We start from the raw sequence: 91,347 nt of genomic DNA, 5'->3' as shown, positions 1-91,347 counted from the left end.
CTCCCACGGGCTTGGTGTCCCAAAGGTGCTGCGGTCTCTCATCCGCCACCGCAATCGGCAATACAGCGCCAATCCCGGGCAAAGGGAAGTTACAAAGGTGGCGGCAGCCGGATGAGGGGTAGCGCGCAGTTGCACCATCACCGCCGGCATGCGAGGCTCGCACCGTTGCTGGCGGAGGGGCGGTCATCGTGCGGGAATGGTTCTGGCGTCTGCTCGTCTCCTTTTCCGCGACGGGCCTCGTGCTCGGCACGCTGTTCTTCGCTGCTTCCCTCACCCCCAGCCTCCTGCCGCGAACCTATGTCACGCAAGGCCTCTTGTCGGGCGTCGCCATGGCCTGCGGCTACGGGCTCGGCGTGCTTGTCGGCCTGCTCTGGCTGTGGCTGGAACTGCCGGAGGCCGAGGGGCGCGTGCGGCTTTGGCTGAAGGCGGCGGCAGGTGGGGTCTGCGCCGTCGTGGTGCTCGTCTTCCTCTGGCGCACGGCCGAATGGCAGAACTCCATCCGCACGCTGATGCACCTGCCGCCCATCGAGACGGCGCATCCCCTCTATGTCGGGCTGATCGCGCTTGCCGTCTTCCTTGTCCTGCTGGGGCTCGGGCGGCTCTTCGCGCTCGCCGTCCGGCTCTTCGCCCGCACCTCGCGCCGGGCGGCGCCGCGCCGGCTTTCCTATGTCATCGGCACCGTGCTGGCCGCGACGCTCTTCTGGACGCTCGCCGACGGGATTCTGGTGCGCTTCGTGCTGCATGCGGCCGATTCCTCCTTCCGCCGGCTCGACGAGCTGATCGAGCCCGACACGGCCGCGCCGGCCGATCCGTTGAAATCGGGTAGCGCCGCCTCGCTGGTCCACTGGGACGAGCTCGGCCGCATGGGACGCTCCTTCGTTGCGAGCGGGCCGACGGCGGCGGAGATCTCCGCCTTCACCGGCAAGCCGGCGCTGGAGCCGCTGCGCGTCTATGCCGGCCTCAACGCCGCCGGGACGGCGGAGGCGCGGGCGAAGATCGCGCTCGACGAATTGATCCGTGTCGGCGGCTTCGAGCGCTCGACGCTGATCGTCGTCATGCCGACCGGCACGGGCTGGGTCGATCCGGAGGGCATCGACACGGTCGAGTACCTGCACCACGGCGACATCGCGAGCGTCGCCATCCAGTATTCGTATCTCGCAAGCTGGCTGTCGCTGCTGGCCGAGCCCGACTACGGCGCAGAGGCGGCGCGCGCGCTCTTCCGTGCGGTCTACGGTCACTGGACGGGCCTGCCGAAGGACCGTCGCCCGAAGCTCTATCTCTACGGCCTCAGCCTCGGCGCGCTTTCCTCCGAACAGTCGGCGGAACTCTTCGAGGTGATCGGCGATCCCTATCAGGGGGCGCTCTGGGCGGGCCCGCCGTTCCCGAGCCGCATCTGGCGCAAGCTGACGGCCGAGCGCAATGCCGGCACGCCCGCCTGGTTGCCGCGCTTCCGCGACGGCTCCTACGTGCGCTTCACCAGCCAGCGCAACGTACTGCCGGAGGCGGGCGACCATTGGGGGCCGATGCGCATCGTCTACCTGCAATATGCGAGCGACCCAATCGTCTTCTACGACCCCTATTCCGTCTACCGCCAGCCGGACTGGATGGCCTCGCCGCGCGGGCCGGACGTCTCGCCGGACCTTGCCTGGTATCCCGTCGTCACCTTCCTGCAACTGACGCTCGACATGGCCATGGCGACGACGACGCCGATGGGGCTGGGGCACGTCTATGCCGGCGAGCACTACATCGACCCGTGGATCGCGGTGACGGGGGTGACGGACTGGAGCGATGCGGATGTGGCGCGGCTGAAGGAGAAGTTCCGGGTGGGGCGGTGAGGTGCGGTCGGCCCTTGTGTGTGAGGCGTGGATCCTCGGGTCAAGCCCGAGGATGACGGAGAGGGGGAGAGGCTGCCCGCCTATTGAAGGGTGCGGCACGCGGTACGACTGCTTTTGTCACCGTCCTTCTCTTCTTTCGTCATCCTCGGGCTTGACCCGAGGATCCACGGCCCCGGCCACAGCGCCTACAAACAAAAACGCCGGGGCTTCCACCCCGGCGTTTCGCATTCCAGTCGCCAGAACCTTATTCGGCGGCGACGATCTTGCCGTCTTCCCATTTGAAGAGCGAGAAGCTCTGCGAGGTGAGGTCGCCCGTCTCGCCGTAGGTGAGCTTGCCGATGGCGGTCGGGATGGCTTCGCCGGACTTGAGTGCGGTCGCGACGGCGGCGGCGTCTTCGGCCGAGCCGGCCTTCTCGATGCCGGCCTTCAGCACCTCCACGGCGGCATAGGCGTTGAGCGTGAAGGCTTCCGGCGGGATGCCCTTTTCCTTCAGCACGGCGACGGCGGCCTGCGAATCGGGGCTCTTCAGCGCGTCGGACGCGTTGGTGAAGAGCGTGCCGGCCGCAGCGTCGTTGCCGATTGCCCAGTATTCGCTGTTCGACAGGCCTTCGCCGCCGATGATCGTGGCGTCGACCGAAAGGTCCTTCAGCTGGCGGGCCAGCAGGCCGCCTTCCGGATGGTAGCCGCCGAAGTAGATGACCTCGACGCCTTCCGACTTCAGGCGGGTGACGAGCGCGCTGAAGTCCTTTTCGCCGGGGGTGACGGAATCGTAGAGCACTTCGTTGACGCCGCCCTTGTTGAGCGCTGCCTTGAAGGCATCGGCGAGACCCTTGCCGTAGGCGCCCTTGTCGTGGATCACGGCGACCTTCTTGTCCTTGAGGTTCTTCAGGACATAGGCGGCGGCGACGTCGGCCTGCTGGTCGTCGCGCCCGCAGGTGCGCAGCACGTTGGTGAGGCCGCGGGCCGTGAGGTCCGGCGCGGTCGCGGTCGGGGTGATCATCAGCACGCCGTTTTCCGCCAGCACGTCGGAAGCCGGGATGGCGACGCCCGAGGTGACCGGGCCGATGACGAAGCGGATGCCTTCGCCGACGATCTGGTTGGCGGCCGAGACGCCCTGCTTGGGCTCGCCCGCGTCGTCGGTCAGCTTCAGCACGACCTGCTCGCCGAGGATGCCGCCGTTCTTGTTGATCTCGTCGACGGCGGCCTGCGCGCCGTTCTTGACCTGGTCGCCATAGGCCGCGACCGGGCCGGTCAGCGGAGCGATGAGGCCGACGGTGATGTCGGCATAGGCGAGCGGCGCAAAGGCGACGGAAGCGGCAAGCAGGGCTCCCGCGAAAATCTTCTTCTTCATGGTCATTCTCCTGAACTGGGGCCCGGAAAGGCCCGGTCGCAAACTGCCGCATGCCCCGTCGGCATGGACCGACCGCTGCCGGCAGGGCGGGTTTTTCACGGTCCGGAACAATCGTGCGCAAAAGCCCGGCGTGCTGCGGATTGATTAGGCCGGAAGGGCAAAAAGCGCAACAAAATAATGCATTTGCATATTTGATAGGCCGATCATCGCCATGAATGGGAAGGGGTAATTCGCAATTGAATCAAAACGGATTGTTAAGATTTACCATTCATAAATATCCGGAAATCTCGAGGAACTGCGATGCGTTGCGTATTGATCGTCGTCCTCCTGCTGCTTGCCGGCTGCGCGTCGGTGCCGAGGCACACGCAGAACGCCTGTGCCATCTTCGAGCAGCGCGACGGCTTTTTCGACAACTGGCGGCGAGCCGCCTATGGCGCCCAGCGGGAATACGGCGTGCCCGTGCCCGTTCTCATGGCGACGATCTATGCCGAATCCGGCTTCCGGCATAATGCGCGCCCGCCGCGCACCAAGCTGTTCGGCTTCATTCCGTGGAAGCGCCAGTCGAGCGCGCTCGGCTTCTCGCAGGCGCTCGACGGCACCTGGACGCGCTACAAGCGCGAGACGGGCCGCTGGTCGGCGAGCCGCACGGATTTCGGCGATGCGATCCGCTTCATCGCCTGGTATCACAGCCAGAGCAACCGGCAGAACGGCATCGCGCTCAACGATACCTACCGGCTCTACATCGCCTACTACCACGGCCATTCCGGCTATGCGCGCGGTAACTGGAGCGCGACGGCCAAGGCCGGCGCGAAGCGCGCCTCGGGCATGGCGATGGCCTATGCGCGCCAGCTCAGGAGCTGCGGCGGCTGGTGAGGGCCGGCCGCGCCTGAAAAAAATCGGCCCCCCTTGTCGGATCGCCGCCGCGTCCCACGTCCTTGGCATGATCCAACCGAAGGAGGAGCGATCATGACCTATGTGGACGGGTTCCTGCTGGCAGTGCGCAAGGCGAAGCTGGATACCTACAGGCAGATGGCCGCCTTGGGCGGGCAGGTCTGGAAGGAGTACGGCGCGATCGACTATGTCGAATGCGTCGGCGACGACGTGCCCTATGGCGAGCTGACCTCGTTTCCCCGCGCGGTGATGGCGAAGGAGGACGAGGTGGTGATCTTCTCGTGGATCACCTACGAATCGCGGGCCAGGCGCGACGAGATCGTCGCCAAGGTGATGGCCGACGAGCGCCTGCAGGGCGACGAGTGGAAGGACGTCTTCGACGGCAAGCGCATGATCTACGGCGGCTTTGAGACCCTGTTCGAGTTGAGCGCCGCCGGCCGTTAGGCTATGACCGGCCCCGGACAAGCGGGAAAGGATGCGCCATGCAGAACCTCTATTACGCGATCGTCGGCACCACGACCGATACCAATGCGGGCCTTGCCCGCTTCATGGGGGCGATCCTCGCCTTCATCGTGATCGTCGGCACCCTGTTCTGGGCGCTCGGCGGCTGAGGCGGCGGCCATGCCGCAGACGATCCTGACGGTTTCGACCCGCGGGCAGGGGCTTTACGAGTTCACCCGCGAGGCCGGGGCCTTCGTGCGCGAGGCGGATCGGGCGGAAGGGCTGCTGACGGTCTTCGTGCGCCATACGTCCTGCTCCCTCATCGTGCAGGAAAACGCCGATCCGGACGTGCGGCGCGACCTCGACCGGTTCTTCCGCCGCCTCGTGCCGCCGTCGGACGATCCGTCCATGCGCTGGGTCTCCCATACGCTGGAAGGGCCCGACGACATGCCGGCGCATATCAAGGCCGCGCTCACGCAGGTCTCCATCGGCATTCCGGTCATGGACGGGCGGCTTGCGCTCGGCACCTGGCAGGGCCTCTATCTCTTCGAGCATCGCGACCGGCCGCACCGGCGCGAGATCGTGCTGCATCTCGGCTCTTGACGGAACCGTTTCGTCCGGTGGAACGTTCCTGCGCCGCCTATCCGCAGGAGATGTCCATGGCTGAAATCGAAAGCATCGCACGCGCGCTCGTCGAAGCGCTGAACGCCCGCGATTTTACCGCGCTTGCCGCGAAGGTTCACGAGGACGTCGCCGTTTCCGGCTTCGGCGGCGGCAGCGACAACGGCTGGGAGGCGCTGCGCGAGCGGCTGGCCCGCCATTTCGCGGCCTCCGACGAAAGCTACGGCGACGTGCTGGCCATGGGCGATGCCGCCGGCAATACCGTCGCGATCCGCCTGACCGCCCGCGGCCATGCGCAAGGGGGCGGCGCTTATTCCAGGGAGGAGATCCTTCTTCTCGAACTGGAGGAGGGGCTGATCACCCGCATCGCGGTCTTTTCCCCGGCGTGAAGTTGAACGCAGCCTGAACGACGGATTCGGCCTGCGTTCAGGCAGGCCGCCCTAAGGTTTCCTCAATCGCCGGACACAAGCGTCCCGGTCGGAACGAACAGGAGATCCTTCCATGACCACCCTTGTCAAAAAGACCATTCTCGCCGCGGTCCTCGGCCTCGGCGCGCTCACCGCCTCCGTTCCGGCCGCCAACGCCGCAAGCCTCAGCGTGACGGTCGACAATGTCGGCTACCGCAACGGCTTCCTGCAGGTGCAGGATTACGACGGCGGCTGGGATCGCCGCGACCGTCGCGACGGTGGCTGGGATCGCCGCCATGATCGCCGCCACGGCGACTGGGGCCGCGGCGGCCGCTGCTCGCCGGACCTTGCCGTCGCCAAGGCGCGCGATTTCGGCATGCGCCGCGCCCGCATCGCGGACATCTCGCCGCGCCGGGTCGTCGTCGAAGGTTTCCGCCATGGCGACTACCGGCGCATGATCTTCATCAACGACCGCGGTTGCCCGATCTGGCGCTAAGGAAGAGGCCGGTTTCGGGCTTCCAACGGACGCCGTCCGTCTTCTGCCCCCCCGGCCGATGGACGGCTGCCCTCCCGGTTCGCGCCGGGAGGGTTTTTGCGTTTAGGGCATGGCGCCGCCGCAAAGGCGGCAACGAAAAAGGGCCGGTCTCCCGGCCCTTTTCCCTTTGGTTCCTTGGGTCGCTTCTGCCTGCGCTCAGATCTTCAGCGCGAAGGTCACGTTGACGGTGACGGAGTAGCTGTTCTCGCCGGCCGCGATCGGCACGGCGCCGGCGGCGGCATAGTCCTTGGCGACGGCGCGCATCATCGGCATCGGCTCGGCGCGGTAGCTCGTCTCGGAGATTTCCAGTACGCGGCCGAGGCCGACGCCGGCGGCGTCCGTCAGTTCCTTGGCCTTCGCCATGGCGTTCTCGACGGCCTTCTTGCGCGCTGCGCTGACGGCGGCATCCGGCTTGTCGTTGAGGAAGCGGATGGCGTTGCCCTGGTTGGCGCCGAGCGTCACGGCCTTGTCGAGGATCTCGCCGAGCTTGGAAAGATCGCGTACGCGCAGCGTCACGGTGTTGGTGACCTGGAAGCCGGTGAGGACGGGCGGCGGGTTCTCGCCGGTCGAGCTCTGCGGGTACTGGTACTGCGGGTTGATCATGAAGCCCGAGGTCTGCAGGTCCTTGTCCGCGATGCCGTCGCCCTTGAGCGCGGCGAGGATGTCGGCCATCGCCTTGTTGTTGGCGTCGAGCGCCTCGCGGGCCGTCTTGGCGTCCTTGACGACGCCGAGGTCGATGAGCGCCATGTCGGGCGCGACCTCGGCCGAGCCTTCGCCGGTGACGACGATGGTCGCCTCGCGCTGCCTGGCGGCGTCCTCGGCTCGCGCTGCGAGCGGAGCGGCGGCGGCGAGCGCGAGCGAGAAGGCAAAGAGGCCAGCGCCGCTGCGGCGGCCCAGAGTTCCATGGAACATTAAGAACGTCTCCTGATGGTTGTGTCCCTTCGCGCGTTCTTCGCGCGTTATTGTGTAGAGAATGCGGCAGCGCTTGTGAGGAAAGGCGATTTCGTCTAGACGATCTCTGCCCGTCGGCCGCCATTGACCGACGGCCCCGGCCACGCGCCGGAACGGGCCTGTAGCTCAATGGTCAGAGCCGGCGGCTCATAACCGCTTGGTTGGGGGTTCGAGTCCCTCCGGGCCCACCAACTTTGTCCATCGTCACATCAACCCGGACTGTCGTCGCACAAGTCCGGACTCGTCGTCATATAAGTCTGGATTCCCCTTTTTAGCTTATCCGATTTGAGGTAAGGCTGCGTCTGCTGAAAATCTTGTTCGCCTTGAAATGCCCCTTGTCGCCCAGCATTGGTTGCGATGACAAAGACGCTCTTGCCGCGACTGCAGGCTTGGTAATGAAGCGTTTGGAAAACCCGCATTTCGGCGTTATAACTTGAACGGAACCCTCTCCCCTATTACCTCGGGGCTATCTCAAAACACAACATATGGTGTGACGAGTAGCTTCTCGTCACACCATATGTTGTAATGAAAGACCCTATCCAACTCGATTTTTTCGATCGCGAGAAAGACCACATCGGGACGTGGAGTGCCCGTGAGATTTGGTTGCGTCTGGATCAGACCAACGTCGCTTCGTTCAGTGAAGACTCTCGATTTGAACGCAAATCGGCTCCGAAAGCGACCAAGGAAAGAGAACTCGCTGAATACTACAGCATGTGGTCAAATACGGTGGACGGCGGGATTGTTGTCGTTGGTATCGCGGATAAGGGCGAAATCGAGGGGGTAGCAAAGACGCTCTCTCAGAAGGAGCTAAATCGTCTCGAGTCTTTCCATTCCGAACACTGCCCGGACGCAAAACCTGAGTTCCGCCGTATCCCCGTTAAGGTGAATGGCGAAAGCGACTTCATTGTATCAATTTTCCTACCGTATCGCGGCTTTCTGGTTGAGACCAGCAAAGGCGAAGCCTTCATAAGGCGTGGTAGTTCGAAGCATAAAATGAGTTCGGAAGAGCGGGACGATTTCAGATCAACCCGTCACGAACGCTCATGGGAACTCCGAGAGTCGGCGGCGAACTATCCCCAGGATTTCGATGAAGAGATAATAAAGCAGCTCGCCGACAATTTTCGCTCGCTGGAAGACAAGCCGGATTGGACAGATACGGAAGTCCTTGTTGATCGAAACCTCCTGGTTGAAGAAAGCGGGAAATTCTCTCCGACGAATTCGCTGATTCTTCTGGCAGCAAAAAATCCGCGTCGATTAGTTCCGGGGGCGCGGGTTCGCATACAGCGATTTGCAGCCAGCGAGGAAGGAGCAGGTGAATCGTTCCAGCCTATCAAGGACCTCTACGCCGAGGGACCGATCCCAGTACTTCTTCAGCGAGCGTCCCAGATCATCGAAAGCCTCAACTACGATGTGACGTGGCTCAGCAAGGACGGGAAGTTTCAAACCACCACGGAGTATCCACGATGGGCGTGGTTCGAGGCACTCGTCAATGCGCTGGTTCATAGGTCGTATTCCTACAGCGGTTCCGAGATCACCATCAAGTTCTTCTCTGACAGACTGGAGATCGAGAGCCCGGGCGGCTTTGTCCCTCCCGTCAATGCGTCGAACGTCTATAGTCAGAGGGCATCGCGTAACCCGCACCTGTGCGAAGCCCTGCGGCATATCGGCTATACGCGAATGACTCGCGAGGGTACGCGCAGAATGAAGGAGAGTATGGAAGCCTGGCATCTCCCAGCACCAGACTTCTCTCAAGAGACCATTCATGGGGTGTCCGTTCGGGTGACGCTGAGAAATGATCAGCAGCTTCGGAAGAGAGCGACTGACCGGGACGTGGCCGCATATTGTGGTGTCGAAAAGTGGCAGAATCTCAAAGAACACGAAGTCAAATTAATCGGCTATGCGTTCAATAACGGCAAAATTCACGTTGCCGAGGCAGAGCGCTTGACAGGACGGCGCTGGAACACTTCAAAGAAAGACCTTGAGCGATTGGTAAGCGCAGGGCTTCTTGAGTTCGTTCAGGGGCAATACTCCCGCGATCCGAAAGCCCATTACGCTATCATTAAACGCTAATCGCATCGTAACTTGATCCTTGACCAATAGGAAGCGACATCGGTGTCTTTCATTTCGTCGGGGCAATGGATGGCGACGCTGAACTTGAGAGTGGGACAGAACATTCAGAAAAGGTTCTTGAGGCAAGCTATCCACTGCGCGGTTTGGCGGAATTCGTCCGGAGTGCGATCAAAAGCAGCACTTTCAATCTGTTGGTTTAATCTTTTTGGAAATTATTTCTTTGATGGCTAATATTAATACTTGGATTTCAAACGGGAATGGATTTTCTTTTGGTGTTTTTCCGGCCGTAGTAAATACATTTGAACCTAAGAAAGCATGCTCTTCTGGAGAGATTTGGCTGCCTATGGGGGATTTGTCTAAAGGATTTATCCATCTTCAAAAACACGAGAACAGGATAAGAGATGTCTATGCAGGTGTTGACGCATTGACGTATGTATCAATAGTTTGTGCAGGTTATTCTGAAATTTATTATCAGAATAAGACAGATACATATTTGATTAAGAAATATAATGGAATTAAATCGGCTGTAGTTGCCGCGCATTTGGGCGGAATATACCAAATTATTACAGCGTTTCCTGTGACGAGGGATTTTGATCACAAGCGCAGGAAAGAAGATTTAATTTGGACGCGAAACGGTAAGTGGTAGCCCGGCGTAGAGGTTTCGGAAGCCTCCGTCAGTCCTGCGCGACCGACCTTTTCCACAAGCAACTGTATTAGTCTCGCAGTGTTGCTATTTAGCGATTAAGCACCACCGTGGCTACCACACGATCATAATAGGTATTCTCGCTGCTTTTTGCAAGGCAAGGCTGCCTGATAGATAGCGATTGATCACGTGGCGATACCCTAAAAGCGTTCTTGCTAAGGGAGCGAAAGGAGGTCGAGGTTGGCTAGGTAGACGATCGCTTAGGCTGTCTAGGCCTCCGCTGCATAATGCGTCCGCCACGGTCCGGTATTCATTCATGGGTGATGAAAAAACTAGGATGATGCCCAAGAAGGAACCAACCAAGACGGAAACGCTCGGCGGGCAACTCGACAGTGTAGGCTTCATGCCGCTGGGACGGCGTATCCTCATCAAGGCGGGCGTTCAGAAATCGCCATTGCATATTTGGCTACGAGATAAGCTTACATCGTAAGCACGATTTCACAGAACGTTAACCGTGGCCGCATTGCCTGATGTCCTGATTGCTCCGCGAGGGTAACGCCCCATCCCCCGTCAAGACCAAGCCCTTTGGGCAAAAGCATCCGGGCCGCGGCTCGGCGTTCGCCTGCGCCCGCACCACCCCGGACGCTTTTGGTCTGGACGGTGTCCCCCCTCTCTTCGCCAGAGGGGCAGATCGGTTGCATGTGCAACCCGATCAAAGGAAAAAGGAAATGAAAACAGATGTCTACAAGCAAGTAACCGACAAGATTATTGCCGATCTGGAAAGAGGCGAGCTGACCTGGCTCAAACCTTGGAGTGCTGGCAATATGGATGGACGGATCACCAAGCCATTGCGGCATAACGGGTTGGCCTATAGCGGCGTCAATGTTCTGATGCTGTGGGGCGCGGCCATCGAGGCGGGATTTTTCTCACCCTATTGGATGACCTTCAAACAGGCTAAGGAGCTGGACGCGCATGTGCGCAAGGGCGAGCGCGGCAATATGGTTGTTTACGCCAACACCATCACCAAGACCGAGGAGCAGGATGACGGCAGCGAGGAAGAGCGGCAGATTCCGTTCATGAAAGCCTATACGGTTTTTAACGTTGATCAAATCGAAGGATTGCCCGAGCATTACTATACGAAACCCGAGCCGGTGATTGATCTGGCCAGTCGGATAGAACATGCAGAGGCTTTCTTTGCCGCGACCGGTGCCGATATTCGGCATGGCGGCAACCGCGCCTTTTACAGCGGCGGCAGCGATCATGTGCAAATGCCGTATTTTGAGAGCTTTCATTCACCAGAGGCCTATTATGCAGCGCTGGCGCATGAGGTCACGCACTGGACAAAACATCCCAAACGGCTGGACCGCAGCTTTGGCCGCAAGACATGGGGCGATGAAGGCTATGCCCGTGAAGAACTGGTTGCCGAACTTGGCGCGGCATTTCTTTGCGCCGATCTGCAATTGACGCCGGAGCCCGGCACGGATCATGCCGCCTATATTCAGGCTTGGCTCCAAGTGCTGAAAGAAGACAAGCGCGCAATCTTCAGCGCCGCTGCCCATGCGCAGCGCGCCGCCGATTTCTTGCATGGTCTGCAAAGCCTTGCGGACGCCACGGAAGGAGCCGCCGCGTAAGCGGCGGTTCCCCTTGTTCTGGCGGGAAAATTTTCGCCCGCCAGGGGCGGGCGGTGGATATGTGCGGTTTGAATTTCGTCGAATATACTCAACTTCATTGAGTATATGCCGATTTTGTCAAACTTGAAAAAGGTTTGAGAATCGTGTAATATACTCAGTATGGCTGAGCAAACTACATCACTGTTAAACCGGCTTGAGAAAGACCTCCCCGAGGGGCTTGTTGTGGATGCTGCCTGGCTGGAAGAGCGCGGCATCGCCAGCAATTTGCGCGCCTACTACGTGAAAAGCGGCTGGCTGGAGCAGCCGGTGCGCAGCGTCTATAAAAGACCGCGCGGCACACTGAGCTGGCAGCAGGTCGTTATCTCTCTTCAGACGCTGCTTTTGCGAACGCCATTCTATGTTGGTGGACGCACGGCATTGGAGCTACAGGGCTTTGCCCATTATCTCTCGCACGAGACCAAGACCGTTCATCTCTATGGACCGGAAAAGCTGCCCATATGGCTGGACAAACTGAACCTTCCTCAGCGCTTTGTCTATCACAACAGCGCGACTCTCTTCCGGAATGATCCGATCACGCAGGGGCTTGGCAGTCTTGCCTGGAATATCGCGGACGGAACAGGCCGCGATCTCACCCGCTTTCAGGGCGGTAGTTTGACCTCAATGGCATGGGGGCAGTGGGATTGGCCATTGACGCTTTCCCAGCCCGAGCGCGCCTATCTCGAAATGCTCGATGAATTGCCGCGTGATGAGAGTTTCCATCAGGCTGATATGATCATGCAGGGCGCGGCAAATTTCAGCCCGAGACGGCTGCAAAAGCTGCTGGCAGATTGCGACAGCGTCAAGGTCAAGCGCCTGTTCTTCTATTTCGCAGATCGTCATAGCCACGCGTGGCTCAAGCGTCTGGACAAAACCGCCATCGATCTCGGCAAGGGCAAGCGCATGCTTGTCCCTGGCGGCAAGCTCGATCCGGTTTATCTAATAACCGTACCGGAGGACCTTGATGCCGTTTCGTGACCTGTACCAGGCTCAAGTCCGGCTGCTTATGCGCCTCATTCCTATTGTCGCACGCGAAACCTGTTTTGCGCTCAAGGGCGGAACGGCGATCAATCTTTTTGTGCGCAACCTGCCGCGCCTCTCCGTCGATATCGATCTGATGTATCTGCCGGTGAATGACAGGCCGGAGGCGCTGGCAGATATCGACGCCGCCATGAAACGTATCAAAGCGGCAGCCGTGGCGGAACTGCCCGGTGCGCGCGTTACCGAAAACGTCCAAGATGGCGCGATCTTGCGCCTTCTTGTGATGGCCGAGGGAACACAGGTGAAGATCGAAGTCTCGCCCGTGTTGCGCGGTGTGGTTCGTGAGCCGTCCACCATGCCGGTCACCGAGGCGGTTGAAGAGGCGTTCGGTTTCGCGGAAACAAGCGTCGTATCTTTCGAAGACCTGTTTGCGGGCAAGCTGGTTGCTGCCCTCGACCGTCAGCATCCGCGCGACCTTTTTGACGTGCGCGACCTACTCGCGCATGAGGGGCTGAGCGATGACCTCCGCGAAGCCTTCATCGTCTATCTTCTCAGCCATAACCGCCCCATGGGCGAAGTGCTGTCAGGCCGCGTCAAAGACCTTGCCAATGAATATAGCAACGGCTTCGAAGGCATGACCGAAGAAGTCGTGGCCATCGAAGAGCTGATCAAAACGCAACATGCAATGATCGACGCACTGATTGGCGGCATGCCGGATCACCACCGCGAATTTCTGATTTGCTTCGAGCGCGGCGAACCGGACTGGTCGTTGCTGAAGATTAGTCATGTCGCGGAGCTTCCGGCGGTCCGCTGGCGGCAACGCAATCTCGACAAGCTCAAGCACGAACAGCGCTCCATACTGGTTGACTTGCTGCAATCGTCTCTTCAACGACGTGCTTCAGATTAACGGCTTTCGCTAAGCCGAAATCACCGCTTACTGATAAAGTTGACGCTCTCGAATTTGGTGTGGTCACCTCAAACGAGGCTGGCCCGAAAATCCCGAACCGCTGTTCGAAAAATATCACTTTCTAATCAACTTGACGGACTGCACAGAATTCTGTCATGCTTTAGTTGGCATTCCGCCGCTGGCGGGCTTAGAGAGAGCGAATAGAGGAACTGGGTGCATTTCGTGCCGCGAGAAATGGCATGCGCTTCCTTGAACGCGCCTTTGATCGTATCGGACACAAAGCCGCGTATCTCGTGTATCTCGACGTGTTCGTTTTCGGGTTTCATGAGGTGGCGGGCAAGATCGCCATGCCCGCCGCGCTGGCTACCATTCAAGATCATCAGCGCCCACCATCCGGCAGGCCGAGGGCAGCCAGCAGATCATGCCGCATGGCCGATACGGCGGCGCAGGCCGTAACAATCTCGCTTTCGGCTTCCGGCGTGACCGGCAGCGCACCGATATGCACGGCTTTAGCCAGCTGATTGAGATTGCTCGACAGGCGCGACTGGCCGAGCACGGCCAGCACCCGCGCCAGCGCCGTGTTGTCCTTGAGCGGGGCGGAGCGCCGCTTTTGTCGGACATCCGCCCCAAGGATCAGGCCGCGAATATAGATGCCGAGCGGCACATCGCCCGCCCGTTCGATCAGCAGGCGTTTTTCCTCATCCGTCAGCCGCAAGGTAAAGTTTTTAGCCTCTTGTTTCTTTCCTTTTTCATACGTTTCCAAAATTGCCAGCCTTTACAGACAGGGCAAAAATCCCAAGCGCCGGCAGTGTAAATGATTGTGAAATCAGATACTTGGTGTCGGTGCTTTAATCGGGATGATGCCGGTTGCTATAAATAGCTGGGCAAGGTGGTTACACTCCGGGCCCACCATTTCCCTTCTTCCTCCGTTCACTCCGCCCCGCCGCTTGCGCGGGCGTGCTTGAAGTTTTCGCGGTAGCGGGTCGGGGGGAGGCCCTTGGCGGCTCGGAACTGGCGGGCGAGGTGGGCGGGGTCGGAAAAGCCGCTTTCGGCGGCGATGTGGCTCATCGGAAGGTCGGTCTGGACGAGGAGCTGGCAGGCCTTGCCTATGCGCAATTGTGTGACGTACTGGCTGATCGACATGCGCGTGCTGCGCTTGAAGACGCGCTGGAGCTGGCTGTCCGTCAGGTGGGCGATGGCCGAGAGCGGGGCGAGGCGCAGGGGGCGGTCGTAGTTGGCGTGGAGGAAGGTGAGGACGCGCTGCATTCTCTCGCGATCGCGCGGGTTTTCGCTGAGGGGGATTTCGCCGGAGGCGAGCGGGCGGCGGCCGCAGCCGGCAAGGTCGATGAGGATCGCCTGCAGTTCCAGCACCTGCCGCGCCGGGGGAAGGGCGCCGAGTGCCAGCAGGCGCGGGCGCAGCCGCCCGGCGGCGCCGTCGGTGAATTCGAGGCCGCGGCCGGCCTCCGCCGCAAGCCTCGCAAGCGGCGCATATTCCGGCATCAGCGCCGTCAGGCCCTCGATCCATGCCTGCGTGAACCAGCAGACGATGGCGCGGTGCAGCCCGTTCTCGCCGATAAGCGCCTCGGACTGCCAGGCATGCGGCAGGTTCGGGCCGAGCAGCACGAGGTCGCCGTCGCCGTAGCGCTCGACATGGTCGCCGACGAAGCGCACGCCGCGGCTGCCCACCGTCAGCGTCAGCTCGAATTGCGGGTGATAGTGCCAGTTGAAGGGAAAGGCCGGCAATTGCCGGTCGAACAGCAGCCAGGACCGGTCCGGGGGAATGGTGACGGTTTCAAACCAGGGCTGCATTGGTGCATTGATCCTTGCCGGGCATGAAAGAATGCGGTGATCGTACAAGAAATTGCGGCAGGAAAGAATGGCGCGGGAAGGCGCGCTCCGCAATTCTCATGCCGTAGGGCAAGGGAGGGCTTTCATGGACGCGACGATCAGGCCGGACGTGGTGATCATCGGCTCGGGTGTGGGCGGCGGCTCGGTGGCGCGTCAGCTTGCAGGCTCGGGCGCGAAGGTGCTGATCCTCGAACGCGGCGATTTCCTGCCGAACGAGCCGGAGAATTCCGATGCCGAGGCGGTCTTCGTCGAGGCGCGCTACCGCACGCTCGAGGAATACCAGGACGAGAGCGGCCGGCGCTACCGGCCGGGCCAGTATTACTATGTCGGCGGACATACGAAATTCTACGGCACGGCGATGTTCCGCTTCCGCGAGAGCGATTTCCGCGCGGTCGCGCATGAGGATGGCCGTTCGCCGGCCTGGCCGTTTTCCTACGGCGATCTCGAACCCTGGTATGGCGAGGCGGAGCGGCTTTTTGGCGTGCGAGGGGAGGCAGGGCACGATCCGACGGAGCCGCCGCGGGCCGATCCCTATGCCCATTCCGCCATTCCGCACGAGCCCGTCATCGCCCGCATGGCGGCAGAGCTGGAGCGGCAGGGGCTTCGCCCCTTCCACATGCCGTCGGCGGTGGACTTCGGGCCGGGCGGGCGCTGTCGGCGCTGCGGCACCTGCGATGCCTTCGCCTGTCGCTACGGCGCCAAGGGCGACGGGGAGATGCGGCTCATACGACCGGCCCTCAAGCATCCCGACATCACGCTCTGGACGAAGGCGCAGGTGATGCGGCTGGTCGCCGCGCCGGACGGGCGCATTGCGGCGGCGGAGGTGATGCGCGACGGCGAGGCGGTCCGGGTCGAGGCATCGCTCTTCGTGCTGAGTGCGGGGGCGATCAACTCGGCGCTGGTCCTGCTGCGCTCGGCGAGCGAGGCTTATCCCGAAGGATTGGCCAATCGGTCCGGCGTCGTCGGCCGCTATCTCATGAACCATCACCTGACGGGGCTGATGGGCCTTTTGCCGTTCCGCGTGAACGACACGAAGTTCCCGAAGACCCTGTCGGTCAACGATTTCTACCACGGCCTGCCGGAGGATGCCGCCGCGCGCGGCAACCTCCAGATGCTCGGCAACATCCAGGGGCCGATGATCCGCGCGGCCTATGGCTGGATGCCGCGCCCGCTGGCGAACCTGCTTGCGCGCCACAGTGTCGACTGGCTCTGCATGTCCGAGGACCTGCCGCGGGCGGAAAGCCGGGTGCGGCTTTTGCCCGGCGACCGGGTGGAGGTCGCCTACCATCCCGGCGATCGGGCGGCGCACGACCGCTTCGTGCGGCATGTGCAGCGGCACCTGCGGAAGATCTTCCCGGCGGTGCTGCGCCATTCCTTCGGCATCGAGGGCCCGTCGCATCAATGCGGCACGGTGCGGATGGGGGAGGATCCGGCGCGCTCGGCGCTCGATGCGCTGTGCCGCGCGCACGATCACCGCAATCTCTATGTCGTCGATGCCGCCTTCTTCCCGTCGTCGGCGGCGCTCAACCCGGCGCTGACGGTCTGCGCGCAGGCCTTGCGCGTCGGCGCTCACCTGCGCGATGCCTGGCGCGCCGGCGCGTTCGCCGCCTGATCCGAAAGGAACGTCTCATGGCCCGCAACTTCCTCTCGCCGCTTACCGGCTCCTTCGCCATGCCCGCGGCGGAAAACCCGACCGTCGCGATGGTCGAGGCGGCCTATCGCCACCATGGGCTCGACTGGCGCTACCTCAATTGCGAGGTCGCGCCGGACGCGCTCGGCGATGCCGTGCGCGGCGCCCGCGCCATGGGGTGGGTCGGGTTCAACTGCTCGATCCCGCACAAGGTCGCGGTGATCGGTCATCTCGACGGGCTCGGCGAATCCGCCCGCATCATCGGCGCGGTCAACACGGTCGTGCGCCGGGGCGAGCGGTTGATCGGCGAGAATACGGACGGCAAGGGCTTTGTCGCGGCGCTGAAGGCGATCACGGATCCGGCGGGCAAGCGCGTCGTGCTGCTCGGCGCGGGCGGGGCGGCGCGGGCCGTCGGGGTGGAGATGGCGCTTGCCGGCGCGTCGCAGGTCACGGTCGTCAACCGCGATCCGGGGCGAGGGGCCGAGCTCGCCGGCATCATCGACCCGCAGACCCCGGCCGATGGGCGCTACGTGCCGTGGGAACCGCGCTACAAGCTGCCGCCGGGGACCGACATCGTCATCAACGCCACCTCGATCGGGCTTTTCCCGGATGTCGAGGCGATGCCGGACATCGACATGGACAGCCTGCAGCCGGAGACGGTCGTCGCCGACGGGATTCCCAATCCGCCGCTGACGGCATTCCTGCGGGCGGCAGAGGCGCGCGGCTGCCGCACCGCCGACGGGCTCGGCATGCTGGTCAACCAGGGCATCGTCGCCATCCGCTACTGGACGGGCATCGATGCGGATGCCGCCGTCATGCGCAAGGCGCTCGCCGACCTCGGGCTTTGAGGCTCAGGCGGGAAAGGAGAGTTCGACAGTCGTGCCCTCTCCGGGCACGGAGAGGATGCGGGCATCGCCGCCGCTCTGGCGCATGAAGCCGTAGACGACGGCAAGGCCGAGGCCCGCCCCGCCTTCGCCGTCGCGGGTGGTGAAATAGGGCTCGAAGGCCTTGTCCACAGCGTCCGGCGACATGCCGATGCCGTCATCGGTGACGGAGACCACGACGCCGCCTTCGGCCTTCACGCAGCGGATGAGGATCGTCCCGCCTCCCGGCATAGCCGCGGCGGCGTTGAGGCAGAGATTGAGCACGGACTGCTCGAAGAGCGCGGCGTCGAGCTGCACGGTCGGCAGGTCGACGGCGATATCGAAGACGAGGCGGCACTTCTCGCCGACGGCGATTTCGAGAACATCCGCCATGCCGCGCAACACGGTGCCGATCTCCACCGCACCGGGGCGGATGGGCTGCTGGCTGCCGATGGACAGCATGCTGCCGGCAAGCGAGCGGCCGCGGTCGGCGGCCTTGCGGATGCGGGCGAGGTGCCGCTTCTGCCGGTCGTTGAAGCCAGCCTCGCGCTCCAGAAGGCCGAGGCTGCCGGTAATGATGCCGATCATGTTGCCGACCTCGTGGCTGACCTGGTGGGTCATGCGCATGATGCCGTCGAGGCGCTGGGCCTTCGCCGCCTCCGCCTCCTGCCGGTCGATGTCGGTGACGTCGCGCGCCAGAAGCACGATGCCGCCGTCCGGCTGGCGCGACAGCGAGATTTCCGTCACGCGGTTTTCCGGCGAGCGGTGGCGCAGCACGCTGCGGCTGCCGAGCGTCCCGCCGTCCCCGTCGGCGGGCAGGAGGGCGGGGTCGATCTCGGGAATGGGGCCGACGAACCTGCGCAGCGGGAGCTTGCGCGCCGAGCCGGACCAGCCGACGAGCTCCATGACGCGGCGGTTCATGGTGATGGGCGCGCCGCGCGGGTCGAAGAGCGCGATGCCCTCGTTCATGGTGCGGAAGGTCGAGCGGATGGTGCGGGCGGCCGCTTCCGCCGTGCGCCGCAGCCGCGAGACGCGCTCGACGCTTTCGCGGAAGGCGCGGAAGGCTTCCAGAAGCCGCACCAGCTCGGTCTCCGAGCCGGCATAGCTCGGCGTCTCGACGTCCCGCCGCCCTTCCGCCAGCGCGTTCATGCCGTTCGACAGCGAGACGATGCCGCGCGAGACGCGCATGACGGAGCGGATGGAGAAGATCGACATCGCCAGCACGAGGAGCGCGGCGAAGGCGACGATGACGAGAAGGCGGCTCAAGGCGTCGGAGGTGGAGACGAGGTCCTCGTTGAGGCCGCGGGCGACCGCCTCGCTCTGGGTTTCCGTCGCATGGGAAAGATCGCGCGAGACGACGTGCAGGCGGGCGACGGCGGCGCGGATCGAGAACATTTCGAGGAGGTAGCGCGTCTGCGCCTCGAAGACCCGCTCGTAGGGCGCAAGCTCGGCAGCGGCGATCCGCGTGTCCGGCGAGGCGCGTTCCAGCCGCGGCGTGGTCTCGGTGACGTAGCGGCGGCGCAGCTCGCCGAGCTGGAACAGGCTGTCGGAATTGGAGGCGGACTGAACGATGGCGTTCAGCCGGTGGCGCAGGTCCGCATCGGCGATGCCGCTGCCGGTGGCGATCTCGCCGAGCGCGGCAGCGGCCTCGGCCTTGTGCTGCTGGGCGGAATCGGCATCGCCCGCCAGCGTCATCGTCTGGTTGCGGATGGTCTCCAGCAATTCGACGATGCGGGCGCTGGCAAAGCCCCTCACGGTCTTGTCGCCGTCTTCCGGCTGCATGGTGCGAAGGAGCGTATCGACCTGCGCGACGACGGAGCGGCTTTCGCTGGAGACGCGGTAGGGCGAGGTGGCGTTCATCAGGAAGGGCGCGCTGGAGACGAGGTCGGAGACCTGCCGCGAGACCAGCGAGGCCTTGGCCAGGCTGGAGAAGGCCTGCAGCCCGTAGGCCGCCATTTCCTCCCGCGCCCGCTGGAGCCCGTAGACGGCGATGGCCGCCAGGCTGAAGACGAGGACGCAGATGAGGGCGATGGCGAAGGGCAGGCGGAAGGCGATGGAGGAAAGGTACGGCCGGTTGATCACGGAGCGAGCCCGCCCTCGTCGGTGTCGAGCACGTAGCCCTTGCCCCGGCGCGTCTTGATATGGCGGGGCAGGTCCGGGTTGCGCTCGATCTTGCGGCGCAGGCGCAGCACCAGCACGTCGACATTGCGGTCGATGTAGCGGTCGCTCTCCGATCCCAGCCGCTCGAGGATCTGCGCGCGGCTGACGGGGGCGTTCGGCGTCTCGGCGAGGATCTCGAGCAGGGCGAATTCGGCGCTGGTCAGCGACTTGCCCGGATCGGAGAGGCAGGTGGCGCGGCGGTTCTTCAGGTCCACCGACCAGTCGCCGAGCTGGAGCGCGGCGGATTCCCCCTCGCGCTCGGTCTCCCGCTCGGGTTTCAGCGAGGGGATCGTGCGGCGCAGCACGGCCTTGATGCGGGCCGTCAGCTCGATGGGCTCGAAGGGCTTGACGACATAGTCGTCCGCCGCCGTCTCCAGCCCCAGCACGCGGTCGGCCGCGCTGCCGGCGGCCGTCACCATGACGATGCCGATATTCGTCTGGGCGCGCAGGCGCTGGGCGAAGGTGCGCCCGGACGTGCCCGGCAGGTTGTGGTCGACCAGCACCATGTGCACGCTCTCGCGCGCCAGCACGCAGGCAGCCTCCTCGGCGGAGGACGCGGTCACGGGCACCCAGCCTTCCGCCTCCACGAGGTCGGAGATGAGTTCGGCCATGTCCGGATCGTCCTCGACGATGAGAATCCGAATCCTCTCGTTCAGCATGAAAGTCCTCCCGCGCCCATCATAGGCGGGGCCGGCGCATTGTTCAAAGCGGCTCGCATTATGCCGCTTGTCACATTTGTAACCTTTGTAATCTTTGTCGGGCCCCGCGCGGCCCTGCCTGTAAGAACGGTAACCATTCTTCGATTGCGGCGGGCGGCAGATGTGCCATCCTGAGGGTGGAGAACGGGACCGCAAGCGTCCCGATGGGAGGAACAGCGTGAGACGCATCACCGCACTTTGCGCGGGCGTGGCCCTTTGGCTATGCGGCACGGCGGCCGGAACGGCGGCACCGGCGCTCACCGTGCTGTGCGGCGTCGACGAGACATGGTGCGCGGCGATGAAGCGCGCCTATGAAGCCAAGTCCGGCCTCGAAATCTCCATGACGCGCCGGAGTACCGGCGACATCCTCAACCAGATCCGCGCCGAGAAGGCCGCGCCTACGGTCGACGTCTGGTGGGGCGGTACCGGCGACACGCACCTGCAGGCCGGCTCCGAGAACCTGCTGGAGCCCTACCAGCCGGCGCACGAGCGCGACATGCTGCCCTGGGCGCAGAACTTCTTCGCCATGTCCGGCGGGCGCTCGGCGGGCATCTATGCCGGCGCGCTCGGCTTTGCCTACAATGCCGATCTGCTGCGCCAGTTGAAGCTGCCGGCGCCGGCCTGCTGGAAGGACCTTGCGGACATCGCCTATCGCGGCCGCATCGAGAGCGGCAATCCGAATTCCTCGGGCACGGCCTTCACGACGCTGGCAACGCTCGTCCAGCTCTTTGGCGAGGACGAGGCCTTCCGCTTCCTCTCGGCGCTCAACCGCAACATCGCCCGCTACACCAGTGCCGGCGCGGCGCCCGTCAAGGCAGCCGCGCGCGGCGAGACGCTGATCGGCATCTCCTTCATGCACGATGCCGTCACGCAGAAGCAGGCGGGCTATCCGCTCGTCATCGTCGCGCCCTGCGAGGGCACCGGCTACGAGATCGGCGCCGTCAGCATCGTCAAGGGCGCGCGGCATCTGGAGGCGGCCAAGCGCTTCGTCGATTTCGCCCTCAGCCCGGAAGGGCAGGGCACGGGCGCGGCCTCCGGGCAGAACCAGGTGCCGTCCAACGCGAAATCGACGCTGCCGCTCGCAGCGCCCGATATCTCGATGATCAAGATGGTGGACTACGACTTCGCCACCTTCGGCTCGCCGGAGGAACGAAGTCGGCTGCTCGAACGGTTCGACGCGGAAATCACCGCGACGAACTGATCGGGCCCCACGGAATACCGCAATCCGAAATCGTGAACGGGCCGCCCGGCGGCAGCCCGAAGGCTTCGCCGCGTCCCGTTCATGCGCATGACCACAACCAGGCAACAGGAGGATGCCCCTATGAAAATGAAGACCCTTTCCCTCATGCTCTTCGCCGGAACGGCGCTGGCCGCCATGCCGGCAAAGGCGGCGGGCGAGCTCAACCTCATCTGCTCGGCGGACGTCGTCATCTGCGAGCAGATGAAGGGCGATTTCGAAAAGGCGCACAGCGACATCAAGGTGAACATGGTGCGCCTGTCGGCCGGCGAGACCTATGCGAAGGTGCGCGCCGAGGCCCGCAACCCGAAGACCGACCTGTGGTGGGCCGGCACCGGCGACCCGCATCTGCAGGCAGCCGCGGAAGGCCTGACGCTGGAATACAAGTCCCCCATGCTCGACCAGTTGACCGACTGGGCCAAGAGCCAGGCGGAGAGCTCCGGCTATCGCACGGTCGGCGTCTATGCCGGCGCGCTCGGCTGGGGCTACAACACGGAGATATTCAAGGCCAAGGGCTTCAAGGAGCCGAAGTGCTGGGCCGATCTTCTCGCGCCCGAGCTGAAGGGCGAGATCCAGATCGCCAACCCGAATTCCTCGGGCACGGCCTATACGGCGCTCGCCTCCCTCGTGCAGATCATGGGCGAGGAGCAGGCCTTCGACTATCTCAAGAAGCTCAACGACAACGTCTCGCAGTACACCAAGTCCGGCTCCGCGCCGGTCAAGGCCGCCGCGCGCGGCGAGACGGCGCTCGGCATCGTCTTCGTGCATGACGCCGTGGCGCAGGCCGTCGAAGGCTTCCCCATCCAGTCGGTCACGCCTTGCGAAGGCACCGGCTACGAGATCGGCTCCATGTCGATCATCAAGGGCGCGCGCAACCTCGACAACGCGAAGATCTGGTACGACTGGGTGCTGACCCCGGAAGTCCAGTCGCGCATGAAGGACGCCAAGTCCTTCCAGCTTCCGTCCAACAAGAATGCGGAAATCCCGAAGGAAGCCCCGCGTTTCGAGGACATCAAGCTGATCGACTACGACTTCAAGGCCTATGGCGACCCGGCAAAGCGCAAGGAGCTGCTGGAGCGCTGGGACCGCGAAATCGGCGCGGTCGCCAACTGATGTCCTGACCGGCGGCGCCCGTCTCCCCGGGCGCCGCCCCTTTCACACGAACGTACAGCGAGGTCGGCCATGACGCATGGCAATCGCAGGCTGGACATCGTGCTGATCCTCGGCGCGGTCGCCCTGACCCTTCTGCCCTGGTATCGCATCGATGGCGGCTTCTTCGGATTCGGTTGGCTGGCCGGTTTCCCCCTTTCCGCGGAGGCCGCGCCCGGCCTCGTGCAGATCGCCCTGCACGGCCAGCTCTGGCTTGCCGTCGCGGTACTTCTCCTTCTCGTTGCCGGCGCGGCCCGCGGCATGGCGGACCCGATGCGCCGCGGCGCCGTGCTGGCATGGGCGGGCGCCATAGGCGTCGTCTTCCTGTCGCTGCAGGGCCTTGCCGTCGGCTTTACCGGCTGGACCTGGACGATCAGCGAAACCCTGTTCGGCCCGCTTGCCGACGGCCAGCCCTCGATGGGCGCGGGCGCCGTGCTCTCGGCCGTCACCTTCGTGCTTTTCTTCGCCTTCGGCCTTGCCGAGCGCGGCGTCATGAAGGGCGACGCCTTCGTCGTCAGCGCGATCTCGCTGCTCGTCTTCCTCGTCGCCGTCTTCGTCTTCTATCCCATCGGCAGCATGTTCATCGGCTCGGTGCAGGATTTCGACGGTTCGTTCAAGCCGGACGGCTTCGTGCGCAACATGCAGGATGCGAGTCTGTGGAGCCTCAACTGCGTCGTCGGCGCGGGGCGCTGCGGCGTCGCCTGGCGCACGCTCTGGCTCGCCATCATGACCGGCCTCGGCTCGACCCTGCTCGGCCTCGCCTTCGCGCTCGTCGCCACGCGCACGCGCTTTCCCTTCAAGAAGGGCCTTCGCCTTCTCACCATCCTGCCGATCATCACGCCGCCCTTCGTCATCGGCCTTGCGCTCACGCTGCTCTTCGGCCGCTCCGGCGTCGTCACGCAGGGGCTCTCCAGCCTCTTCGGCGTCGAGCCGGGCCGCTGGCTCTACGGCCTCACCGGCATCTGGATCGCGCAGGTCCTCTCCTTCACGCCCATTTCCTTCCTCGTGCTGATCGGCGTCGTCGAGGGCGTCAGCCCGTCGATGGAGGAAGCCTCCACGACGCTGCGCGCCGACCGCTGGCGCACCTTCCGCCGCGTCTCGCTGCCGCTGATGAAGCCCGGCCTTGCCAATGCCTTCCTCATCGGCTTCATCGAGAGCATGGCCGATTTCGGCAACCCGCTGGTGCTCGGCGGCAGCAACGGCGTGCTGTCGACGGAAATCTTCTTCGCCGTCGTCGGCTCGCAGAACGACCCCTCGCGCGCCGCCGTGCTCGCCATGGTGCTGCTCTTCTTCACCCTCTCGGCCTTCCTCGCCCAGCGTCTCTGGCTTTCGGGCAAGAATTTCGCCACCGTCACCGGCAAGGGCGACAGCGGGGCGCATATCGCCCTGCCGCGCGGGCTCTCCATCGCCGTCCATGCCGTCGTCCTGCCGTGGATCGCCTTCACGCTCGTCGTCTACGGCATGATCCTCGTCGGCGGCTTCGTGAAGACCTGGGGCCTCGACAATTCGCTGACCCTCGAACACTACGCGAAGGCCTTCTCCATCGGCTTCGACGGCGGCATCAACTGGACGGGCGTTGCCTGGAACTCCTTCTGGACGACCATGAAGATCGCGCTCATCTCCGCGCCGCTCACCGCTGCCGTCGGCCTTTTGACGGCCTATATCATCGTGCGGCAGAAATTCACCGGCAAGAACGCCTTCGAATTCGCGCTGATGATGAGCTTTGCCATTCCCGGCACGGTCATCGGCGTCAGCTACATCATGGCCTTCAACCTGCCGCCGCTGGAAATGACCGGCTCGGCGCTGATCCTCATCGCCTGCTTCGTCTTCCGCAACATGCCGGTCGGCGTGCGCGGGGGCATCGCGGCGATGAGCCAGCTCGACAAGAGCCTGGACGAGGCCTCGCTGACGCTGCGCGCCGGCAGCTTCCGCACGATCCGCAAGGTCATCCTGCCGCTCCTGCGCCCCGCCATCACCGCCGCGCTCGTCTATTCCTTCGTGCGCGCCATCACCTCCATCAGCGCCGTCATCTTCCTCGTCAGCGCCGAATACAACATGGCGACCTCCTATATCGTCGGCCTCGTCGAGAACGGCGAATACGGCGTGGCCATCGCCTATTCCTCCATGCTGATCGTCGTGATGCTCGTCGTCATCACCGGCTTCCAGCTTCTCGTGGGCGAACGGCGCCTGCGACGTGAAAACCGCGTCGCCGGCCTTGCCCAGTCCGCCTCTTCTCAGGAGAAAACCGCATGATCGCCAAGAAAGCCGGCTCCGTCGTCTTCGAGAACGTGAAGAAGACCTTCGGTGCCTTCACCGCCATTCCCGACCTCTCGCTCACCATCGAGCCCGGCACGCTCGTCACGCTCCTCGGCCCTTCCGGCTGCGGCAAGACGACGACGCTGCGCATGCTCGCCGGCCTCGAGCACCCGACGGCGGGGCGCATCCTCATCGGCGGCAAGGACGTCACCATGCTGCCGGCCAACGAGCGCGACGTCTCGATGGTCTTCCAGTCCTACGCGCTCTTCCCGCATATGAGCTCGCTCGACAACGTCGCCTATGGCCTGGAATCCTCCGGCCTCTCGCGCAAGGAAGCGCGGGAAAAGGCGGAGGAGGGGCTGGCGCTGGTCGGCCTTGCCGGCATGGGCGGGCGGCTTCCGGCCGAGCTTTCCGGCGGCCAGCAGCAGCGCGTCGCCGTCGCCCGCGCCCTCGTGCTGGAGCCGCAGGTGCTGCTGCTCGACGAGCCGCTCTCCAACCTCGACGCGCGCCTGCGCCGCAAGGTGCGCACCGATATCCGCGAACTCCAGCAGCGCCTCGGCTTCACCGCCGTCTACGTCACGCACGACCAGGACGAGGCGCTTGCCGTCTCCGACCGCATCATCGTCATGAAGGAGGGCGTGATCGCCCAGGCGGGCGCCCCGCGCGAGCTCTACGAGGCGCCGGCCTCCTCCTTCATCGCCGATTTCATGGGCGAGGCGAACGTCGTCGCCTGCGAGGTCCTCGGCGTCGAGAACGGCAAGGCGCGGGTGCGCATCGCCGGCGTCGAGCACAGCGTTCCCGCCGGCAACAGGGAAAAGCTCGGCGCGGCGAGCCTTGCGGTGCGCCCCGGCGCGGTGACGCTTTCCGAAGGGCGCGGCGAGGGGCTTTCCGGCCGCGTCCTGCATTCGGCCTATCTCGGCGACCATGTCGAATACGAGGTGGAAACCGATGTCGGCACGCTCTTCATCGTCGACCATGCCGTCGACCGCATCCTGCCCGCCGCCTCCGACGCCACGCTCGGCTTCAAGACGCGCGGCATCGCCATCATCGACAGTTGAAGGAAGACCAGCATGACGTCGCAAGACACGGGCCTCGATACGCGCTTTACCCTCGCAACGGCCATCGCCCGTGAGGCCGGCGCCATGGCGCTCGACTATTTCAACCGGCGCGATTCCCTCGTCATCGAGACCAAGCGCGACCTGCAGGACGTCGTCTCCATCGCCGACCGTAACGTGGAAACGCTCATCCGCGAGAAGGTGGAGGCGGCGCTGCCCGGCGACGGGTTCCTCGGCGAGGAATTCGGCCATACCGCCGGCACGTCCGGCTATACCTGGGTCGTCGACCCGATCGACGGCACGGCGCCCTTCGTCAACGGCATGCCGAACTGGTGCGTCTCCATCGCCGTGCTGCACGACGGCGTTCCCGTCATCGGCGTCATCGACGCGCCGTGCCATGGCGAGGTTTATGCGGCCGCGACGGGCAGGGGGGCGGAGCTCAACGGCAGGCGGCTTTCGCTCGACCCGTCCCGCACCATCCGCAACGGCATGACCGGGCTCGGCGCCAACAGCTACGTGACGCCGGAAGCGGTGGCGGACATCGTCAGCCGGCTCCTGCACGAGGGCGGCACTTTCATGCGCAACGGCTCGGGCGCGCTGATGCTCGCCTATGTCGCGGCCGGCCGGCTCGTCGGCTATTACGAGCCCTACATGCACGCCTGGGACTGCCTTGCCGGCTATTGCCTCGTGACGGAGGCCGGCGGCTGGCACCTGCCCTTCCCGACGGAGGGCGAGAAGCTGACCAGGGGCTCTCCCGTCGTCGCGGCCGGGCCGGGCGCGCGCATCGACCTCGAAAAGCTGGCCGGGCTCGCCTGAACATGGTCCAGCGCATCGCCGTCATCGCCGATCCGCATGTGCACGATTGCGGCTGGATCCCGGAAGGCTCCGGCCTTCCGGGCGCAATCCGCAGCTTTGCCGAGACGGCCGCCTCCACCCGCGTCTTCAACGAGAGCGTGCCCGCCTTCCGCGCGGCGCTCGACCGTGTGGCGGAAGCGGGGGCGAAGATCGTCCTCCTCGTCGGGGACCTCACGGACGACGGCCAGCGGCCGAACATCGAGGCCGCGTTGGCGATCCTTGCCGAATACCGCGAACGCCACGGCCTGCGCATCCTGATGACGCCGGGCAACCACGACCTCTACGCGCTCGCCGGCCGGCCGCAGGACAAGGCGTTCCTGATGCCGGACGGCACGCCGGTGACGGTGCGCAGCGCCGAATGCCCCGAGGCCGCGACGCTCGGCACGGCGGAGGCACTCGAACTTCTCTCGGGCCTCGGCTTCCAGCCGGAAGCCTCCGACCTTCACTGGGAAACGCCCTTCGGCACGGACCTCGACTGGTCCGCCCGCAGCTACGAGGTCGCAAGCCCGGATGGCGGGACGACCTGCCGGATGATCGATTCCTCCTATCTCGTCGAGCCGGCGGAAGGGCTCTGGGTGCTCGCCGTCGACGCCAATGTCTGCGCGCCGCGCAACGGCGCGACCGACCTTGCCGATCCCGCCGCCTTCCACGATCCGACGGACGGCGGCTGGCCTGCCGTGCTCAGCCACCGGGCGCATCTTCTCGGCTGGATGGCGGATGTCGCGGCGCGGGCGCGGGAAAAGGGCAAGCGGCTCGTCGCCTTCTCGCATTATCCGGCGCTCGATCCGCTCGGCGGGGTTTCGCATGAGGAGGTCGCGCTTTTCGGCGGCGGAGGCCTTGCCGGCCGTGCGCCGACGCCCGACGCGGTGGCCGCCTTCGCGGCGACCGGTATTCCCCTGCATTTCTCAGGGCATCTCCATGTCAACGACACGGCCCGCCATGCCGGGCGCTTCGTCAATGTCGCGGTGCCGTCGCCGGTCGGCTACGGGCCGGGCCTCAAGATCGTCGACCTTCATGCCGACCGCTTCGAGATCCGCACCGTGCCGCTGCGGCGGGTGCCGGGCCACGATCTCGCCTTTGCGGCCTACCGGGCCGAGGCGGCGCAGGCGGGGTTGCCGGTGCCGCCGGCGAGCGTTGCCGCCGATCACGGCGAATTCGTCAGCCGCCATCTCGTGGAGCTGGTGCATCGCCGCTACATGCCCCGCGAATGGCCGCGCGACATGGTGGATTTCGTGGAGGGCGCGAGCGTCGCGGACCTTCTTGCCCGCCTCGGCCTTCCGGCCGACGACGCGGCCGGCTTTCCGCTGCACGAATTCGTCGAGGACTGGTATCGGTTGCGCAAGGCGGGCGAGCTTGCCGCGGCGGATATCGCGCCGGAACGGCTCGCCTTCTACCGCCGCCTTGCCGCCGCCGCCCCCGCGACGGGGGAGGACGGGCTTGCGAAGCGCTTCGCCACTCTCCTGCGCATGATGCGCGCCTATCTCGGCCGCCTGCCGAACCGGGATTTCATCGTGCACCTGCCGGACCTTGCCGTCACGCCGCTTTGATCTTCAGGACGCGGCGCGGATGCGGGGCAGGGTCGCGCCGGCAAGGTCGGTGAGGAAGCCGTCGCACCAGACGAAGACGTCGTTCTTCCGCAGCGTCGCCATCAGGCCCTTCCAGCGCTCGCGCCGTTCCTCGACGGGCATGGCGAGGCTGCGGGCCATGGCGTCCGCCGTGCCCTCGACGTCGTAGGGATTGACCAGCACCGCCTCCTTCAGCTCCGCCGCCGCACCGGCAAAGCGCGAGAGGAGGAGAACGCCGGGGTCTTCCTCGTTCTGGGCCGCGATATATTCCTTGGCGACGAGGTTCATGCCGTCGCGAAGCGGCGTGACGAGGGCGAGCTTGGCCATGCGGTAGAGGCCGGCGAGCGCCGGGCGGCGGAGCGAGCGGTTGACATAGCGGATCGGCACCCAGTCCACCGTGCCGAGCGCGCCGTTGACGCGTCCGGCCTGCTCTGCGACGGCGCGCTGCATCGCCTCGTATTCCGGCACTTCCGAGCGTGATTTCGGGGTGATCTGCAGCAGCGTCACCTGCCGCTGGTTGTCCGGATGGCGCGTCAGGAAGGTCTCGAAGGCGTCGATGCGCTGGGTGAGGCCCTTGGAATAGTCGAGCCGGTCGACGCCGATGATCAGCGACTTGCCGTCGAGGCTCTGCAGCATGCGCCTGTGCAGCGTCGTCTCGCCCGCGCGGCGGGCCAGCGCGGCGAAGGCCTCCGTCTCGATGCCGATCGGGTAGGGCTTTGCGGTGAAGGTCCGCTCCCCGACGCTGAAGCGCGATTCGCCGAGCCGCCGGCTGAGACCCTGCCTTGCGAGGCAATCGGCGAAATTCTCGCGGTCGTGCACCGTCTGGAAGCCGATGACGTCATAGGCGGTGAGGCTCGTCAGCAGTTCCTCGTGCACGGGCATGGTGAGGAAGACGTCCGGCGCCGGCCAGGGAATGTGCAGGAAGAAGCCGATCCGGTTCTTCACGCCCTGCCGGCGCAATTCGGCGGCGAGCGGGATGAGGTGGTAGTCGTGGATCCAGATGAGGTCGTCTTCCTCGATCAGCGGCAGCAGGCGGCTTGCGAAGAAGCGGTTGACGCGGAAATAGCCGGCCATCTCCCGCCTTCCGTATTCCGCAAGGTCGAGCCGGTAGTGGCAGATCGGCCAGAGGACGCGGTTGGCGAAGCCGTGGTAATATTCCTCGACGTCCTTCTCGGTGAGGTCCGTCAGGGCATAGTCGATATTGCCGTCCTTCAGCGTCTTCAGCGGCCCGATGGCATCCTCGCCGCAGGATTGCCCCGACCAGCCGAGCCACAGGCCGCCGCGCGCCTCCAGCGCCGATTGCAGCGCGACGGCAAGGCCCCCGGCGGGCGCGGTGCCCTTCTTGTCGGGAACGGGAACGCGGTTTGAAACGACGACGAGACGGCCCATGGTGTGACGATACCCCTTTCGAGCGACGGCGTTCCGGTCCGTCCACGAGGGCGGAAGCCTGCGTCGGGGCGGCATGGAAAGCCGGCGGAGCGAAGCGGCGGGCGAGCGGGGCGGACAGGAGCCGTCGGATTTTGCGACGCAAAAGAAACGGCGCACCGCCGCAAAGGTTCCCTGTAAATTTGATGGCTTCCGTTCGCCTTACAGGTGTCGGCCCGCTTCCAGCATCTCCTCGGCCTCGTCGAGCGGCATTGCCAGCGCCTTGCGGGCGATGTCGAAGGAGAAGCCGGCGCGGGCGAAGGCGGAAAATTCCTTCGCCTTGCGCTTGTCATCGAGTTCGGCCTTGCGGAAGGGGCCGAAGGCGCGCTTGCGGGCGAGGACGACGGCGGCGAAAAGATCGTCCATCTGCTCCACCGCCTCGGCCGCCGTGTCGCGCGCGATGCCCTTGCGGGTCAGCCTTTGCGTCACGGCGCGCTTCGACCTTCCGCTGCGCATGCCCGAGCGGCTGCTGATCTCGGCAAAGGCCCTGTCGTCGAGCGCGTGGTTGTCATAGGCGAATTTCACGGCGAAATCGGCGAGCGCCTTGACCTGCTCGTCGGTGATATCCTCGAATTTCTCGCGGGCCTTGCGGGCGATGGCGTCGAAGAGTTGGCGTTCGGTGTGCATGCGCCGCTCGATGCGGTAGACCGTCGAGTTGCGCGCCCAGGACAGCATGCGAGGGGTGGGCGTGTCGCCTGTCGTCGTCTCGTCCTGCACGCTTGCCCTTTCCTCAAGTTTCCCCTTGCAAATAAACGCAAAATTTCTGCGGATAAATAGCAATACAATTCGTTTGCCAGAGGACGGCGGGCCGACCATTCTCCACGCTGCACAACAAGGAACACGCCTTCATGCCCGAAAGAAAGTCATTGGACGTCCAGCCGGAAACCGTTGCCGCAGCCTATGGTGTGGCGAGCGATACCGCCTTCGGCGCGGTCGCGCCGCCGCTCTATCTCTCCAGCACCTACGAGTTTCCGGGCTTCGATACGCCGGGCGCCTATGACTACGGCCGTGTCGGCAATCCCACCCGCGACCTTCTGGGGGAGGCGATTGCCCGGCTGGAGGGCGGCGCGGGCGCGGTGCTGACGCCAAGCGGCATGGCCGCGGTCGATCTTCTGGCGGGAAGCCTCGGCAACGGCAGCCTCGTGCTCGCGCCGCACGATTGCTACGGCGGCACGATGCGCCTGCTCGCCGCCCGTGCGAAGCTGGGCCAGATCACGCTGAAGCTGGTCGACCAGACGGACCTTGCGGCCTTCGAGGCGGCGCTTGCCGAAAGGCCCGCCCTCGTTTTGATCGAAAGCCCGAGCAATCCGCTGATGCGCATCGTCGACATCGCGGCGCTGTCCGGCCTTGCCAGAGCGGCCGGCGCGAAGGTCGTCGTCGACAACACGTTCCTGTCGCCGGCCATCCAGCAGCCGCTGTCGCTCGGCGCGGATTACGTGCTGCATTCGACGACCAAGTTCATCAACGGGCATTCCGACGTCATCGCCGGGGCGGTGGTGGCGGCCGATGCGGAGGAGGTCAAGCGCCTCAGGCACTGGGCCAACGTGACCGGCGCGATCTGTAGCCCCTTCGATGCCTGGCTGACGCTGCGCGGCGTGCGCACCCTCTTTGCCCGCATGGCCGGGCAGGAGCGCAACGCCATGGCGATCGCCACGCGCCTTGAGGCGCATCCGGCGGTCTCCCATGTGCATTACCCCGGCCTTGCCTCCCATCCCCACCATGCGCTCGCCCGCAGGCAGCAGAAGGGTTTCGGGGCGATGATGAGCTTCGAGCTTGCCGGCGGCGTGCCGGCCGTCCAGCGCTTCCTCAAGGCCATGCGCGTCTTCACGCTTGCCGAATCCCTCGGCGGCGTCGAAAGCCTCGTCGCCCATCCCGCCACCATGACCCATGTGGACATGGGGCCGGAGGGCCGCGCCAAGGCGGGCATTACCGACGGGCTGCTCCGGCTTTCCGTCGGGCTGGAGCATGTCGACGACCTCATCGCCGGGCTCGATGCCGGCCTTGCGGCCTGCTGACGCTCCGCATTCCGACCGGCCATGTCGCAGCCCGGATTGCATTCTGTTGAACAATAATAGTATTGTCACTCAACAAGAATGGATCCGGGCGGCTTGCCGCCTGTCCGCGCCCGCAAGGAGGATGCGATGAAGCCCGAGCCGATCACCGCCGCGCCCGCGGATGCCGCCGCCCGCAAGGCCATCAAGCCCGTCGTCTGCTATCCGGTGGAGACCCTGCCGCGGCCGGACCTTTCGGCTTACCGCGCGCTGCGGGATAGCCTGGAGCTTGTCGAGACGGTGATCGTGCCGCCGCGCGAGGCGGAGACGTGGCTGGTGCCGGCCGGGCATTTCTGCCGCATCCTGTGCAGCGAGGGCCCGCAGGTCGGCGACCTCAACCTCTTCAACGCCCACGACCTGAAGGAACGGCTCTATACCGGCAAGACGCGGGCGCTGAACGGCACCCATGTCGGGCTCGGCGACCAGCTCTTCTCGAATTTCCCGTATCTGCGCCCCATCGCCACCATCACCCACGACACGCTCGACTGGTACGGCTTCGACGAATTCGGCGGGGCGGTGCATGACGTGATCGGCACGCGCTGCGATCCTTATACGCACAATCTCCTCAGCCATGGCGGGCAGTATCACCATTGCTGCCATTCCAACCTCACGCGGGCGCTTGCGAAGAAGACCGGCATGGCGCCGCGCGAGGCGGAAAGCCATGTGCACGACGTGCTGAACGTCTTCATGTGCACCGGCTTTACGCGCGATACGGAGCAGTATTTCATGAAGGCGAGCCCGGTGCGGCCGGGCGACTATCTGGAAATCTTCGCCGAGATCGATCTTCTCGGCTGCATGTCGGCCTGCCCCGGAGGCGATTGCTCGGCCGAGCACTCATCCGATACGGCGGCGTGCCATCCGATGGTCGTGGAGATCCTGCGGGCCAAGGGCCTGCCGGAAGGCTGGGCGCCGCCGCCGGTCAACGGCTACGACGGCACGCACGGCCTTTGAACGTCAGCGCGGCCGGCTGACGGCGCGGATCGTGCCGCTGCGCCCGCCGCCGCAGAAGAAGCGGCCGGCGCCGTCGGATTCGAGCCCCGACACGCCGGTTCCTTCCGGCATGGCGATGGTTTCGAGGACGGCGCCGGTTTCGGGATCGAGGCGGCGCAGGTCGCTGTCCTCGCCCTCCCAGGTGCCGTGCCAGAACTCGCCGTCCACCCAGGTCACGCCCGTCACCATGCGATTGCTCTCGATGGTGCGCAGCACCTTGCCGGTCTCGGGATCGACCTGGTGGATCTGCCGGCTGCGGTAGTGGCCCACCCAGAGCGAGCCTTCGGCCCAGGTGAGGCCGGAATCGCCGCCGTTGCCGGGGGCGGGGATGCTGGCGAGGATTTTTCCGGAAGACGGCTCGATCCGCAGGATGCGGTCCTCGGCGATCTGGTAGAGGTGGCGCCCGTCGAAGGCGGTGCCGGCATGGGAGGCGACGTCGATCGACCGCACCAGTGCGCCGCTCTCGGGATCGACGGCATTGATCGTGTCTCCGGCGGCGAACCAGAGGTTTTCGCCGTCATAGGTGACGCCGTGGACCTGCTCCACACCGGGGAAGGGGCCGTATTCGCGAAGGATATGGGCTTGTGCCTTGCGCATGGGAAGTCTCCTCGAAATTGGAGTGCCCCTATCCTAGTCGCCCGGCAGGGGACCGGGGAGTAACAAGAATGTCGAGAATGCGCCGGGCGTCGGCGTCAGCCAGCGCCGGGCCCGCCCGCGGCCGACCGGCTGCACCTTGCCGGCCGCATGGAGCGTCTCGAGGGCGCGCTGCACGGTGCGCGCGCTGGTGCCGAGCGCGATCGCCAGCGCCGAGCTGGACCAGGCCTCGCCATCGGCAAAGAGCGCGAGGACGTCGGCATGCGGCTCGTCGTTCGGCGGTTCCAGCACGGCGACCGTCTGCCCCTTTCGTGGCACGAGCACGAAGCCGTCCTTCGTCGCCTCGATTGCGGCAAGCGGCTTCAGCGCGGCGCGCAGGCGCCCCATCTCGACGCGCAGACGCGCGCGGTGCGATTCGTCCGCATGGCGGGCGCGAAAGGCGTCAAGGAGCAGGCTTTCCCGGCTCGCCCCGGCGGGACCGGCCTGCGCCAGCCGGCGCAGGAGCGCGAAGAGGACCGGGCGCGTGGCGAGCGGAACGACACTCTCGCCGCCGCGCAGGACATGGCGGCAGGCATCGACGACGAGCCGGTCGGTGGCAAGCAGCGCCTCGACATCGACCGGCAGCAGCAGGCGTTCAGTCTCTTCTTCGCGCAGGCGCGCGGCGGGCTGGCCGAGGATCGCGGCGGCCATCTCCGCCTCGCGCATCAGCGCGGGAATGCCGGCCTGCCGCGCGGCCTCCACTGCATGGGCGAAGGTTGTCCGCGCTTCGCCGATCCGCAGCCGGCGGGTGGCGATGCCGGCGCTCGCCAGCGCATGGGCTGCCCGCAGCGGCGGGGGAAGGGATGCGGGATCGGTTTCGGCAAGATGCTCCCCGGCCTCCTCCAGCCGGCCGATCAGCAGCAGGCGGCGGACGGCGATGAGGCCGGCATGGGCGGCATTCGCCCGGTCGCCATGGGCGGCGAGCACCGCACCGGCCTCGGCCAGCGTCTTCGGCGGGAAGGCGAGGTCGCGGGTGGCAAGGGCGATCTCGCCGAGGGCGACGCGGCAGCGCGCACGCGCCACCGCCTCGCGCGGGCCGAAGGCGCGGGCGGCCTCCTTGAGGAGCGCTTTTGCGCGTTCGAGGTCGCCGAGCTGCGCCATGGCGATGCCGCGCAGCGCAAGCGCCGGAGCATCCTTGCGCAGCGCCACGCGGTCGAGCGCGCCGAGCGGATTGCCGGCGGCGAGCGCCCGCGCGGCGGCGGTGATCATCGAATCCATGCAAATCCCGTCATGCTTGTTACTCCCGCCCGCCGCCGGCCTGCGCCTAAGGTCGACTTCGTCCGATCCGCAGCAAAGGCGTTTTGCGCGCCGCGTTCAAGCCCCCGGCTGGGTGATGCTTGCGGGCCGCCCCGTTCCGCGTCATCGTGGAATTCTTCATGCGTGATGTCGGAAGGGGCCGCCTGCCAGCGTCTTTCATGCGGGGACCGGGCCTTGTCGGCCGGTCACGAAGGAGATGACAATGTTCCAGACACAGTATCGCTGGGTGATCGTCGCGGCGGGGGGCCTCCTCGGCTGCATCGCCATCGGCGCCATGTTCTCGCTGCCGGTCTTCCTGCTGCCGATTTCGAAGGATACCGGCTGGTCGGTGACCGGCGTTTCCACCGCCATGACCATCGGCTTCCTCGCCATGGCCTTCGCCAGCATGGTCTGGGGCGGCCTGTCGGACCGCTGGGGGCCGCGGCCCATCGTGCTGACGGGCTCGGTGCTGCTTGCCGCAAGCCTTGCGCTCACCAGCATCGCGCCGTCGCTGCTCATTTTCCAGCTCGCTTTCGGCCTTCTGGTGGGCGTGGCGGCGGCGGCCGTCTTCGCGCCCATGATGGCGTGCGTCACCGGCTGGTTCGATACCCATCGCAGCCTTGCCGTCTCGCTCGTCTCGGCCGGCATGGGCATGGCGCCGATGACCATGGCGCCCTTTGCCGCCTGGCTCGTCTCCGGCCATGACTGGCGCACCTCCATGCAGGTCATCGCGCTTGTCGTCGCCGTGGTGATGATCCCCGTCTCGTTCCTCGTCCGCCGCCCGCCGGCGCTTGAGGCCGCGGGGCAAGGGAGCGCCGTCGCGAGCGAAGCGTCCGGGGACATGTCGACGCGCGAGGTGCTGCGCTCGCCGCAGTTCATCGTCCTGTGCCTGACGAACTTCTTCTGCTGCGCGACCCATTCCGGGCCGATCTTCCATACGGTGAGCTATGCCATCACCTGCGGCATCCCGATGATCGCCGCCGTCTCGATCTACAGCGTCGAGGGGCTGGCCGGCATGGGAGGGCGCGTCGTCTTCGGCATCCTCGGTGACCGGTTCGGCGCGCGGCAGGTGCTCGTGCTAGGACTGCTGGCGCAGGCCTTCGGGGCGCTCGCCTATGTCTTTGCCGGCGGGCTTGCCTCGTTCTACGCGGTCGCCGGTCTTTTCGGCTTCATCTATGCGGGGGTGATGCCGCTCTATGCGGTGATCGCAAGGGAAAACTTCCCCCTGCGGCTGATGGGAACCGTCATCGGCGGCACGGCCATGGCCGGCAGCCTCGGCATGGCGACCGGGCCGCTCACCGGCGGGCTGATCTACGATACGTTCGCGACCTATACCTGGCTCTACGTCGGCTCGTGGGGGATCGGCATCGGCGCCTTCCTCATCGCCATGACCTTCCGCCCCGCTGATCGCGCGCGGGAGGCCGTGGCGGCGTGAGGCGTCAGGCCGCGCCCGCCGGATCGCCGATGGGCATCAGCGCGGGGTCGGTCGCCTGCTTGCGCTTGAGGTCCCGCTCGGCCTTTTCCCGGGCGGCCTCCTCGTTTTCGGCTTCCTTGCGGTCGTCGTCTTCGGGTAGGGGCTTCTTTTCGCTCATGGATGGTCTCCTCAGAAAGTCAGGAATTGCCGAGGGTCCTTGCGGGCGCGCATGAGAAGGTCCAGCTCCCTCTTGGAGGGGCCGAACTTGTCGAACAGGCGCTTGGCCTCCTCATGCGACAGGCCGTAGGCCGCGCGGAAGGTTTCAACCGTGTAGCGTTCCCCCGACAGCCTGCGGTGGTCGGGAAAGAGCTTGGATTGGTCCGGCATCTGCATTCACGTCCGATCGTCGTTGAAGGGGGCCTAACCGGCAGGCCGGGCAATTGTTCCGGCCGGGCTTGGAAAGTTAGGGGTGGAAGGCAGACCGCGCGCATCCGTGACGCTGCGGATCGCCAAGGGGCGGAAGACGCCCTATGATCGCCGCTCCATCCTTCGAACCGGCTTCACCCCGCATGCCCCGACGCCTTGCCTTCCTCCGCTCCTCCGCCGCCCTTGCCGGCGGCTGGCTGCTGCTCGTCGCTGCCTTCGGCCTCTATGCGGCCGAGACCCACCGGCGCGCGCTGGAGCAGGAGGTGTCGGAGAGCGGGCGGGCGCTGCAACGGGCGATCTCGCAGCGCGTCGCCCAGCACGATGCGCACCTGACGAGCCTCAGCGCGCTCGGCCTCGCGCAGGCCCAGCCGTCTGCGGATTTCGACCTCGTCGCCCGCTCGATCCTGCGCTTCTATCCGCGCATCGTCGCCATCGACCTCGTCCGCCTCGGGCCGGGCGGCGGCGTGGTGAGCTCGGCGCGCGCCGCAGGCGGCACGACGGCCGATCCGGCGGCGGTGTCCGCAGCGGTGAAGAACCTTGCCGCCGGCAGGGCCGTCTACGGCGCCGACGCCCGGCCCGGCCATTACCGGTTGATGAAGCGCATGAACGACACGATGGCCGTCAGCCTCGATATCGACGGCAGGGGACTGGTGGAGGAGGACGAGCTGCCGGGCTGGGCGCGGCTGGACCTTTCGAGCGCCGAAGGCCCGCTGCTGGAAATCGGCGCGCGGCAGGCCGTGCCCCCGTTCGCGGCGCGCACCGTCGAATTCGCCGCGCCCATCGCCAGCGAGACGCAGCCGCTGCGGCTTTCGCTGCACCGGACCGTAACGTTGTCGCAGCTCGTGCCGCCGCTGCCGCTTGCGCTTTTTGCGGCCTTGTCGCTTGCCGCGCTCGTTCTGGTCCGTTCGCTGCTCGCCCACCGGCGCGAGGCGGCGCTGGCGCGGGCGGCGGCGGAGGCCGCCTCGCGCCGCGAGGCGCTGCGCCAGCACGAAACGAAGCTCGCCCATGCGCTGCGCGTCAACAGCATGGGCGAGATGGCCTCCGGCATCGCGCACGAGCTGACCCAGCCGCTGACCGCGCTGCTCAGCCAGAGCCAGGCCGGCCGGCGCATCGCGGCGACAGGCGGCCTTGCCGGCTCTCCCGTCGACGAGGTGCTCGCCGCCAATGTGCTGCAGGCCAAGCGCGCGGCCGATATCCTCGTGCGGCTGCGCGCCTATGTCGGCAAGAGCGCGGGCGAGGCGGGCATGCATGACCTTCGCACCTCCGTTTCGGACATCGCGGCGCTCTCGCGCATCGACCTTGGCCGTCGCGGCATCGCCCTCGATCTCGACCTGCCGGAGGCGCCGGTTGCGGCGCGGGTCGATCCCGTGGAGATCGAGCAGGTCATCCACAACCTCATCCGCAATGCCGCCGACGCCGTGGAGGAGACGGGCAGGGGAGACGGCCGGGTGGTCGTGACCCTGACGCGGGCGGCGGAAGGCGCCGTGATCACGGTCGGCGACAACGGCGCCGGCATCCCGCCCGATATCCTGCCGCGCCTGTTCGAGCCGTTCTTCTCCGGCAAGCCGGAGGGCATGGGCCTCGGCCTCAGCCTGTGCGAGAGCATCGTCGAGCGCTTCGACGGCGGCATTTCCGCGGAAAACGGCCCTTCGGGCGGGGCGCTCTTCACCGTGCGCCTGCCGGCGGCCGGGGCCATCGACGAAGCGAAGGAGGCTGTCCAATGACGAGCGCGCCGGTCTATCTGGTGGACGACGACGAGGCCGTGCGCAGCGCGTTCTCGCTGCTGCTCGGCACCTACGGCATTTCCATCGAGACCTTCGGCGATCCCGCCGCCTTCCTCGCCCGCGCGCCAAAGCTCAAGCCGGGCGTGCTGGTGCTCGACCTGCGCATGCCGGCGATCACCGGGCTGCAACTGCATGAAAGGCTTGCCGCGATCGGCTGCGACTGGCCGACGATCATCTGCACCGGGCATGGCGACGTGCATGCCTGCCGCCGCGCCTTCAAGGCCGGCGTCGTCGATTTCCTGACGAAGCCCATCGACGAGCAGGTGCTGGTCGAGGCGTTGCAACAGGCCTGCGCCGCCCTCGACATGCGGGCCGAGCGGGCGGAGGCGGCTCATCTCGTCGCCCAGCTCACCGAGCGCGAGCGGGAGGTGCTGGACATGGTGGGGCGCGGCTGGTCGACGCGCGAGATCGCCGAGAGCCTGCACCTTTCGCCCCGCACGGTCGATACGCACCGGGCCAATATCGCGCAGAAGCTCGGCACGACCTCGGTGGCGGAGTTCGCGCGACTTGCCCTGATCGGTAAGGCTCCGTAGGCCTACGGAGCCCGCTCCGTCCGGTCACCGATACCGCGAAAGGCGGAAATCTCCGAAAAGGGCCTTGTCGCCGCCGACAGACCTGCGCGGCCCAGATGGAGATAGACATGAACACCTTCGTTGCCACCGCCTTCGCCGCTCTCGCCCTTGCCGGCGCCGCCAATGCCGAAATCCTGACCGAGCGCAACATGCCGCTCGACATTGCCGTCGAAGCCGCCGACGCTGCCGTCAAGGCCTGCGCGGCCAAGAAGTTCAACGTCTCGGTCGCCGTCGTTGACCGCGCCGGCGTCACCCGCGCCGTCCTTCGCGCCGACCGCGCCGGCCCGCACACGCTCGACAGCGCCATCCGCAAGGCCTACACGGCCGCCTCCATGCGCACGCCGACCCAGAAGATCGCCGAGAACGTCGCCAAGAACCCGACGGCTGCCGAGCTCGTCTCGATCGAAGGCCTTCTGGTGCTTGCCGGCGGCGTTCCGGTGAAGGCCGGTGACGAAACGATCGGCGCCATCGGCGTCGGCGGCGCACCGAGCGGCGACATCGACGACGAATGCGCCCGCGCCGGCATCGACGCCGTCAGCGCCAAGCTGAAGTAAGCGCTTCTCAATTCCCCACTGTCATCCTTTCAATCCCACGGCCGTCATCCTCGGCCTTGAGCCGAGGATCCACCGATGCATCCGGAGCGTGGATGGTCGGATCAGGCCCGGCCATGACGGAGGAGATGGATTGACCAGAAGCCCCGGCCCTGCGCCGGGGCTTTTCGCATCCGGCAAAGCCGCCTAGACTGGCGCGGCGATCCTCGCGATCTCCGGAAGGATGCCGATGCGCCCGACGCTTTGCCTTGCCGCTGTCTTCTTCTTCGGCGCCACGCTGGCGCAGGCGGGGGAGCGCGCCTATGTCGCCTGCGACAACGGCCTTCGCTGCGTGACGGCGCCTTGCCCCTCGACCACCGTGCATGCGCTTGGCACCGGCCGGCAATGGAAGGGCGTTTCCCCGGATATCGGCAGGCTTTCCGAGACCGACCAGCGGCGCATCCGCGATACGGATGCGCTCTATTTCGGCCGGCTGGTGCTGCGTGGCCATGTCGAGCAGCGTATGCAAAAGATCGCCGGCCGCCGGCAGGAGCTACCGGTGCTGGTCGTCACCGGCATCCTGCGCGAGGCGAGGCCCGCCGAGCGGCGGCAGTGCCCGAAGGGCTAGTCGCGGTCGGGCGCGCCGAGCGGGAAGAACTTGCGGAAGGGCCGGCCCTCGTCGACGGCGCGGGCGAAGGCGGGGCGGGCGAGCAGGCGCTCGCGATAGGCGCGCACGTTGCGGAAGGCCGGGTCGATGGCATGGGTCCAGTCCGCGTAGAAGAGGAAGGGGCCGGCGCCGCAATCGGCAAGCGAGAAGGTCTCGCCCGCCACCCATTGCCGGCCCTCCATGTGACGGTCGAGCCAGGCATAGGCGCGCTCCAGCATGGCGCGGGCTTCCTTGTCGCCATGGGGGTCGCGGTCCTCTTCCTTGCGGATGGCGTTGAAGACGATCCTCTGCTGCGGCGTCGAGATGTAGTTGTCGAAGAAACGGTCGAGCATGCGCACCTCGATGGCCGCATCCGGATCGTCCGGGATCAGCTTCACCGGCCCCGGATAGTGGAGGGCGAGATATTCGATGACGATCGTCGCTTCCACGATGGTGCGCTCGCCGTCGAGAAGGATCGGGAAGCGCTTGATCGGCCAGCGCGCCTCGAATTCGGCCATGACGTCGGGCCTGGTGTGGTCGAGCACGCGGTATTCGAAATCGGTGCCGTTTTCGTAGAGCGCCGTCAGCGCCTTCTGGCAGTAGCTCGAAAAGGGATGGGCATAGAGAACGGGTTTCATGGCAACCTCCCGGCTTGGAGGCCTGTTGTGGCAAATCCGCTTGCAAAATGCAATCGGATTTTCATGCGGCGGAGACAGCGCCCGGCCCGTTTTCGCGCGAACGAATATGCTCTCGTTCCCGCCGTCATCCCCCGGTTCCGTTTCGCCGCGGCCCGGTTCGGCGATGCGCCTTTTGCCGGTTTGCGGCCGAAAGAGAACCTGTTTTGCGAACTTCCGGGCTATTGTTGACTAAGTCTACTTATTCTCTAGGTTTTCTTCGAGACAGAAATCAGGAGGGTTTGGTGATGTCTATTCTGGCAAGACGGTTCGGGGCTCTGGTGCTTGGATTGGGGATGGCGATAGGGGGCGTTTCCGCGGCGTTTGCCGAAACGACGCTGCTCAACGTGTCCTACGATCCGACGCGCGAACTCTACAAGGATTTCAACGCGGCCTTTTCCAAGCACTGGAAGGCCGAGACCGGCGAGGACGTGACGGTGCAGCAGTCGCACAGCGGCTCCGGCGCGCAGGCCCGCGCGGTGATCGACGGGCTGGAGGCCGACGTCGTGACGCTGGCGCTCGAGAGCGACATCAACGCCATCGTGGAGAAGACCGGCAAGATCGCCAAGGACTGGCGCACGCGCCTTCCCAACAATTCCGCGCCCTATACGTCGACCATCGTGTTCCTCGTGCGCAAGGGCAATCCCAAGGGCATCCATAACTGGGGCGACCTCGTGAAGGGCGACGTGCAGATCGTCACGCCCAACCCGAAGACATCGGGCGGCGCGCGCTGGAACTACCTGGCGGCCTGGGCCTGGGCGAATGAGGAATTCGGCGGCGACCAGGACAAGATCAGGGCCTATATCGCCGAGCTCTACAAGCGGGCGCCGGTGCTCGACACGGGTGCGCGCGGCGCGCTGACGACCTTCGCCCAGCGCCAGATCGGCGACGTGCTGCTCGCCTGGGAGAACGAGGCCTATCTGGCCGGCGCGGAATTCGGTGCGGATTCCTTCGACATCGTCGCCCCGCCGATCTCGATCCTCGCCGAGCCGCCGGTCGCCGTGGTCGACGCCAATGTCGATGCCAAGGGCACGCGCAAGCAGGCCGAGGCCTATCTCCAGTATCTCTACTCGGACGAGGGCCAGAACATCGCGGCCAAGCACTTCTACCGCCCGTCCAAGCGCGAGGTCGTCAAGCCGGAATTGCTGAAGCAGCTTCCCGATATTAAGCTGGTGACGATCGACGACCCGATCTTCGGCGGCTGGGCCAAGGTACAGCCCGAGCACTTCGGCGACGGCGGCGTCTTCGACCAGATCTACAAGCCGGGGAACTGAGAGCCTTGACGACACCTGCCGCCGTTTCCGTGCGGTGGCGACTGAGGCAGCCGAGTGTCATTCCGGGTTTCGGATTGACGCTCGGCTTTTCGCTCGCCTACCTCACGCTGATCATCCTCATCCCGCTCGCGGGCCTCGTCTGGCGCTCTGCCTCGCTGTCGGGCGCCGAGTTCCTCGCCATCCTCACCGATGCGCGCACGCTCCACGCGCTCAAGGTCTCCTTCGGCACGGCCTTCGCCGCCGCGCTGATCAACGTCGTCTTCAGCGTCGTCGTCGCCTGGGTCATCGTGCGCTACAGGTTCCCCGGCCGGCGTATCGTCGATGCGATCGTCGACCTGCCCTTCGCCCTGCCGACGGCGGTGGCCGGCATCGCGCTCGCCGCGCTCTATGCGCCGAACGGCTGGATCGGCCGGCTGCTCGGGTTCGTCGGCATCAAGGCGGCGTTCAACCCGACCGGCATCGTCATCGCGCTCGTCTTCATCGGCCTGCCCTTCGTGGTGCGCACCGTGCAGCCGGTGATGGAGGAGATCGACCGGGAGGTGGAGGAGGCCGCCGCGACGCTCGGGGCGAACCGCTTCCAGACCGTCTTCCGCGTGCTGCTGCCCGGCCTTGCCCCGGCGATCCTGACGGGCTTCGCGCTCGCCTTCGCCCGCGGCGTCGGGGAATACGGCTCGGTGATCTTCATCGCCGGCAACATTCCCTATGTCTCGGAGATCGCGCCGCTCCTCATCGTCGTGCGGCTGGAGGAGTTCAATTACGCGGCGGCGACCGCCATCGCCTCGATCATGCTGGCGCTCGCCTTCGTCATGCTGCTCGTCATCAACCTCATACAGGCCTGGAGCCGCAGGAGGTACGGTCATGGCGCATGAAATCCGACGCTTCAGATCGCCGACGACGGAGGCGCCGCTTGCGCGCTACGGGCTGATGGCGCTCGCCTTTCTTTTCCTGGCGCTCTTCCTCATCCTGCCGCTGGCGGCCGTCTTCATCGAGGCCTTCCGCAAGGGCGTCGGCGAATTCCTGGCCGCCTTCGGCGATCCCGATACGCTCGCCGCCATCCGCCTGACCCTGCTCGTCGCCGTGATCGCCGTGCCGCTCAACCTCGTCTTCGGCGTGGCGGCCGCCTGGGCCATCGCCAAGTTCGAGTTCAAGGGCAAGGCGTTCCTGACGACGCTGATCGACCTGCCGTTCTCGGTCTCGCCGGTCATTTCCGGCCTCGTCTACGTGCTGCTCTTCGGCTCGGCAAGCATGCTCGGACCGTGGCTCAAGAGCCACGGCATCGAGATCCTCTTCGCCGTGCCGGGCATCGTGCTCGCCACGATCTTCGTCACCTTTCCCTTCGTCGCGCGCGAGCTGATCCCGCTGATGCAGGACCAGGGGACGGGGGACGAGGAGGCGGCGCTGTCGCTCGGCGCGTCCGGCTGGCAAACCTTCCGTTATGTCACGCTGCCCAACATCCGCTGGGGGCTGCTTTACGGGGTGCTGCTCTGCAACGCGCGCGCCATGGGCGAGTTCGGCGCGGTCTCGGTGGTCTCCGGCCGCATAAGGGGCCTCACCAACACCATGCCGCTGCACGTCGAGATCCTCTACAACGAATACAATTTCGTCGCCGCCTTCGCCGTGGCCTCGCTGCTGGCCGGGCTCGCGCTCGTCACGCTCGTGGTCAAGACGCTTCTGGAACTTCGCTACGGCGCCGAGATCGCCGCCGGCCGCAAGCATTGAATGAAAGGCACGCCCGCAATGGACGTCAGTGTCAGGAACATCCGCAAGGAATTCGACCGTTACCCCGCCCTCAACGACGTGTCGCTCGACATCCGCTCGGGCGAGCTGATCGCGCTGCTCGGCCCCTCGGGCTCGGGCAAGACCACGCTTCTGCGCCTCATCGCCGGGCTGGAGCAGCCGACGCTCGGCAGCATCTTCTTTGGTGAGGAGGACGCCTCGCACAAGAGCGTGCAGGAGCGCCATGTCGGCTTCGTCTTCCAGCATTACGCGCTCTTCCGCCACATGACGGTGGCCGACAACATCGCCTTCGGCCTGACGGTGCGCACGCGCAGCGAGCGGCCGCCGAAGGCCGAGATCCGCCGGCGGGTCGAGGAGCTTCTCGACATGGTGCATCTTTCCGGCCTCGGAAAGCGCTATCCGAACCAGCTTTCCGGCGGCCAGCGCCAGCGCGTGGCGCTCGCCCGCGCCATGGCGATCGAGCCGCGCGTGCTGCTGCTCGACGAGCCGTTCGGCGCATTGGATGCAAAGGTGCGCAAGGAGCTGCGCCGCTGGCTGCGCGAGTTCCACGACCGCACCGGTCACACGACCGTCTTCGTGACGCACGACCAGGAGGAGGCGCTGGAGCTTGCCGACCGCGTCGTCGTGATGAGCCAGGGCAAGATCGAGCAGGTCGGCTCCTCCGACGACGTTTACGACCGGCCGAACTCGCCCTTCGTCTTCTCCTTCATCGGCGACAGCGCCAGCCTGCCGGTGACGGTGGAGGAGGGGGGCATCCGCTTCGAGGGAAAGGAAACCGGCATCGCGCCGGGGGCAGGGGACATTGCGGCCGGCGAAGGCACGCTCTTCTTCCGCCCGCAGGATGTCGCGCTCGTCACCGATCCGGCCGCGCCCGCGCTCGAAGGGCGCGTTGCGACCTCCCGCCGCCTTGCCGGCACGCGCATTGCCGATATCGACGTCGGAACGCCCGAGCGGCCGCACCACGTCGAGATCGAAGTCCCGCTCGACGCCAATGCGGCCGGCGGTGCGTCGATCCGCTTCCGGCCGACGCGCTGGAAGCTCTTCGGCGCGTGAGGGTCAGCCCCTCCGTCCGGCGAAGGCCTTGGAAAGGCCCTCGTCGTGCAGCCGGGACGAGGGCGCCCGGGCGAAAGGGATCGCAAGGATCACGACGACCAGCGCCGTGACGAATAGCAATCCCGGGGGCAGCAGCCTCGATTTCACGCATTCACCTCATGTCCGAACGCCGCTCCATCGGTTTTCAACCTGACACCAGGCTGAACGGGGCGTTCAGCGCGCTGTCAGTTTGCGCGCGCAGAGAGGGCGGGCTTCCGGCCGGCGCAGGCGCGCGGCCGGGCGACATGACGTGGAGACCCTTATGCGTGAAGGAACCGGCCGCCCCGCTTTCCGGCGGCCCGAAATCGGCAGCGTCACGGCCGGCATCCTGACGGCGTTCTACCTGCTCGCCCTGACCAACTGGAGCTTCTGGTCGAAGGGCTGGGCCTATCTGGAGGGCCGGCCGACGACCTTCGCCTCCATCGCGCTCGGCATATCCTGCCTTTATGTCGCGCTCTGCGTCGCCGTCTCGGTGAAGTACCTGATGAAGCCCATCTTCATCCTGCTGATCGTCGCCAGCGCCGCCGGCGCCTGGTTCATGGATCGGTTCGGCGTCGTCATCGATATCGAGATGATCCGCAACGCTGCCGAGACGAACAGCGCCGAGGCGGGCGGGCTCATCACCACGGGCTTCATCCTGCATATGCTCGCCTTCGGCCTGCTGCCCTCGCTGCTGCTCGTCTGGGTGAAGGTGCGGCACAGGGCCTTTCCCGCGAAGCTGCGGGGCAACCTTGCCGTCATCGTGCCGGCGCTCGTGCTCGCGCTCGTCGCCGGGCTTTCCCATGCCCGCGTCTACGCCGCCGCCGTCAGGGCGCATCACGACTGGTTCGAGACGCTCAATCCCTTCGTGCCGCTGGTGACCGCCGTGCAATATGCCGTCGGCCAATCCGGCGAGGTCGACGTCGTCGCCGCGCCGCTCGGGGAGGATGCGCGTGTCGCCGATGCGCCCGTGGGCGAGCGCAAGCCGCGGCTGATGATCGTGGTCGCCGGCGAGACGGCGCGCGCCGACAATTTCTCCCTCGGCGGCTACGGGCGCGACACCAACCCGGAACTTTCCAAGAAGGATATCCTCTATTTCCCCGACACGACGAGCTGCGGCACGGCGACGGCGGTTTCGCTGCCCTGCATGTTCTCCGTCTATCCGCGCTCCGACTATTCGCACCACAAGGCGCTTGCCACCGAGAACCTGCTGGACGTGCTCTCCCATGCCGGCGTCCATGTCGAATGGTGGGACAACAACACCGGCAGCAAGGAGATCGCCAAGCGCACCGGCGAGCGCTCCCTGATTGCGGGCGGCAATCCGCGCGACTGCAAGAACGGGGAATGCCGCGACCAGGTGCTGCTCGACAATCTCGACGCCTGGATCGGCTCCGTCGACAGGGACACCGTGCTGGTGTTGCACCAGATCGGCAGCCACGGCCCGGCCTATTACGAGCGCTACCCGGAGGAGTTCCGGACGTTCCGGCCGGAATGCCGCAGCGCGGATTTCTCCAACTGCTCCGGCGAGGAGATCGTCAACGCCTACGACAACACGATCCTCTATACGGACCACATCCTCGCCTCCGTCATCGACCGGCTGGAAAAGCAGGAAAACCGCCTCGACGTCTCCATGCTCTACATGTCCGACCACGGCGAGTCGCTCGGCGAGCTCGGCCTCTACCTGCACGGCGCGCCCTACATGATCGCGCCCAGCCACCAAACGCATGTTCCCTTCGTGCTCTGGCTCGGCAGGGACGAGAAGGCCGCCTATTCCGCCGAATGCCTCGCCGGGGAGGCGGGCAAAGCGCAGTCGCACGACAACCTCTTCCACACCGTGCTCGGCATGATGCGGATCGACACGAAGGTGCGCGATCCCGCGCTGGACCTGATGTCGCCCTGCCGGCTCGGCGCCGTCTCCTGACGACGGGGGCGATGACAAGACGGGCCGGCCGCATGTATGGTCCGGATCGAGGATGGAGAACCGGGCGCTTGAGAATCCTGCTGATCGAGGACGATGCCGTTCTGGGCGAGGCCGTGCGCGACTATGTCGCCGGCCTCGGCCATGCCGTCGACTGGATGCAGGCGCTCGAAGACGCCCGCACGGCGGTCTCGACCGTCGCCTACGACCTCATCCTCCTCGACCTGCGCCTGCCGGACGGCAGCGGCCTGTCGCTGCTCTCCGACCTTCGCCGCTCGGGCGCCGCAACGCCGGTGATCATCCTGACGGCGCACGACCAGATCTCCGACCGGATCGAGGGGCTGAACAGCGGGGCGGACGATTATCTCGTCAAGCCGTTCAACCTCGGCGAGCTCGGCGCGCGCATGCTGGCCGTCTCGCGCCGCTATGCCGGTGCGGCCGTGCCCGTGCTGGAGGCCGGGCCGCTCACCATCCAGCTTGCCGACCGCCGCGTGCTGCGCGAGGGCGAGCCGGTCGACCTTTCGAGCCGCGAATGGGCCGTGCTGGCGCGCCTTGCCGCCCGGCCGGACGCCATCGTCTCCAAGGGGCAGATCGAGGAGGCGCTTTACGCCTTCGGCTCGGAGATCGAGAGCAACACCGTGGAGGTCTATGTCAGCCGGCTGCGCAAGAAGCTCGGCAAGGGCTGCGTGGAGACCTTGCGCGGCATCGGCTACAGGCTCGGCCGATGAGGGGACCGCGCAGCCTTTCCGGCCAGTTGATGCTGTGGATCACGGCGACGATCACCCTCGTCTGGCTCGTCGCGGTGGGGTTCGGCGCGCTCGTCATGCGCGACGAGTTCGGCGAGATCTACGATTCGGCCCTGCAGGAGACGGCCGAGCGGCTGGTGCCGCTCGTCGTCGACGACCTGCACCACCGCGGCGACATTGACGACCCGCAACGCATCGAGGTGACGCGCTCCGCCCCGGAGGAGACCTACCTGACCTATCAAGTGCGCGATCCGGCCGGCCGGGTGCTCCTGCATTCGCACATGGCGGCGGCGGCGCCCTTCGACGCGCCGGTCAAGGTGGGCTTCTGGCAGAGCCGGACGGGCCGCATCTACACGGCCGCGACCGCCGACGAGAGCATCTTCGTGCAGGTGAAGGATTCGTCCGACGAGCGGCGGGAGGCGATGACGGAGGGGGCGCTTGCGCTCCTCCTGCCGGTTCTGCTGATCGTCCCGGTTTCCATCGCCGCCGTCTGGTTCGTCGTGCGCCGCGTGCTCGCGCCCGTCGAGACGCTGCGCGCGGCGATCGGCGGTAAGGACGGCGGGAACCTCGCGGCCATCGAGACGGCGGGGCTGCCGCAGGAATTGCGCCCCATCCTGCGTTCGGTCAACCTGCTGCTCGCGCGCTTGCGCGCCGTGCTCGCCGCCGAGCGGGAGTTCACCTCCAACAGCGCGCACGAGCTGCGCACGCCCATTGCCGGCGCGCTGGCGCAGACCCAGCTTCTCCTTGCCGAACTGAAGGACGCGCCGACGAAGGCGCGCGCGCAGCAGATCGAGGCCTCGCTGCAGAAGCTCGCCAAGCTCACCGAGAAGCTCCTGCAGCTCGCGCGCGCGGAGGCGGGCATCGGCGTTGCCGAGACCACCTTCGACGTCGCAGACGTGGTGGCGGTCGTGGTGACCGACTTCCAGCGCGCCGCGGCCGATGGCGGACGCATCCGCTTTTCGAGCCGCCTCGACGGCCCGGCCCCGCGGGAAGGGGCCGCCGATGCCTTCGCCATCGTCCTGCGCAACCTCATCGAGAACGCCCTGTTGCACGGGCGGGCGGGCGAGCCGGTCGAAATCGAGGTGAGCGCCGAGGGCAATGTGCGCATTTCCAACGGCGCGCCGCGCATGAGCGAGGAGGAGCTTGCGGCGGTGCGCAAACGCTTCTCGCGCGGCAAGACCGCGGCCGCCGGCTCCGGGCTCGGCCTTTCCATCGCCGCGCGCCTGCTCGCCCAGATGGGGGTGAGCCTCGTCCTCACCTCGCCCATCCCCGGCCGTGTTGACGGTTTCCAGGCGGACGTCGTGTTTTCCGCGTCCGCCTGATCCAATCCTGCCCGTTTCTGCCTCATTTGTAGACAGCCTCGTTTTCCGGCCTTTCCGCTCGCGGCAAGGCGGAGAAAAGCCCCGCATTTTTCCATTAGCGTGTGATAAATCTGTGGCTTTTTGAGATTTTATGTGGTTTTATGTTGGTCTAATCAAAAAAGGTGGGGAACATGGGTCGCAAACCGGAAGACTATGCGCGGCTGTTGGCCAGCGCACTTTGCAAACTGCATGCCGCGGAATGCCGCGGCGCGTCGCCGCTGATGTCGGAAGACAGCGTCCGCGTGATCCGCGAGACGATCGCCGCGGCGATGGACGATGCCTGCAAGATCCATATCGAGCGGGAGGTCGCCGCGATGCGCGAGCGCCGCGACCGCATACGCCTCCATTCCTGATGCCGTAACGGTAGCTGCGGGTGACTTTCCCTGCTCGCCGCGCTACGTCCTATGGGCGCCTGGCGCGTGACGATTCTGAGGAGGGAACCTGACATGACGGAATGGGGCCGGACCGGCAAGGGCAAGATCGCACTGGTGACGGGGGGCGGCACGGGCATCGGCCTTGCCATCGCGCGCGGCCTCAGCGCCGAGGGCTATGCCGTCGTCATCACCGGGCGGCGGCTTGCCGTGCTGGAAGAGGCGGCGGCCGGGATTTCCGCCGAGACGGGCAATACCGTGCGCGCCGTCGCCTGCGATGTCGGCGATCCGGTCCAGGTGGCGTCGGCCTTCGATGCGGTGCGGCGCGAATTCGGCCGTCTCGACGTGCTCGTCAACAATGCCGGCTCGAACGTCCACGGCGCGCTTCTCGAAGACATTTCCTTCGAACAGTGGAGCGGCGTCCTTGCCGCCAACCTCACGGGCGCGTTCCTGTGCACCCAGCAGGCCTTCAGGATCATGAAGGAGCAGAGCCCGCGGGGCGGGCGCATCATCAACAACGGCTCGATCTCGGCGACCGCGCCGCGCCCCAATTCCGCGCCCTATACCGCCACCAAGCACGCCATCACGGGCCTCACCAAGTCCACCGCGCTCGACGGGCGCAAGTATGACATCGCCTGCGGCCAGATCGACATCGGCAATGCGGCGACGGACATGACGGCGCGCATGAGCGCCGGCGTGCTGCAGGCGAACGGCGAGACCGTCCCCGAGCCGACGATGTCGGTCAAGCACGTCGCCGATGCCGTCGTCTACATGGCAAGCCTGCCGCTCGACGCCAACGTGCTGACGATGACCGTCATGGCAACGACCATGCCGCTGGTCGGGCGGGGGTAGGGCCCGCGGGAGCAGGATCGGAGAACAGAGCCGGCGGAATCAGCCTCGGGCGGGAAAACCGTACTCTTCTCCTCCGTCATCCTCGGGCTTGACCCGAGGATCCATGCCCCAAGGACGGCCTGAATGTGGGGCGTGGATGCTCGGGCCAAGCCCGAGCATGACGGCGGCGAGAGGAAGATAAGGGCGAGCGCTGTCGCCTACCGCCGCGGCTCGCCGCCCTCGGCGTAGATCGTCTTCTGCTGGAACTTGAAGACGTGGCCGCAGCGGCAGCGGATCATGTGCTTGTCGGGATATTTCGACGGCCGCTCGGTGAGGAAGCCGCGCGGCAGCGAATCGACGGTGAAGTCGGGATGCGGCCGGCTCGGCATGTCGTCCTCGGAAACCTCGGCATAGCCGGCATGGCCGCACATGGCGCATTCGAGCTTGCGCGAATAGCGGTCACGGGCGGCCATGGGGAACTCCTTCGTCGGATGCGGTTTGCCGTTAATAGGCATCGCGTCCGTCCGTTTCAATGCCTCATTCGGAAAGCAGGGCCTGAAGGATGGCGATGATGCGCCGGTGCTGGTGGGCGTGGCGGGTGCGCACGTTGACGGCGGCATAGACGGCCTGGGCGATCGGCTCGGCGTCCGCCACCCGGTTCGCAAGGCCCGCGGCGGCGAGCCGTTCGGCATCCGAAGCGGTCACGAAGGCCGTGCCGCCGAGCGTCTGCATCAGCGCGACGATGGCGGTGGTCTCGCCGCTCGCGATGGGGGCGGTGGAAAGCGCCGGATAGGCCTGCCGGTGCAGCCGGTCGAAGGCCGGCGAATAGACGGCCTGGATATAATCCTCCGCCTTCACCTCCTCGATCCGGCGGACCCTGTTGCTCACCATCTCGTAGCGCACCTCGCCGATGCGCTCGTAGTGGAGATCCGGCAGGTAGTGCGGGGTGAAGAGGATGGCAAGGTCCAGGTCGCCCGCGCCGAGGTCGCGGTTCATCTGGTTGGAATAGTCGACCTCCAGGTAGATGGAGGTGCCCGGCAGGTCGCGCCGCACGGCGGCCAGCCAGTCGCCGGCATAGCGGGCCGCAAGGTCGTGCTGGAGGCCGATGCGCATGGAGCGCTCGTAGGCGCCGGCCGTCTCCACCGCGCGGGCCGCCTCGTGCCACTGGTGCTGGAGGGCTTTCGCATGGTCGAGGAAGCGAAGGCCCGCGGCCGTCGGCTGCGTGCCGCCCTTGTTGCGTGCGAAGAGCTTTCGCGCGAACATTCCCTCCAGCGCATTGATGCGGTGCGTGACCGTCGATTGCGTGACGTTCAGCCGCTCCGCCGTGCGGTTGAAATTGCGCGTTTCCATCAGGTCGAGGAATGTCTCGATCAGGACAATTTGCATGAAGGCGCCGTATTTCTCCAATGTTTGGCGGAAGTGTAATCGGCTTCTTCGATTAATAAAGCGAATTCCTCCGCTTGCTGGCCGATGCTTTGGTTGACAAAAATCAGGCGCGAAGAAGGGGAGCCAGAATGTCCGGACTGCCAAGCCATGCCCGTGTCGTCATCATCGGCGGAGGCGCCGTCGGCGCGTCCGCGCTCTACCATCTGGCGAAGGCCGGATGGACGGATTGCGTGCTGCTCGAAAAGAACGAGCTGACCGCCGGCTCCACCTGGCATGCCGCCGGCAACGTGCCGACCTTCTCCTCCTCCTGGTCGATCATGAACATGCAGCGCTATTCCGCCTCGCTCTACCGGGAGCTCGGCGCGCTGGTCGATTACCCGATGAACTACCACGTCACCGGCTCGATCCGCCTCGGCCATTCGAGGGAACGCCTGCAGGAGTTCAAGCGGGTCGTCGGCATGGGCCGCTATCAGGGCATGGACCTCGATATCCTCTCGCCGGGCGAAATGGCCGGAAAATATCCCTTCCTCGAAACGCACGATCTTACCGGCGCGCTCTACGATCCTTACGACGGGGACATCGACCCGGCGCAGCTCACGCAGGCGCTTGCCAAGGGCGCGCGCGACATGGGCGCGAAGATCTTCCGCTTCTGTCCCGCCACGGGCGCGCGGCGCGAGGGCGAGGAGTGGGTCATTTCCACGCCGCAGGGGGAGATCCGCTGCGAGAAGGTGGTGAACGCCGCCGGCTATTATGCCCGCGAGGTGGGAAAATGGTTCGGCCGCGACGTGCCGATGATGGTGATGAGCCACCAGTACATCCTCTTCGAGGAAATCCCCGAGCTTGCCGCCTGGTCGAAGGAGGTCGGCCACAAGCTGCCGCTGCTGCGCGACGTCGACAGCTCCTATTATCTCCGGCAGGAGAAGACGGGCATGAACCTCGGCCCCTACGAGCGCAACTGCAAGGCGCATTGGGTGACGCCGGACGATCCGATGCCGGACGATTTCTCCTTCCAGCTCTTCCCGGACGATCTCGACCGGCTCGAATGGTATCTCAACGACGCCGTCGAGCGCGTGCCGATCCTCGGCACGGCGGGCCTGTCGCGCATGATCAACGGCCCGATCCCCTATGCCCCGGACGGCAATCCGCTGCTCGGCCCGATGCCGGGCGTGCCGAACGCCTACGAGGCCTGCGTCTTCACCTTCGGCATCTGCCAGGCGGGCGGCGCGGGCAAGGTGCTGGCCGAATGGGTGACGGAGGGCGAGACGGAGTGGGACATGTGGTCCTGCGACCCGCGCCGCTTCACCGCGTTTGCCTCGGATCAGGACTATTGCGTGGAAAAGGGCATGGAGGTCTACGGCCACGAATATGCCATGCACTTCCCCAAGCACGCCTGGCCGGCCGGCCGCGACAGGAAGCTGTCGCCGATCCACGACCGTATCAAAGCGCTCGGCGGCCAGTTCAAGCCCTATAACGGCTGGGAGCGCGCCATGTGGTACGCCAGGCCCGGCGACGACCTTTCGGAGGAAGCGACGCAGACCTGGAACCGCGAGGGACCGTGGCGGCCGCGCATCGAGGAGGAGTGCCGCGCCGTCAACGAGGCCGCCGGCATCCTCGACCTTCCCGGCTTCTCGCGCTTCCGCGTGAAGGGGGAGGGCGCGACGGCGTGGCTCTCCTCGCTGATCACCGGCAAGGTGCCGAAGCCCGGCCGCATCGGCCTTGCCTATTTCGCCGACGACAAGGGGCGCATCGTCACGGAAATGTCGGTGATGATGCTGGACGAGGACTTCTTCTTCCTCATCACCGCCGCCACCGCCCAGTGGCACGATTTCGAATGGCTGACGAAGCACAGGCCGAAGGATGCCGCCTTCACCGTCGACGACGCGACGGAGAATTTCTCCTGCCAGATCCTCTCCGGCCCGAAGTCCCGCGCCATCCTCGCCGAGGTGACGGACGCCGACCTTGCCAAGGGCTGGCTGACGCATCAGGCCGCGCAGATCGCCGGCCGCTGGTGCCAGCTCGTGCGCGTCTCCTTTGCCGGCGAGCTCGGCTGGGAAATCCACACCAAGGTGGAAGATACGGCCGCGATCTTCGACGCCGTGTGGGGAGCGGGCCAGAAGCATGGCCTGAAACCTTTCGGCATGGAGGCGCTGGACTCGCTGCGCATCGAGAAGGGCTACCGCGCCTGGAAGGGCGACCTTTCGACCGACTACACGATCCTGCAAGGCGGCCTTGACCGTTTCGTCGACTGGACGAAGCCCGACTTCAAGGGCAAGGCGGCGCTGGAGCGGGAGAGGCAGCAGGGCGTTTCCAAGCGCTTCGTGCTCTTGACCGTGGAGGCCGGCGACTGCGACGCGCCCTACATGTCGACGCTCTGGCATGACGGCAAGGTGGTCGGCGAGACGACCTCCGGCAACTGGGGCTATCGCGTGGGCAAATCCATCGCGCTCGGCATGTTGCGTGCGGACCTCGCCGTGCCGGGCACCGAGGTCGAGGTGGAAATCTACGGCGACCGCTTCAAGGCGACCGTCGAGCCCGACGGGCCGCTCTTCGACCCCAACAATGAAAGACTGCGCGCATGACGAAGCCCATTCCCTCCAAGGCGCGAGCCGTCATCGTCGGCGGCGGCGTTTCCGGCTGCTCGGTCGCCTATCATCTGGCAAAACTCGGCTGGACGGATGTGGTGCTGCTGGAGCGCAAGCAGCTCACCTGCGGCACCACCTGGCATGCCGCCGGCCTCATCGGCCAGCTGCGCGCCTCGCAGAACATGACGCGCCTCGCCAAATACTCCGCCGACCTCTACGTCAAGCTGGAGGCGGAGACCGGCATCGGCACCGGCATGCGGCAGAACGGCTCCATGACGGTGGCTCTCACCGACGAGCGCAAGGAGGAGATTTATCGCCAGGCCTCGCTCGCCCGCGCCTTCGACGTCGACGTGCGCGAGATCACCGTCGACGAGGTGAAGGCGATGTATCCGCACCTCAACACGGCGGATATCAAGGCCGCCGTGCACCTGCCGCTCGACGGCCAGTGCGACCCGGCCAATATCGCGATGGCCTTGGCGAAGGGCGCGCGGCAGAACGGCGCGACGGTCATCGAGGGCGTCAAGGTGACGTCCGTGCTGACGAAGGACGGCCGCGTGACGGGCGTTGCCTGCGAGCAGAACGGCGAGACCTTCACCATCGAGACGGAGAACGTCGTCAACGCCGCCGGGATGTGGGGGCGAACGCTCGCCGACATATCGGGCGTGACGCTGCCGCTGCATGCCTGCGAGCATTTCTACATCGTCACCGAGCCGATCCCGAACCTCACGCGCCTGCCGGTGCTGCGCGTGCCGGACGAATGCACCTATTACAAGGAAGACGCCGGCAAGATGCTGATCGGCGCCTTCGAGCTAAAGGCCAAGCCCTGGGGCATGGACGGCATTTCGGAGGATTTCTGCTTCGACCAGTTGCCGGAGGATTTCGACCACTTCCAGCCGATCCTCGAAAACGCCATCAACCGCATGCCGATGCTGGAAACAGCCGGCATCCACACCTTCTTCAACGGCCCGGAGAGCTTTACGCCGGACGACCGCTACTATCTCGGCGAGGCGCCGGAGCTGAAAGGCTACTGGGTCGCCGCCGGCTACAACTCCATCGGCATCGTCTCTTCCGGCGGGGCCGGCATGGCGCTCGCCCAGTGGATGAACGACGGCGAGCCGCCCTTCGACCTCTGGGAGGTCGATATCCGCCGCGCCCAGCCGTTCCAGAAGAACCGCGCCTATCTTCAGGACCGCGTCTCCGAGACGCTCGGCCTCCTCTATGCCGACCATTTCCCCTATCGCCAGATGGCGACCGCCCGCGGCGTGCGGCGCTCGCCGATCCACGAGCACCTGAAGGCGCGCGGGGCGGTCTTCGGCGAGGTGGCGGGCTGGGAGCGTGCCAACTGGTTCGCGAGGGAGGGGCAGGCGCGGGAATACCGCTATTCGTGGAAGCGGCAGAACTGGTTCGAGAACCAGAAAGAGGAGCACCTTGCCGTCCGCAACGGCGTCGGCCTCTTCGACATGACCTCCTTCGGCAAGATCCGCGTGGAGGGCCGCGATGCGCTCGCCTTCCTGCAAAAGCTCTGCGCCAACCAGATGGACGTCGCGCCGGGCAGGATCGTCTATACGCAGATGCTCAACGCCCACGGCGGCATCGAGAGCGACCTGACGGTGACGCGCCTTTCGCAAACCGCCTTCCTGCTCGTCGTGCCTGGCGCGACGCTCCAGCGCGACCTTGCCTGGCTGCGCAAGCATCTTCGCGACGAGTTCGTCGTCATCACCGATGTGACGGCGGCCGAAAGCGTGCTCTGCGTCATGGGGCCGAAGGCGCGCGAACTGATGCGGAAGGTCAGCCCCAACGACTTCTCCAATGCCCATCATCCCTTCGCCACGGCGCGGGAGATCGAGATCGGCATGGGCCTTGCCCGCGCCCACCGCGTCACCTATGTCGGCGAGCTCGGCTGGGAGCTCTATGTCTCTACCGATCAGGCCGCCCATGTGTTCGAGGCGCTGGAAGCGGCGGGCGCCGATGTCGGCCTGAGGCTCTGCGGCCTGCACACGCTCGATAGCTGCCGCATCGAGAAGGCCTTCCGCCATTTCGGCCACGACATCACCGACGAGGACCATGTGCTGGAAGCCGGCCTCGGCTTTGCCGTGCGCACGAAGAAGGGCGAGTTCATCGGCCGCGATGCGGTGCTGCGGAAGGAGAAGGAAGGTTTGAAGCGCCGCATGGTGCAGTTCCGGCTCGCCGATCCCGAACCGCTCCTCTTCCATAACGAGGCGCTGGTGCGCGACGGGAAGATCGTCTCCACCATCACCTCGGGCAATTACGGCCATTTCCTTGGCGGCGCCATCGGCATGGGCTATGTTCCCTGCGCGGGGGAGAGCGAGGCGGACGTGCTCGCCTCCCGCTACGAGATCGAGATCGCCGGCGTGCGGGTGAAGGCGGAGGCTTCGCTCGCGCCGATGTACGATCCGAAGGCCGAAAGGGTGCGCGCATAATGAGCCTTGCCGAACGCCATCAGCGCTTCCACGACCTGCATCAGTCGGGCTGCTTCGTCATCCCGAACCCGTGGGACATGGGCTCGGCCCGCCTGATGGCGGCATCCGGCGCGGTGGCGCTCGCCACGACCTCGGCCGGCTTCGCCTTCACGCTCGGCCGGCCCGACATGGGGCGGGTGAGCCGCGAGGAGGCGTTGAAGCATGCCGAGGACATCGTGCGGGCGACGCCGCTGCCGGTCTCGGGCGACTTCGAGAACGGTTTTGCCGATGCGCCGGACGATGTGGCCGAGACGATCCGCCTTGCCGCGGACGTCGGCCTCTCCGGCTGCTCGATCGAGGACACGCGGATGATCGAGGGCAACCCGGCCTACGATTTCGGCCTCGCCGTCGAGCGCATCCGCGCCGCCGCCGACGCTGCTCGTTCGCTCGGCCAGCCCTTCATTCTTTGCGCGCGGGCCGACGGCGTGATGAACGGCGTCTACGATCTCGACGAGGCCATCCGCCGCATCCAGGCCTTCGAGAAAGCCGGCGCGGACCTGCTCTACGTTCCGGTACCGCCCGGCGAGGCGGAACTGCGCCGCGTCGTCGCGTCGGTTTCAAGGCCGGTCAATGCGCTCGCCGCCGGGCCGCTCCGCAAGCTCACGGTGCCGCAGTTCGCCGCAATCGGCGTGCGGCGCATCTCGCTCGGCTCGATGATCGCCCGCGTCACGCACGCGGCCATCGCCGGGCAGATGGAGGCCATCGTCAGGGACGGCAGCTTCGCCAGGCTCTCCGCCGCCGCTTCCGGCGACCGCATCAATGCGATGCTCGACGCCGGTGCGCATGGCACGGTGATCTAGGGCGCGCGGACCGCGCGGACGTCGCGCACGCCAAAATCCCATTCGGGTGCGGTAACGGGGTCGAGATCGATCCCCGGGAAGACGGTGAAGGTGGAGAAGGTCTGGCTCTGGCCCGGCAGCACGCGCAGCACGATCAGCGCGCTGTCTCGGCCGACCTCGCGGCAGGCGCCTTTCGGGCAATCGGACAGCACGACATCGAGGCGGAAGGACTGCAGGGGCACGGTGCCGTTGTTGGTGGCGCGGCCCGTCACGCGGTAGCTCGTCGCCGTCTGGCCGGCGCTCGCCTGCATGTCGGAAAGCTTGATGCTGTCGGCGGTCAGCGCCGGCGTTGCCGGCGTGACGGGGCCGGAGGGCGCCTGCTCGTCGACGAACCAGATGAGGAGGGCGCTCGCAAGGCCGATGGCGACGACGACGGTGAGGGCGGGTTCGACCCAGCTGCGGAAACGCCGGAAGCGTAGCGCGAGATAGAGTATGGCCGCCGCCGCGACTGCGAATGCCCAGATCATTCAGGTCCTCCTGGGCATGATATAGCGTGCGCGGCATGCGGCCGGAAGGGCGTTTACGCCCCAAATCGTCGCGGGTCTTCCTAGAAGGCGAGGTTACCGGCCATGAGCGCCAGGATGAGGAAGATCAGGAAGATGGCGAGCGCGATCGCGAAGAGCACCTTGGCGATGGTGGCCGTCGCGGCCGAGACCCCGGAAAAGCCGAGGAAGCCGGTGATCAGCGATATGACGAGGAAAATCAGAGCCCATTTCAGCATGGCGGTGTCTCCCGGTGGGTTTTGGGGAAGACGCGCGGCGGGCGGGAAAGTTCCCGGGAAGGGCGTGCTTGTGGCACCCCCCTCTGGCCTGCCGGCCATCTCCCCCTCAAGGGGGGAGATTGGATGGAGAGCTGGCTTCCTTCCCATCAAAAGAGGAACTGGGAGCAGGCCCTTGCCGATCTCCCCCCTTGTGGGGGAGATGGCCGGCAGGGCAGAGGGGGGTGCCCCAGGACTGGCGTCATCCGTGGCTGATCATCACATGCCGCACGGCGGTGTAGTCCTCCAGCGCGTAGATCGACATGTCCTTGCCGTAGCCCGACTGCTTGACGCCGCCGTGCGGCATCTCGTTGGTCAGCATGAAGTGGGTGTTGATCCAGGTGCAGCCGTATTGCAGGCGGGAGGCGGCCTTCATGGCCTTGCCGATGTCCTTCGTCCAGACGGAGGAGGCAAGGCCGTAGTCGCTGTCGTTGGCCCAGGCGACGGCCTGATCGGCATCCTTGAAGCGGGTGACGGAGACGACAGGGCCGAAGACCTCGCGGCGGACGATCTCGTCGTTCTGCGTGGCGCCGGCCACCACGGTCGGCTGGAAGAAGTAGCCTTCCTCGCTGCCGACGCGCCCGCCCGTGGTGATCTCGATATGCTTCACGTCCGCCGCGCGCTCGACGAAGCTCGCCACGCGGTCGCGCTGGCGCCTGGAGATCAGCGGGCCGATCTCGTTTTGCGTGTCGTCCGGGTCGTTGTAGCGGATGGTCGAGACGGCGGCGGAAAGATCGGCGACGAATTTTTCGTAGATGCCCTCCTGCGCGTAGATGCGGCAGGCGGCGGTGCAGTCCTGGCCGGCATTGTAGTAGCCGAAGGTGCGAATGCCTTGAACCACGGCTTCGAGGTCCGCGTCGTCGAAGACGAGGACGGGGGCCTTGCCGCCGAGTTCCAGATGCGTGCGCTTGACGGTCTTGGCCGCGGCGGCGAGCACCTTCTTGCCCGTCGCCACGTCTCCGGTGATCGAGACCATGTTGATCTTGGGGTGGTTGATCAGCGTGTTGCCGACCGTCTCGCCGCGGCCGAGGATGACGTTGACGACGCCTTCCGGCAGGATGTCGGCGAGGAGTTTCGCCATTTTCAGCGCCGTCAGCGGCGTCTGCTCGGAGGGCTTGAAGACGACGGTGTTGCCGCCGGCAATGGCGGGCGCCAGCTTCCAGGCCATCATCATCAGCGGATAGTTCCACGGCGCGATGGAGCCGACGATGCCGACCGGGTCGCGCCGCACCATGGAGGTGAAGCCCGGCAGGTATTCGGCCGCGACCGGCGCATGCAGCGAGCGGATGGCGCCGGCGAAGAAGCGCCAGCAGTCGACGATGGCCGGCAGCTCGTCGTTGCGCACGGCGTTGATCGGCTTGCCGCAGTTGAGCGATTCCAGCGCGGCGAAGGCGTCGGCGTCCTTTTCGATGGCGTCGGCGATCTTCAGGAGATAGCCGGAGCGCTCGGCGGGCGTGGTCGCCGCCCAGCCGGTGAAGGCCTTTTCGGCGGCGTCCACCGCGGCGTCGATCTGCGTATGCGAGGCTTCCGGCAGGTCGACGATCCGGGCGCCCGTCCTGGGGTTGAGGACGTGTTCCTCCACCTCCGTGCCGGCTTCCAGGCGCGCGCCGATCAGCATCTGGGTATCCATGGATGTTCTCCCTTGTGTCAGGTTATTTGCCGCTGCCGGCGACCTGGTCGCCGTCGCGGGTGAGGTAATAGGCGGCAAGGATCGGCAGGAAGGTGACGAGCACCACCACCATGGCGACGACGTTCGTGACCGGCCGCTGGCGGGGGCGCACCAGTTCCTCCAGCATCCAGATCGGCAGCGTCGACTGCTGGCCCGCCGTGAAGGTCGTCACGATCACCTCGTCGAAGGAGAGCGCGAAGGCGAGCATGCCGCCTGCCAATAGCGCCGTGCCGATGTTGGGCAGGATGACGTAGCGGAAGGTCTGGAAGCCGTCGGCGCCGAGGTCCATAGAGGCCTCCACCAGCGAGCCGGAAATGCGGCGGAAGCGGGCGACGGCGTTGTTGTAGACGACCACGACGCAGAAGGTCGCGTGGCCGAGCACGATGGTCCAGAACGAGAAGGGGATGTCGACGAAGGAGAAGGCCGAGCGCAGCGCGATGCCGGTGATGATGCCGGGCAGCGCGATGGGCAGGATGACGAGCAGCGACACCGCCTCCCGGCCGAAGAACCGCGTGCGCGAGACGGCGGCGGCGCAGAGCGTGCCGAGCACGAGGGCGACGGCCGTGGAGATCGAGGCGACGCGGACGGAAAGCCCGAGCGCGTCCCAGACGTCCGGCCGGTTCCAGGCGGCCGCGAACCATTTCAGCGTATAGCCCGGCGGCGGGAACTGGTAGCTCTTCTCCTCCGTCGTGAAGGCATAGAGGAAGATGAGCAGGATCGGCAGGTGCAGGAAGAGGAGGCCGGCGCCTGCGGCGACCTTCAGGCCGAGGGGGGCGGAGGTGTTCTTGTCAGAGCGCATCGAAGGCTCCCTGTCGCTTGGCCATCCACAGATAGAGGCCCATGATGACGATCGGCACGACGGAGAAGGCGGCGGCAAGCGGGATGTTGCCGGCCGTGCCCTGCTGGGCATAGACGGCCTGCCCGATGAAGAGCCGCGACGAGCCGATGATCTGCGGAATGATGTAGTCGCCGAGCGTCAGCGAGAAGGTGAAGATGGAGCCGGCGATGATGCCGGGCAGCGCCAGCGGAAAGAGCACATGGCGGAAGGTCTGCGCCGGATTGCCGCCAAGGTCCGCGGAGGCCTCGATCAGGTTGCCCGGCACGCGCTCCAGCGCGGCCTGGATCGGCAGGATCATGAAGGGCATCCACACATAGATGAAGACGATGAAGGTGCCGGTATAGCTGATCGACAGCGACGAGCCGCCGATGACCGGCAGGGAAAGCCACGCGTCGAGCAGCCAGGTGAGGTGGAGCTTGGCGAAGATCCAGGTGAGAATGCCTTCCTTGGCGAGGATCAGCTTCCAGGCATAGACCTTCACGAGATAGCTCGACCAGAGCGGCAGCATGACGCCGAGATAGAAGATCACCTTCCATTTTCCCCGGGCATAACGAGCCGCGTAATAGGCGATGGGAAAGGCGATGGCGGCGGAGGCGAGCGTCACCAGCGCGGCCATGACGACGGTTCTAAGGATGATGTCGAAGTTCGACGGGATCAGGAGCTGCCGGTAGGTATCGAGCGTGAAGTCGTAGTTGATCAGCCCGGAAAAGTCGTCGATCGAGAAAAAGCTCTGGAGCAGCAGCGCAAAGAGCGAGCCGAGATAGATGACGCCGAGCCAGAGGAGCGGCGGTGTCAGCATCAGGAAAAGGAGGATCTTCGGCTTGCGCCAGAAGGTATCCGAAAGCTGCCCGAGGGCGCCCGTGCGGCGGGAAAGGATGGAGGTGTCGGCGTTCATTGCGCGCCGTCCATCGTGTGCAGGTCCTCCGGCAGGAAGGAGAGGGTGACCGTCGCGCCTTCGGCGGGCACCGCCGTCGAAGCCGGCACCATGGCGGCGATGCGCGCGCCGTTCGCCTCCACCGTCACGCGGCTCGCCGCGCCGAGGAAGCTTGACGCCGTCACGCGGCCGGAGAACTGCTTGCGGCCGGGCCCGTCGCCGAGCGTGATCGCCTCGGGGCGTAGGCTCGCATGGTGCCGGCCGAAGCCGAGGCTTTCGACGAAATCGGGCGGCAGCACGTTGGAGGAGCCGACGAAATCGGCGACGAAGCGGGTCTTCGGCCGCTTGTAGACCTCTTCGGGCGTGCCGAGTTGCTGGATCCTGCCCTCGCTGAAGACGGCGATACGGTCGGCCATCGACAGGGCCTCGCCCTGGTCGTGGGTGACGAAGACGAAGGTGATGCCGAGCGACTTCTGAAGCGACTTCAGTTCCTCCTGCATCTGCTCGCGCAGCTTCAGGTCGAGCGCGCCGAGCGGTTCGTCGAGGAGGAGGACACGGGGTCGGTTGACGAGGGCTCTTGCGAGCGCCACACGCTGGCGCTGGCCGCCGGAAAGCTGGCCGGGCCGGCGCGTGCCGTAGCCGGGCAGCTTCACCATGGCAAGCGCCTCCTCGGCCGCCTTCAGGCGTTCCGCCTTGCCGACGCCCTTGACCATCAGCCCGTAGGCGACGTTCTCCAGGATCGAGAGATGCGGGAAGAGGGCATAGTCCTGGAAGACCGTGTTGACGTTGCGCCGGTAGGGCGGCACGCCCTCGGCCGTCTCGCCGAATATCTCGATATGGCCGCCGGTCGGCTGCTCGAAGCCCGCCATCAGGCGCAGGCACGTCGTCTTGCCGGAGCCGGAAGGCCCTAGCATGGCGAAGAACTCGCCTTCGGCAATGGCCAGATCCACGCTGTCGACGGCGCGCACGGCGCCGAAATGGCGGGAGACTTGCTGGAACAGAACGGCGGTCATGGGGGCTCCCGGGTGTGTTGGGCGATGGGCGAGGCGTCCGTCCATCGCGATACGTTTCATGCGCGGGAAGAGGGTGCAGCTAGCCGATCTCCCCCCTTGAGGGGGAGATGCCCGGCAGGGCAGAGGGGGGTATTCCCACCCCGCTCAGCCAGATTTAGCCGCTTCGCGGCCACCCCCCTCTGTCACCTCTCGGTGACATCTCCCCCTCAAGGGGGGAGATCAGGAGGAGGTTGCCGCGCTGTTTTCCTCAACGCCCGCCGATCACGCCGATATAGTCGGAGACCCAGCGGTGGTAGGGCACGCATTCGCCCTGGCTCTCGCACTTGGCGACCGGCGTGCGCCAGAAGGCGATCTTGTCGAAGTTGTCGTAGCCGTTGGTCGAGCAACCCTCGTCGGTCAAAAGCGCGTTGCCCTTGCAGGCGGCCGGAACCGAGGGAACGGCGCCGAACCAGGCGGCCGCATCCCCCTGCACCTTGGCGGACAGCGAATGCTCCATCCACATATAGGCGCAGTTCGGATGCTGGCTTTCGGCATGCAGCATGGTCGTGTCGGCCCAGCCCGTCACGCCCTCTTCCGGGAAGGTCGAGGCGATCGGCTGCTTTTCCGACTGCATGAGGTTGACCTGGAACGGCCAGGAGCCGGAGGCGACGACGCCCTCGTTCTTGAAGTCGTCGATCTGGATCATCGCGTCGTGCCAGTAGCGGCCGACGAGGGTGCGCTGGACGCGCAGCAGGTCGAGCGCGGCCTTGTACTGGTCTTCGTTGAGCTCGTAGGGGTTCTTGATGCCGAGCTCCGGCTTGTGCGCCATCAGGTATTGTGCGGCGTCGGCGATGTGGATCGGGCCGTCATAGGCCTGCACGCGACCCTTGTTCGACTTGCCGTCCGGCAGCGTCATTTCCTCGAAGACGACGTTCCAGCTCTTCGGCGCCTCGCCCTTGAAGGCCTCGGTATTGTACATCAGCACGTTCGGGCCCCAGAGGTAGGGCGTGCCGTAGTGCACGCCGTTCACCGTGTGCCAGGGGGCGTTCTGCAGGCGCTCGTCGATGGTCTTCCAGCTCGGGATGAGGTCGGTGTTGATCGGCTGAACGCGCTTGCCCGCGACGAGGCGGAGAGACGCGTCGCCCGAGGCGGTGACGAGGTCGAAGCCGCCTTCGTTCATCAGCGCGACCATCTCGTCCGACGTGGCGGCGGTCTTCACCGTCACCTTGCAGCCCGTCTGCTTTTCGAAATCGCTGACCCAGTCATAGGCCTTGTCCGTCTCGCCGCGCTCGATATAGCCGGCCCAGGCGACGATGGAGACCTCTCCCTCGCCGGGGCCGAGTTCCTTCAGCGGCTCCTGGGCGATGGCGGCGGTGGCGAAAGCGAGCGAAAGGGTAAGCGCGGTGCAGGAATGCAGAAGTCGCTTCATGACAGTCTCCCGGTTTGATCCGCTTTTCGAGCGGTATTGTTCCCGAAAGGAAAGGTGCCGCGATTTTGCCGCTTTCGCAAATTCATTAATCAGATAGGCGGTATCGGAAATCCCGAAAGGTCGCCGCGGGGCGTGGATCCTCGGGTCAAGCCCGAGGATGACGGAGGGGAGGAGAGGTGGCCCCGTTCGTTGAACGGAGCGGCGCGCGGATCGGTGTGGTTGTCCGCCTTTCTTCATTTCTTGCGTCATCCTCGGGCCTGACCCGAGGATCCACGCCCCACGGCACGCCCTCGCTACCGCCCCCGCCCGCTCCTCAGCGCCTCGGCCAGCCCGACGAAATCGCGCGCGGCCTGCGGCAGGCCGGAGCCTTTTCGCCAGACCATGCCGATCTGCACCACGGGCAGGGCGCCGGAGACGTCGCGGCTTTCGATGCGGTCGCCTTCCAGCGACCAGGGGCGGTAGACGAGGTCTGGCAGAAGCGCGATGCCGGCGCCCGTGGCGACGAGGCTGCGCACGGCCTCCACCGAGCGCGTGCGGAAGGCGACATGCGGGCGAGCGCCGAGCGCCGTCAGCAGTTTTCCGGTGTTCTCCTCGATTTCGTCGACCGTCAGCATGATCAGCGGCTCCTTCGCGATATCGCTGACGGAGATGATGTCGGCCGAGACGAGGGGATGGCCGATCGGCAGCCAGAGCCTGTAGGGCGAGGTCTCGATGATCTCGGCCTGCAGCGCCATGCGGTCGCGCAGGTTCGAAATCACCATGACGGCGACGTCGAGTTCCCCGCCGACGAGGAGATGTTCCAGATAGGAGCCGTTGTCCTCGATGGCGCTCACCTCGATACCGGGAAAAGCCCGGCGGTAGCGCGAGAGGAGGTCGGAGAGCACGTAGCCGGCGACCAGCGAGGTGACGCCGAGATTGAGCTGGCCCCTCTCGGGCGTGCGATTGTCGGAGAAGGAGCTGCGCGCATCGGAGACATTGGCGAGGATCTTCGTCGCGTGGCGCAGGAACTGGTGGCCGTTGTGCGTCGTCGTCAGGCCGCGCGGATGGCGCTCGAAGAGGGAGACGCCCAGGTCCGATTCGAGCTCCTTGATCGCCTCGGTGATCGAGGATTGCGAAATGGAGAGGTTCTGCGCGGCGCGCGTGACGGAACCCTGCTCCGCGACGGCGACGAAATACTGCAACTGGCGGAAGGTGAAGGCCATGGCGGCAGTTAATATGCGGGCGGCAAGCGAGGCAAGCACCGAAAATTGATGGGAAAGACGCGCATGGGGCGGGCGCTGCGGCCGCGGGCTGCTATCATCGCGCCGACCCGTGAAGGAGCCGCCATGACCGACCGTCCCATGCCGAGCGAGGAAGGCATCCTGGCCTTCCACAAGCGCTGCGAGGATTTCTATCCCGCCGATGCCGTGGAGGCCGATATCGGCCAGCAGCGCATCTGGTACGACGCGCTCTGTGCCGCCTTCGATGCCCCACCGCCCGCCGGCATGGCAAAGGAGGATGGGCTTGTGGCCGGGCGCATCCCCATCCGCCGCTACCGCCCGGCGCGGGTGACGAGCGAGACGCGGCTTTTCTATATCCATGGCGGCGGCTTCGTCGTCGGCTCGCTGGAAAGCCACGATGCGATCTGCGCCGAGATTTCCGAGGCGGCGGGCGCCGAGCTCGTCTCCGTCGACTACCGGCTTTCGCCGGAGCATGTCTGGCCGGATGCCTTCGACGATTGCTGGGCCGTGCTGGTGGAACTGCTCCTCGAAGGCGGGCCGGTCGTGTTGATCGGCGACAGCGCCGGCGGCAATCTGGCGGCAGGCATCGCGATGAAGGCGCGCGACGAGGGGCTGAAGGGGATCGCCGGGCAGGCGCTCGTCTATCCCGGCCTCGGCGGCGACCTTAATTCCGGCTCCTATGTCGAGATGGCCGGGGCGCCGGGGCTTTCGACCGCCGACGTCGTCTATTACCGCGAGGTCTACAAGGCGCCGGACGATGCCGTCCATGCCTTTCCGCTCCGGGCGGAAAACCTTGCGGACCTGCCGCCCGCCTTCATCACCGCCGCCCGCTTCGATCCGCTGCGCGACGATGCGCGGGTCTATGCGGCGCGGCTCATCCTCGCCGGCATTCCGGTGGAGTTCCGCGAGGAAGGGCAGATGATCCATGCCTGGCTGCGCGCCCGCTTCATGAGCGAGGGAGCGAAGGCGGGCTTTGCGGCGCTCTGCGACGCCGTGCGGCGGATGGCCAATTCATGAGCGGTGTCACCGACCTCGCCGAACTGCTGGAGACCATGGAGCCGGCGCTGGCGGAGGGCCACTTCGTCTATGCCAGCGTGCCGGAAGACGCGTTGACGGCTGCGCTTCTTCGCGCTGCGATCGGCCTCTTTCGGGAGGCGGAGGGCGTGACGCTGATCCTGCCGGCCGGCGCGGCAGCCGGCCTTTCCGCCAGTCCGCCGATGCGGATGATCACCCTCACCGTCCATTCCTCGCTGGAGGCGGTAGGGCTGACGGCGGCCTTCGCGGCGGCGCTGACGCGGGAGGGCATCAGCGCCAATGTGGTCGCCGCCTTCCACCACGACCATATATTCGTGCCGGAGCGCGACGCCGGCCGGGCGATGGAAGCGCTCAGGGCCCTGTCCCGCACGGCGCGCGAGGGGAGGAAAGCGTGATGAAGGCCTTGCGGCTTGCCGGTCTTGCCCTTTTGCTGGCCTGTGCCGCGGCTCTGCCCGCCAAGGCTGAGGACGCCGCCGTACCCATTCCAGCCTGCGCGTTTTCCGGCGCGCAAAGCGTCTTCATCGGCGGTGCGCCGGCGCTCAGGCTTTCCGACGTGGTGAACTGCCCGCCGGAGCTTTACGAGATCGTGCCCAGCATCATGATCGAGGGCCAGCCGATGGTGAAGTTCCGCGCGGGCGTCGGCGAGAAGGGCAGGTGCACGGCGCGCGGCGAGGAGACGGTGTTGGCCGAAGGCGAGCCGGCAAGCCGCGTCGGGGATGTGGATTGCGTGCAGAATTGAAGGTGTAAGTGCGGCGCTGCTTGTCGAGAGGCGCTGCTCTCGCCCACCTCCCTCTCCATCGTCATCCTCGGGCTTGACCCCGAGGATCCATTCACAAATGCAAGGCGTGCCGTGAAGCGTGGATCCTCGGGTCAAGCCCGAGGATGACGGAGGAGAGGTGGGTGGTCCAAAGACAAGTGGAGGGATGCGGGGACGCCAGCGGCCGCCGTAAGGCGGCCGGAGGGGGCTTGTGCGGAACATCGGGACGGGCGGCCGAAGCCGCCCGTTTTGGTCAATTCCCCGCGCTTTCCATGCGCCGTGTCGCCAGCACCCGTTCCAGCCAGCCGATCTCCATTTCGGGAACCGACTTCAGCAGAAGGTCCGTGTAGTCGTCGAAGGGCGGGGAGAGGACCTTCGACTTCGGGCCGAAGCGCACGAGCTTGCCGCGGTGCATCACGGCCACCGAATCGGCGATGGCGCGGACGATGGCGATGTCGTGGGTGATGAACATATAGGAGACCTGCGTTTCCTCCTGGAGTTTCAGGAGGAGCTTCAGGATGCCTTCGGCCACCAGCGGGTCGAGCGCGGAGGTGGGCTCGTCGCAGAGGATGAGCTCCGGCTGGGCGGCGAGCGCCCTTGCTATGGCGATGCGCTGCTTCTGGCCGCCGGAGAGCTCGGCCGGGTAGCGGTCGGCGAAGCGGCCGCCCATCTCGATCTGGTCCAGGAGTTCCTTCACCCGCTCGGTCTTCCTGGCGCCGCGCATGCCGTAATAGAAGGTGAGGGGGCGGCCGATGATGTCGCGCACCGTCTGGCGCGGGTTCATCGCGGTGTCGGCCATCTGGTAGATCATCTGGATGCGGCGCAGCTCGTCGTTCGACCGGCCCTTCAGCGCCTTCGGCAAGGGCTTGCCGTCGAAGCTGATCGTGCCGTCCTGCGGCGGCAGGAGGCCGGTGATGACGCGGGCGAGGGTGGACTTGCCCGAGCCCGATTCGCCCACCACTGCCAGCGTCTGGCCCTTCGGCAGGTGCAGCGAGACGTCCTGCAGCACCTTGAAGCCGTTGGAATAGCCGGCGGTGATGTTCTCGACCTTCAGGAGCGTGTCCGACTGGTCCGGCGCCTCGTCGCGCCGTGTGCCGCGCACGTTGACGAGCGCGCGGGTATAATCCTGCTTCGGCTCCTCGATGATCTCGCGCACCGTGCCGTATTCCACCATCTTGCCGTGGCGGAGAACGAGGATGTCGTCCGTGATCTGCGCCACGACGGCAAGGTCGTGGGTGATGTAGAGCGCGGCGGTGTGCGTCTCCTCGATGGCGTGCTTGATGGCGGCAAGCACGTCGATCTGCGTCGTCACGTCGAGCGCCGTCGTCGGCTCGTCGAAGACGATGAGCTCGGGATTGGGGCAGAGCGCCATGGCGGTCATGGCGCGCTGGAGCTGGCCGCCCGAGACCTGGTGCGGGTAGCGCTGGCCGAAGGTCTCCGGGTTCGGCAGGCCGAGCACCCTGAAGAGGTAGAGCGCGCGCTTTTCCGCCTCCGCCCGGCTCATGATGCCGTGCTTCAGGGACGCCTCGATCACCTGCTCGCCGAGCCGGTGGGCGGGGTTGAAGGCGGCGGCCGCCGACTGCGCGACGTAGCAGACCTTGCAGCCGCGCACCTTGCGGATGCCGGCCGGCGAGAGCTTCAGGAGGTCCTCGCCGTTGAGCTTCACCTCGCCGCCGGTAATCCGCACCCCGCCCCGCCCGTAGGCGAGCGCGGTGAGGCCGATGGTGGATTTGCCGGCGCCCGATTCGCCGATGAGGCCGAGCACCTTGCCCTTCTCCACGTCGAAGGAGACGCCCTCGACGAGCGTGACGGTCTTCGGCGGTTCGCCCGGCGGGTAGCTCGTCGCCTCGATCTTGAGATTCTTGACGGAAAGAAGATCAGGCATCGCCGCGTCCCCCCTTGAGGCTCGAGGTGCGTTTCATCAGCCAGTCGACGACGAGGTTGACGCAGATCGCCAGCCCCGCGATGGCCCCGCCCGGAATGAGCGCGGCCGAGATGCCGAAGATGATGCCGTCCTTGTTGTCCTTGACCATGCCGCCCCAGTCGGCGGCCGGCGGCTGGATGCCGAGGCCGAGGAAGGAGAGGGTGGAGAGGAACAGGATCGAGAAGGCAAAGCGCAGGCCGAATTCGGCCAAGAGCGGCGAGAGCGTGTTGGGCAGGATCTCGCGGAAGATGATCCAGCCCGTGCCTTCGCCGCGAAGGCGCGCGGCCTCCACGAACTCCATGACCGCGACGTCGAGCGCGACGGCCCGGCCGATGCGGTAGACGCGCGTCGAATCGAGGATCGCCATGACGAGGATGAGGATCCAGAGCTGCTGCGGCAGCACCGCGAGCACGACGAGGGCGAAGATCAGCGTGGGGATCGCCATCATCAGGTCGTTGAAGCGCGAGAAGGCCTGGTCGATGAAGCCGCCCGTCACCGCTGCCGTGAAGGAGAGCAGCATGCCGAGCGAGAAGGAGAGGACGGTCGCCGCCAGCGCCACGAAGATCGTGGTGCGGGCGCCGAAGATCAGCCGCGAGAAGAGGTCGCGGCCGAGATTGTCCGTGCCGAGCAGGTAGTCGCCGCCCATCGGCTGCCAGATGGCACCGACGATCTCGCTTTCGCCGTGGGGGGCGATGAAGGGGGCAAAGACGGCGCAGAAGAGGGCAAGCGCGATGCCGAGGATGCCGATCCAGGCGCTGAGGGGGATGGTGGAAAGTCTCATCGCGGGTGCCTCAATCTGGGGTTCGCGACGATCGCGAGGATGTCGGCGAACATGTTGAGGAAGATGTAGAAAGCGGCGAAGATCAGTCCGCAGGCCTGCACCACCGGCATGTCGCGCACCGTCACGGCGTCGACCATGTACTGGCCCATGCCGGGATAGACGAACACCACCTCCACCACGACGACGCCGACCACGAGATAGGCAAGGTTCAGCGCGATGACGTTGATGACCGGGGCGACCGCGTTCGGCGCGGCGTGCCTGGCGATGATCCTGAGGCCGGAAAGGCCCTTGAGCTCCGCCGTCTCCACATAGGCCGACGACATGACGTTGAGGATCGCCGCCCGCGTCATGCGCATCATGTGGGCGAGCACGACGAGGACGAGGGTCGCCGTCGGCAGGGCGATGGCCGAGAGGCGCTGGCCGAGCGTCATGGAATCGTAGACCGTCGCCGGGAAGGTGGCGATGCCCATCTTCACGGCGAAGAACAGGATCAGCAGGTAGCCGACGAAGAATTCCGGCAGCGAGATCGCCGCCAGCGAGATGACGTTGATGATCTTGTCCGGCAGGCGGTTTCGGTATTGCACCGCCAGCATGCCGAGCCCGACGGCGAGCGGCACGGAGATGATCGCGGCGAAGAAGGCGAGGAAGAGCGAATTGCCGAGGCGCTTGCCGATCTGCTCGCTGACCGAGTTCCGCGAGGCCCAGGACTTGCCGAAGTCGCCCTTGATCGCCCCGCCGAGCCACTGGACGTAGCGGGTCGTGGCCGGCTGGTCGAGGCCGAGGTCCTTGCGGATGTTCTCGATGGCCTGCGGCGTCGCGGACTGGCCGAGATAGGTGGTGGCGAAGTCGCCGGGCAGGGCTTCCACGCCCCCGAAGATCATCAGGGACACGGCAAAGAGCAGCCCGATGCTGAGCGCGAAGCGCTGCACGATGAGCGCCACCAGGGGGCTGCTCTTGCTGAATTTCGCCCAGAACGAAGGCGCAGCTTCGATCGCGGGAGTTCCAGTGGACGCAACCGACCCGGCAACGCCGGCAGACTGCGGGCTATCGCCCGCAGCCGCCGTTGCTGTCAGCTCCGGACCGTGCGCCGGTCCGCCGCCGGTCATCAGGCGTCGAGCCACACGCGGGTTGCGACATAGCCGTTCGACATGTCGTTGCCGATGTCGTGGACATAGCCCTTCACGTTCTTGCCGCAGGCGTTCACGAAGTCGTTGAACATCGGCAGGATCAGGCCGCCCTCGTCACGCACCATCATGGCCATGGTGCGGTACATGTCCTTGCGCTTGGCCTCGTCGAGTTCCGAGCGGGCTTCGAGCAGGATCTTGTCGAAGTCCGGGCGCAGGAAGCGGGTGTCGTTCCAGTCGGCCGTCGAGAGATAGGCGGTGGAATACATCTGGTCCTGCGTCGGCCGGCCGCCCCAGTAGGAGGTGGAGAAGGGCTGCACGTTCCACACGTTCGACCAGTAGCCGTCGCCCGGCTCGCGCTTGACCTCGATCTCGATGCCGGCCTTCTTGGCGCTTTCCTGGTAGAGGACGGCGGCGTCGACGGCGCCCGGGAAGGCGACGTCGGAGGTGCGCAGCAGCACCGAGCCGCTGTGGCCAGACTTCTTGTAGTGGAAGGCGGCCTTGTCCGGGTCGTAGGCGCGCTGCTCGATGCCTTCGGGGAAGAGGGCATAGGTCTCGTTGATCGGGAAGTCGTTGCCGATCTTGCCGTAGCCGCCGAGCACCTTTTCCAGCATCGTCTCGCGGTCCATGGCGTATTTCAGCGCCATGCGCAGGTCGTTGTTGTCGAACGGCGCCGTGTTGCAATGCATGATGAAGACGTAGTGGCCGCGGCCGGAGGTGGAGAGGATTTCCACGGTCGGCGCGCGCTTGAGGAGGTCGACGGTCTTCGGATCGACGCGGTTGATGTAGTGCACCTGGCCGGAGGACAGCGCCGCGATGCGGGCCGTCGCGTCGTTCATCGCGATCATCTCGATCGTGTCGACGAAGCCGCGGTCCTGGCGCCAGTCGTCCTTGTTGCGCTCGAAGGTGGCGCGGACGCCGGCCTCGAAGCTGGTGACCTTGTAGGGGCCGGTGCCGATCTGGGCGTTCGGATCGTCGAGGCCGCCGTTCGGCTGGATGATCAGGTGGTAGTCGGTGAGCAGCAGCGGCAGGTCGGCATTGCCTTCCGTCAGCGTGAGGACCAGCTTGTCGCCGTCCGCCTTGATCTCCTTGATCGACTTCATGACGCCGAGCGCGCCGGATTCCGACTTCTCGTCGGTGTGGCGCTGCAGGGTCTTGATGACGTCGTCGACGGTCAGTTCCTTGCCGTCGTGGAACTTCACGCCCTTGCGGATGGTGAAGGTCCAGGTCGAGGCGTCGGCGGAGGGCTCCCACGATTCGGCAAGCGCCGGCACGGGCTGGCCGGTCAGCGGCTCGGATTCGACGAGCATGTCGCCCCAGTTGCGGCCGACGACGAACATGAATTGCGAGAGGGCCTTTGCCGGGTCCTTCGAATCGGTCGCCGCAGCGCCCTCGAGGCCGAGCTTGAGGTTGCCGCCGCGCTTGGGCTCCTGGGCCTTGGCGGCGGTGTCGAACATCGTGCCGGCGACGGCGAGCGTGACGCCGAAGGCGGCAGCGCGGCCCATGAACTCGCGGCGGTTCATCTTGCCGAGCGCGACCTGGCTGGTGAGATATCTGGTGTAGTCAGTCATTCCCCTGTTCCCTTTGCTGGCCCTGTTTTGGGCATTTGTCGTTATGATTGGCAGAATTTCTGTTTTTCGCCTCTAAGGCAACCTTGCCGCCGCTTTTTATGCCGCCGCAGGTGTGTTTGCGTCTCCCGAAGGCCTCCTTTTTCCGCCGCGCCGCGGCTTGCTCCCTATAAAGCTACCTATCTATAGGGCACATGTAACGCCCTAATTTTTCTATTTTTTCCACAAGCCAGGCTTATGGCATGTCGCGGATTGCGCCCGATGCAGGAGCGCTTTCCTCATCGTCCCTTCCAGACGGGATCGCGCTTTTCGGCGAAGGCGCGGGCGCCTTCCAGCTGGTCCTCGCTGGAATAGAGGATGTCGACCGAGCGGAACTGCCGCTTGGTGATCCGGTTCATGGTCGCCTGGAAGGTCTCGCCCTCGGCGGCGCGCACGACCTCCTTGATGGCGGCATAGACGAGCGGCGGGCCGCTTTCGAGGAGGCGCGCCAGCTCCCAGGCGCGGTCCATCAGCCTGTCGGCGGGCAGGATCTCGTTGACGAAGCCCCAGCGGTGCGCCTCCGCCGCATCCAGCCAGCGGCCGGTCAGCAGCATGTCCATGGCGATGTGGTAGGGGATTCGCTTCGGCAGCTTGATCGAGGCGGCATCCGCCACCGTGCCGGAGCGGATTTCCGGCAGGGCGAAGGTGGCGTGCCCGGCGGCGAGGATGAGGTCGGTGGAAAGCGCGATCTCCAGCCCTCCGCCGCAACAGATGCCGTTGACGGCGCAGATGATCGGCTTGTTGAGGTCGCGCAGCTCTTGCATGCCGCCGAAGCCGCCGACACCGTAGTCGCCGTCTACCGCATCGCCCGCGGCGGCGGCCTTCAGGTCCCATCCCGGGCAGAAGAACTTTTCGCCCGCGCCGGTGACGATGGCGACGCGCAGAGTATCGTCGTCGCGGAAATCCCGGAAGATCTCGCCCATGATGCGGCTGGTCACGAGGTCGATGGCGTTCGCCTTGGGGCGATCGATCGTGACTTCCAGGATGCCACCTTCGCGGCGCTGTCTTATCGGTCCGGTCATGGGTTTTTCCTCAGACGGATCAGTGCGTCGGCCGCGACGACACCGTCGCCTTCCGGCAGCACCATTACGGGATTAACGTCCAGTTCTTCGATTATTGAAGCGTTTGAAACGACATAGGATGCCGCTGATGCGACGGCGGCGACAAGGGCGTCGACGTCGCCCTTCGGGCCGCCGCGATAGCCGTCGAGCAGTTTTGCAACCTTGAGGTTTCCTATCGCCGCGCGGATCGCCGTTTCGTCCGTCGGCAGCGTCAGGATCGCCGAATCCTCCAGCAATTCGACGAGGATGCCGCCGGCGCCGACGGTCAGCACGGGGCCGGCGACCGGATCGCGCATGGCGCCGACGATGAGCTCGGCGACGGGCCTTGCCACCATCTTTTCCACGAGGAAGCCCGAGGCGACGCCGGCCATGGCATGCGCTGCCTCCAGCACCGCCTCGCGGCCGGCAAGGTTCAGCTTCACCGCGCTGGCCTCGGTCTTGTGCGCGATGCCGAGGCCCTTGACGACGACCGGGAAGCCGAGCGTTTCGGCGGCCTGCGCGGCATCCTCGGCCGTTCCGGCCGTCAGGCCCTTCGGCACCGGCACGCCATGGGCGGCGAGCGCCTGCTTGGCCTCGTGCTCGGTGAGGGTGACCGCCTCGCCCTCGCTTGCCGTCGTCTTGAGGAGCGGGGCGGGCTGCGGCTTTGCCCAGGCCTCGCCGATGCCGGCGGCGGCCTCGGCGGCGGCCAGCGCCTCCTCGATGCCGTAGAAGGGCACGACGCCGTTCCGCATCAGCATCTCGGCGGTTGCCTCCGGCATGTTTTCGCCCATGCTGGCGACGATGCCGGCATGCGCGCCCGCGGCTTTCGAAGCGTCGATGACGGCGTGGCAGGTCGTCGTCCAGTCGGCCGCATCGCAGCGGTCGAGGCGCGGGAAATCGAGCACGACGAGGTTCAGCGCGTAGCCGCCCTTCATCATCGTGGTGAAGGCCTCGGTCTGCTTCTCGCGGTTGCCCCAGACGAAGGTGTGGTAGTCGAGCGGGTTGGAGATCGTCACCATCTGGCCGAGCGTCTCGCGCAGCGGCTGGCGCTGGAAATCCTTCAGCGCGCGGTAGTTCACCTTCCGCTTCACGCCGGCATCGGCCATCAGCGAGGCCTCGCCGCCCGAGCAGGACATGGAGGAGATGTCGTAGCTCGGCAGGGGGCCGGCGACATGCAGCAGCTTGAGCGTCTCCAGCAGCTCCGGCAGCGTCTCGACCCGGCCGATGCCGAGGCGGGCGAGGAGGGCCGAGGAAACGGCGTCGTTGCCGGCGAGCGAGGCGGTGTGCGAGACGGTCGCAAGCTGCGCCTGCTCGGATTTGCCGACCTTGAGCGTGACGACCGGCTTCTTCAGTTCCCGGGCGCGCAGGCCGAGGCGCTCCAGCGCCTCGAGGCTGTCGAAACCCTCGATGTGCAGGCCGACGGCGGTGACGCGCGGGTCTTCGAGGACGGCGAGGGCGAGATCGGCAAGGCCGGTCTGCGCCTGGTTGCCGGCCGTCAGGATATAGGCGAGCGGCAGGCCGCGCTGCTGCATGGAGATGTTGCAGGCGATGTTGGAGGACTGGGTGAGGACGGCGACGCCCTTTTCGATGCGCAGCATGCCGTGCTGGTCGGGCCAGAGCAGGGCGCCGTCCAGCATGTTGATGAAGCCGTAGCAGTTCGGCCCGAGGATCGGCATGTCGCCCGCCGCCTCCACCAGTGCCTTCTGCAGGTCGTCACCGTCGGCAAGCTCGCTGACGGCCTCGCGGAAGCCGGAGGCGTAGCAGACCGCCCCGCCCGCGCCGCGCGCTGCGAGGTCGCGGATGATGCCGATGGTCAGCTCGCGGTTGACGCCGACGAAGGAGGCATCCGGCGCGCCCGGCAGCTCGGCGACGGAGCGGTAGCACTTGCGCCCGAGGATTTCGTCCTCGCGCGGATGCACCGGCCAGATATCGCCGGCAAAGCCCATCTTGTCGCACTGGTAGATGACCCGCCGCGCCTCCTTGCCGCCGAAGACGGCGATGGATTTCGGGCGGATGAGGCGGTCGAGGGGGCGGACGGTCATAGCGATGCCTCCGTTGCGGGTTTGCCCCTCATCCGCCCTGCCGGGCACCTTCTCCCCGTGAACGGGGAGAAGGGATATGCCGCGCCGGTTTCCTCAATCGCTGCGTTTCGTTGGCCGCGTCCCCTCTCCCCGCTTGCGGGGAGAGGGTTAGGGTGAGGGGCAGTTCCACGCACCATCCTCAAGCCCCCAGCGGCCGCAGCAGGTCGCGGCTGATGATGTGGCGCTGGATTTCCGAAGTGCCGTCCCAGATACGCTCGACGCGGGCGTCGCGCCAGAAGCGGGCCAGCGGCAGGTCGTCCATCAGGCCCATGCCGCCGAAGATCTGGATCGCCTCGTCGGTGACGCGGGCGAGCATTTCCGTCGCATAGACCTTGGCCGAGGCGATCTCGCGGTTCGACGGCAGGCCCTGGTCGAGCCGCCAGGCTGCCGAGAGCGTCAGGAGGTCGGCGGCGTCGATCTCGGTGATCATGTCGGCGAGCTTGAAGGAGACGCCCTGGTTCGCGCCGATCGGCTTGCCGAACTGTTTTCTTTCGGCGGCGTAGTTGAGGGCGTAGTCGAAGGCGCGGCGGGCGCGGCCGACCGAGGTGGCGGCGACCGTGAGGCGCGTTGCGTAGAGCCAGTCATTGGCGATGTCGAAGCCCTTGTGGACCTCGCCGAGGATCTGCGCGGAGGGCAGGCGGCACTCGTCGAAGGTGAGGATGCAGTTCTTGTAGCCACGGTGCGAGACGGAGTTGTAGCCCTCGCGGATTTCGAAGCCCGGCGTGCCGCGGTCGACGAGGAAGCAGGTGATGAGCTTCTTCCTGCCGCGCGGCGTGTCCTCCTCGCCGGTGGCGATGAAGACGATGACGAAATCGGCGATGTTGGCGTGGCTGATGAAGTGCTTGGTGCCGTTTACCACCCAGTCGTCGCCATCCTTGCGGGCGAAGCACTTCATGCCGCGCACATCCGAGCCGGCGTCCGGCTCGGTCATGGCGAGCGCGTCGAACTTCTCGCCGCTGACGGCCGGCAGCAGGTATTTCTCGCGCTGCTCGTCGTTGCAGGCCATCAGGATGCCCGAGGGGCGGCCGAAGAAGACGGTGAGCGCCATCGAGCCGCGGCCAAGCTCGCGCTCGACCAGCGTGAAGGAGGTGTGGTCGAGCCCGGCGCCGCCGACCTCCTCGGGCATGTTGCAGCCGAAGAAGCCGATCTCCTTGCACTTGCGGGCGATTTCCTGGCCGAGCTCCGGCGGCACATGGCCGGTGCGCTCGACCTCGTTCTCATGCGGATAGATCTCCGTCTCGACGAAGGCGCGGACCGTGTCCACGATCATCTGCTGCTCGTCGGTCAATGCGAAATTCATTGAAAAGTCCTCCCGTATTTTGTGCGGGAGGTGCGTGCGGCTACCCCCCTCTGCCCTGCCGGGCATCTCCCCCTCAAGGGGGGAGATTGGATCGTGGCACCGCCTTGCCCCAAGCCGATCTCCCCCCTTGAGGGGGAGATGCCCGGCAGGGCAGAGGGGGGTGGAGCTTGCGCCTTACTTATGCTTCTGCCCGACGCTCCGCCCCGCGCCTTCCGGCAGCGCCAGCTTCGCATGGGCCTCGGCGATCGGTGCGATCTTCGCCAGCACGTCGGCGGGCGCATCGACGCTCTTGCCGGCCTTCGAGTCGACATGGACCATCATTTGCTCGGCCGTCGCGATGACGTCGCCGGTCGCGGCGTCGTGGATGCGGGTGAAGAAGTGCAGGCGCTTCCTGTCGGACGAAAGCAGCTGGAGCGTCGTGTAGAGCGCCTGGCCGAGCTTGGCTTCGCCGAGATGGCGGATATGGGTTTCCACCGTGTAGTAGCTGTGGCCGGCCTCGACATAGTCGAAGTCGACGCCGATGAGGCGCAGCAGCGCGTCGGACGTATCGCCGAAGAGCTGGAGATAGCGGTGCTCCGTCATGTGGCCGTTGTAATCGACCCAGGCGGCGTTGACCTTCGCGTCGAGGAGGCGGAGCGGTTCGCTTGCGGAGACCTCGACCTTCGCCTTGCCGGCCTTCGCCCACAGATGCGCCTCGAAATCGGCGAGCAGCTTGCCCGAGCCCCATCCACGGCCCTCGTCGCCGGCCTTCAGCGCGTGCATGATGCCGACGAGGTTCTGGTCGCGGATGCGCTCCAGTTCGCGGATGCCGCGTGCGCCGGACTGGGCGTCGGACTGGTTCGCGATCTTCTCCACGAGTTCGTCATTGAGGTCGACGACGTCGGTAAGCTTCGTCCAGGGCCAGGAGAGGCAGGGGCCGAACTGCGCGAGGAAGTGGCGCATGCCCGCTTCGCCGCCGGCGATGCGGTAGGTCTCGAACATGCCCATCTGCGCCCAGCGCATGCCGAAGGAATAGCGGATCACGTCGTCGAGCGTCTCGGTGTCGCAGATGTCGTCCTTGATGAGCCAGAGGCCCTCGCGCCAGACGGCTTCCAGCAGGCGGTCGCCGACGAAGGCCTCGATCTCCTTGTTGATGATCACGCCCTTCATGCCGATGGGCGCGAGCTTGGCTTTCGCGTCTTCCAGCACGGCGCGCGAGGTCTTCTCGCCGCCGACGAGCTCGGCGAGCGGCAGGAGATAGACGGGGTTGTAGGGGTGGGCGACGAACAGGCGCTCGGGGTGCTTCATGTCGCGCTGGAGATCGGTCGGCATCAGGCCGGAGGTGGAGGAGCCGATGAGCGCGTCGGGCCTTGCGGCCGCGTCGATCTTCGTCAGCACGCCGCGCTTCAGCTCCAGCCGCTCGGGGACGCTTTCCTGAATCCAGTCAGCGCCTTCGACGGCGTCTTCCAAGCTCTTGCAGAAGGTGACCTTTCCCTTCGGCGGCAGGGGCGCCATGGTGAGCATGCCGTAGGCGCGCTCGGCATTGGCCATGACCTCGCCGATGATGCGCTCGGCCTCGGGATGCGGATCGAAGACCTTCACGTCGATGCCGGCCAGCGCGAAGCGCGCGACCCAGGCCCCGCCGATGACGCCGCCGCCGACACAGGCTGCCTTGTGGATGGTGGTCATGAGGATACTGCCTTCATAGTAACGGTGTTCAGATGCGGCACCCCCCTCTGCCCTGCCGGGCATCTCCCCCTCAAGGGGGGAGATCGGATGGGGCAATGCCTTGCCCATTGCAAACGTCGCGGTGAAAAGGGGGAGCCTGCCTCTTGCCGATCTCCCCCCTTGAGGGGGAGATGCCCGGCAGGGCAGAGGGGGGGTAAACCGCCTCCGCCCCAGCTCCCCGTCGTCACCCGCGCGGCGCGCGCTTCGTCAGCTTCAGCTTCTCGCGCACCTCGGCCGGGCCGATGATGCGGGCGCCCATGCTTTCGATGATGGTGACGGCCTTTTCCACGAGCTGCGCGTTGGTGGCGAGATGGCCCTTGGCGACGTAGAGGTTGTCTTCGAGGCCGACGCGGACGTTGCCGCCGGCAAGCACCGCGGCGGCCGGGTAGGCCATGGCGTTGCGGCCGATGGAGAAGGCGGAGAAGGTCCAGTTGGACGGCACGTTGTTGACCATTGCCATGAAGGTGTTGAGGTCGTCCGGCGCGCCCCACGGAACGCCCATGCAGAGCTGGATGAGCACGGGATCCTCGATCACGCCTTCCTCGACGAGCTGCTTGGCGAACCAGAGATGGCCGGTGTCGAAGGCCTCGATCTCCGGGCGCACGCCGAGGTCCGTCATCATCCTGCCCATGGCGCGCAGCATGGAGGGCGTGTTGGTCATCACGTAGTCGCCGAGCGAGAAGTTCATCGTGCCGCAGTCGAGCGTGCAGATTTCCGGCAGGCATTCGGCGACGTGGGAAACGCGCTCGGTGGCGCCGGCCATGTCGGTGCCGACGGGGTTGAGCGGAAGGGGCTGCTCGGTGTTGCCGAAGATCATGTCGCCGCCCATGCCGGCGGTGAGGTTCAGCACCACGTCCACTTCCGAGTCGCGGATGCGCTCCGTCACCTCGCGGTAGAGGTCGTTGCGCCGGCTCGGCGCGCCGGTCTCCGGATCGCGGACGTGACAATGGACGACGGCGGCGCCGGCCTTCGCGGCGTCGATGGCCGATTCGGCGATCTCTTTGGGCGAGCGCGGAACATGAGGGGATTTGCCGGCGGTGTCGCCGGAGCCGGTGACGGCGCAGGTGATGAAGACGTCGCGATTCATCGCAAGAGGCATTGTCGTTCTCCCAGTATTCCCGTTGAGGCCATTACGAGCCAAGAGACGGCGCAATGCTTTCACTTTTCGGATCCATTCTTGACAATTCGAGAAGCAGGCAGGCAGGATCGCGCCATGCTCGATCCCTCTTCGGACACGCTCGACATCGACATCCTCATCCTGCCCGAGACGAACCTGATCCTCGTCGCCTCGGTCATCGAGCCCCTGCGCGCGGCGAACCGGATTTCCGGGCAGGACCTCTACCGCTGGCGGATGTTCTCGCCGGACGGCCAGCCGGTCGAGACGCGCAGCCGCATTCCGGTTCCCGTCGACGGCCCCTTCCGGCCGGAGAAGGAGGCGCATCCGCTGTTCGTGCTCTCCTCCTATCAATGGCAGATGAGTGCGACATCCCTGTTGCGCCGCCAGCTTTCGCAGACGGCGCGTTACCGCAGCATGATGGCGGGCATCGAATCGGGAAGCTGGCTGCTTGCCGAGGCGAGCCTTCTCGACGGCCATTCGGTGACGATCCACTGGGAGGACATGGAGGAATTCGCCTCGCGCTACCCGCAGATCGCCGTGATGCGCGAGCGCTACGTCATCGACGGCAAGCGCATCACCACGGGCGGCTCGCTGCCGACGCTCGACCTGATGCTGGAGATCATCCGCCGCCGGCAGGGCTATTCGCTGGCGCTGGAGGTCTCGCGGCTCTTCATCTACGAGCACGAGCGCACCGGCGGCCTCCTGCAGGTGCCGGCGCTCGGCAACATGCGCGTCGCCGACCAGCGTGTCAGCCAGGCGGTGCGGCTGATGGAGGAGACGGTGGACGCGCCGCTGACGCTCGCCCGGCTGGCACGGCGCGTCGGCATCAGCGCGCGGCATTTGCAGGATCTCTTTCAGGAGGCGATGGGCGTCGCCCCGCACCAGCACTATCTGGCGCTCCGGCTCAACGCCGCCCGCCGTAAGGTCATCGAGACCCGGGCCGAATTCGCCGACATCGCCGCGCTCACCGGCTTCAACTCCTCCTCCGCCTTCTCGCGCAGCTACCGCGCCCACTACCACGAAAGCCCGACGGAGACGCGGCGGCGGCTGCGGGCGGGGACGAAGGCCTAACGCTTTTCGAGCAGGGCCGCCATGGTCTCGGCCGCCTGCCGGGAAAGCGCGTCGCGCGGCCAGACGAGGCTGAGGGATTGCTGGTAGGCGGCATCGAGCGGCAGGAGCGCGAGCGGCGGGGCGACGTTGGCGACGGACTGCTCCGGCAGCACCGAGAGATGGCCGTGGCGCAGCACGAGATTGATGATGACGGGAATGGAATCGACCTCGACCAGCGTCAGCCGCGCCCGTTCCGCCGGGGAAAGCGCGGCTTCGAGGAAGCGGTCCGTCATCTGGCGCAGGCCGCTGCGCGGGCTCGGCACGGCGACGGGATGGGCGCGAATGAGGGCGGCAAGGTCCTGCCGGTCCTCCCCGCCCAGTGAGCGCGGGCCGGCGAGGGCGAGCCGCGAGCGGGCGATCAGCCGGCCCTCGAATTCGGCGGGATAGCGGTCCGTATCGAGAAGGATGAGGTCGAAGCGCCGGTTCTTGAGGCCGGCCACCAGTTCGTCCGCGGTCGTCGAGGAGAGGAAGAGCGGCTGGCGCGGCCGCGCCGCCCGCCACCCGACGGCGAGGCGGGCGAGCATGGCGGCGATCTCGCTCTCGTGGCCGAAGGGAATGACGGTGCCGAGCCGCCAGGTGGCGGCGCTGCGGCGGAAGCGCTCGGCCGAGGCGGCGAAGAGCGATTCCCACGCCGCGGCGATGCGCTCGGCAAGCGCAAGGGCTTCGAGGCCCGCAGGCGTGCAGCCGATGCCGGTCGCCGAACGGTCGAGGAGCTTGCAGCCGACGGCCTTTTCCAGATGCGTGAGCTGGCGCGTCAGCTGCGGCTGGCCGAGGCCGAGTTCCCTTGCCGCCGCATTGATGCTGCCGGCGCGCACGGCGGCGGTAAAGCGGGTAAGGGCGTCCAGCGAGACGGCGGGCGCCTTTGCCCGGCCGCCGAGGGCCGCGAGCGCCATGGCCGCGCGGGCGATCTCGGCAAAGCGCGGCAGGCGGGCCTCGGCCTCCAGCGTCGGCACGAGCGCCTGCCCGTCGCGCCGCACCAGCGGCACGGACAGCACCGCCTCGACCCGGCGCAGCGCCGCACTGGCGCTGGAGGCGGGACGGCCGGCGGCGGCCGCCGCCCTGCGGACACCGCGTTCATCGAGAATGCCATGCACAAGGCAGAGCGTGGATAGATCCATCGGCGGGCTTTTCCTTTCCGTTCGGCTTATAGCATGAGCTGTGCGGGTTTTGGGATATGGGCTGTGCCGGCATTCCGCATAACATCCCTTCAGAACACAGGTTTTCCGACGATGCTCGCTTCCGCCGACATGCTCTATCTCACCGGCCAACCGCTCGGCTTTGCCGCGCTGGAGGCGATCGGCGCTGGAACGCGCCGCCCGGTGGCCTGCGAGATCGGCATGGGGCGCATCGGCACGGCGCGGCATGTGGTGACCGAGCGCCTTGCCTCGGGCTTGCCGATCTACGGCGCCAATACCGGCGTCGGCTCGATGAAGGACAAGCTCTGGACAGCGGACGACCTCGTCGAATTCAACAACAGCCTCGTCAAGGCGCATCACTTCGGCACGGGCGAGCCCTTCTCGCTTCCCATCGTGCGCAAGGCGATGGTGATCCGCGTCAACACGGCGCTCGGCGGCTATTCCGGCTGCAGCCCGGAGCTGATCGACGCCTTCCTTGGGCTTCTCGACAAGGACGTGGTGCCCGTCGTGCGCCGGCACGGCTCGATGGGCTGCGCCGATATCGGCCTGATGGGGCAGGTGGCGGCGGTGCTGACGGGCGAGGGCGAGGCCTGGTACGGCGGCGAGCGCCTGCCGGCGGCCGAGGCGCTGCGCCGTGCGGGCCTCAAACCCTACCGCATGCAGCCGCGCGATGCGCTGGCCGCCCTCAGCGTCAACGCCATCTCGCATGCCGCCGCCGCCAATGTGGTGCGCGAGGCGGCGAAGGCCATCCGCAACCTCATGGTGACGGGCGTGCTCTCCTCGCTGGCGCTCGGCGCCTCGGCCGATCCGTGGCGGGTGGCAGCAAGGCTTTCCGCCCATGGTGAGGCGATGGCCGGCCGCTGGTTCGAGGCGCAGGCGGCCTCCGGCAACTGGCCGACGCCCTCGGCGATCCACGATCCGCTGAGCCTTCGCATGACGGCGCAGGTCTTCGGCGCCTGCCTCGATACGTTGAAGAACGCGGCCGAGCGCATCGTCGAGGCGACCGCGCAGTCGGACGACAACCCCGTCGTGCTGGACGACCACGTCATGGCCTCCGGCGGCTCGCTGCCGCTCTCCACGACGCTCTATGTCGAGGCGGCGCAGACGGGCTTCGCCCATCTTGCCCGCAACGTGCTGAACCGCTGCGTGCTGCTTTCCAACGGGGTCCGGCGCAACCTGCCGGTCAACCTCGTGGCGCCCGGCGAGGCGGCGACGGGCTTCGGGCCGCTGCTCAAGCTCGCCGTCGAACTCTACATGCGCATCCAGTCGCTGGCGGTGCCGATCTCGGCGCAGTCCATCGTCGTCGCCGGCGGGCTGGAGGAGGAGGCGACCTTCCTGCCGCTCATCGTCGAGCGCATGGAAAGCCAGGTGCGGGACCTTCGCCAGCTCGCCGCGCTCGAGGCCATGCTGTCCGCGCAGGCGGTGGACCTTGCCGGCGACAGGGTGGAGGGCGTGGCGGCCATCGCCTACGAGCGCACGCGGGCGATCAGCGCCTTCTACCGCAAGGACCGGCCGCTTTCCGCCGAGATCGAGGCGCTCGACCGCGACCTTGCCAGCCTTGAAGCGCTCTCCGCCTTCCTCGCGGCCGCGCCGATGGCGGATTTCGACGTCTTCTTCGCCCTGCAACCCTGAGGATACCGCGATGGCCGATTTCGATCTCGTTCTGAAAGGCACCGTGGTCCTGCCGGACCGCCTCGTCGAGGGCGGCCATGTCGCGGTCCGCGACGGCAAGGTGGCGCATGTGGGTGAGGGCGCGATGCCGGCGGCCAAGGAACGGCACGACCTCTCCGGCGCGCTGATCCTGCCGGGCGCCATCGACGCGCAGGTCCATTCGCTGTCGCAGAAGGACCAGGAGGATTTCCTCTGGTCGACCCGCTCGGCGGCGGCCGGCGGCGTCACCACCATCGTCGACATGCCCTATGACGAGGGCAATCTCGTCTGCTCGGCCGAAGCGGTGAAGATCAAGGTCGATCATGCCTCGCCGCAGGCGCGGGTGGATTTCGCGCTCTACGGCACGGTCGATCCCGCGGAGGGGCCGGCGCGTATCGGCGAGATGGTGGAAGCGGGCGTCGCGGCCTTCAAGTTTTCCACCTTCGGCACGGACCCGAAGCGCTTTCCCCGCATTCCCGCCGCGCTGCTGGAGGACTGCTTCAGCGCCATCGCGCCGACGGGGCTGACGGCCGGCGTGCACAACGAAGACGACGAGGCGGTGCGTGCGGCCATCGCGAAGGTGAAGGCGGCCGGCATCACCGATTACCGCGCGCACGGCCTGTCGCGCCCGCCGCTGACGGAATTGCTCGCCTCCAACCAGATCTACGAGACGGGCGCGGCGACGGGGTGCCCGGCCCATGTCGTGCATTGCTCGCTCGGCCGCGGCTACGAGATCGCGGCCGCCTACCGTGCGCAGGGTTTTCGCGCGACCATCGAGTGCTGCATCCACTACCTGACGCTCGACGAGGAGAACGACGTCGCCCGGCTCGGCGGCAAGGCGAAGATCAATCCGCCGATCCGTCCGCGCGCCGAGGTGGAAAAGCTCTGGCGGCATGTCGCGGCCGGCAATGTCACACTCGTCTCCACCGACCACGTGAGCTGGTCGGAGGACCGCAAGACCAATCCGGACATGCTGGCGAACGCCTCCGGCGTGCCGGGGCTGGAGGTCATGGTGCCGCTCTTCGTCAAGGGCGCGCTGGAGCGCGGCATTCCGCTGACCCGCGCGGCAGAGCTGATGGCGCTGAACCCGGCGCGGCATTTCCGGCTCGATCATGTCAAGGGTGCGCTGGAGGCCGGCAAGGATGCCGACATCACCGTGCTGACGCCCGAGCCCTACACCTATGACGCGGCGGCGAGCGGCCACAACGTCGTCGGCTGGTCGCCCTATAACGGCATCCGCCTGCCGTGGCGCGTTTCCGCGACCTATCTGCGCGGCAGGCTCGCCTTCGACGGCACGAAGGTGCTTGCCGAGCCTGGCACCGGCGCCTTCGTGCGGCCGCTGCCGACGCTCGTCTTAAGGAGCGCCTGAGAATGGCCCGCCCGACCAACCTGCCCGTCGACCCCGCGCGCATTGCGGAGGTGATCGATGGCCTTGCCCGGCTCACCGAGCCCGGCCGGCCCTATACGCGGCGTGCCTTTACCGCCCTGTTCCCGGCAGGGCGGGATTTTCTTCTGGAAAAATTCCGGGCCGCTGGGCTTGAAACGCGCATCGACGCGGCGGGCAACCTGATCGGCCGGCGTGCGGGCCGCAAGCCCGGCAGCGGCACGATCATGCTCGGTTCCCACTCGGACACGGTGCCGGATGGCGGGCGCTACGACGGTATCGCGGGCGTCGCGGTGGCGCTGGAGGTGGCCCGCGCGCTCGCCGACAAGGGCATTGTGCTCGACCACGACCTGGAGATCGTCGATTTCCTTGCCGAGGAGGTGTCGATCTTCGGCGTCTCCTGCATCGGCAGCCGCGGCATGGCCGGCGTGCTGCCTGAGGACTGGCTTTCCCGCGAGAGCAACGGGCTGACGCTGGAAGAGGGCATCCGCGAGGCTGGCGGCGACCCGGCGCGCATCGCCGCCGAGGCCCGCAGGGACATCGCCGCCTTTCTGGAACTGCATATCGAGCAGGGGCCGGTGCTGGAGAGCGAGAAGCTCGACATCGGCGTCGTGACGGCGATTGCCGGGATCACGCGCATCGAGATCGTCGTCGAGGGCCGGGCGGACCATGCCGGCACGACGCCGATGGGCCGGCGCGCCGATGCGCTCGCCGCCGCCGCGCGGCTGGTGACGGGCATCGAGGCGCTGGCGACGTCGCTTTCGGAAGGGCCGGGGCATTTCACCGCGACGGTGGGGGAATTCTCCATCGAGCCGAATGCGGCCAATGTCGTGCCCTCCCGCGCGCGCCTCCTCATCGATGCCCGGGCGGAGGAGCGCGCGGCGATGGACCTCTTTTCGGCGTCCGTCGACCGGCTGGCCGAACAGGTCGCGCGCGAGACGGGCACCGCCACCGCCCCGCCGCGGCGCATCTCCGACAACATGCCGACGCCGGGCGATCCGCTGGTGCTCGACGTGCTGGACGCGGCCTGCGAGGCCGTCGGCGCGCGCCACCGGCGCATGGCCTCCGGCGCGGGGCACGACACGGCCTTCATGGCGAAGGTGACGCGGGCGGCGATGATCTTCGTGCCGTGCCTCGGCGGGCGCAGCCATGCGCCGGAGGAATTTGCCGAGACCGACGACATCGCGCTCGGCGCGGCGGTGCTGTTTAACGCAGTGATTCAGCTTGATGAGACATTGATTCAGGAGGGTGCCTGATGGGCCGGATTCTAAAGGAAAAAGACGTCGAGGCGGCGGTCAAGGGCGGCTCGGTCTATGCCGCGGGCGGCGGCGGCTGGGCGGACCACGGCCGCATGCTCGGCTATGCCGCGGTCTCCATCGGCAAGCCGGAGCTCGTCTCCATCGACGAGCTCGACGACCACGACTGGGTGGCGACGGCGGCGGCCATCGGCGCGCCGGCCTCCACCACGCCCTGGGAGATGCGCGGCGTCGACTATGTGAAGGCCGTGGAGCTCTTGCAGGAGGCGCTGGGCGAGAAGGTCTCTGCGCTGATGGTGGGGCAGAACGGAAAATCCTCGACGCTGAACGGCTGGCTGCCCTCGGCGATCCTCGGCACGAAGGTGCTGGACGCCGTTGGCGACATGCGCGCGCACCCGACGGGCGACATGGGCTCCATCGGCATGGCGGGCTCGCCGGAGCAGATGATCCAGACGGCCGTCGGCGGCAATCGCGAGGAGAACCGCTATATCGAGCTCGTCGTGCGCGGCGCGACGGCGAAGGTCTCGCCGATCCTGCGCACCGCCGCCGACATGTCCGGCGGCTTCATCGCCTCTTGCCGCAATCCGCTGCGTGCCTCCTATGTGCGCCGGAATGCGGCGCTCGGCGGTATTTCGCTGGCGCTCACGCTCGGCGAGGCGATCCTCGCGGCGGAGGGCAAGGGCGGCTCGGCGGTGATCGACGCCATCGTGAAGACGACGGGCGGGGCGATCCTCGCCGAGGGCGCGATCACCGGCAAGGCGGTCGCCTATACCAACGAGGCCTTCGACATCGGCACGGTGACGCTGGGCACGGGCGGCAAGGCGACGGTGCTGCATGTGATGAACGAATACATGGCGGTGGAAAGCGGCGAGGGCCGGCGCCTCGCGACCTTCCCGGACGTCATCACCACGCTGTCGCCGGAGGGCGAGCCGCTCAGCGTCGGGCAACTGGAGGTCGGCATGAGGGTCTTCGTGCTGCATGTACCGAAGACGGTCATCCCGCTGGCTTCGAGCGTGCTCGATCCCTCGGTCTATCCCTCGGTGGAGAAGGCGATGGGGATCGAGCTGGCGCGGTATGCGCTGGAGACGGTGGCTTAGAGAAGCATTTGCGGCCGTACCCCCCTCTGCCCTGCCGGGCATCTCCCCCACAAGGGGGGAGATCGGCTTGGGGCGAAGCGGGGCCACGATTCGATCTCCCCACCTGTGGGGGAGATGCCCGGCAGGGCAGAGGGGGGTGAGCCTCCCAGCACAACCTATCTGAGGAGACACCCATGCCCAAGCCCAACCCTCGGCATCCGAACTACCCCATTCCCGGCGGCCCGGAGCTGCGGGCGAAGGGCTGGCGGCAGGAGGGGCTCTTGCGGCTCCTGGAGAACGTGCTTTCGGTCGGCGAGGACCCGGACAATCTCGTCGTCTATGCCGCGCTCGGCAAGGCGGCGCGCAACTGGGCTTCGCACCGGGCCATCGTCAAGGCGCTCACCGGGATGGACGAGGACCAGACGCTGCTCATCCAGTCGGGCAAGCCGGTCGGTCTCCTCAAGACCCATGCGAAGGCGCCGCTCGTCATCATGGCGAACTGCAATATCGTCGGGCAATGGGCCAAGGCGGAGGTCTTCTACGAGCTCCAGCGCAAGGGGCTGATCTGCTGGGGCGGGCTGACGGCCGGCGCCTGGCAATATATCGGCAGCCAGGGCGTCATCCAGGGCACCTACGAGATCTTCATGCGGATCGCGGAAAAACGCTTCGGCGGCAGCCTCGCCGGGCGCTTCATCCTGACGGCCGGCCTCGGCGGCATGGGCGGGGCGCAGCCGCTTGCCGGGCGCATGGCGGGCGCGGCGATCCTCTGCGTCGACATCGACCCCGAGCGCGCCGCCAAGCGCAGGGCCGCCGGCTATCTGGAACAGGTTGCGCCGGACCTCGATACGGCGCTCGCCATGATCGACGAGGCGGTGAAGGATAAGCGCGCCACCTCCATCGGCCTCGTCGGCAATGCGGCGGAGGTCTATCCGGAGATCGCCCGGCGCGGCATCGTGCCGGATATCGTCACCGACCAGACCTCGGCGCACGACCTCGTCTACGGCTACGTGCCGAAGGGCATGAGCCTCGATCAGGTGAAGGGCCTTCGCGACGACGGGCAGGGGCAGCTCATGGCGGCAAGCCGGGCCTCCATCGTCGAGCACGTCTCGGCCATGCTGGAATTCCAGAAGAGGGGCGCCGAGGTCTTCGACAACGGCAACCTCATCCGCACGCAGGCGCGGGAAGGGGGCATCGCCAACGCCTTCGATATTCCGATCTTCACCGAGGCCTATCTGCGTCCGCTCTTCGCGCGGGCCATCGGCCCGTTCCGCTGGATGGCCCTTTCCGGCGAGGAGAGCGACATCGCCCGCATCGACGACCTCGTGCTGGAGATGTTCCCGGACAACCGGATCGTCACCAACTGGATCCGCCTCGCGCGCGAAAACATCCCCTTCGAGGGCCTGCCGGCGCGCATCGCCTGGCTCGGCCACGGCGAGCGCACCGCGCTGGCGCTCGCCGTCAACAAGCTGGTCGCCGCCGGCGAATTGAAGGGGCCGATCGCCTTCTCGCGCGACCATCTCGACGCCGGCGCCATGGCCCATCCCAACATCATGACGGAGCGCATGAAGGACGGCTCGGACGCCATCGCCGACTGGCCGCTGCTCGACGCCATGCTGCTCTCCTCCTCCATGGCCGACCTCGTCGTCGTCCATTCCGGCGGCGGCGGCTATGCCGGCTACATGACGAGCTGCGGCGTGACGCTCATCGCCGACGGCACGCCGGCGGCCGCCGAGCGGCTGGAGCATGCGCTGACCAACGATACCGCCCTCGGCGTCATCCGCTATGCGGATGCGGGCTATGAGGAATCCTTCGAGGAGATCGAGGCGAAGGGCATCGGTTACGTGCCGGTGTGAGCCGGCAAGGCTAAGTGTTTGAAAGGACACACCCGGCCGTAAACGTTGCATTTAACATTTCGCGGTAATCTTCCGTTAGTAATTCCGTCCCGGCATCGAGCGGGCGGGCTTCGGTTTGTATTGCGTGCGAGTGCCCATGCGTCTTTCGGTCCTTACGGCGGCCCTTTCCGGCTGCGTCTTCCTTGCAGGCTGCGCGTCGAGCACGAGCCCGGAGACGGCGCTTGCGATCAAGCCGTCCGTCGAGACCACGGGCTCCGTCAGCAAGGGCGGCGGGCCGGTGCCGGAAGTGGCGGTGGGCGAAAGCCCGGTAAAGGCGGACGACGCGCAGGAAATCCTCGCCTGGGCCGGCCCGGTGCCGGAAACCCGCGTCTTCGAGACCATGACGCAGCAGACGGCGATCCCGCTGGAGCGGCCTGCCGGCGAGCAATCCTCCGAAGGCCGTTCGCGCAAGCGCTCGCGCATCTACAGCCAGCAGTTCCGCGACGCCCATCCCATCAATTTCGGCAAGCGTGCGCCGCGGCACTACCAGGTGCACGGCGTCGACGTCTCGCGCTGGCAGGGCGATATCGACTGGACGCGGTTGCGCACGCAGGGCGCCAACTTCGCCTTCATCAAGGCGACGGACGGCGGTGATCATCTCGACCCGATGTTCCAGACCAACTGGCGGCGCACGAAGGAAGCGGGCATCCGCCGCGGCGCCTATCACTTCTTCTACTGGTGCCGCACCGCCGGCGAGCAGGCCGACTGGTTCATCCGCAACGTGCCGCGCGATCCCGATGCGCTGCCGCCGGTCATCGACGTGGAATGGAACGGCGATTCGGCCTGCAAGAAGCGGCCCTCTCGCGCCCGCGTGCTGGAGAAGATGCAGGTCTTCCTCGACAAGCTGGAGCGGCACTACGGCAAGCGCCCGATCATCTACACCGCGCCCGATTTCTACGAGGACAACCTGCAGGGCGAGCTGAAGGGCTATCCGTTCTGGCTGCGCTCGGTCGCCGCGCATCCCTCCAAGCGCTACCCGGACCGCCGCTGGATGTTCTGGCAATATTCGGGCTCGGGCCTGTCGCACGGCGTTTCCGGCCGCATCGACCTCAACGTCTTCTCGGGCAGCGAGGGCGACTGGCACAACTGGCTGGCCGGCCAGTCGAGCTAGGATGATTTGGGCCTCTGCGGATAGATCGTCTCGCCGCGCCTGAGCATGTCCACGAAGGCTTCGATCTTCCGCTTGCGCGCGGCCTCGGTCTTGAGGTTGTGGACGCGGAAGGCGAGCGCGAAGCGGTTCTGCTCGGTGAGCTTTCCGAGCATCTCCCTTGCTGCCGGCTCCGCGTCGATGGCGGCCTGCAGGTCCGGCGGGATCTTCAGCCCCTTGCCGCTGCCATAGGCCCTGTCCCAGCGCCCGTCCGCCCTGGCGGCCTTCACCTGCTTCATCCCGTGCTCGGTCATGCGGCCGCTCTCGATCAGCCGGCCGACGGTCTCGACGTTCTTCCTGCTCCAGACGCCGCGCTTGGCACGCGGGCTGTAGCGCTGGAGGAAGCTCGTCTCGTCGAGCCCCTTGCGCAGGCCGTCGATCCAGCCCCAGCACAGCACGGCCTCGATCGCCTCCTCGGGCGTGATCGACGCGAGGCCCGAGCCGCGCTTGTGGATTTTGATCCAGACCTCGGGCGCGCTTTGGTGGTTTTCGGCGAGCCAGATGTAGAAGCTGTCGGGGTCGGGAAACTCCCGGATGCGGGCGGGGTCGATTTCCACAGGTGCCATGGCGTTTTCCTCCTTCCGCTGCTGCGGGCGTGGCCGCTTTGCATCTATCGCCGGAAAGGGGCGGCCGATGCCGAAGATGTGAACCGCCCGCTTCTTGCCAGTCCAGCTGCGCTTTGGCTAGCCATCGGCCTCAATCCTCTATCCGAGTGGAGTCCATCGAGAATGTCTACCGTGTGCACCCTGTCGCGCAGAACCTTCCTCCTCGGCGCGACCGCCGCGCTCGCAGGATGCACGACCGCACAGACGGCCGCGCTGAAGGCGCCGGTCCCCCAGAAGGTCAGCTAT

The 91,347-nt window shown here is 66.4% G+C and carries 85 protein-coding genes and 1 tRNA gene (1 of these 86 cut by a window edge); 51 read left to right on the top strand and 35 right to left on the bottom strand.

What is annotated here, in order from left to right; translation table 11 throughout:
- Nucleotides 1–185 precede the first annotated feature (185 nt).
- Nucleotides 186–1,835, top strand: coding sequence for an alpha/beta hydrolase (locus HNQ66_RS02330; RefSeq protein WP_343059405.1), 1,650 nt, complete (start codon nt 186–188; stop codon nt 1,833–1,835).
- Nucleotides 1,836–2,079: 244 nt separating this feature from the next.
- On the opposite strand, the gene HNQ66_RS02325 is transcribed toward HNQ66_RS02330, so the two are convergent.
- Entirely contained in the window at nt 2,080–3,186 is a 1,107-nt protein-coding gene (locus HNQ66_RS02325) for a branched-chain amino acid ABC transporter substrate-binding protein (protein ID WP_184140419.1), read from the bottom strand.
- Between the two features lie 300 nt (nt 3,187–3,486).
- On the opposite strand from HNQ66_RS02325, the gene HNQ66_RS02320 reads away from it, so the two are divergent.
- The 6 genes from HNQ66_RS02320 to HNQ66_RS02300 all read left to right on the top strand — a co-directional run bounded on the left by HNQ66_RS02320 (nt 3,487) and on the right by HNQ66_RS02300 (nt 6,042).
- Nucleotides 3,487–4,059: a transglycosylase SLT domain-containing protein gene (locus HNQ66_RS02320; RefSeq protein ID WP_184140417.1), complete on the top strand. Its 573-nt coding sequence runs from the start codon at nt 3,487–3,489 to the stop codon at nt 4,057–4,059.
- Between the two features lie 93 nt (nt 4,060–4,152).
- Nucleotides 4,153–4,521, top strand: a complete 369-nt coding sequence (locus HNQ66_RS02315) for a DUF1428 domain-containing protein (RefSeq protein ID WP_184140415.1) — start codon at nt 4,153–4,155, stop codon at nt 4,519–4,521.
- Between the two features lie 38 nt (nt 4,522–4,559).
- Nucleotides 4,560–4,688, top strand: coding sequence for a hypothetical protein (locus HNQ66_RS23680; protein ID WP_281396965.1), 129 nt, complete (start codon nt 4,560–4,562; stop codon nt 4,686–4,688).
- Between the two features lie 10 nt (nt 4,689–4,698).
- On the top strand, nt 4,699–5,121 hold the full coding sequence (locus tag HNQ66_RS02310) for a secondary thiamine-phosphate synthase enzyme YjbQ (RefSeq protein WP_184140413.1): 423 nt from the start codon (nt 4,699–4,701) through the stop codon (nt 5,119–5,121).
- 56 nt (nt 5,122–5,177) lie between these two features.
- Nucleotides 5,178–5,528 (top strand): nuclear transport factor 2 family protein, encoded by a 351-nt coding sequence (locus HNQ66_RS02305; protein WP_184140411.1) that lies wholly within the window; start codon nt 5,178–5,180, stop codon nt 5,526–5,528.
- 112 nt (nt 5,529–5,640) lie between these two features.
- Nucleotides 5,641–6,042 (top strand): hypothetical protein, encoded by a 402-nt coding sequence (locus HNQ66_RS02300; RefSeq protein ID WP_184140409.1) that lies wholly within the window; start codon nt 5,641–5,643, stop codon nt 6,040–6,042.
- A 195-nt stretch (nt 6,043–6,237) separates the two neighbouring features.
- Here the strand turns inward: HNQ66_RS02300 and HNQ66_RS02295 are convergent, their stop codons facing one another.
- Nucleotides 6,238–6,993: an SIMPL domain-containing protein gene (locus HNQ66_RS02295; protein WP_184140407.1), complete on the bottom strand. Its 756-nt coding sequence runs from the start codon at nt 6,991–6,993 to the stop codon at nt 6,238–6,240.
- A gap of 154 nt (nt 6,994–7,147) precedes the next feature.
- On the opposite strand from HNQ66_RS02295, the gene HNQ66_RS02290 reads away from it, so the two are divergent.
- The 6 genes from HNQ66_RS02290 (at nt 7,148) to HNQ66_RS02265 (ending at nt 13,300) form a co-directional block, all read left to right on the top strand.
- A tRNA-Ile gene (locus HNQ66_RS02290) sits at nt 7,148–7,223 on the top strand.
- A 334-nt stretch (nt 7,224–7,557) separates the two neighbouring features.
- Complete coding sequence (locus HNQ66_RS02285; RefSeq protein ID WP_184140405.1) at nt 7,558–9,102, top strand: ATP-binding protein; 1,545 nt, start codon at nt 7,558–7,560, stop codon at nt 9,100–9,102.
- 223 nt (nt 9,103–9,325) lie between these two features.
- Nucleotides 9,326–9,748 carry a hypothetical protein gene (locus HNQ66_RS02280; protein ID WP_184140403.1) on the top strand — a complete coding sequence of 141 codons (423 nt, stop codon included), beginning with the start codon at nt 9,326–9,328 and terminating at the stop codon, nt 9,746–9,748.
- Between the two features lie 725 nt (nt 9,749–10,473).
- Entirely contained in the window at nt 10,474–11,376 is a 903-nt protein-coding gene (locus tag HNQ66_RS02275; protein ID WP_184140401.1) for an ArdC family protein, read from the top strand.
- Between the two features lie 159 nt (nt 11,377–11,535).
- Nucleotides 11,536–12,390: a type IV toxin-antitoxin system AbiEi family antitoxin domain-containing protein gene (locus tag HNQ66_RS02270; RefSeq protein WP_184140399.1), complete on the top strand. Its 855-nt coding sequence runs from the start codon at nt 11,536–11,538 to the stop codon at nt 12,388–12,390.
- A complete protein-coding gene (locus HNQ66_RS02265; RefSeq protein ID WP_184140397.1) occupies nt 12,377–13,300 on the top strand; it encodes a nucleotidyl transferase AbiEii/AbiGii toxin family protein in 924 nt (307 codons plus the stop codon). The genes HNQ66_RS02270 and HNQ66_RS02265 overlap by 14 nt, the downstream gene beginning before the upstream one ends.
- A 379-nt stretch (nt 13,301–13,679) precedes the next feature.
- On the opposite strand, the gene HNQ66_RS02260 is transcribed toward HNQ66_RS02265, so the two are convergent.
- The gene (locus HNQ66_RS02260; RefSeq protein ID WP_210308638.1) at nt 13,680–14,063 is read right to left on the bottom strand and encodes a hypothetical protein; all 384 of its coding nucleotides are present in this window, start codon (nt 14,061–14,063) and stop codon (nt 13,680–13,682) included.
- Nucleotides 14,064–14,230: 167 nt separating this feature from the next.
- Nucleotides 14,231–15,109 carry a helix-turn-helix domain-containing protein gene (locus HNQ66_RS02255; protein ID WP_184140395.1) on the bottom strand — a complete coding sequence of 293 codons (879 nt, stop codon included), beginning with the start codon at nt 15,107–15,109 and terminating at the stop codon, nt 14,231–14,233.
- Between the two features lie 124 nt (nt 15,110–15,233).
- Between HNQ66_RS02255 and HNQ66_RS02250 the strand changes: the two genes are divergently transcribed.
- Nucleotides 15,234–16,760 (top strand): GMC oxidoreductase, encoded by a 1,527-nt coding sequence (locus HNQ66_RS02250; protein WP_184140393.1) that lies wholly within the window; start codon nt 15,234–15,236, stop codon nt 16,758–16,760.
- 17 nt (nt 16,761–16,777) lie between these two features.
- Nucleotides 16,778–17,626: a shikimate dehydrogenase gene (gene aroE, locus HNQ66_RS02245; protein WP_184140391.1), complete on the top strand. Its 849-nt coding sequence runs from the start codon at nt 16,778–16,780 to the stop codon at nt 17,624–17,626.
- A gap of 3 nt (nt 17,627–17,629) precedes the next feature.
- On the opposite strand, the gene HNQ66_RS02240 is transcribed toward aroE, so the two are convergent.
- Together HNQ66_RS02240 and HNQ66_RS02235 are read right to left on the bottom strand one after the other, a co-directional pair.
- Complete coding sequence (locus HNQ66_RS02240; RefSeq protein ID WP_184140389.1) at nt 17,630–19,723, bottom strand: ATP-binding protein; 2,094 nt, start codon at nt 19,721–19,723, stop codon at nt 17,630–17,632.
- A complete protein-coding gene (locus HNQ66_RS02235) occupies nt 19,720–20,460 on the bottom strand; it encodes a response regulator transcription factor (RefSeq protein ID WP_184140387.1) in 741 nt (246 codons plus the stop codon). Before HNQ66_RS02235 ends, HNQ66_RS02240 begins: the two co-directional genes overlap by 4 nt.
- 217 nt (nt 20,461–20,677) lie before the next feature.
- On the opposite strand from HNQ66_RS02235, the gene HNQ66_RS02230 reads away from it, so the two are divergent.
- The 6 genes from HNQ66_RS02230 to HNQ66_RS02205 all read left to right on the top strand — a co-directional run bounded on the left by HNQ66_RS02230 (nt 20,678) and on the right by HNQ66_RS02205 (nt 28,598).
- Entirely contained in the window at nt 20,678–21,700 is a 1,023-nt protein-coding gene (locus HNQ66_RS02230; protein WP_184140385.1) for an extracellular solute-binding protein, read from the top strand.
- Nucleotides 21,701–21,820: 120 nt separating this feature from the next.
- Complete coding sequence (locus HNQ66_RS02225; RefSeq protein ID WP_184140384.1) at nt 21,821–22,849, top strand: ABC transporter substrate-binding protein; 1,029 nt, start codon at nt 21,821–21,823, stop codon at nt 22,847–22,849.
- Nucleotides 22,850–22,918: 69 nt separating this feature from the next.
- Nucleotides 22,919–25,138 (top strand): ABC transporter permease, encoded by a 2,220-nt coding sequence (locus HNQ66_RS02220; protein ID WP_184140383.1) that lies wholly within the window; start codon nt 22,919–22,921, stop codon nt 25,136–25,138.
- Nucleotides 25,135–26,199: an ABC transporter ATP-binding protein gene (locus tag HNQ66_RS02215; RefSeq protein ID WP_184140382.1), complete on the top strand. Its 1,065-nt coding sequence runs from the start codon at nt 25,135–25,137 to the stop codon at nt 26,197–26,199. Before HNQ66_RS02220 ends, HNQ66_RS02215 begins: the two co-directional genes overlap by 4 nt.
- Nucleotides 26,200–26,211: 12 nt before the next feature.
- Nucleotides 26,212–27,012 carry an inositol monophosphatase family protein gene (locus HNQ66_RS02210; RefSeq protein WP_184140381.1) on the top strand — a complete coding sequence of 267 codons (801 nt, stop codon included), beginning with the start codon at nt 26,212–26,214 and terminating at the stop codon, nt 27,010–27,012.
- 2 nt (nt 27,013–27,014) lie between these two features.
- Complete coding sequence (locus HNQ66_RS02205; RefSeq protein ID WP_184140380.1) at nt 27,015–28,598, top strand: metallophosphoesterase family protein; 1,584 nt, start codon at nt 27,015–27,017, stop codon at nt 28,596–28,598.
- Between the two features lie 3 nt (nt 28,599–28,601).
- Here the strand turns inward: HNQ66_RS02205 and otsA are convergent, their stop codons facing one another.
- Together otsA and recX are read right to left on the bottom strand one after the other, a co-directional pair.
- Nucleotides 28,602–30,005 carry an alpha,alpha-trehalose-phosphate synthase (UDP-forming) gene (gene otsA, locus HNQ66_RS02200; protein WP_184140379.1) on the bottom strand — a complete coding sequence of 468 codons (1,404 nt, stop codon included), beginning with the start codon at nt 30,003–30,005 and terminating at the stop codon, nt 28,602–28,604.
- A gap of 198 nt (nt 30,006–30,203) precedes the next feature.
- On the bottom strand, nt 30,204–30,758 hold the full coding sequence (recX, locus tag HNQ66_RS02195; RefSeq protein WP_184140378.1) for a recombination regulator RecX: 555 nt from the start codon (nt 30,756–30,758) through the stop codon (nt 30,204–30,206).
- A 131-nt stretch (nt 30,759–30,889) separates the two neighbouring features.
- Here recX and metB point away from each other — a divergent pair, with 131 nt between their 5' ends.
- Together metB and HNQ66_RS02185 are read left to right on the top strand one after the other, a co-directional pair.
- Entirely contained in the window at nt 30,890–32,056 is a 1,167-nt protein-coding gene (metB, locus tag HNQ66_RS02190; protein ID WP_184140377.1) for a cystathionine gamma-synthase, read from the top strand.
- A 126-nt stretch (nt 32,057–32,182) separates the two neighbouring features.
- Complete coding sequence (locus tag HNQ66_RS02185; protein ID WP_184140376.1) at nt 32,183–33,043, top strand: urea carboxylase-associated family protein; 861 nt, start codon at nt 32,183–32,185, stop codon at nt 33,041–33,043.
- Nucleotides 33,044–33,046: 3 nt separating this feature from the next.
- Here HNQ66_RS02185 and HNQ66_RS02180 read toward each other — a convergent pair whose 3' ends face one another.
- Nucleotides 33,047–33,679: a Vgb family protein gene (locus HNQ66_RS02180; RefSeq protein WP_184140374.1), complete on the bottom strand. Its 633-nt coding sequence runs from the start codon at nt 33,677–33,679 to the stop codon at nt 33,047–33,049.
- A 33-nt stretch (nt 33,680–33,712) separates the two neighbouring features.
- Nucleotides 33,713–34,933 carry a helix-turn-helix domain-containing protein gene (locus HNQ66_RS02175; protein WP_184140372.1) on the bottom strand — a complete coding sequence of 407 codons (1,221 nt, stop codon included), beginning with the start codon at nt 34,931–34,933 and terminating at the stop codon, nt 33,713–33,715.
- 241 nt (nt 34,934–35,174) lie between these two features.
- Here HNQ66_RS02175 and HNQ66_RS02170 point away from each other — a divergent pair, with 241 nt between their 5' ends.
- The gene (locus tag HNQ66_RS02170; protein WP_184140370.1) at nt 35,175–36,386 is read left to right on the top strand and encodes an MFS transporter; all 1,212 of its coding nucleotides are present in this window, start codon (nt 35,175–35,177) and stop codon (nt 36,384–36,386) included.
- Between the two features lie 4 nt (nt 36,387–36,390).
- Here the strand turns inward: HNQ66_RS02170 and HNQ66_RS02165 are convergent, their stop codons facing one another.
- Nucleotides 36,391–36,543, bottom strand: coding sequence for a hypothetical protein (locus tag HNQ66_RS02165; protein WP_184140368.1), 153 nt, complete (start codon nt 36,541–36,543; stop codon nt 36,391–36,393).
- Between the two features lie 11 nt (nt 36,544–36,554).
- On the bottom strand, nt 36,555–36,752 hold the full coding sequence (locus HNQ66_RS02160) for a hypothetical protein (protein WP_184140366.1): 198 nt from the start codon (nt 36,750–36,752) through the stop codon (nt 36,555–36,557).
- Between the two features lie 182 nt (nt 36,753–36,934).
- Between HNQ66_RS02160 and HNQ66_RS02155 the strand changes: the two genes are divergently transcribed.
- The 4 genes from HNQ66_RS02155 (at nt 36,935) to HNQ66_RS02140 (ending at nt 40,305) form a co-directional block, all read left to right on the top strand.
- On the top strand, nt 36,935–38,515 hold the full coding sequence (locus HNQ66_RS02155; protein ID WP_184140364.1) for a sensor histidine kinase: 1,581 nt from the start codon (nt 36,935–36,937) through the stop codon (nt 38,513–38,515).
- Entirely contained in the window at nt 38,512–39,108 is a 597-nt protein-coding gene (locus HNQ66_RS02150; RefSeq protein ID WP_184140362.1) for a response regulator transcription factor, read from the top strand. The genes HNQ66_RS02155 and HNQ66_RS02150 overlap by 4 nt, the downstream gene beginning before the upstream one ends.
- Before the next feature lie 107 nt (nt 39,109–39,215).
- Nucleotides 39,216–39,701, top strand: coding sequence for a GlcG/HbpS family heme-binding protein (locus tag HNQ66_RS02145; protein WP_184140360.1), 486 nt, complete (start codon nt 39,216–39,218; stop codon nt 39,699–39,701).
- A gap of 226 nt (nt 39,702–39,927) precedes the next feature.
- Nucleotides 39,928–40,305, top strand: coding sequence for a DUF6748 domain-containing protein (locus HNQ66_RS02140; RefSeq protein ID WP_184140358.1), 378 nt, complete (start codon nt 39,928–39,930; stop codon nt 40,303–40,305).
- Here HNQ66_RS02140 and HNQ66_RS02135 read toward each other — a convergent pair.
- Nucleotides 40,302–40,961 carry a glutathione S-transferase family protein gene (locus tag HNQ66_RS02135; RefSeq protein ID WP_184140356.1) on the bottom strand — a complete coding sequence of 220 codons (660 nt, stop codon included), beginning with the start codon at nt 40,959–40,961 and terminating at the stop codon, nt 40,302–40,304. The genes HNQ66_RS02140 and HNQ66_RS02135 overlap by 4 nt on opposite strands.
- A gap of 332 nt (nt 40,962–41,293) precedes the next feature.
- On the opposite strand from HNQ66_RS02135, the gene HNQ66_RS02130 reads away from it, so the two are divergent.
- The 4 genes from HNQ66_RS02130 to HNQ66_RS02115 are packed head-to-tail and all read left to right on the top strand — an operon-like array spanning nt 41,294 to nt 45,061.
- Nucleotides 41,294–42,271, top strand: a complete 978-nt coding sequence (locus HNQ66_RS02130; RefSeq protein ID WP_246434110.1) for a sulfate ABC transporter substrate-binding protein — start codon at nt 41,294–41,296, stop codon at nt 42,269–42,271.
- Nucleotides 42,272–42,276: 5 nt separating this feature from the next.
- Nucleotides 42,277–43,140: a sulfate ABC transporter permease subunit CysT gene (cysT, locus tag HNQ66_RS02125; protein WP_184140352.1), complete on the top strand. Its 864-nt coding sequence runs from the start codon at nt 42,277–42,279 to the stop codon at nt 43,138–43,140.
- A complete protein-coding gene (gene cysW / locus HNQ66_RS02120; protein WP_184140350.1) occupies nt 43,130–43,990 on the top strand; it encodes a sulfate ABC transporter permease subunit CysW in 861 nt (286 codons plus the stop codon). The genes cysT and cysW overlap by 11 nt, the downstream gene beginning before the upstream one ends.
- 18 nt (nt 43,991–44,008) lie before the next feature.
- The gene (locus HNQ66_RS02115) at nt 44,009–45,061 is read left to right on the top strand and encodes a sulfate/molybdate ABC transporter ATP-binding protein (protein ID WP_184140475.1); all 1,053 of its coding nucleotides are present in this window, start codon (nt 44,009–44,011) and stop codon (nt 45,059–45,061) included.
- A 3-nt stretch (nt 45,062–45,064) separates the two neighbouring features.
- On the opposite strand, the gene HNQ66_RS02110 is transcribed toward HNQ66_RS02115, so the two are convergent.
- Nucleotides 45,065–45,208, bottom strand: a complete 144-nt coding sequence (locus HNQ66_RS02110; RefSeq protein ID WP_184140348.1) for a hypothetical protein — start codon at nt 45,206–45,208, stop codon at nt 45,065–45,067.
- A gap of 154 nt (nt 45,209–45,362) precedes the next feature.
- On the opposite strand from HNQ66_RS02110, the gene HNQ66_RS02105 reads away from it, so the two are divergent.
- The 5 genes from HNQ66_RS02105 to HNQ66_RS02085 all read left to right on the top strand — a co-directional run bounded on the left by HNQ66_RS02105 (nt 45,363) and on the right by HNQ66_RS02085 (nt 50,327).
- Entirely contained in the window at nt 45,363–47,000 is a 1,638-nt protein-coding gene (locus HNQ66_RS02105) for a phosphoethanolamine transferase (RefSeq protein ID WP_184140346.1), read from the top strand.
- A gap of 68 nt (nt 47,001–47,068) precedes the next feature.
- Nucleotides 47,069–47,725 (top strand): response regulator transcription factor, encoded by a 657-nt coding sequence (locus HNQ66_RS02100; protein WP_184140344.1) that lies wholly within the window; start codon nt 47,069–47,071, stop codon nt 47,723–47,725.
- The gene (locus tag HNQ66_RS02095) at nt 47,722–49,065 is read left to right on the top strand and encodes a sensor histidine kinase (protein WP_184140342.1); all 1,344 of its coding nucleotides are present in this window, start codon (nt 47,722–47,724) and stop codon (nt 49,063–49,065) included. The genes HNQ66_RS02100 and HNQ66_RS02095 overlap by 4 nt, the downstream gene beginning before the upstream one ends.
- 170 nt (nt 49,066–49,235) lie before the next feature.
- Nucleotides 49,236–49,457 carry a hypothetical protein gene (locus tag HNQ66_RS02090; protein ID WP_184140340.1) on the top strand — a complete coding sequence of 74 codons (222 nt, stop codon included), beginning with the start codon at nt 49,236–49,238 and terminating at the stop codon, nt 49,455–49,457.
- 93 nt (nt 49,458–49,550) lie between these two features.
- Complete coding sequence (locus HNQ66_RS02085; protein WP_184140338.1) at nt 49,551–50,327, top strand: SDR family oxidoreductase; 777 nt, start codon at nt 49,551–49,553, stop codon at nt 50,325–50,327.
- A gap of 197 nt (nt 50,328–50,524) precedes the next feature.
- On the opposite strand, the gene HNQ66_RS02080 is transcribed toward HNQ66_RS02085, so the two are convergent.
- Nucleotides 50,525–50,779 carry a hypothetical protein gene (locus tag HNQ66_RS02080; protein WP_184140336.1) on the bottom strand — a complete coding sequence of 85 codons (255 nt, stop codon included), beginning with the start codon at nt 50,777–50,779 and terminating at the stop codon, nt 50,525–50,527.
- Nucleotides 50,780–50,843: 64 nt separating this feature from the next.
- On the bottom strand, nt 50,844–51,692 hold the full coding sequence (locus tag HNQ66_RS02075) for a LysR family transcriptional regulator (protein WP_184140334.1): 849 nt from the start codon (nt 51,690–51,692) through the stop codon (nt 50,844–50,846).
- 128 nt (nt 51,693–51,820) lie between these two features.
- Between HNQ66_RS02075 and HNQ66_RS02070 the strand changes: the two genes are divergently transcribed.
- From HNQ66_RS02070 to HNQ66_RS02060, 3 genes are read left to right on the top strand one after another with little or no spacing between them, the layout of a single operon-like run.
- Nucleotides 51,821–54,271 carry a GcvT family protein gene (locus HNQ66_RS02070; protein WP_184140333.1) on the top strand — a complete coding sequence of 817 codons (2,451 nt, stop codon included), beginning with the start codon at nt 51,821–51,823 and terminating at the stop codon, nt 54,269–54,271.
- Complete coding sequence (locus HNQ66_RS02065; protein WP_184140331.1) at nt 54,268–56,715, top strand: GcvT family protein; 2,448 nt, start codon at nt 54,268–54,270, stop codon at nt 56,713–56,715. The genes HNQ66_RS02070 and HNQ66_RS02065 overlap by 4 nt, the downstream gene beginning before the upstream one ends.
- The gene (locus HNQ66_RS02060) at nt 56,715–57,554 is read left to right on the top strand and encodes an isocitrate lyase/PEP mutase family protein (RefSeq protein ID WP_184140329.1); all 840 of its coding nucleotides are present in this window, start codon (nt 56,715–56,717) and stop codon (nt 57,552–57,554) included. The genes HNQ66_RS02065 and HNQ66_RS02060 overlap by 1 nt, the downstream gene beginning before the upstream one ends.
- Here the strand turns inward: HNQ66_RS02060 and HNQ66_RS02055 are convergent.
- The 8 genes from HNQ66_RS02055 to HNQ66_RS02020 all read right to left on the bottom strand — a co-directional run bounded on the left by HNQ66_RS02055 (nt 57,551) and on the right by HNQ66_RS02020 (nt 65,354).
- Nucleotides 57,551–58,060 (bottom strand): hypothetical protein, encoded by a 510-nt coding sequence (locus tag HNQ66_RS02055; RefSeq protein WP_184140327.1) that lies wholly within the window; start codon nt 58,058–58,060, stop codon nt 57,551–57,553. The two genes, HNQ66_RS02060 and HNQ66_RS02055, sit on opposite strands and share 4 nt — an antisense overlap.
- A gap of 80 nt (nt 58,061–58,140) precedes the next feature.
- The gene (locus tag HNQ66_RS02050) at nt 58,141–58,314 is read right to left on the bottom strand and encodes a DUF1328 domain-containing protein (RefSeq protein ID WP_184140325.1); all 174 of its coding nucleotides are present in this window, start codon (nt 58,312–58,314) and stop codon (nt 58,141–58,143) included.
- Nucleotides 58,315–58,552: 238 nt separating this feature from the next.
- Nucleotides 58,553–59,980, bottom strand: a complete 1,428-nt coding sequence (locus tag HNQ66_RS02045) for a gamma-aminobutyraldehyde dehydrogenase (protein ID WP_184140323.1) — start codon at nt 59,978–59,980, stop codon at nt 58,553–58,555.
- A gap of 22 nt (nt 59,981–60,002) precedes the next feature.
- Nucleotides 60,003–60,818 carry an ABC transporter permease gene (locus tag HNQ66_RS02040; protein WP_184140321.1) on the bottom strand — a complete coding sequence of 272 codons (816 nt, stop codon included), beginning with the start codon at nt 60,816–60,818 and terminating at the stop codon, nt 60,003–60,005.
- Nucleotides 60,808–61,752, bottom strand: a complete 945-nt coding sequence (locus tag HNQ66_RS02035; protein WP_184140319.1) for an ABC transporter permease — start codon at nt 61,750–61,752, stop codon at nt 60,808–60,810. The genes HNQ66_RS02040 and HNQ66_RS02035 overlap by 11 nt, the downstream gene beginning before the upstream one ends.
- Complete coding sequence (locus HNQ66_RS02030) at nt 61,749–62,744, bottom strand: ABC transporter ATP-binding protein (RefSeq protein ID WP_184140317.1); 996 nt, start codon at nt 62,742–62,744, stop codon at nt 61,749–61,751. Before HNQ66_RS02030 ends, HNQ66_RS02035 begins: the two co-directional genes overlap by 4 nt.
- Nucleotides 62,745–62,991: 247 nt before the next feature.
- Nucleotides 62,992–64,152, bottom strand: coding sequence for an ABC transporter substrate-binding protein (locus tag HNQ66_RS02025; protein WP_184140315.1), 1,161 nt, complete (start codon nt 64,150–64,152; stop codon nt 62,992–62,994).
- Nucleotides 64,153–64,445: 293 nt separating this feature from the next.
- The gene (locus HNQ66_RS02020; protein WP_184140313.1) at nt 64,446–65,354 is read right to left on the bottom strand and encodes a LysR family transcriptional regulator; all 909 of its coding nucleotides are present in this window, start codon (nt 65,352–65,354) and stop codon (nt 64,446–64,448) included.
- A gap of 123 nt (nt 65,355–65,477) precedes the next feature.
- On the opposite strand from HNQ66_RS02020, the gene HNQ66_RS02015 reads away from it, so the two are divergent.
- From HNQ66_RS02015 to HNQ66_RS02005, 3 genes are read left to right on the top strand one after another with little or no spacing between them, the layout of a single operon-like run.
- Nucleotides 65,478–66,389 (top strand): alpha/beta hydrolase, encoded by a 912-nt coding sequence (locus HNQ66_RS02015; protein WP_246434108.1) that lies wholly within the window; start codon nt 65,478–65,480, stop codon nt 66,387–66,389.
- Nucleotides 66,386–66,802: an ACT domain-containing protein gene (locus HNQ66_RS02010; RefSeq protein ID WP_184140311.1), complete on the top strand. Its 417-nt coding sequence runs from the start codon at nt 66,386–66,388 to the stop codon at nt 66,800–66,802. The genes HNQ66_RS02015 and HNQ66_RS02010 overlap by 4 nt, the downstream gene beginning before the upstream one ends.
- Entirely contained in the window at nt 66,802–67,146 is a 345-nt protein-coding gene (locus HNQ66_RS02005; protein ID WP_184140309.1) for a PAAR domain-containing protein, read from the top strand. The genes HNQ66_RS02010 and HNQ66_RS02005 overlap by 1 nt, the downstream gene beginning before the upstream one ends.
- A gap of 271 nt (nt 67,147–67,417) precedes the next feature.
- Here HNQ66_RS02005 and HNQ66_RS02000 read toward each other — a convergent pair whose 3' ends face one another.
- The 9 genes from HNQ66_RS02000 to bcoG all read right to left on the bottom strand — a co-directional run bounded on the left by HNQ66_RS02000 (nt 67,418) and on the right by bcoG (nt 79,827).
- Entirely contained in the window at nt 67,418–69,049 is a 1,632-nt protein-coding gene (locus HNQ66_RS02000; RefSeq protein ID WP_184140307.1) for an ABC transporter ATP-binding protein, read from the bottom strand.
- Nucleotides 69,042–69,869 (bottom strand): ABC transporter permease, encoded by an 828-nt coding sequence (locus HNQ66_RS01995; protein WP_184140305.1) that lies wholly within the window; start codon nt 69,867–69,869, stop codon nt 69,042–69,044. The genes HNQ66_RS02000 and HNQ66_RS01995 overlap by 8 nt, the downstream gene beginning before the upstream one ends.
- Nucleotides 69,866–70,975 carry an ABC transporter permease gene (locus HNQ66_RS01990; RefSeq protein ID WP_210308635.1) on the bottom strand — a complete coding sequence of 370 codons (1,110 nt, stop codon included), beginning with the start codon at nt 70,973–70,975 and terminating at the stop codon, nt 69,866–69,868. The genes HNQ66_RS01995 and HNQ66_RS01990 overlap by 4 nt, the downstream gene beginning before the upstream one ends.
- The gene (locus HNQ66_RS01985) at nt 70,975–72,564 is read right to left on the bottom strand and encodes an ABC transporter substrate-binding protein (RefSeq protein ID WP_184140301.1); all 1,590 of its coding nucleotides are present in this window, start codon (nt 72,562–72,564) and stop codon (nt 70,975–70,977) included. Before HNQ66_RS01985 ends, HNQ66_RS01990 begins: the two co-directional genes overlap by 1 nt.
- A gap of 275 nt (nt 72,565–72,839) precedes the next feature.
- Nucleotides 72,840–73,622, bottom strand: coding sequence for a carnitinyl-CoA dehydratase (locus HNQ66_RS01980; protein WP_184140299.1), 783 nt, complete (start codon nt 73,620–73,622; stop codon nt 72,840–72,842).
- Nucleotides 73,619–75,682 carry an acetate--CoA ligase family protein gene (locus tag HNQ66_RS01975; protein ID WP_184140297.1) on the bottom strand — a complete coding sequence of 688 codons (2,064 nt, stop codon included), beginning with the start codon at nt 75,680–75,682 and terminating at the stop codon, nt 73,619–73,621. Before HNQ66_RS01975 ends, HNQ66_RS01980 begins: the two co-directional genes overlap by 4 nt.
- Nucleotides 75,683–75,860: 178 nt before the next feature.
- Nucleotides 75,861–77,021, bottom strand: coding sequence for an acyl-CoA dehydrogenase family protein (locus HNQ66_RS01970; protein WP_184140295.1), 1,161 nt, complete (start codon nt 77,019–77,021; stop codon nt 75,861–75,863).
- Between the two features lie 174 nt (nt 77,022–77,195).
- Nucleotides 77,196–78,689, bottom strand: coding sequence for a carnitine 3-dehydrogenase (locus tag HNQ66_RS01965; RefSeq protein WP_184140293.1), 1,494 nt, complete (start codon nt 78,687–78,689; stop codon nt 77,196–77,198).
- 223 nt (nt 78,690–78,912) lie between these two features.
- The gene (bcoG, locus tag HNQ66_RS01960) at nt 78,913–79,827 is read right to left on the bottom strand and encodes a 3-dehydrocarnitine:acetyl-CoA trimethylamine transferase BcoG (protein ID WP_184140291.1); all 915 of its coding nucleotides are present in this window, start codon (nt 79,825–79,827) and stop codon (nt 78,913–78,915) included.
- Between the two features lie 114 nt (nt 79,828–79,941).
- Here bcoG and HNQ66_RS01955 point away from each other — a divergent pair, with 114 nt between their 5' ends.
- Nucleotides 79,942–80,916, top strand: a complete 975-nt coding sequence (locus HNQ66_RS01955; RefSeq protein WP_184140289.1) for a GlxA family transcriptional regulator — start codon at nt 79,942–79,944, stop codon at nt 80,914–80,916.
- Here HNQ66_RS01955 and HNQ66_RS01950 read toward each other — a convergent pair.
- Nucleotides 80,913–82,073, bottom strand: a complete 1,161-nt coding sequence (locus tag HNQ66_RS01950) for a LysR family transcriptional regulator (protein WP_184140287.1) — start codon at nt 82,071–82,073, stop codon at nt 80,913–80,915. The genes HNQ66_RS01955 and HNQ66_RS01950 overlap by 4 nt on opposite strands.
- Before the next feature lie 111 nt (nt 82,074–82,184).
- Here HNQ66_RS01950 and HNQ66_RS01945 point away from each other — a divergent pair, with 111 nt between their 5' ends.
- The 6 genes from HNQ66_RS01945 (at nt 82,185) to HNQ66_RS01920 (ending at nt 90,460) form a co-directional block, all read left to right on the top strand.
- Entirely contained in the window at nt 82,185–83,723 is a 1,539-nt protein-coding gene (locus tag HNQ66_RS01945; protein WP_184140285.1) for an aromatic amino acid lyase, read from the top strand.
- A 10-nt stretch (nt 83,724–83,733) separates the two neighbouring features.
- The gene (locus tag HNQ66_RS01940) at nt 83,734–85,110 is read left to right on the top strand and encodes a dihydroorotase (RefSeq protein ID WP_184140283.1); all 1,377 of its coding nucleotides are present in this window, start codon (nt 83,734–83,736) and stop codon (nt 85,108–85,110) included.
- A gap of 2 nt (nt 85,111–85,112) precedes the next feature.
- Nucleotides 85,113–86,381 (top strand): Zn-dependent hydrolase, encoded by a 1,269-nt coding sequence (locus HNQ66_RS01935; protein ID WP_184140281.1) that lies wholly within the window; start codon nt 85,113–85,115, stop codon nt 86,379–86,381.
- Nucleotides 86,381–87,478: a thiohydantoin desulfurase gene (locus tag HNQ66_RS01930; protein WP_184140279.1), complete on the top strand. Its 1,098-nt coding sequence runs from the start codon at nt 86,381–86,383 to the stop codon at nt 87,476–87,478. Before HNQ66_RS01935 ends, HNQ66_RS01930 begins: the two co-directional genes overlap by 1 nt.
- 173 nt (nt 87,479–87,651) lie before the next feature.
- Nucleotides 87,652–89,310 (top strand): thiourocanate hydratase, encoded by a 1,659-nt coding sequence (locus HNQ66_RS01925; protein ID WP_184140277.1) that lies wholly within the window; start codon nt 87,652–87,654, stop codon nt 89,308–89,310.
- A 136-nt stretch (nt 89,311–89,446) separates the two neighbouring features.
- Entirely contained in the window at nt 89,447–90,460 is a 1,014-nt protein-coding gene (locus HNQ66_RS01920; protein ID WP_184140275.1) for a glycoside hydrolase family 25 protein, read from the top strand.
- On the opposite strand, the gene HNQ66_RS01915 is transcribed toward HNQ66_RS01920, so the two are convergent.
- Complete coding sequence (locus tag HNQ66_RS01915; RefSeq protein WP_184140273.1) at nt 90,457–91,062, bottom strand: YdeI/OmpD-associated family protein; 606 nt, start codon at nt 91,060–91,062, stop codon at nt 90,457–90,459. The two genes, HNQ66_RS01920 and HNQ66_RS01915, sit on opposite strands and share 4 nt — an antisense overlap.
- A gap of 162 nt (nt 91,063–91,224) precedes the next feature.
- Here HNQ66_RS01915 and HNQ66_RS01910 point away from each other — a divergent pair, with 162 nt between their 5' ends.
- Nucleotides 91,225–91,347 carry the beginning of a L,D-transpeptidase gene (locus HNQ66_RS01910; protein WP_184140271.1) on the top strand. Its footprint extends 585 nt past the window's final position, so only the first 123 of its 708 coding nucleotides appear in the window; its start codon is at nt 91,225–91,227; the stop codon falls past the right edge of the window.

Source organism: Shinella fusca (assembly GCF_014203155.1).
Classification (GTDB): domain Bacteria; phylum Pseudomonadota; class Alphaproteobacteria; order Rhizobiales; family Rhizobiaceae; genus Shinella; species Shinella fusca.
The sequence above is the reverse complement of the archived record's forward strand: the minus strand, read 5'-3'. Positions and strand labels throughout refer to the sequence as shown.

What these genes read in the sequence shown, in the direction of transcription:
- HNQ66_RS02325 (WP_184140419.1), bottom strand. Translation starts at nt 3,186, where the DNA reads ATGAAGAAGAAGATTTTCGCGGGAGCCCTGCTTGCCGCTTCCGTCGCC.
- HNQ66_RS02320 (WP_184140417.1), top strand. Translation starts at nt 3,487, where the DNA reads ATGCGTTGCGTATTGATCGTCGTCCTCCTGCTGCTTGCCGGCTGCGCG.
- HNQ66_RS02315 (WP_184140415.1), top strand. Translation starts at nt 4,153, where the DNA reads ATGACCTATGTGGACGGGTTCCTGCTGGCAGTGCGCAAGGCGAAGCTG.
- HNQ66_RS23680 (WP_281396965.1), top strand. Translation starts at nt 4,560, where the DNA reads ATGCAGAACCTCTATTACGCGATCGTCGGCACCACGACCGATACCAAT.
- HNQ66_RS02310 (WP_184140413.1), top strand. Translation starts at nt 4,699, where the DNA reads ATGCCGCAGACGATCCTGACGGTTTCGACCCGCGGGCAGGGGCTTTAC.
- HNQ66_RS02305 (WP_184140411.1), top strand. Translation starts at nt 5,178, where the DNA reads ATGGCTGAAATCGAAAGCATCGCACGCGCGCTCGTCGAAGCGCTGAAC.
- HNQ66_RS02300 (WP_184140409.1), top strand. Translation starts at nt 5,641, where the DNA reads ATGACCACCCTTGTCAAAAAGACCATTCTCGCCGCGGTCCTCGGCCTC.
- HNQ66_RS02295 (WP_184140407.1), bottom strand. Translation starts at nt 6,993, where the DNA reads ATGTTCCATGGAACTCTGGGCCGCCGCAGCGGCGCTGGCCTCTTTGCC.
- HNQ66_RS02285 (WP_184140405.1), top strand. Translation starts at nt 7,558, where the DNA reads ATGAAAGACCCTATCCAACTCGATTTTTTCGATCGCGAGAAAGACCAC.
- HNQ66_RS02280 (WP_184140403.1), top strand. Translation starts at nt 9,326, where the DNA reads ATGGCTAATATTAATACTTGGATTTCAAACGGGAATGGATTTTCTTTT.
- HNQ66_RS02275 (WP_184140401.1), top strand. Translation starts at nt 10,474, where the DNA reads ATGAAAACAGATGTCTACAAGCAAGTAACCGACAAGATTATTGCCGAT.
- HNQ66_RS02270 (WP_184140399.1), top strand. Translation starts at nt 11,536, where the DNA reads ATGGCTGAGCAAACTACATCACTGTTAAACCGGCTTGAGAAAGACCTC.
- HNQ66_RS02265 (WP_184140397.1), top strand. Translation starts at nt 12,377, where the DNA reads ATGCCGTTTCGTGACCTGTACCAGGCTCAAGTCCGGCTGCTTATGCGC.
- HNQ66_RS02255 (WP_184140395.1), bottom strand. Translation starts at nt 15,109, where the DNA reads ATGCAGCCCTGGTTTGAAACCGTCACCATTCCCCCGGACCGGTCCTGG.
- HNQ66_RS02250 (WP_184140393.1), top strand. Translation starts at nt 15,234, where the DNA reads ATGGACGCGACGATCAGGCCGGACGTGGTGATCATCGGCTCGGGTGTG.
- aroE (WP_184140391.1), top strand. Translation starts at nt 16,778, where the DNA reads ATGGCCCGCAACTTCCTCTCGCCGCTTACCGGCTCCTTCGCCATGCCC.
- HNQ66_RS02235 (WP_184140387.1), bottom strand. Translation starts at nt 20,460, where the DNA reads ATGCTGAACGAGAGGATTCGGATTCTCATCGTCGAGGACGATCCGGAC.
- HNQ66_RS02225 (WP_184140384.1), top strand. Translation starts at nt 21,821, where the DNA reads ATGAAAATGAAGACCCTTTCCCTCATGCTCTTCGCCGGAACGGCGCTG.
- HNQ66_RS02220 (WP_184140383.1), top strand. Translation starts at nt 22,919, where the DNA reads ATGACGCATGGCAATCGCAGGCTGGACATCGTGCTGATCCTCGGCGCG.
- HNQ66_RS02215 (WP_184140382.1), top strand. Translation starts at nt 25,135, where the DNA reads ATGATCGCCAAGAAAGCCGGCTCCGTCGTCTTCGAGAACGTGAAGAAG.
- HNQ66_RS02210 (WP_184140381.1), top strand. Translation starts at nt 26,212, where the DNA reads ATGACGTCGCAAGACACGGGCCTCGATACGCGCTTTACCCTCGCAACG.
- HNQ66_RS02205 (WP_184140380.1), top strand. Translation starts at nt 27,015, where the DNA reads ATGGTCCAGCGCATCGCCGTCATCGCCGATCCGCATGTGCACGATTGC.
- otsA (WP_184140379.1), bottom strand. Translation starts at nt 30,005, where the DNA reads ATGGGCCGTCTCGTCGTCGTTTCAAACCGCGTTCCCGTTCCCGACAAG.
- metB (WP_184140377.1), top strand. Translation starts at nt 30,890, where the DNA reads ATGCCCGAAAGAAAGTCATTGGACGTCCAGCCGGAAACCGTTGCCGCA.
- HNQ66_RS02185 (WP_184140376.1), top strand. Translation starts at nt 32,183, where the DNA reads ATGAAGCCCGAGCCGATCACCGCCGCGCCCGCGGATGCCGCCGCCCGC.
- HNQ66_RS02180 (WP_184140374.1), bottom strand. Translation starts at nt 33,679, where the DNA reads ATGCGCAAGGCACAAGCCCATATCCTTCGCGAATACGGCCCCTTCCCC.
- HNQ66_RS02175 (WP_184140372.1), bottom strand. Translation starts at nt 34,933, where the DNA reads ATGGATTCGATGATCACCGCCGCCGCGCGGGCGCTCGCCGCCGGCAAT.
- HNQ66_RS02170 (WP_184140370.1), top strand. Translation starts at nt 35,175, where the DNA reads ATGTTCCAGACACAGTATCGCTGGGTGATCGTCGCGGCGGGGGGCCTC.
- HNQ66_RS02165 (WP_184140368.1), bottom strand. Translation starts at nt 36,543, where the DNA reads ATGAGCGAAAAGAAGCCCCTACCCGAAGACGACGACCGCAAGGAAGCC.
- HNQ66_RS02160 (WP_184140366.1), bottom strand. Translation starts at nt 36,752, where the DNA reads ATGCCGGACCAATCCAAGCTCTTTCCCGACCACCGCAGGCTGTCGGGG.
- HNQ66_RS02155 (WP_184140364.1), top strand. Translation starts at nt 36,935, where the DNA reads ATGCCCCGACGCCTTGCCTTCCTCCGCTCCTCCGCCGCCCTTGCCGGC.
- HNQ66_RS02150 (WP_184140362.1), top strand. Translation starts at nt 38,512, where the DNA reads ATGACGAGCGCGCCGGTCTATCTGGTGGACGACGACGAGGCCGTGCGC.
- HNQ66_RS02145 (WP_184140360.1), top strand. Translation starts at nt 39,216, where the DNA reads ATGAACACCTTCGTTGCCACCGCCTTCGCCGCTCTCGCCCTTGCCGGC.
- HNQ66_RS02140 (WP_184140358.1), top strand. Translation starts at nt 39,928, where the DNA reads ATGCGCCCGACGCTTTGCCTTGCCGCTGTCTTCTTCTTCGGCGCCACG.
- HNQ66_RS02135 (WP_184140356.1), bottom strand. Translation starts at nt 40,961, where the DNA reads ATGAAACCCGTTCTCTATGCCCATCCCTTTTCGAGCTACTGCCAGAAG.
- HNQ66_RS02130 (WP_246434110.1), top strand. Translation starts at nt 41,294, where the DNA reads ATGGCGATAGGGGGCGTTTCCGCGGCGTTTGCCGAAACGACGCTGCTC.
- cysW (WP_184140350.1), top strand. Translation starts at nt 43,130, where the DNA reads ATGGCGCATGAAATCCGACGCTTCAGATCGCCGACGACGGAGGCGCCG.
- HNQ66_RS02115 (WP_184140475.1), top strand. Translation starts at nt 44,009, where the DNA reads ATGGACGTCAGTGTCAGGAACATCCGCAAGGAATTCGACCGTTACCCC.
- HNQ66_RS02105 (WP_184140346.1), top strand. Translation starts at nt 45,363, where the DNA reads ATGCGTGAAGGAACCGGCCGCCCCGCTTTCCGGCGGCCCGAAATCGGC.
- HNQ66_RS02095 (WP_184140342.1), top strand. Translation starts at nt 47,722, where the DNA reads ATGAGGGGACCGCGCAGCCTTTCCGGCCAGTTGATGCTGTGGATCACG.
- HNQ66_RS02090 (WP_184140340.1), top strand. Translation starts at nt 49,236, where the DNA reads ATGGGTCGCAAACCGGAAGACTATGCGCGGCTGTTGGCCAGCGCACTT.
- HNQ66_RS02085 (WP_184140338.1), top strand. Translation starts at nt 49,551, where the DNA reads ATGACGGAATGGGGCCGGACCGGCAAGGGCAAGATCGCACTGGTGACG.
- HNQ66_RS02080 (WP_184140336.1), bottom strand. Translation starts at nt 50,779, where the DNA reads ATGGCCGCCCGTGACCGCTATTCGCGCAAGCTCGAATGCGCCATGTGC.
- HNQ66_RS02075 (WP_184140334.1), bottom strand. Translation starts at nt 51,692, where the DNA reads ATGCAAATTGTCCTGATCGAGACATTCCTCGACCTGATGGAAACGCGC.
- HNQ66_RS02070 (WP_184140333.1), top strand. Translation starts at nt 51,821, where the DNA reads ATGTCCGGACTGCCAAGCCATGCCCGTGTCGTCATCATCGGCGGAGGC.
- HNQ66_RS02065 (WP_184140331.1), top strand. Translation starts at nt 54,268, where the DNA reads ATGACGAAGCCCATTCCCTCCAAGGCGCGAGCCGTCATCGTCGGCGGC.
- HNQ66_RS02060 (WP_184140329.1), top strand. Translation starts at nt 56,715, where the DNA reads ATGAGCCTTGCCGAACGCCATCAGCGCTTCCACGACCTGCATCAGTCG.
- HNQ66_RS02055 (WP_184140327.1), bottom strand. Translation starts at nt 58,060, where the DNA reads ATGATCTGGGCATTCGCAGTCGCGGCGGCGGCCATACTCTATCTCGCG.
- HNQ66_RS02050 (WP_184140325.1), bottom strand. Translation starts at nt 58,314, where the DNA reads ATGCTGAAATGGGCTCTGATTTTCCTCGTCATATCGCTGATCACCGGC.
- HNQ66_RS02045 (WP_184140323.1), bottom strand. Translation starts at nt 59,980, where the DNA reads ATGGATACCCAGATGCTGATCGGCGCGCGCCTGGAAGCCGGCACGGAG.
- HNQ66_RS02040 (WP_184140321.1), bottom strand. Translation starts at nt 60,818, where the DNA reads ATGCGCTCTGACAAGAACACCTCCGCCCCCCTCGGCCTGAAGGTCGCC.
- HNQ66_RS02035 (WP_184140319.1), bottom strand. Translation starts at nt 61,752, where the DNA reads ATGAACGCCGACACCTCCATCCTTTCCCGCCGCACGGGCGCCCTCGGG.
- HNQ66_RS02030 (WP_184140317.1), bottom strand. Translation starts at nt 62,744, where the DNA reads ATGACCGCCGTTCTGTTCCAGCAAGTCTCCCGCCATTTCGGCGCCGTG.
- HNQ66_RS02025 (WP_184140315.1), bottom strand. Translation starts at nt 64,152, where the DNA reads ATGAAGCGACTTCTGCATTCCTGCACCGCGCTTACCCTTTCGCTCGCT.
- HNQ66_RS02020 (WP_184140313.1), bottom strand. Translation starts at nt 65,354, where the DNA reads ATGGCCTTCACCTTCCGCCAGTTGCAGTATTTCGTCGCCGTCGCGGAG.
- HNQ66_RS02015 (WP_246434108.1), top strand. Translation starts at nt 65,478, where the DNA reads ATGACCGACCGTCCCATGCCGAGCGAGGAAGGCATCCTGGCCTTCCAC.
- HNQ66_RS02010 (WP_184140311.1), top strand. Translation starts at nt 66,386, where the DNA reads ATGAGCGGTGTCACCGACCTCGCCGAACTGCTGGAGACCATGGAGCCG.
- HNQ66_RS02005 (WP_184140309.1), top strand. Translation starts at nt 66,802, where the DNA reads ATGAAGGCCTTGCGGCTTGCCGGTCTTGCCCTTTTGCTGGCCTGTGCC.
- HNQ66_RS02000 (WP_184140307.1), bottom strand. Translation starts at nt 69,049, where the DNA reads ATGCCTGATCTTCTTTCCGTCAAGAATCTCAAGATCGAGGCGACGAGC.
- HNQ66_RS01995 (WP_184140305.1), bottom strand. Translation starts at nt 69,869, where the DNA reads ATGAGACTTTCCACCATCCCCCTCAGCGCCTGGATCGGCATCCTCGGC.
- HNQ66_RS01990 (WP_210308635.1), bottom strand. Translation starts at nt 70,975, where the DNA reads ATGACCGGCGGCGGACCGGCGCACGGTCCGGAGCTGACAGCAACGGCG.
- HNQ66_RS01985 (WP_184140301.1), bottom strand. Translation starts at nt 72,564, where the DNA reads ATGACTGACTACACCAGATATCTCACCAGCCAGGTCGCGCTCGGCAAG.
- HNQ66_RS01980 (WP_184140299.1), bottom strand. Translation starts at nt 73,622, where the DNA reads ATGACCGGACCGATAAGACAGCGCCGCGAAGGTGGCATCCTGGAAGTC.
- HNQ66_RS01975 (WP_184140297.1), bottom strand. Translation starts at nt 75,682, where the DNA reads ATGACCGTCCGCCCCCTCGACCGCCTCATCCGCCCGAAATCCATCGCC.
- HNQ66_RS01970 (WP_184140295.1), bottom strand. Translation starts at nt 77,021, where the DNA reads ATGAATTTCGCATTGACCGACGAGCAGCAGATGATCGTGGACACGGTC.
- HNQ66_RS01965 (WP_184140293.1), bottom strand. Translation starts at nt 78,689, where the DNA reads ATGACCACCATCCACAAGGCAGCCTGTGTCGGCGGCGGCGTCATCGGC.
- bcoG (WP_184140291.1), bottom strand. Translation starts at nt 79,827, where the DNA reads ATGCCTCTTGCGATGAATCGCGACGTCTTCATCACCTGCGCCGTCACC.
- HNQ66_RS01955 (WP_184140289.1), top strand. Translation starts at nt 79,942, where the DNA reads ATGCTCGATCCCTCTTCGGACACGCTCGACATCGACATCCTCATCCTG.
- HNQ66_RS01950 (WP_184140287.1), bottom strand. Translation starts at nt 82,073, where the DNA reads ATGGATCTATCCACGCTCTGCCTTGTGCATGGCATTCTCGATGAACGC.
- HNQ66_RS01945 (WP_184140285.1), top strand. Translation starts at nt 82,185, where the DNA reads ATGCTCGCTTCCGCCGACATGCTCTATCTCACCGGCCAACCGCTCGGC.
- HNQ66_RS01940 (WP_184140283.1), top strand. Translation starts at nt 83,734, where the DNA reads ATGGCCGATTTCGATCTCGTTCTGAAAGGCACCGTGGTCCTGCCGGAC.
- HNQ66_RS01935 (WP_184140281.1), top strand. Translation starts at nt 85,113, where the DNA reads ATGGCCCGCCCGACCAACCTGCCCGTCGACCCCGCGCGCATTGCGGAG.
- HNQ66_RS01930 (WP_184140279.1), top strand. Translation starts at nt 86,381, where the DNA reads ATGGGCCGGATTCTAAAGGAAAAAGACGTCGAGGCGGCGGTCAAGGGC.
- HNQ66_RS01925 (WP_184140277.1), top strand. Translation starts at nt 87,652, where the DNA reads ATGCCCAAGCCCAACCCTCGGCATCCGAACTACCCCATTCCCGGCGGC.
- HNQ66_RS01920 (WP_184140275.1), top strand. Translation starts at nt 89,447, where the DNA reads ATGCGTCTTTCGGTCCTTACGGCGGCCCTTTCCGGCTGCGTCTTCCTT.
- HNQ66_RS01915 (WP_184140273.1), bottom strand. Translation starts at nt 91,062, where the DNA reads ATGGCACCTGTGGAAATCGACCCCGCCCGCATCCGGGAGTTTCCCGAC.